General features: G+C 64.7%; 71 protein-coding genes and 4 pseudogenes. 49 read left to right on the top strand and 26 right to left on the bottom strand.

Annotated elements, in window-relative coordinates:
* Window positions 1–182 precede the first annotated feature (182 nt).
* Window positions 183–971, bottom strand: a complete 789-nt coding sequence (locus tag Q2M23_RS27765) for an IclR family transcriptional regulator (RefSeq protein ID WP_076827055.1) — start codon at window positions 969–971, stop codon at window positions 183–185.
* 123 nt (window positions 972–1,094) lie between these two features.
* Here Q2M23_RS27765 and Q2M23_RS27770 point away from each other — a divergent pair, with 123 nt between their 5' ends.
* Together Q2M23_RS27770 and Q2M23_RS27775 are read left to right on the top strand one after the other, a co-directional pair.
* Window positions 1,095–2,915, top strand: a complete 1,821-nt coding sequence (locus Q2M23_RS27770) for an NAD(P)/FAD-dependent oxidoreductase (protein WP_316397701.1) — start codon at window positions 1,095–1,097, stop codon at window positions 2,913–2,915.
* A gap of 49 nt (window positions 2,916–2,964) precedes the next feature.
* Window positions 2,965–4,908 (top strand): alkyl/aryl-sulfatase, encoded by a 1,944-nt coding sequence (locus Q2M23_RS27775; protein ID WP_316397702.1) that lies wholly within the window; start codon window positions 2,965–2,967, stop codon window positions 4,906–4,908.
* A 120-nt stretch (window positions 4,909–5,028) separates the two neighbouring features.
* Here the strand turns inward: Q2M23_RS27775 and Q2M23_RS27780 are convergent, their stop codons facing one another.
* The 6 genes from Q2M23_RS27780 to Q2M23_RS27805 all read right to left on the bottom strand — a co-directional run bounded on the left by Q2M23_RS27780 (window position 5,029) and on the right by Q2M23_RS27805 (window position 10,981).
* Window positions 5,029–5,733 (bottom strand): ABC transporter ATP-binding protein, encoded by a 705-nt coding sequence (locus Q2M23_RS27780; protein WP_206601509.1) that lies wholly within the window; start codon window positions 5,731–5,733, stop codon window positions 5,029–5,031.
* Window positions 5,726–6,475, bottom strand: coding sequence for an ABC transporter ATP-binding protein (locus Q2M23_RS27785; RefSeq protein ID WP_316397703.1), 750 nt, complete (start codon window positions 6,473–6,475; stop codon window positions 5,726–5,728). The genes Q2M23_RS27780 and Q2M23_RS27785 overlap by 8 nt, the downstream gene beginning before the upstream one ends.
* 10 nt (window positions 6,476–6,485) lie before the next feature.
* Window positions 6,486–7,472: a branched-chain amino acid ABC transporter permease gene (locus tag Q2M23_RS27790; protein ID WP_316397704.1), complete on the bottom strand. Its 987-nt coding sequence runs from the start codon at window positions 7,470–7,472 to the stop codon at window positions 6,486–6,488.
* Complete coding sequence (locus Q2M23_RS27795; RefSeq protein WP_028334343.1) at window positions 7,472–8,341, bottom strand: branched-chain amino acid ABC transporter permease; 870 nt, start codon at window positions 8,339–8,341, stop codon at window positions 7,472–7,474. Before Q2M23_RS27795 ends, Q2M23_RS27790 begins: the two co-directional genes overlap by 1 nt.
* 16 nt (window positions 8,342–8,357) lie before the next feature.
* Window positions 8,358–9,611, bottom strand: coding sequence for an ABC transporter substrate-binding protein (locus Q2M23_RS27800; protein WP_057017536.1), 1,254 nt, complete (start codon window positions 9,609–9,611; stop codon window positions 8,358–8,360).
* Window positions 9,612–9,913: 302 nt separating this feature from the next.
* The gene (locus Q2M23_RS27805; protein ID WP_057017535.1) at window positions 9,914–10,981 is read right to left on the bottom strand and encodes a glycosyltransferase family 4 protein; all 1,068 of its coding nucleotides are present in this window, start codon (window positions 10,979–10,981) and stop codon (window positions 9,914–9,916) included.
* 313 nt (window positions 10,982–11,294) lie between these two features.
* Here Q2M23_RS27805 and Q2M23_RS27810 point away from each other — a divergent pair, with 313 nt between their 5' ends.
* The 5 genes from Q2M23_RS27810 (at window position 11,295) to Q2M23_RS27830 (ending at window position 19,169) form a co-directional block, all read left to right on the top strand.
* Window positions 11,295–13,058, top strand: coding sequence for an ABC transporter ATP-binding protein (locus Q2M23_RS27810; protein WP_076827043.1), 1,764 nt, complete (start codon window positions 11,295–11,297; stop codon window positions 13,056–13,058).
* An 84-nt stretch (window positions 13,059–13,142) separates the two neighbouring features.
* On the top strand, window positions 13,143–15,344 hold the full coding sequence (locus Q2M23_RS27815) for an amylo-alpha-1,6-glucosidase (protein ID WP_316397705.1): 2,202 nt from the start codon (window positions 13,143–13,145) through the stop codon (window positions 15,342–15,344).
* 60 nt (window positions 15,345–15,404) lie between these two features.
* Window positions 15,405–15,947: a PRC-barrel domain-containing protein gene (locus Q2M23_RS27820; RefSeq protein WP_076827039.1), complete on the top strand. Its 543-nt coding sequence runs from the start codon at window positions 15,405–15,407 to the stop codon at window positions 15,945–15,947.
* 88 nt (window positions 15,948–16,035) lie between these two features.
* On the top strand, window positions 16,036–17,274 hold the full coding sequence (locus Q2M23_RS27825; protein WP_076827037.1) for an MFS transporter: 1,239 nt from the start codon (window positions 16,036–16,038) through the stop codon (window positions 17,272–17,274).
* A gap of 263 nt (window positions 17,275–17,537) precedes the next feature.
* Window positions 17,538–19,169 carry a L,D-transpeptidase gene (locus tag Q2M23_RS27830; protein WP_316397706.1) on the top strand — a complete coding sequence of 544 codons (1,632 nt, stop codon included), beginning with the start codon at window positions 17,538–17,540 and terminating at the stop codon, window positions 19,167–19,169.
* A 112-nt stretch (window positions 19,170–19,281) separates the two neighbouring features.
* On the opposite strand, the gene Q2M23_RS27835 is transcribed toward Q2M23_RS27830, so the two are convergent.
* Both Q2M23_RS27835 and glgA read right to left on the bottom strand, forming a co-directional pair.
* On the bottom strand, window positions 19,282–20,340 hold the full coding sequence (locus tag Q2M23_RS27835; protein ID WP_316397707.1) for a class I SAM-dependent methyltransferase: 1,059 nt from the start codon (window positions 20,338–20,340) through the stop codon (window positions 19,282–19,284).
* Window positions 20,341–20,520: 180 nt separating this feature from the next.
* Window positions 20,521–21,948 (bottom strand): glycogen synthase GlgA, encoded by a 1,428-nt coding sequence (gene glgA, locus Q2M23_RS27840; protein WP_057017576.1) that lies wholly within the window; start codon window positions 21,946–21,948, stop codon window positions 20,521–20,523.
* Between the two features lie 153 nt (window positions 21,949–22,101).
* Between glgA and Q2M23_RS27845 the strand changes: the two genes are divergently transcribed.
* From Q2M23_RS27845 to Q2M23_RS27880, 8 genes are all read left to right on the top strand, one after another.
* Window positions 22,102–23,334: a CaiB/BaiF CoA transferase family protein gene (locus Q2M23_RS27845; protein WP_168857905.1), complete on the top strand. Its 1,233-nt coding sequence runs from the start codon at window positions 22,102–22,104 to the stop codon at window positions 23,332–23,334.
* 117 nt (window positions 23,335–23,451) lie between these two features.
* Window positions 23,452–24,993 (top strand): ABC transporter substrate-binding protein, encoded by a 1,542-nt coding sequence (locus tag Q2M23_RS27850; RefSeq protein ID WP_316397708.1) that lies wholly within the window; start codon window positions 23,452–23,454, stop codon window positions 24,991–24,993.
* 6 nt (window positions 24,994–24,999) lie between these two features.
* Window positions 25,000–25,950: an ABC transporter permease gene (locus Q2M23_RS27855; protein ID WP_057017526.1), complete on the top strand. Its 951-nt coding sequence runs from the start codon at window positions 25,000–25,002 to the stop codon at window positions 25,948–25,950.
* On the top strand, window positions 25,937–26,809 hold the full coding sequence (locus Q2M23_RS27860) for an ABC transporter permease (protein WP_057017525.1): 873 nt from the start codon (window positions 25,937–25,939) through the stop codon (window positions 26,807–26,809). The genes Q2M23_RS27855 and Q2M23_RS27860 overlap by 14 nt, the downstream gene beginning before the upstream one ends.
* Window positions 26,806–27,792 (top strand): ABC transporter ATP-binding protein, encoded by a 987-nt coding sequence (locus tag Q2M23_RS27865; protein ID WP_057017524.1) that lies wholly within the window; start codon window positions 26,806–26,808, stop codon window positions 27,790–27,792. Before Q2M23_RS27860 ends, Q2M23_RS27865 begins: the two co-directional genes overlap by 4 nt.
* Window positions 27,789–28,757, top strand: a complete 969-nt coding sequence (locus tag Q2M23_RS27870; protein ID WP_057017523.1) for an ABC transporter ATP-binding protein — start codon at window positions 27,789–27,791, stop codon at window positions 28,755–28,757. The genes Q2M23_RS27865 and Q2M23_RS27870 overlap by 4 nt, the downstream gene beginning before the upstream one ends.
* An 84-nt stretch (window positions 28,758–28,841) precedes the next feature.
* A complete protein-coding gene (locus tag Q2M23_RS27875; protein WP_057017522.1) occupies window positions 28,842–29,912 on the top strand; it encodes an alcohol dehydrogenase in 1,071 nt (356 codons plus the stop codon).
* A gap of 109 nt (window positions 29,913–30,021) precedes the next feature.
* Entirely contained in the window at window positions 30,022–31,104 is a 1,083-nt protein-coding gene (locus tag Q2M23_RS27880; protein ID WP_316397709.1) for an isocitrate/isopropylmalate dehydrogenase family protein, read from the top strand.
* Between the two features lie 39 nt (window positions 31,105–31,143).
* Here the strand turns inward: Q2M23_RS27880 and Q2M23_RS27885 are convergent, their stop codons facing one another.
* Window positions 31,144–31,476 carry a hypothetical protein gene (locus Q2M23_RS27885; protein WP_316397710.1) on the bottom strand — a complete coding sequence of 111 codons (333 nt, stop codon included), beginning with the start codon at window positions 31,474–31,476 and terminating at the stop codon, window positions 31,144–31,146.
* 135 nt (window positions 31,477–31,611) lie between these two features.
* Here Q2M23_RS27885 and Q2M23_RS27890 point away from each other — a divergent pair, with 135 nt between their 5' ends.
* Window positions 31,612–31,794 carry a hypothetical protein gene (locus Q2M23_RS27890; protein ID WP_316397711.1) on the top strand — a complete coding sequence of 61 codons (183 nt, stop codon included), beginning with the start codon at window positions 31,612–31,614 and terminating at the stop codon, window positions 31,792–31,794.
* 205 nt (window positions 31,795–31,999) lie between these two features.
* Here Q2M23_RS27890 and Q2M23_RS27895 read toward each other — a convergent pair whose 3' ends face one another.
* A complete protein-coding gene (locus tag Q2M23_RS27895; RefSeq protein WP_016844123.1) occupies window positions 32,000–32,395 on the bottom strand; it encodes a helix-turn-helix domain-containing protein in 396 nt (131 codons plus the stop codon).
* 564 nt (window positions 32,396–32,959) lie between these two features.
* Here Q2M23_RS27895 and Q2M23_RS27900 point away from each other — a divergent pair.
* Window positions 32,960–33,274 (top strand): hypothetical protein, encoded by a 315-nt coding sequence (locus Q2M23_RS27900; protein WP_156436237.1) that lies wholly within the window; start codon window positions 32,960–32,962, stop codon window positions 33,272–33,274.
* A gap of 51 nt (window positions 33,275–33,325) precedes the next feature.
* Here Q2M23_RS27900 and Q2M23_RS27905 read toward each other — a convergent pair whose 3' ends face one another.
* The 3 genes from Q2M23_RS27905 to Q2M23_RS27915 form a co-directional block, all read right to left on the bottom strand.
* Window positions 33,326–34,645 (bottom strand): dicarboxylate/amino acid:cation symporter, encoded by a 1,320-nt coding sequence (locus tag Q2M23_RS27905; RefSeq protein ID WP_316397712.1) that lies wholly within the window; start codon window positions 34,643–34,645, stop codon window positions 33,326–33,328.
* A gap of 87 nt (window positions 34,646–34,732) precedes the next feature.
* Entirely contained in the window at window positions 34,733–36,241 is a 1,509-nt protein-coding gene (locus tag Q2M23_RS27910) for a sensor histidine kinase (protein WP_316397713.1), read from the bottom strand.
* A gap of 183 nt (window positions 36,242–36,424) precedes the next feature.
* Window positions 36,425–37,699, bottom strand: a complete 1,275-nt coding sequence (locus tag Q2M23_RS27915; RefSeq protein WP_316397714.1) for a serine hydrolase domain-containing protein — start codon at window positions 37,697–37,699, stop codon at window positions 36,425–36,427.
* A 169-nt stretch (window positions 37,700–37,868) separates the two neighbouring features.
* Here Q2M23_RS27915 and Q2M23_RS27920 point away from each other — a divergent pair, with 169 nt between their 5' ends.
* From Q2M23_RS27920 to Q2M23_RS27945, 6 genes are all read left to right on the top strand, one after another.
* Window positions 37,869–38,783 (top strand): intradiol ring-cleavage dioxygenase, encoded by a 915-nt coding sequence (locus Q2M23_RS27920; protein ID WP_076827021.1) that lies wholly within the window; start codon window positions 37,869–37,871, stop codon window positions 38,781–38,783.
* 343 nt (window positions 38,784–39,126) lie between these two features.
* A complete protein-coding gene (locus Q2M23_RS27925) occupies window positions 39,127–40,437 on the top strand; it encodes a CmpA/NrtA family ABC transporter substrate-binding protein (protein ID WP_141340334.1) in 1,311 nt (436 codons plus the stop codon).
* Window positions 40,438–40,498: 61 nt separating this feature from the next.
* Window positions 40,499–41,401, top strand: a complete 903-nt coding sequence (ntrB, locus tag Q2M23_RS27930) for a nitrate ABC transporter permease (RefSeq protein WP_057017513.1) — start codon at window positions 40,499–40,501, stop codon at window positions 41,399–41,401.
* Window positions 41,402–41,411: 10 nt separating this feature from the next.
* A complete protein-coding gene (locus Q2M23_RS27935) occupies window positions 41,412–42,206 on the top strand; it encodes an ABC transporter ATP-binding protein (protein ID WP_316397715.1) in 795 nt (264 codons plus the stop codon).
* Window positions 42,207–42,321: 115 nt separating this feature from the next.
* A complete protein-coding gene (locus Q2M23_RS27940; protein WP_057017511.1) occupies window positions 42,322–42,747 on the top strand; it encodes a globin family protein in 426 nt (141 codons plus the stop codon).
* A 195-nt stretch (window positions 42,748–42,942) separates the two neighbouring features.
* Window positions 42,943–43,842 carry an SMP-30/gluconolactonase/LRE family protein gene (locus Q2M23_RS27945; protein ID WP_316397716.1) on the top strand — a complete coding sequence of 300 codons (900 nt, stop codon included), beginning with the start codon at window positions 42,943–42,945 and terminating at the stop codon, window positions 43,840–43,842.
* Window positions 43,843–43,936: 94 nt separating this feature from the next.
* Here the strand turns inward: Q2M23_RS27945 and Q2M23_RS27950 are convergent, their stop codons facing one another.
* On the bottom strand, window positions 43,937–45,022 hold the full coding sequence (locus tag Q2M23_RS27950; RefSeq protein ID WP_316397717.1) for a substrate-binding domain-containing protein: 1,086 nt from the start codon (window positions 45,020–45,022) through the stop codon (window positions 43,937–43,939).
* Between the two features lie 118 nt (window positions 45,023–45,140).
* Between Q2M23_RS27950 and Q2M23_RS27955 the strand changes: the two genes are divergently transcribed.
* The 9 genes and pseudogenes from Q2M23_RS27955 (at window position 45,141) to Q2M23_RS27990 (ending at window position 57,085) form a co-directional block, all read left to right on the top strand.
* Window positions 45,141–46,625, top strand: coding sequence for an aldehyde dehydrogenase family protein (locus Q2M23_RS27955; RefSeq protein WP_316397718.1), 1,485 nt, complete (start codon window positions 45,141–45,143; stop codon window positions 46,623–46,625).
* A gap of 266 nt (window positions 46,626–46,891) precedes the next feature.
* A complete protein-coding gene (locus tag Q2M23_RS27960; protein ID WP_316397719.1) occupies window positions 46,892–47,731 on the top strand; it encodes an aldo/keto reductase in 840 nt (279 codons plus the stop codon).
* Window positions 47,732–47,963: 232 nt separating this feature from the next.
* Window positions 47,964–48,908 carry a DMT family transporter gene (locus tag Q2M23_RS27965; RefSeq protein ID WP_253590479.1) on the top strand — a complete coding sequence of 315 codons (945 nt, stop codon included), beginning with the start codon at window positions 47,964–47,966 and terminating at the stop codon, window positions 48,906–48,908.
* Between the two features lie 246 nt (window positions 48,909–49,154).
* Window positions 49,155–53,042 (top strand): autotransporter domain-containing protein, encoded by a 3,888-nt coding sequence (locus Q2M23_RS27970; RefSeq protein ID WP_316397720.1) that lies wholly within the window; start codon window positions 49,155–49,157, stop codon window positions 53,040–53,042.
* A 101-nt stretch (window positions 53,043–53,143) separates the two neighbouring features.
* Window positions 53,144–54,226, top strand: a complete 1,083-nt coding sequence (locus tag Q2M23_RS27975) for a zinc-binding dehydrogenase (RefSeq protein ID WP_316397721.1) — start codon at window positions 53,144–53,146, stop codon at window positions 54,224–54,226.
* Between the two features lie 107 nt (window positions 54,227–54,333).
* Window positions 54,334–55,092: an SDR family NAD(P)-dependent oxidoreductase gene (locus tag Q2M23_RS27980; protein ID WP_316397722.1), complete on the top strand. Its 759-nt coding sequence runs from the start codon at window positions 54,334–54,336 to the stop codon at window positions 55,090–55,092.
* A 58-nt stretch (window positions 55,093–55,150) separates the two neighbouring features.
* Window positions 55,151–55,627, top strand: a pseudogene (locus Q2M23_RS44085) (FAD-dependent oxidoreductase); the annotation flags it as partial.
* A gap of 113 nt (window positions 55,628–55,740) precedes the next feature.
* Entirely contained in the window at window positions 55,741–56,358 is a 618-nt protein-coding gene (locus Q2M23_RS44090) for an NAD(P)/FAD-dependent oxidoreductase (RefSeq protein WP_410469772.1), read from the top strand.
* Between the two features lie 58 nt (window positions 56,359–56,416).
* Complete coding sequence (locus Q2M23_RS27990; RefSeq protein WP_316397723.1) at window positions 56,417–57,085, top strand: amino acid ABC transporter permease; 669 nt, start codon at window positions 56,417–56,419, stop codon at window positions 57,083–57,085.
* Between the two features lie 162 nt (window positions 57,086–57,247).
* Here the strand turns inward: Q2M23_RS27990 and Q2M23_RS27995 are convergent, their stop codons facing one another.
* The 3 genes from Q2M23_RS27995 to ppk2 all read right to left on the bottom strand — a co-directional run bounded on the left by Q2M23_RS27995 (window position 57,248) and on the right by ppk2 (window position 59,994).
* The gene (locus tag Q2M23_RS27995; RefSeq protein WP_057017505.1) at window positions 57,248–58,126 is read right to left on the bottom strand and encodes a transporter substrate-binding domain-containing protein; all 879 of its coding nucleotides are present in this window, start codon (window positions 58,124–58,126) and stop codon (window positions 57,248–57,250) included.
* A gap of 173 nt (window positions 58,127–58,299) precedes the next feature.
* Window positions 58,300–58,722, bottom strand: coding sequence for a DUF6294 family protein (locus Q2M23_RS28000; protein ID WP_028331873.1), 423 nt, complete (start codon window positions 58,720–58,722; stop codon window positions 58,300–58,302).
* Window positions 58,723–59,061: 339 nt separating this feature from the next.
* Window positions 59,062–59,994 carry a polyphosphate kinase 2 gene (gene ppk2, locus Q2M23_RS28005; RefSeq protein ID WP_316397724.1) on the bottom strand — a complete coding sequence of 311 codons (933 nt, stop codon included), beginning with the start codon at window positions 59,992–59,994 and terminating at the stop codon, window positions 59,062–59,064.
* A gap of 148 nt (window positions 59,995–60,142) precedes the next feature.
* On the opposite strand from ppk2, the gene Q2M23_RS28010 reads away from it, so the two are divergent.
* Window positions 60,143–61,315 (top strand): fumarylacetoacetate hydrolase family protein, encoded by a 1,173-nt coding sequence (locus Q2M23_RS28010; RefSeq protein ID WP_316397725.1) that lies wholly within the window; start codon window positions 60,143–60,145, stop codon window positions 61,313–61,315.
* A 742-nt stretch (window positions 61,316–62,057) separates the two neighbouring features.
* Here Q2M23_RS28010 and Q2M23_RS28015 read toward each other — a convergent pair.
* A complete protein-coding gene (locus Q2M23_RS28015; RefSeq protein ID WP_016841346.1) occupies window positions 62,058–62,519 on the bottom strand; it encodes an Lrp/AsnC family transcriptional regulator in 462 nt (153 codons plus the stop codon).
* 131 nt (window positions 62,520–62,650) lie between these two features.
* On the opposite strand from Q2M23_RS28015, the gene Q2M23_RS28020 reads away from it, so the two are divergent.
* Both Q2M23_RS28020 and Q2M23_RS28025 read left to right on the top strand, forming a co-directional pair.
* Window positions 62,651–65,017: a transketolase gene (locus Q2M23_RS28020; protein WP_316397726.1), complete on the top strand. Its 2,367-nt coding sequence runs from the start codon at window positions 62,651–62,653 to the stop codon at window positions 65,015–65,017.
* Between the two features lie 291 nt (window positions 65,018–65,308).
* The gene (locus Q2M23_RS28025) at window positions 65,309–66,742 is read left to right on the top strand and encodes an aldehyde dehydrogenase family protein (protein WP_076827004.1); all 1,434 of its coding nucleotides are present in this window, start codon (window positions 65,309–65,311) and stop codon (window positions 66,740–66,742) included.
* A gap of 219 nt (window positions 66,743–66,961) precedes the next feature.
* Here Q2M23_RS28025 and Q2M23_RS28030 read toward each other — a convergent pair whose 3' ends face one another.
* Entirely contained in the window at window positions 66,962–67,924 is a 963-nt protein-coding gene (locus Q2M23_RS28030) for an SMP-30/gluconolactonase/LRE family protein (RefSeq protein WP_076827002.1), read from the bottom strand.
* Between the two features lie 113 nt (window positions 67,925–68,037).
* On the opposite strand from Q2M23_RS28030, the gene Q2M23_RS28035 reads away from it, so the two are divergent.
* Entirely contained in the window at window positions 68,038–68,859 is an 822-nt protein-coding gene (locus tag Q2M23_RS28035; RefSeq protein WP_316397727.1) for an NAD(P)-dependent oxidoreductase, read from the top strand.
* Here Q2M23_RS28035 and Q2M23_RS28040 read toward each other — a convergent pair whose 3' ends face one another.
* Complete coding sequence (locus Q2M23_RS28040; RefSeq protein WP_316397728.1) at window positions 68,860–69,426, bottom strand: invasion associated locus B family protein; 567 nt, start codon at window positions 69,424–69,426, stop codon at window positions 68,860–68,862.
* 34 nt (window positions 69,427–69,460) lie between these two features.
* A complete protein-coding gene (locus Q2M23_RS28045) occupies window positions 69,461–70,153 on the bottom strand; it encodes a GntR family transcriptional regulator (RefSeq protein WP_316397729.1) in 693 nt (230 codons plus the stop codon).
* A gap of 172 nt (window positions 70,154–70,325) precedes the next feature.
* Here Q2M23_RS28045 and Q2M23_RS28050 point away from each other — a divergent pair, with 172 nt between their 5' ends.
* The 4 genes from Q2M23_RS28050 (at window position 70,326) to Q2M23_RS28065 (ending at window position 75,260) form a co-directional block, all read left to right on the top strand.
* Window positions 70,326–72,029: an IlvD/Edd family dehydratase gene (locus Q2M23_RS28050; RefSeq protein ID WP_316397730.1), complete on the top strand. Its 1,704-nt coding sequence runs from the start codon at window positions 70,326–70,328 to the stop codon at window positions 72,027–72,029.
* Between the two features lie 154 nt (window positions 72,030–72,183).
* Window positions 72,184–73,185, top strand: coding sequence for a TRAP transporter substrate-binding protein (locus Q2M23_RS28055; protein WP_057017493.1), 1,002 nt, complete (start codon window positions 72,184–72,186; stop codon window positions 73,183–73,185).
* Window positions 73,186–73,338: 153 nt separating this feature from the next.
* The gene (locus Q2M23_RS28060) at window positions 73,339–73,923 is read left to right on the top strand and encodes a TRAP transporter small permease (RefSeq protein ID WP_076826996.1); all 585 of its coding nucleotides are present in this window, start codon (window positions 73,339–73,341) and stop codon (window positions 73,921–73,923) included.
* On the top strand, window positions 73,920–75,260 hold the full coding sequence (locus Q2M23_RS28065; RefSeq protein WP_316397731.1) for a TRAP transporter large permease: 1,341 nt from the start codon (window positions 73,920–73,922) through the stop codon (window positions 75,258–75,260). The genes Q2M23_RS28060 and Q2M23_RS28065 overlap by 4 nt, the downstream gene beginning before the upstream one ends.
* 8 nt (window positions 75,261–75,268) lie before the next feature.
* Here Q2M23_RS28065 and Q2M23_RS28070 read toward each other — a convergent pair whose 3' ends face one another.
* On the bottom strand, window positions 75,269–76,063 hold the full coding sequence (locus Q2M23_RS28070; RefSeq protein ID WP_253587458.1) for an enoyl-CoA hydratase/isomerase family protein: 795 nt from the start codon (window positions 76,061–76,063) through the stop codon (window positions 75,269–75,271).
* Between the two features lie 250 nt (window positions 76,064–76,313).
* Between Q2M23_RS28070 and Q2M23_RS28075 the strand changes: the two genes are divergently transcribed.
* Window positions 76,314–77,537, top strand: a complete 1,224-nt coding sequence (locus Q2M23_RS28075) for an NAD(P)/FAD-dependent oxidoreductase (RefSeq protein ID WP_316397732.1) — start codon at window positions 76,314–76,316, stop codon at window positions 77,535–77,537.
* 102 nt (window positions 77,538–77,639) lie between these two features.
* On the opposite strand, the pseudogene Q2M23_RS28080 reads toward Q2M23_RS28075, so the two are convergent.
* The 3 genes and pseudogenes from Q2M23_RS28080 to Q2M23_RS28090 all read right to left on the bottom strand — a co-directional run.
* Window positions 77,640–77,945: pseudogene (locus tag Q2M23_RS28080) on the bottom strand (PfkB family carbohydrate kinase); the annotation flags it as partial.
* A 232-nt stretch (window positions 77,946–78,177) separates the two neighbouring features.
* A pseudogene (locus Q2M23_RS28085) lies at window positions 78,178–78,807 on the bottom strand (PfkB family carbohydrate kinase); the annotation flags it as partial.
* A 21-nt stretch (window positions 78,808–78,828) separates the two neighbouring features.
* Window positions 78,829–79,722 (bottom strand): sugar kinase, encoded by an 894-nt coding sequence (locus Q2M23_RS28090; RefSeq protein WP_028331857.1) that lies wholly within the window; start codon window positions 79,720–79,722, stop codon window positions 78,829–78,831.
* A 226-nt stretch (window positions 79,723–79,948) separates the two neighbouring features.
* On the opposite strand from Q2M23_RS28090, the gene Q2M23_RS28095 reads away from it, so the two are divergent.
* From Q2M23_RS28095 to Q2M23_RS28130, 8 genes and pseudogenes are all read left to right on the top strand, one after another.
* Window positions 79,949–80,797, top strand: a complete 849-nt coding sequence (locus Q2M23_RS28095; RefSeq protein WP_316397733.1) for a VOC family protein — start codon at window positions 79,949–79,951, stop codon at window positions 80,795–80,797.
* Between the two features lie 218 nt (window positions 80,798–81,015).
* Window positions 81,016–81,672: a TetR/AcrR family transcriptional regulator gene (locus Q2M23_RS28100; RefSeq protein WP_316397734.1), complete on the top strand. Its 657-nt coding sequence runs from the start codon at window positions 81,016–81,018 to the stop codon at window positions 81,670–81,672.
* A 320-nt stretch (window positions 81,673–81,992) separates the two neighbouring features.
* On the top strand, window positions 81,993–82,766 hold the full coding sequence (locus Q2M23_RS28105; RefSeq protein ID WP_410469774.1) for an ABC transporter permease: 774 nt from the start codon (window positions 81,993–81,995) through the stop codon (window positions 82,764–82,766).
* 136 nt (window positions 82,767–82,902) lie between these two features.
* The gene (locus tag Q2M23_RS28110; RefSeq protein ID WP_410469773.1) at window positions 82,903–83,901 is read left to right on the top strand and encodes an ABC transporter substrate-binding protein; all 999 of its coding nucleotides are present in this window, start codon (window positions 82,903–82,905) and stop codon (window positions 83,899–83,901) included.
* Between the two features lie 124 nt (window positions 83,902–84,025).
* Window positions 84,026–84,871, top strand: a complete 846-nt coding sequence (locus tag Q2M23_RS28115; RefSeq protein WP_316397737.1) for an ABC transporter ATP-binding protein — start codon at window positions 84,026–84,028, stop codon at window positions 84,869–84,871.
* A gap of 14 nt (window positions 84,872–84,885) precedes the next feature.
* The gene (locus tag Q2M23_RS28120; RefSeq protein WP_316397738.1) at window positions 84,886–86,292 is read left to right on the top strand and encodes a hypothetical protein; all 1,407 of its coding nucleotides are present in this window, start codon (window positions 84,886–84,888) and stop codon (window positions 86,290–86,292) included.
* Window positions 86,289–87,440, top strand: coding sequence for a Gfo/Idh/MocA family oxidoreductase (locus Q2M23_RS28125; protein WP_316397739.1), 1,152 nt, complete (start codon window positions 86,289–86,291; stop codon window positions 87,438–87,440). The genes Q2M23_RS28120 and Q2M23_RS28125 overlap by 4 nt, the downstream gene beginning before the upstream one ends.
* A gap of 14 nt (window positions 87,441–87,454) precedes the next feature.
* Window positions 87,455–87,625 (top strand): annotated as a pseudogene (locus Q2M23_RS28130) (DUF993 family protein); the annotation flags it as partial.
* Between the last annotated feature and the right edge of the window lie 61 nt (window positions 87,626–87,686).

Below are 87,686 nucleotides of genomic sequence, written 5' to 3' on the forward strand. Positions count from 1 at the left end.
CGCTGCCATCGACAAACCTCCGCCCATCAACCCCAGCCGTCGGAAATCAACCATCTCACCTGACCAGATGGAGCTCCACTATGCCTGAATTTCCCCGGACACCCCTGCGCACGCGGGGGCGAGGTGAAGCGGCGGCCGTCGCGTGGCGCGATGGCAGGCAGCCCGTGCCACCAGCGCGCCGCCTAACCTTCCTCCACCAGCGCGCGGATGCTGCGGGCGAGTCCGAGGATGCGCGGACCGCATTCGCGCTCGATCTGCTCGGCGCTGAAGCGGAAGGAGGGGACGCCGCAATTGACCGACAGGCATTCGCCGGTCGGCGTCCGATAGAGCGGGGCGGCGACGCCGAAGATCTCGCGCCGCCATTCGCCGAGCGAGACGGCAAAGCCGCGCTCGCGGCACAATTCGATGTCGGGCAAGGTGCGCTTCTGCACGTAATCGAATTCGTCGGGGCGCTCGGCCTTGACGCGCGCGACATAGGCGCCGAGTTCGTCCTCGGTGAACAGCGACAGCAGTGCGTGCCCGACCGCGGTCGGCGCCAGCGTGCTGACAAAGCCGACGTCGGGCACGTGCGGCGCGGTATCCATCGTGCGCAACGTCTCGACATAGATGAAGTCGATCCCGAACGGCATCGCGATCGACACCGTGCCGCCGGCATAGGTCGCGAAGTCGCGCATCAGCGGACGTGCCAGCTGGCGCACCTTCAGCGCGGACAACACAGGATAGGCGGCGGCGAGCGCGCCCAGCCCGAGCACGAAGCGGCCCTTGGTGTCGCGCCTGAGATAGCCGAGCTGCTCGAGCGTGTAGGTCAGCCGCGACACCGTCGGCCGCGACAGGCCGGTATGCAACGCGAGTTCGGCGTTCGACAGCGAGCCGGGATGACGGCGAAACGCCGCCAGTACATCGAGCCCATGCGCCAGGGTGGTCGCAAAGGACGGGTCCGCCTGAGTCTCGGCAGGGGAAGATGCTATCATACGGAATATTGGTCGCAGATGGCCTGATTTGTCAATATATCGGAATAAATTTGCAAATCGTGTCGATATCGGTTTATCTGCCGGGAATAAGGACAAGGAACCGCTGGAGCGAGGCGACTCCCGATGACGATGACCGAGCAAGCCCGAGACGCAAAGCCCGCCGCGATCGACAAGGAGAGGCTGCGCCTGAAGTATCAGGAGGAGCGCAACAAGCGGCTGCGTCCCGACGGCAATGACCAGTATCTCCAGATCAAGGGCCAGCTCGCGCATTATCTCGACGATCCCTACACGCCGGTCGTTGAGCGCGCGCCGAAGACCGATCACGTCACCTTCGCCTTTATCGGCGGCGGCTTCGCCGGGCTCGCCACCGCGGCGCGGCTGACCGAGGCCGGGATCAAGGACGTCCGCATTGTCGAGAAGGGCGGCGATTTCGGCGGCACCTGGTACTGGAACCGATATCCCGGCGCGCAATGCGATACGGCGTCGATGGTCTACATGCCGCTGCTGGAAGAGACCGGCCACATGCCGTCCGAGAAATACGCGCATGCGCCCGAGATCCTCGCGCATTGCCAGCGGATCGGCCGGCAATTCAGTCTCTACGACAACGCGCTGTTCCACACCGAGGTCACGAGCCTCGATTGGGACGCCGCGCAATCGCGCTGGATCATCCGCACCACGCGGGGCGACGCGTTTACCGCGCAATATGTCGGCATCGGCACAGGCCCGCTGCACGTGCCGAAACTGCCCGGCATACCCGGCATCGAGCGCTTCAAGGGCCACTCGTTCCACACCAGCCGCTGGGATTACGACTACACCGGCGGTGACCCCAAGGGCGCGCTGATGGAGAAGCTGGCCGACAAGCGCGTCGGCATCATCGGCACCGGCGCGACCTCGGTGCAATGCATTCCGCACCTCGCGCGCGCCTGCAAGGAGCTCTACGTATTCCAGCGTACGCCATCGTCGGTCGATGTGCGCGGCAACGAGCCGATCGATCCCGACTGGTTTGCCGAGATCGCGACGCCGGGCTGGCAACAGCGCTGGCTGGAGAATTTCACCGCCAACCAGGCCGGCGGATCGGCCGAGGAGGATCTGGTGCAGGACGGCTGGACCGACCTGTCGAAGCGGATCCGCGCCAAGATCATGCTGCTGCCGCGCGAGCAGCGAAGCGTGGAGAACATGCGGGCCGCGTTCGAGGATTCTGACTTCGAGAAGATGGAGGAAATCCGCAACCGGGTCGACACCATCGTCCGCGATGCCGACACTGCCAGGAATCTCAAGGCCTGGTACGGCCAGCTCTGCAAGCGGCCATGCTTCCACGACGCCTATCTGCAGGCGTTCAATACGCCGGGCACCCATCTGGTCGATACCGACGGCAAGGGCGTCAAGGAGATCATCGAGAACGGAATCGTCGTTGCGGGCAAGGAGTATCAGCTCGACTGCATCATCTATGCGTCCGGCTTTGAGGTCGGTACCGAGTACAAGCGGCGCGCGGGCTTCGATCTGACCGGCCGCGACGGCATCAAGCTATCGGAGCACTGGGCCGAGGGCATGCGTACCAAGCACGGCATCCACGTGCACGGCTTCCCCAACGTGTTCTTCGTGCAGCCGACCCAGGGCGCCAATCTGATCTCCAACGTGCCACACAATCTGACCGAAGCGGCGCGCACCATCGCGCTGATGGTCGGCCACGCGCAGGACAACGGCTTCATGGAAATCGAGGTCAGCAAGGAAGCCGAGGATCGCTGGGTCGAACTGCTGCTGACTGGCGTCGGCCGGATGATCGGCGGGCCGGATTGCACGCCCGGTTACTACAACAATGAGGGCCGTGAGCCCGGTCCCGCGGCCAAGCTCAGTGTCGGCCATCCCTCGGGCGCGCTGGCCTACTTCAAATATATCGACGGCTGGCGCCGTAGCGGCCAGTTCGAGGGCGTGCAATTCCGCTGAGGGAAGCGCGATCGGAACCGATTTCCGCCAATCGAGGGAGTGCTTGAGTATGGCCCAGACAACCGCAAGCGAAACGTCGCACGAAAGTCCGAAGGCGGCATCCGCGCCGGTCATCGCGCAGCGCGCGGCGACGCTGAAGGCGCTGCCGTTCGCCGACACTAGGGACTTCGACGACGCCGCGCGCGGCTTTCTCGGCACCATCGAGAACGCACGCGTCACCTCGGCCCAGGGCAGGGTGGTCTGGAGTCTCGAGCCCTACGGATTCCTGTCCGAGGAGAAAGCGCCCGCGACCGTCGATCCGAGCCTGTGGCGGCAGTCGCGGCTCAACATGCATCACGGCCTGTTCGAGGTGGTGCCGGGTGTCTACCAGGTGCGTGGCCTCGACATCGCCAACATGACCCTGATCGAGGGTGACACGGGCGTCATCGTGGTCGACACGCTGACCTCGATCGAGGGCGCGCGCGCCGCGATGGAATTGTACTTCCGGCACCGCGGCAAGCGGCCGGTCGCCGCCGTCATCTTCACCCACACCCACACCGACCATTGGGGCGGCGCCCGCGGTGTGCTCGACGACGCTATGTTGGCGGCGGGCGTGCCGATCATCGCGCCGAACCTCTTCATGGAGCATGCGGTCTCCGAGAACATCATCGCGGGGCCGGCGATGCTGCGCCGTGCGCAATACCAGTTCGGGCCGTTCCTCGCCAAGGGCGTGCGCGGCCATGTCGACTGCGGCCTCGGCAAGACTATGGCGGCGGGCGGCGTGGCGCTGCTGCGGCCGACCGATTTGATCATCGCGACCGGCGACAAGCGCGTGATCGACGGCGTCGAGTTCGAATTCCAGATGGCGCCGAACAGCGAGGCGCCGGCGGAGATGCATTTCTTTATCCCGCGCTACAAGCTCCTGAATCTTGCGGAGAACTGCACGCACAATTTCCACAATCTGCTGCCGTTCCGCGGCGCGGATGTGCGCGATGCGCTGGCCTGGTCGAAATATCTCGGCGAGGCGTTGCAGATGTGGGGCGGCAAGGCGGAAGCGATGTGCGGCCAGCACCACTGGCCGGTGTGGGGGCAGGCGCGGATCGACAGCATGATCCGCGAGCAGCGCGACCTCTACAAATACGCTCACGACCAGACCATCCGTCTGATGAACCATGGGCTCAATGCAGCCGAGATCGCCGAGACGATCCGCCTGCCGCAGAGCCTGGAGGGCGCCTGGCACGGCCGCGGCTATTACGGCCACATCAGGCACAATGTGAAGGCGATCTACCAGAAATATCTCGGCTGGTACGATGCCAATCCGGTCAACCTCGATCCGCTGCCGCCGGTCGAGGCCGGCAAGAAATATGTGGAGTATATGGGCGGCGCCGACGCGATCCTGAAACGCGCCGCGGCGGATTTTGCCAAGGGCGAATTCCGTTTCGTGGCGCAGGCCGTCAGCCATCTCGTGTTCGCCGAGCCTGATAATCAGGCCGCGCGCTCGCTCCTCGCCGACACGTTCGAGCAGCTCGGCTATGCCGCGGAAAGCTCGACCTGGCGCAACGCCTATCTGTTCGGTGCGCAGGAGCTGCGGCAGGGCATGCCGAAGACGCCGCCGCGCTCGCCGATGCCGCGCGAGACGCTGGCTGCGCTGCGCACCGAGCAGCTTTGGGACGTGCTCGGCATCCGCCTCAACGGCCCCAAGGCCGAAGGCAAGCGCATCGTGCTGAACTGGAGCTTTACCGATACCGGCGAGACCTTCGTGCTCAATCTCGAGAATTCAGCCCTGACCTACGTTAGGGGTGCGCAGGCGGCCGATGCGCAGGCGAGCTTCACGCTGGCGCGCAGCGTGCTGGACGAGGTCATCGCCAAGCTGACCACTTTCCCGGACGCCGTCGATGCCGGCAGGATCAAGACATCCGGCGAGCTGCAGCGGCTCGATGAATTGATGGCGCTGATGGACGAATTCCCGCGGATGTTCGAGATCGTCGAGCCGAAGCGGACGGCGGTGACGTGACGAAGTCATTCCGGGGCGATGCGAAGCATCGAACCCGGAATCTCGAGATTCCGGGTCTGGTCCTTCGGACCATCCCGGAATGACGTGGCACTTAACTTACGCACTGAGTTGGCAAGTATCTCAAATCCCGAGATACGCCGCCTGCACCTGCTTGTTGCCCGCGAGCTCGGCGCTGCTGCCTTGCATGATCACATTGCCGCTTTCCAGCACGTAGGCCCGCTGCACCAGCGACAGCGCGCGGCTGACATTCTGCTCGACCAGCAGGATCGCGGTGCCCATCTTGTGGATCTCGCCGATCTTCTCGAAGGTGACGTCGGTCATCACAGGCGCGAGGCCCAGCGAGGGCTCGTCCAGCATCAACAGGCGCGGCTTCAGCATCAGGCCGCGGCCGACCGCGAGCATCTGCTGCTCGCCGCCGCTCATGGTGCCGGCGAACTGTCTCCTGCGGTCGGCGAGCCGCGGGAAGATACTGTAAACGAGCTCCATCGTGCGCGCGCGATCCGCCTTGGCCTTCGGCGTGTAGGCGCCGATCTCGAGATTCTCCTGCACCGTCATTTCCGGGAACACCTGGCGGCCTTCCGGCACATGCGCGATGCCGAGCTCGGGGATCCGGTAGGGCGGCAGCGTGGCGAGGTCGACGCCGTCGAACGTGACCTTGCCGCCGAACAGCTTGACGAGGCCGGAGACGGCGCGCAGCGTCGTGCTCTTGCCGGCACCGTTGGCACCTAACAGGCCGACGGCTTCGCCCTCGCCAATGGAGATGCTGACATCGGTGATGGCAGGGACCGAGCCGTAGCTGGCGCTGACGCGCGAGAGCTCAAGCATGGGCGTCTCCCTGCGCCGGCGGATGCACATAGGAGCCGAGATAGGCGCGGATCACTTCCGGATTCTCCACGATCTCCTTCGGCGCGCCCTCGGCGATCTTCTGGCCGTGGTCGAGCACCACGATGTGGCGAGCCACCGCCATGATCGCGCGCATCACATGCTCGACGATCACGATGGTGAGGCCGCTGGCGGAGAGCTTCTTCACCAGCGCCACCGCCTGGTCGATCTCGGCCGGGTTGAGTCCGGCCATCACCTCGTCGAGCAGCAGGATCTTTGGCTGCGTTGCCAGCGCGCGGGCCATTTCCAGCCGGCGCTGGTCGATGGTGGTGAGGTCCTTGGCCGGGGTCTGCTCTTTGACGGAGAGGCCGACGAACTCGATCGCCTCGAGCGCCTTGTTGCGCGCGGCCGCGATATGCCGGTCGCGCAGGAACGCGCCGGTCATCACATTGGCGAGCACGGTCATCGCGCCGAACGGCTTTGCCACCTGGAAGGTGCGGGCAAGGCCCAGCGAGCAGACATCATGCGGCTTGAGCCCCACGATCTCGTGACCGAAGGCGAGCACCGAGCCGGAATCCGGCCGATGAAATCCCGTGATCAAATGAAAGCTCGTGGTCTTGCCGGCGCCGTTCGGCCCGATGAGCGCGACCGTCTCGTTCTCCTGCACCGTGAAGCTGACGTCCTGCACGGCGCGCAGGCCGCCAAAGCGCTTGCTGAGACCCTTGATGACGAGTGCTTCTGCCATCGCGACGACCTCAGGCGCGCGCCGGCTTGCGCCGGGCGGTGCGGTGATAGATGTCGGTCGCGAACCCGATCAGTCCGGTCGGCCGCCACAGGATGACAGCCATCAGGATCAGGCTGTAGACCGTGAGCTGGATGCCGCCGACCGAGCTGCCGAGCCAGCTTTGCAGCAGCGCCGACGTGGTCTCCAGCAGCACGGTGCCGATCACCGGTCCCCACAGCGTGCCGATGCCGCCGACGATCGACACCAGCGCCGCCTCGATCGAGACGTTGAAGCTGAACGCGGTCGCGGGATCGATGAAGTAGATGTATTGCGTGTAGAAGGTGCCGGCGAGCGCGGTCAGGAACGCGCTGATCATGTAGATGTCGCGCTTGACCTTCGGCGCGTTGACACCGACCGCCTCGGCGGCGTCCTCATCCTCGCCGATCGCGACGAGATAGTAGCCGATCCAGGATTTCTCGATTCTGTGGGTGATCCACAGCCCGACCACGAGCAGGCCGAGCACGACGTAATAGTACGACGACTTTTCCTCGAACTGCATCATCAACGGCGCACTGCCGAGGTTCGGGATCGTGGTGCCTTCGGCGCCCCAGGCGAAGTCGCGGAACTTGAGGAAGATCAGCATCAGCACCTGGGCGGTCGCGATGGTGGCGATGGTGAAATAGGGACCGCGCAGGCGGAAGCAGAGCCAGCCGATCGGCAGGCTTGCGAGCATCGCGACCACGCCGCCCGCGATCATCCCGATCCAGGGCGAGATGCCGTAGTTCACCTGCATGATGGTGGAGGTGTAGGCGCCGAGCCCGAAATAGGCGGCGTGGCCGAGCGACAGCTGCTTGGCGTAGCCGCCCATCAGGTTCCAGGCGACGCCGATGAAGGAGAACAGCAGGATGCGGATGAAGATGTCGATCGCGAACGATGAGGTGACGAACTGGGGCAAGGCGAGCATGACGACCGCCCCGATCGCGAGCCACAGCCATTTGAAGTTGCTGGACGTCTGCATCACCGGCCCCTCCTGGCGCCGAGCCCGCTCGGCCTGAACGCGAGCGTCAGCAGCAGCAGCGCGAACACCACGATCAAGCCGGAATCGGCGCCGACGAACTGGATGCCGAGCGATTCCGCGACGCCCATCATCAGGCTTGCGATCAGCGCGCCCATCACATTGCCGAGCGTGCCCATCACGACCGCGACGAACGCCATCAGCACGAACACCTGGCCGACGAATGGATAGGCTGAATAGAACGGCATCAGCAGCGAGCCGGCGGCGCCCGCGAGCGCCAGCGCGGTGCCGAACGCGACCGCGAACACGCGGTTCGGATTGATCCCCATCAGCATCGCGACGTCGCGGTTCTGCGATGCGGCGCGCATCGCGCGGCCGAGATCGGTGGTGTGCAGGAATACCCACAGCAGCCCGCTCAGCGCCATCGCGACCGCGAAGGCGATCAGTTTCGCCACCGGGATGTACAGCCCGCCGATATGCCACGCCGCATCCGAATAGGACGTGTGGACTGTGCGGTAATTGGCGCTGAACAACATCAGCGAGAGATTGAGCAGCAACAGCGACAGCGCGAAGGTCAGGAAGATCTGCGGCATGTCGTTCGGCCCCAGCACCCTGCGGATCAGGAAATGCTGGATCAGGACGCCGGCGAGGAACAGCACCGGCATCGAGACCACGAGCGAGACCAGTGGATCGATGCCGAACTGGGTGGCGAGGAAGAACGAGATATACATCCCGATCATCACGAACTCGCCCTGGGCGAAGTTGACGATCTTGACCACGCCGAAGATCAGCGTGACGCCGATGCTGACAAGCGCGTAGATGCCGCCGATGAGCAGGCCGTTGATCACGGCCTGGGCCAGTGTCTCCCACATGCGATGCGACCGCGGTTCAGGTCTTCATCAGCGGGGCGCGGGCGTCTTCCTTCGGGAAGACGCTGACGAGATCGGTGTTTTGCCACTGCACGCCGACCGGGCGGCCGTAGACGTTCTTGCCGTCCGGCCCGAACTTCACCTTGCCGCCCGGCGCCATCGCAGCAAAGCCCGAGGAAACATCGAGCGTCGAGAGCGCCTCGCGCACCTTCTTGGGATCGGCGGAGGCGGCGCGCTCCAGCGCGTCGGCCAGCATGAAGGTCTGCGCGACCAGGCCGCCGGCATATTCGAACGCGAACTCGCCGGTGCGCTTCTTGAATTCGGCATTCACCTTCTGCGCGTCGTCGCTGACGTCGTGGTTCCAGTGCGCAACGCCCTGCAGGCCCTCGGCGGCATTGCCGACATTCTTGTAGAAGTCCGGCATCACGAAGCCGCCGGAGCCGCCGTTGATCGCGATGTTGAGCCCGACCTGCTTCACGGTGCGCACGATCAGGATGAGGTCGTTGAGATAGGACAGTGAGAACAGCGTGTTGGCGCCGGAGGCCTTGACCTTGTTGATCAGCGGGCTCGCATCGGTGAAGCCGGCCGAGTAGGGCTCGAACATCACGATCTCGACGCCTTCGCCCGGCGCCAGCTCCTTCAGCCCGTTCGAGGTCGAGGTGCCGAACGCGGTGTTCTCGAAAATGACGGCGACCTTGGCCTGCTCGCTGACCAGCTTGGCCATCTGCAGCTGCGCCTTGGCAAACTGCGAAGCGCGCGCGAACGGCGTGAAGGTGTAGGTGCGTCCCTTGTTGAGCTGATCGGAGCTCGATCCGGTGATGATCGGGACCTTCGCCCGTTCGCAGACTTCGCTCGCGATCAAGGTCAGCGCGCTGGCATAGCAGCCGTGGATCGCCGACAGCTTGTTGCCCGTGATCAGGCGGTCGGTCTCGGTGCGCGTCACCGTGGTGTCGCTCTGCACGTCCGAGACGATGAGGTTGAGCTTGGCGCCGCCGAGCGACTTGATGCCGCCGGCCTCGTTGACCATGTCGACCGCGAGCTTGGCCGCAGCCACGCAGCCGACGCCGATCTGCGCCATGCTGCCGGTGGTCGGATAGAGCGCGCCGATGTTGATCGGATCGGCCGCCCAGCCGCGCAGCGGAACGGCGCCGAACGCGCCTGCCGCCAGCACGCCGCCGGTCTTGGCGAGGAATTTGCGGCGGTTCAGCTTGTTTTGTGAGGCTCTGGTCGGTGCGGCATTATTAATGGCCGACGGCTTGCGGTCCCCTGTCATGGCGTTCCCCCTGCGCGATCACGGCACGGTTGCTCCGTCCGCTCGCTTATTATTTTTTGCTCAAGCGCGGCGCATAAGAGCACGTAATTCGGCATTCGCAAAGGCGATATCAGCCGAACTGATGGGGAAACCTGTCATCGCTGGTGCGTCGCAGCAATCGTGCGACGCGCGCATGCGGAGTGTTTTGCTGCGTGAGAGTTGCCGCCGCGCACGACGGTATTATTGACAATCGAACGACCCGACGGACCGGCACGGATGGTGCCGGCCGGCCCGCCGGATCATTCGATCGGCCGCTGCAACTGCTACTCTGCGCTGGCCACCAGCTTGAAGCGCGGCTCGGCTTCCATCAGGCCGCGGAAGGCGGCGAGATAGTCGAGCGCCATGCGCCGCGCGGTGAAGCGGGTCTCGAACTGCTTGCGGATCGCGTCGCGATTGAGCGTTCCTAGGCGGCCGACGGAGGAGATTGCACTGATCTCGTCCTCGACGATGAAGCCGGTCAGGCCATCCTCGATGATCTCCGGCACCGAGCCGCGGTTATAGGCGATGACGGGCGTGCCGCAGGCCATCGCTTCGATCATCACGAGGCCGAACGGCTCCGGCCAGTCGATCGGAACCAGGAGCCCGATCGCGCCGCTGAGAAAATCCGGCTTCTCGCGGTCGCTGATTTCGCCGATGAACTCGACCAACGGGTTGCTGGTGATCAGCGGCTTGATCAACTCATCGTAATATTCCTGGTCGGCACGATCGACCTTGGCCGCGATCCTCAGCGGAATGCCGCAGCGGGTTGCGATCTTGATCGCGCGATCGACGCCTTTCTCCGGCGCGATGCGCCCGAGTACCGCGAGATAGGACGGCTTCGCCGGTTGCGGCGTCAGCAGATTCTCCGGTAGGCCGTGATGGATGGTGCGCACCCAATGCGCCTGCGGCACCGGCCGCCGCTGCGCGTTGGAGATCGAGATCACCGGAATCTTCGAGAAGGTGTTGAAGACCGGCTGATGCTCCGGCAGGTCGAGCCGTCCGTGCAAGGTGGTGACGAACGGCGTCGGCTGCCGCGCGAACAGCGACCACGGATAATAGTCGAGATGGCAGTGCAGGAAGTCGAACTCCTCGTCGTCGGCCTTCTGCCGCACGCGTTCCAGCATCACCATGTGGAGCGCATTGGGATCGCGGACCGAGCCGTCGAGCCGCAGTGCCTTCGGCCAGGTCGCATCGAGCTTCGCGGAGGTTTGAGAATCGCCACTGGCGAACAACGTCACGTCATGTCCAAGTGTTACAAGTTCTTCGGTCAGCCAGTGCACGACCCGTTCGGTGCCGCCGTAGAGCTTGGGGGGAACAGCCTCCGTCAGCGGGGCAACCTGCGCGATGCGCATCTCTCCGTCTCCTGTTTGTAATGTGGAATGAACTACCCTCAGCCCTCAGATGGCACCGACATGCCAAAGACGGGAACGTTTTCGCACGTGCGAGGTTCCTTAGATGTGGGAGATCTGCCGCTTCTTTCTTCCATCACACTGTGGTCTTGCTGATGCCATCACGCTCCAACACGGTTTTGCCTATGCCAGCGTTGCAAAATTGTTGCGCAGTGATGGCTGCATCAAGGAATCCCACCGCCGCCCTTCACGTCATCGTGCGCGAGAGCTTCGACTAGAATTTTCTCGTTCACCTTCAACAGCTTTGCAGGACGTCATGGACCATCTGTCAGGATACGCGCATCGTCCGTTTCCCTTTGTGTTGCGCTATCTGCGCCGGCGTCTGCCGTCGCATGTTGTGATTTTGTCAGCCGTTGTTGCGGCGGTTGCCTGCTCGGTAGGCACGCAATACGGCGTGAAGAATCTGGTCGATGCGCTGTCGGCAGGGCCGTCGGCCGCGAACGGCGTATGGCTGGCATTCGCTCTGCTCATGTCACTGATTGCAGCCGACAACTTCCTGTGGCGGATCGCGAGCTGGACCGCGAGCTACACCTTTGTCAGCGTCACCGGCGATCTTCGCCGCGACATGTTCCGCCATCTCACCGGCCACGCGCCGAGCTATTTCACGGACCGGCTGCCGGGCATGCTGACCAGCCGGATCACGGCGACCTCGAACGCGGTGTTCACCGTCGAGAATATGTTCGTATGGAACGTGTTGCCGCCCTGCATCGCGACCTTCGCGGCGATCGCCCTGGTTGGAACAGTCAGCGTGACAATGTCAGCAGTGCTGATCCTGATCGCCGGAACCATGGTGGTGGCCATGTTCCGCATCGCCGCCGCCGGCCGGCCGCTGCATGACGATTTCGCCAACAGGGCGGCCGCCGTGGACGGCGAAATGGTCGACGTCATCAACAACCTGCCGCTGGTACGCGCGTTCTGCGGCCTCGGCTATGAGCACGAACGCTTCGATGCGACCGTCAATCGGGAACTCGTCGCGCGCGGCCGTTCCCTGCGCTACCTTGAGAAGCTTCGTCTCATTCACGCCGGCGTGACCGTCATCCTGACCATCGCGATGCTGGCCTGGGCGCTCAGTCTCTGGCAGCAGGGCGCGGCGACCACCGGCGATGTCGTGCTGGTCTGCACGCTCGGCATCTCGATCCTCAGCGCCACCCGCGATCTCGCGGTCGCGCTGGTCGACGTCACCCAGCATGTCGCGCGGCTGACTGAGGCGCTGGCGACGCTGCTGCAGCCGCACGAGCTGAAGGACCATCCGGAGGCCGAGGCGCTGGTGAAGAGCGGCGCGGCAATCGCCTTCAACAATGTCTCGTTCCGCTATCCCGGCGGCCTGCAGGTGTTCGAGCGCTTCAGCCTGCGCATCCAGCCCGGCCAGCGGGTCGGCCTGGTCGGCCACTCCGGCGGAGGCAAGTCAACACTGTTTACCCTTCTGCAGCGCTTCTACGACGTCGAGCAGGGCAACATCACCGTCGACGGCCAGGACATCTCGCGCGTCACGCAGCAAAGCCTGCGCGCCGCAATCTCGGTGGTGCCGCAGGATATCTCGCTGTTCCACCGTTCGATCCTGGAGAACATCCGCTACGGCCGGCCGGACGCCACCGACGACGAGGTGCTGCGGGCGGCGATCGCGGCGCGCTGCGACTTCATCGAAACTTTGCCCGAGGGCATGAACACCATCGTCGGCGATCGCGGCGTCAAGGTCTCCGGCGGCCAGCGCCAGCGCATCGCGATCGCGCGCGCCTTCCTGAAGGATGCGCCGATCCTGCTGCTCGACGAGGCCACCGCGGCGCTCGATGCCGATTCCGAGGAGGCGATCCGCGAGGCGTTGTCGCGGCTGATGCGCGGGCGTACCGTGGTCGCGATCGCGCACCGCCTCGCGACGCTGCGCAGCTTCGACCGCGTGCTTGTGCTGCAGGGCGGCCGGATCGTCGAGGACGGTCCGCCCGATATCCTCGTGAAGGGAAGGGGCCCCTACCGCGACCTGGTCGCGCGTGAAATGGGCCGCCTTTCCACCAGCGCGGCCTGACCCCGCGTCGTCAAGTGCGTTTGTGCGTTCCGGTGCGTTCGTTCGAACCAGGATACGGGCCAAGCAAAGTCGCCAGAGGTTCAGATGGCAGCTGACGTCGTTACGCAGATCATCACCGCTCGCATCACGGAGCACGTCGCCGAATCGCCGTTCTACATTCCGATGACCGGGCCCGCGGCGCGGCCGCGGCGCTCGCTCAAGCATGACGACACCTTCATCGTGCTCGACAGCCATGGCGACATCGGCGCCTCGGCCGGCGGGCCGGACGGCCTGTTCAACGCCGACACCCGCTACCTGGCGCGGCTGGAAATGGTGCTGGAGGACGTGCAGCCGCTCCTGCTCGGCTCCAACATGCGCGACGACAATTCGGCGCTGACGGTCGACCTTACCAATTCCGACGTCTATCGCGACGACCGCCTCACGCTGCCGAAGGACACGCTGCATATCGTGCGCTCGATCTTTCTGTGGCGCGGCACGGCCTATCAGCGCATCGGCCTGCAGAATCACGGCGATCATGCCGCGAGCTTCGATCTCACGCTGCTGTTCGACAATGACTTTGCCGATCTGTTCGAGGTGCGCGGCGAGCGCCGGGCGCGGCGGGGCATCGGTTCGAGCAAGCTGCTCGGCCCGACCGACGTGGTGCTGGAATATTGCGGCCTCGACGAGCAGACGCGAATCACCGCGCTGCATTTCGATCCGCGGCCGACGCGGCTGTCGGTCAACGCGGCGACCTATCATTTCGATCTCGAGCCCGGGCAGGTCACGTCGCTGTTCGTCGCGGTCTCCTGCAACAAGCCGATCATGCAGAAGCCGGTGCCGTTCTTCCGCGGGCTGCTGGCGCACCGCCGCGAGATGCGGACCTCGTCGGCCGGCGCAGCCAGCATCGAAACCTCGAACAACATCTTCAACGAGGTGCTGTGCCAGGCGATGGCCGACCTCAACATGCTGATGACGGAGACGCCGCAGGGCCGTTACCCCTATGCCGGCATTCCCTGGTATTCGACGACGTTTGGCCGAGACGGACTGATCACCGCGTTGCAGATGCTGTGGGTCGATCCACGGATCGCCAAGGGCGTGCTGAAGCGGCTCGCGCTGTTCCAGGCCAAGGCGGTCGATCCGCTGGCCGATGCCGCGCCAGGCAAGATCCTGCACGAGATGCGCGGCGGCGAGATGGCCGCGCTTCGTGAGGTGCCGTTCGCGCATTATTATGGCAGCGTCGATTCGACTCCGCTGTTCGTGCTGCTCGCCGGGCTCTATCTGGAGCGCACCGGCGATTTGGAGACGCTGCGCGAGCTGTGGCCCGCGGTCGAGGCCGGCTTGCAATGGATCGACGGCCCGGGCGATCCCGACGGTGACGGCTTCGTCGAATATCAGCGCGCCACCGAGGAGGGGCTGCGCAATCAAGGCTGGAAGGATTCGTTCGACGCCATCTTCCACGCCGACGGAACGCTTGCCGAGGGCAATATCGCGCTCGCGGAAGTGCAGGGCTACGTATTTGCCGGCAAGCAGCTTGCCGCGCGCGCGGCGCGCAAGCTCGGCTTTGCCGACAAGGCTGCGAAGCTGGAAGCCGAGGTCGAGCGGCTGCGCGAGCGGTTCGAGGAAGCATTTTGGTGCGAGGAGCTCGGCACCTATGCGGTCGCGCTCGACGGCGCCAAGCAGCCGTGCAAGGTGCGCACGTCGAATGCCGGCCAGACATTGTTTTCCGGCATGGTGCGGGAAGACCGCGCGCGACGGGTCGCCGCCGACCTGATGAGCCAGAAGTTCTTTTCGGGCTGGGGCATCCGCACCGTCGCCGCGGGCGAAGTGCGCTACAACCCGATGTCCTATCACGACGGCTCGATCTGGCCGCATGACAATGCGCTGATCGCGCTCGGATTTGCCCGCTACGGCCTCAAGCATTCGGTCGCGCATCTGTTCAAGGGCCTGTTCGACGCCGCGAGCTATATGGAACTGCGGCGGCTGCCGGAATTGTTCTGCGGCTTCCGCCGCGAGCGCCGGCGCGGCCCGGTGCTCTATCCCGTGGCCTGTGCACCGCAGGCCTGGGCGAGCGCGACGCCGTTCACGCTGCTGGAGGCGGCGCTCGGCCTCGAGTTCGACACCGCGCGCGGCGAGATTCGCTTGCGCGATCCGCGGCTGCCGGAGTTCCTCAACGACGTGGTGCTGCGCGACCTCAGGCTCGGCGCTTCCAGTGTCGATCTGAGGCTGCGCCGCCATGACGACGAGGTGTCGCTCGAAGTGTTGCGAACGCGCGGCCAGATCCAGGTGTCTATCGTGCTGACGCATTGAGCGTCGTCGCGCGGCATGCGCGCGCCGGGAAATCGCGGGGAGAGTAACATGCGTCCGAGGATGATGATGATGCTGGTCGCAGCGGCGCTGCTGGCATGCGCGGGTGTCCGGGCCGCCGACGACGAAGCGCCGGCGCCTGCACCATCGCCGCCGGCAGCCCAGGCGCCGCCAGCAGCCTCTGCGATGCCGAAGGAGCAGGCGAAGGAGCCCTCAAAGGAATCGTCCAAGGAATCGTCCAAGGAACCGTCGCCGCCGCCGTCGGTGACCGTGATCGGCGCGCGCGATGCGCACGGCATTCTCGGGCGCGACGTTCGCAGTTCCGCCAATGAGAACATGGGCCGTATCGTCGACGTCATTGTCGACCGCGACGGCAAGGTCCGCGCCGCAGTGATCGATTTCGGCGGCTTCCTCGGCGTCGGCAGCCGCAAGATCGTGGTCGATTGGAACGCGCTGCGTTTCGCCGGTGTTTCCAGCAAGAGCGACAGCATCACGCTGGACCTCAACAAGCAGCAGGTGAGCGCTGCGCCCGAGTACAAGGAAGATACGCCGCTGATCGTGCTGGGCGCGGCGGGAAGCCTGCATCCATGGGATTACGAACATTAGGGGGGTAGAGCTGGTCGCGCGTCCGAACTCTTCTTTAGAGACGGTTGGCGACGATCGTGGCGAGCGATCAGCCGGCAGCACCAGCGTTGTGTCAATTGTCCCCGATCAGCCCACCCCGGAGGAACCGCGCGGGCCGTCGCGGGAAAGCCAGCGCGGGCTCGACTGGTTCATCTTCTTTCTGGCCGACGTGCAGACCGGCTTCGGCCCGTTCGTCGCGGTCTATCTGACGACGCAGAAATGGACCCAGGTCGAGATCGGCTTCGTGCTCTCGATCGGCGGCATCATCGGCCTATTGGGCCAGATGCCCGGCGGAGCGATCGTCGATGCGGCGCGCTCGGAGCGGGTCGTTGCGGGCTGCGCGGTGGCCGCGATCGGCGCCAGCGCGCTGGCCTATGCGCTCTGGCCGATCTTTCCCGTGGTGACGCTCGCCGCGACGCTGCACGCGCTAGCAAGCTGCGTGCTCGGTCCAGCGATCGCCGCGATCAGCCTCGGTCTGGTCGGGCCGCTTGCGATCGGCGAGCGGCTCGGCCGCAACGCGCGCTTTGCCTCGCTCGGCAGCGGCTCGGCCGCGGCACTGATGGGCGCCTGCGGTTATCTGCTGTCGAGCCGCTCGGTGTTCCTCGTCACCTTCATCCTGGCGATCCCGACGCTGTTGTCGCTGGCCCGGATCCGCGAGCGCGAGATCGACATCGCGCAGGCCCATGGCGAGGTGAAACGGGAAGTCCCCGACAAGCGCGCCACCAGCGTGTTCGCGCTGGTGCGGCAGCGGCCGCTCCTGATCTTTGCCGGCGCGATGATGCTGTTCCAGCTCGCCAATGCCGCGATGCTGCCCTTGATGGCGGGCGTGGTGACGACACGGTCGAGCCAATGGGCGCCGGTCCTGATCGCGGCCTGCATCATTGTGCCGCAGGCGATCGTCGCTTTGTCCTCGCCCTCGGTCGGCCGCATAGCCCAGATCCGGGGCCGGCGGCCGCTGCTCCTGATCGCATTCGTCGCGCTGGCGGTCCGCGGCCTTTTGTTTGCAACCGTGCGCGATCCCTACCTGCTGGTCATCGTGCAGATTTTCGACGGCATCACCGCGGCGATCTTCAGCGTGATGGTGCCGCTGATCGTGGCCGACATCGCCTTCGGCAGCGGCCATTTCAATCTGGCGCAGGGCATTGTCGGCACCGCGGTCGGCATTGGCGCGTCGCTCAGCACGGTGCTGGCCGGCTATGTCAGCGACAAGCTCGGCAGCAGCACGGCCTTCATGGGCCTCGCCGGGATCGCCGCATTCGGGCTGTTCGTGATCTGGCTGGTGATGCCGGAGACGCGGCGGACGGCATGATGGCAGGGCGCAACCGCGGCACCATTGGCCGCCACCGACCAGACTGGGATACGGCTACCGGTCGGTTTTGCTGCGCGGCACCCTTTCTCCTGCATGTGCCGTCATATATGAGTGAATACATAAGTGATTTGCTGCTGGAACGAGTCCGATGGTCCCCAGGAGCGAGTTCGCGCGTTGGACCGTGGCGGCGATTAATCAATCCAAAATCGCGGTCTGGTACGGGGTTGACGGAGCGCGGGCAGGCATTTCGACCGAGGAGCGGCATGGTACATCGAACGACGACGGCGCAAACCACCGGAGCGATGCGGCGTTGGGGCCAACCCGCCTTTGTGACTTTCGCAGCGATGGTCACACTTGCGTCACTGACCGGTGGCGTCGCGGCGAAAGAGCAGCGTCCCGCGGCAGCCGTCGAGGCGACCGCGCCGCGCACCGCTGGCGAGCCGATCATGGCGATCGTGTCGATCAAGGCCCAGAAGGTGACGCTCTACGACGCCGAGGGCTGGATCTACCGGGCGCCGGTCTCGAGCGGCGTCAAGGGACGCGAGACGCCGGCCGGCGTCTTTGCGCTGATCGAGAAGGACAAGGACCACCACTCGACCCTCTATGACGATGCCTGGATGCCCAACATGCAGCGCATCACCTGGAACGGCATCGCGCTGCATGGCGGGCCGCTGCCGGGATATGCGGCCTCGCACGGCTGCGTCCGGATGCCCTACGATTTTGCCGAGAAGCTGTTCGACAAGACCCGGATCGGGATGCGGGTGATCATCGCGCCGAACGACCCGGCCCCGGTCGATTTCACCCATCCGGCGCTGTTCGTGCCGAACGCGCAAGCCATTGCGGCAGCTCCGGCGCGCGCCGAGAAGCTCGGCCGCGAGGCCGCGGATGCCGCCAAGGCAGCCGACGAGGCGAAGAAGGCTTCGATAGCCGCGACCAAGGAGGCCGCACTGTTCACACCGGCGTCGCTGCGCAAATTGCAACAGATCAAGACCCGTGCCGATGCTGCGGTTGCGTTGGCCGACAAGACGCTCGCCGCGGCCAAGACCGACCAGGCCAAGGCGCGCGCCGAGGATCTGAAGCAGAAGGCGGTGGCCAAGGCCGCGGAAGCGACCACGCAGTTCGAGGCCGCCCAGGGCGACGCCAAGCCGAAGCTCGACGCCGCAGCCGCCGCCAAGGACGCCACCAAGGCGGCCGAGACCAGGAAAGCCGATACCCAGAAGGCGGCGACCGAGGCGAAGCTCGCGCTGGAGCCGGTGTCCGTCTACATCAGCCGCGCGACGCAGAAGCTTTACGTTCGGCGCAACACCCACAAGCCGTGGGCTGATGGCGGCGAAGTGTTCGACTCGAGCATCGAGGTTCCCGTAACCATCCGCGATCCGGACAAACCGATCGGCACGCACATCTACACGGCGATGGCACGCAACGACGCGGGCGGCCTGCGCTGGACCGAGGTGTCGATCGACGACGGCGACAGCGCCAGGAACGCGCTCGACCGCATCACCATCCCGCAGGATGTGCTGGATCGCATCGCGCCGACCGCCGTTGCGCGCTCTTCGATCATCATCTCGGACGAGCCATTGAGCGCCGAGACCAACTATCGCACCGAATTCGTCGCCGTTCTGAGCAACCAGCCTCAGGGCGGTTTCATCACGCGCAAGCCGACCCGGCCCATGATGACCGACGACATGGTTGCGAGCAGAGACGACGACGGTTTCGGCTTCTTCTATCAGCGCAGCTGGAATCCCCAATCGGGCACCCAATACGGTACTCCGTATGGCAGTCCCCAATACAGCAATCCCCAGTACGGTAATCCCCAGATTTACGGTAATCCGCAAGCGGCCAATCCGCGCCGGCGCGGCGGCCAGTACTTCTGGCAATCGCAACAGGACTGGTAGCGGGGCGTCGAGGACGCAGGCCGCAACGAGCGGCCGGGGCGTGAGATCAGCATTGCAGCGTTGGGCGGCGGCGTGATGTCGCCGCCCAATCGCATTGCGCGGTGGCCCGTCCTTACGGGCGAGCTTCCAGGATCAGGTTGAACGGCGTTTCCGCGGCGCGGCGGAACCGCGAGAAGCCGCCCTGACGCGCCACTTCGCGCAGTCTTGCCTCTCCGGCCTGCGCGCCGAGCGCGAGCCCGACCTCCTGGTCCAGCGACGCCGGCGTGCAGATCATCGTCGAGGCGGCGTAGTAGACGCGCCCGATCGGATTGAGGTTGTCCTCCAGCCGGTCGTTGGCGAACGGCTCGATCAGCATGCAGGTGCCGTCGTCGGCGAGGGTGGAGCGGGTATGCTTGAGGGCGCCGACCGGATCGCCCATGTCGTGCAGGCAGTCGAAGAAGCACACCAGGTCATAGCCCTTGGCCGGGAATGTCTTGGCCGAGTGCGTTTCGAAATGAACGCGGTCCGACAATCCCGCCTCCCGCGCGGACTTCCGCGCCGCCTCGATCGAGCCCTCGTGATAATCGAAGCCGTAGAAGGTTGATTTTGGAAACGCCTCCGCCATCAATCGCGTCGAGACGCCGTGCCCGCAGCCGACGTCGGCGACGACGGCGCCTTTCTTCAGCTTGTCGACGACGCCCTCGAGCGCCGGCAGCCATTCCTGCACCAGATAGTGCTTGTAGCTGGTGCGGAAGAAGCGGGCGGTGCCGCAGAACAGGCACTCGCTGCGCCTGTTCCAGCCGACGCCTTTGCCGGTCTTGAAGGCGTCGGTAATTTTTGGCTCATCGAGAAAGGTCGCGCCGACCAGGCTTCCGACGGCGCCGAGGAAGACCGGGCTGTCCTCGTCGGCCAGCGCGAGCGCCTGCTCGGGCAGCATCGAGAATTTTCCGGATGCTTTGTCGTACTCGATGTAGCCGGAGGCCGCCTGCGCCGACAGCCACTCCTGGATGTAGCGCTCGGCCGTTCCCGTTGACTTGGCCAAGGCCGCGGCATTCATCGGCCCGCCCTGCGCGAGGGCCCTGTACAGCCCGAGCTTGTCGCCCAGCAGCATCAACGAGGCATTCATCGCCGCGCCGACATCGCCGATCATCTTTCCCATGAATGAATTGAGGCGCTCTTCGTTGACGTCCATGATGTTCCTCCATCGCAATCGCGTTTGGCCAAAAGTCATCATTCGCAATTTCACGCATGCGTCGTCGTCCAGCCGTGTGGCGACGTGATTGCCTGAAAGGTTCGGTGCAATGACCCGATTGTTACCGGGCCGGTGGGATCCCACAGCCGCCCGGCTTCACAAGCCCGCGAGGCGAGCCGCCTACGCCATCACGCGCGGCATGATCAGCCTTTTGTACAGCGCTCCGTAGCAGGCGGCCGACAGGTCCCAGCTGTAGGACTTGGCCATCGCGCTGGAGCGCATGGCGTTGAGCCGGTCCTTGGCGCGGTAGGCGTCGAAGGCGCGCCTGACGCCGCCGAGGAAGGATTCCGCCGACGGCTGCGCGAACAGGAAGCCGGTCTCGCCGTCGGCGATGGTTTCCGCAAGCCCGCCGGTCTGGTGGCCGATCGGCAGCGAGCCGAAGCGCTGCGCATACATCTGGCTGAGGCCGCAGGGCTCGAAGCGCGACGGCATCAGGGTGAAATCGCTGCCGGCGAAGATTCGGCGCGCCTGCCCATCGTTGAAGCCGATGATCACGCCGATCGCATCGGGCCGGCGGCGATGCGCGGCCACCAGCGCATCCTCGATGGCCGGCTCGCCGCTGCCGGTGACGACGATCTGTCCGCCGTCCCTGACGATCTCGTCGGCGGCCGACAGCACGAGGTCGACGCCTTTCTGATGCACGAGGCGGGCGACGAGGCCAAAGATCGGCCCGCGCGAGACCGCGAGGCCGAACTGGCGGCGGACATAGTCGGCGTTGGCCTGCTTGCCCTTCCAGTCGCCGGAGCCGAACGGCTGTGCGAGCTGCGCGCAATGGCGCGGATCCCAACTCTCGTCGATGCCGTTCAGGATGCCGGTCAGCTGGTCGGCGTCGGAGCGCACGCGGAGCAGGCCTTCCAGACCGCAGCCGAGCTCCGCGGTTGTGATCTCCCTGGCGTAGGTCGCGCTGACCGTAGTCAGATGCGAGGCGTAGACGAGGCCGCCCTTGAGGAAGGAGAGCTTGTCGTAGAACTCCAGCCCGTCGATGTGGAATGAGCTTTCCGGTGCGCCGATCCGCCGCAGCGAGTCCTTCGGAAACAGGCCCTGATAGGCGAGATTGTGGATGGTGAGGATCGACGGAATCCGCGCGTTGCGCCAGGCGAGGTAGGCCGGTGTGAGCGCCGCCTGCCAATCGTTGGCGTGTACGAGGTCCGCTGCCCAATTCTTGTCCAGCATCCCGGCTGCAAGTTCGGCAGCGGCGGAGGCAAAGCGGCCGAAGCGGATGTCGTTGTCGGGCCAGTCGCGGCCGGACTCATCGCCATAGGGATTGCCCGGCCTCTCGTAGAGTTGCGGGCACAGCAGCACATAGACCGGAAGTCCGTCCCTGGTCGACGCAAGCCCGAGCGTGCAGGCCGGCATCTCGGCGAGCGCTCGGCATTGCCCAACGATTTCAATATGCGTGAACTGTTCGACCACATCCCGGTAGCCGGGAAGCATGATCCTGACGTCGCTCCACGGGCGGAGCGCCCGTGGAAGGGCGGCGGAAACGGCGGCGAGCCCGCCCACGCGGACGAAATCGTCCATCTCCGTCGTGACGAATAAGACCTTCAACAAGCGCCCTCGTTCCAGCCCGTGACATGGCTATGCAAGATCGGGTCCAATCTGCCTTTGAGTAAAATGCAAGACGGCCCGCGCTCCCGGTCTGGACGAGACGCTTTCCTGCCAGGGCGGCTCACTTTAGGGTCACGCGACGCCGAACAACCAATGACGAAGGTGGAGGAAGCCTTGCCGACGACCATAGCCGCTGACGATGAGGGGAATTTGACACGGAGCTTCGACGGCCTTCGCGTGCTCGATTTTTCGACCACGATCGCCGGACCTCATTGCACGCGGATGCTCGCCGACATGGGCGCGGAGGTGATCAAGATCGAGCCCGCCGAGGGCGAGACGATGCGGACGCGGCCGCCGGTGCGCAACAATTGCTCGACGGCGTTCGGCCAGCTCAATATAGGCAAGAACAGCCTGGTGCTCGACCTGAAGTCGCCGGCCGGCGTCGAAGCCGTGCGCCGGCTGATCGCCACCGCCGACGTGCTGGTGGAGAATTTCCGTCCCGGCGTGATGCGGCGGCTGAAGCTCGACTATGCCTCTATCCGCGACATCAATCCGAAGCTGATCTTTTGCTCGATCTCCGGCTACGGCCAGACCGGCCCGTCGGCGGAATTGCCGGCCTATGCGCCGGTGATCCATGCCGCCTCGGGCTACGAGATGGCGCATCTCGCCTACCAACCGGGCCGCAGCCGGCCGGACTATTGCGGCATCTACCACGCCGATGTGCTGACCGGCGTCTACGCCTTCGGTGCGATCTCGGCGGCGCTCTACCAGCGCGCCGCCAGCGGCAAGGGCCAGCACATCGACGTCTCGATGCTGGAATCGATGCTGAGCCTGACCCTGAACGAGTTGCAATGGTCGCAATTCGAGGTGAAGCAAACCCAGCGCCCGATGTTCGGCCCGATCGAGACCACCGACGGCTACGTGATGGTGGCGATCGCCAGCGAGAAGACGTTCCAGAACCTGATGCAGGTGATCGGTCGTCCCGATTGGGTTTCCGATCCGCGCTTCGCCAAATATGCCGATCGGCGGGAGAACTGGGCGGGCCTGATGGAGGGCGTGGAGGCGTGGTCGCGCTCGGTCAGCACGCAGGCCTGCCTTGCCGCGCTCAACGAGTATGGCGTGCCGTCATCGGCCTATCGCACCGTGCGCGAGGCACTCGCCGATCCGCAAATCGCCCATCGCGGCGCGCTGGCCGAGGTTGCGGACGGCGGCGGCAGCTTCAAGGTGCTCAATCTGCCGTTCCGCATGTCTGGCGCTGCGGTCGGTGCGCGCAAGCGGATGTCGACGCTCGGCGAGCACACGCTGTCCTATCTGAAGGAGATCGGGCTCTCCGAGGATCAGATCGCAGGCTTCGCAGCGCAACCGGCAAAGACGGCGCGTCATTAAGCCTGCGGCTTTTCATCCGCATTACGGTCTTGTCGCGCGCGGCGATTCCGGACAATCTGCCGCCCAACAGACGACGATCCGGAACACCGGACGTCGCCCACCTGGGAGGGAGCATTGATGAAGCTGGTCGGGCGCGCGCACGCCGTTGCGCGCATATTTCTTGTGGCGGGATTCAGTGCCGCGGCATTCGCTGCATCGGCCAATGCGCAGAAGCTGGGCGGCACGCTCAACGTTGGCCAGGAACTCGACATTCCCGGCTTCGACCCGCTCAAGGTCGGCGTCTACGACACCTCAGCCAATACCGCGGCGGCCGCAATCTTCGACACGCTGACCACACTCGACGACAAGGGCGAGGTGAAGCCGAAGCTCGCGCTGTCATGGGAGCATTCGGAAGACTTCAAGACCTGGACCATCAAGCTGCGGCCAGGCGTCAAATTCCATGACGGCACGCCATTCAACGCGCAGGCGGTGAAGGAGAATTTCGACCGCCAGAAGGATCCCGCCAACAAATGCCGTTGCGCCTTCTACATCACGAACATCATCAGCGTGAACCCGGTCGACGACCTGACGGTGGTCTATAATTTCAGCGACCCGGCCGTGAACTTCCCGGCGACGCAGACCATTCAAAGCTCCAACAACGTCATGCAGTCGCCGACCGCATGGAAGACCAAGGGCGACGACTACAACCGCAGCCCGGTCGGCACCGGTCCCTACATCCTGAAGTCCTGGACCGCCGGCGACCGCATGGTGCTCGAGAAGAACCCGGACTACTGGAACAAGGGCAAGCCGTATCTCGACCGCATCGTCCTGAAGCCCTTGCCGGATGCACAGTCGCGCTTTGCCTCGCTGCAATCGGGCGAGGCCGACATCATCTGGGACGACGAAGCCGATGCCGACAACATCATCAGGGCGCGCAAGGACACGAGCCTGACCGTGCATACCTATGAAGGCTCGGGGGCTGCAGTCGCTGCCTTCAACACCAAGGTCCCGCCGTTCGACGACGTGCGCGTGCGTCAGGCGCTGGTGATGGCGCTCGACCGCACGAAGATGTCGCAGGCGATTACCAATGGTCTGGCGCGACCGGCCAGCAATCCCTACGGCGACGGGTCCTGGGTGAAGTGCAAGGATGACGGCGCGCTGCCCTACGATGTCGAAAAGGCCAAGGCGTTGATCAAGGATTACGGCAAGCCGGTCGAATTCAAGATGCTGGTCACGGCGACGCCGCGCGGCCGCACCGGCGGCCAGGTGCTGCAGCAATTCTGGAAGCGCATCGGCGCCAACATGGAGATCGAGCAGGTCGATCAGGCAACCATTCCGCCGCGCGCCTTCATGCGCCAGTTCCAGCTCACGCCGTGGCGCATCGTCGATCTCGCCGATCCCGATCCGCAGATGTACGCCAATTTCCACACCGGCAGCCCGGTGGCGCTCGCGAACTACTCCAATCCAGAGCTGGACCGGTTGCTGGAGCATGCGCGGACCACGGCCGACGTCGCCCAGCGCACCGAGGACTATTGCGCGATCAGCCGCCTGATCAACAAGGAAGCAATCTGGTTCTGGACTTTCCAGAACACCTACTACGCAATCTCGAGCGCGAAGGTGAAGGGCGTGCCGAAGATGTTCAACGGGGTGCTCGACGTCTCCGACGCCTGGAAGGAATAGCCTTTCATGCTGTTCTTCGTCGCGCGCAGGCTCCTGTACCTGGTACCGGTGCTGATCGCGGTCTCGGTCCTGACTTTCGTGATCGCCTCGCTGTTGCCCGGCGATCTGGCCTATGTGATCCTCGGCGACCAAGCGACGCCGGAGAACGTCGCGGCCCTGCGTCACGACATGGGGCTCGATCAGCCGATCTGGCTGCGCTACCTCGGCTGGCTGTGGCACATCCTGCAGGGTGATTTCGGACGATCCTTCCGCACCGGGCAGACGGTGCTGCAGGCTGTCAGCGACCGCGTCCCGGTCTCGTTCGAGCTGATGATCCTGGCCGAGCTGATCGGGCTCGCGATCGGCGTGCCGCTGGCGATCGCCTGCGCGGCCAAGGCCGGCAGCGCGTTCGACCGCTTCATGACCGGCTCGGCCTTCGGCATGCTGTCGGTGCCGACCTTCCTGTCCGCGATCCTGCTGATCTATCTGTTTGCGGTCGAGCTGCGTCTGCTGCCGGCGACCGGCTACGTGCCGTTCACCGAGGACCCGGTCGCCAATCTGCGCTTCATGGTGCTGCCGGCGCTGACGCTCGGGCTTGCGGAATGGCCGGGCATCATGCGCGTGCTGCGCTCCGACATGATCGCGGCGCTGCAGGAGGACTACATCGCGCTCGCCAAGGCGAAGGGCCTCAAGCCGTCGCGCATCCTGTTCGTGCACGCACTGAAGCCGTCGTCGCTGACGCTCGTCACCATCACCGGCATCAATATCGGTCGCCTGATCGGTGGCGCCGTCATCGTCGAGTCGATCTTCGCCTTGCCGGGGATCGGCCGCCTCCTGGTCGGCGCGATCTATACCCGCGATCTGATCATCCTGCAGGGCGTGGTGCTGCTGGTTGCCGCGGGCTTCGTGATCATGAATTTCATCGTCGACATGCTCTACGCCCTTCTCGATCCGAGGATCCGCCATGGCCACGCTTGAGCTCAGCCTCGAGGAAGAGGCCGATGCGACGCCCGCCCGGCGCCGCCGCGGGCTCGGCATGCTGTTCTGGATCGCGATCGGCTGGATGGTGCTGGTGTTCGCGGTCGCGATCTTTGCCGACCTGCTGCCGCTGCCGAGCCCGACCGACATGGACATGCTGGAGCGGCGGGCGCCGATCTCCGCCGAGCATTGGCTCGGCACCGACGGTCTCGGCCGTGACGAGCTGTCGCGGTTGATCTATGGCGCGCGCATCTCGCTGATCGTCGGCCTCTGCGCACCGATGATCGGTGTCACCATCGGCGGCGCGCTCGGCATGCTCGCGGGCTATTTCCGCGGCCGTTTCGAATCCTTCGTGGTCGGCAGCATGGACGTGCTGCTGGCGTTCCCGCCGCTGATCCTGGCGCTTGCGGTCACCGCCTATCTCGGCCAGTCGATCTTCAATCTGACCTGCATCCTCGGCGTGCTCGGCATTCCAGCCTTCATGCGGGTGGCGCGGGCGGCGACCTTGTCGCTGGCGCGACGCGAATTCGTCATCGCGGCGCAGGCGCTCGGCGCCACGCATGCGCGCATCCTGCTGCGCGAGCTGCTGCCCAATGTGATGCTGCCGCTGCTCGCCTTCTTCCTGCTCGGCGTCGCCGTCACCATCGTGGTCGAGGGCTCGCTGTCCTTTCTCGGCCTCGGCGTGCCGCCGCCGATCTCGAGCTGGGGCAGCATGATCGGGGAGGGGCGTGAGAGCCTCGAGGTGGCGCCGCGGCTCGCCTTCATTCCGGCGATCGCGATGTTCCTGACCGTGCTCTCGTTCAACCTGATCGGCGATACGATGCGCGCGCTGACCGATCCCAGGCAGGGGGCGCTATGAGCCGGACGCTGCTCTCGGTCGAGAATGCGGTGGTCGACCTGCCGACGCCGCGCGGCAATCTGCGGGCGGTGGATCATGTCGATCTCGCCGTCGGCGCCGGCAGGACGCTCGGCATCGTCGGCGAGTCCGGGTGCGGCAAGACCATGCTGTCGCGCGCGATCCTGCAGCTGCTGCCCAAGAAGGCGAAACTGTCCGGCCGCGTGATGTTCGACGGGCAGGATCTGACGAAACTGCCGGCCGAGAAATTGCGCAAGCTGCGCGGCCGCTCGCTCGCGGTCGTGTTCCAGGACCCGATGACCTCGCTCAATCCGGTGCTGACCATCGGCACCCAGCTGATCGAGACCATTGTGGAACATCTCGAGCTCGATCTCGCCGAGGCCCGGCAGCGCAGCATCGAACTGTTGGCGGCGGTCGGCATTCCCGCGCCCGAGCAGCGCCTCGCGCAATATCCGCACCAGCTCTCCGGTGGCATGCGCCAGCGCGTCGCGATTGCGGTGGCACTGTCCTGCGAGCCACAGCTCCTGATCGCGGACGAGCCGACCACCGCGCTCGACGTCACGATCCAGGCGCAGATCCTCGATCTCCTGGCGCGCGAGCAGCAGCGCCGTCACATGGCGATGATCATCATCACGCATGACCTCGGCGTGGTCGCCGGCCGCACCGACGAGGTCGCGGTGATGTATGCCGGACGCGTCGTCGAACGCGCGCCGACGCCTGCCTTGTTCAAGCAGATGCGGATGCCCTACACCGAGGCGCTGCTCGCCGCGCTGCCGAAGCTCGACGTCGCGCCGCATACGCCGCTGCCGGCGATTTCGGGGCGGCCGCCCGATCCGACCCGGCCGCTCAAGGGCTGCTCGTTCTCGCCGCGCTGCCGCTATTCCGCGGAGCGCTGCGGCGCGGAGAAGCCGCAGCTCAGCCGGGCCGAAACGCCGGAGCATCTCTACGCCTGCTTCCATCCGATCACCGCGGGGGTCCGCGCATGATGCTGCAGGCAGCACCCGATCCGCTGATGAAGGTGGAAAACCTCGTCGTCGAATATTCGGTGGGAGGCAAGACCATCCATGCCGTCTCCGATGTCAGTCTCGAGATCGCGCGCGGCGAGACGCTGGGGCTGGTCGGCGAATCCGGCTGCGGCAAGTCCACCCTTGGCCGCGCGGTGCTGCAATTGCGCCAGGCCGTCTCCGGCAAGGTGCTGTTCGATGGGCACGATCTCACCACACTGAAGGGCGAGCCACTGCGCAAGATGCGCCGGCGCGTGCAGCTGATCTTCCAGGACCCGATTGCCTCGCTCAATCCGCGGCGGCGGATCGGCGACATCGTCGCCGAGCCGCTGGTGATCGCGGGCGTCAAGGATCCCGAGGAACGCCGGCGGCGCGTCAGTGACGTGCTGTCGGCGGTCGGCCTCGATCCGGCGCTGGTGAGCGGACGCCTGCCGCATGAATTCTCCGGCGGACAATGCCAGCGCATCTGCATCGCCCGCTCGCTGGTGCTCAATCCGGAATTCGTGATCTGCGACGAGCCGGTGTCCGCGCTCGATGTCTCGATCCGCGCCCAGATCCTCAATCTGCTGGAGGAGATGAAGGCGCGCTACGGCCTGACCCTGCTGTTCATCGCCCACGACCTCGCCGTGGTGAAGGCAGTCTCAGATCGCGTCGCGGTGATGTATCTCGGCCGGCTCTGCGAGGTCGGCCCGTCGGAGCAGTTGTTTGCACGGCCGGCGCATCCCTATACCGCGCTGCTGATCGAGGCGATCCCGGTGCCGGATCCGGATGTCCGCCCGACCCAGAGCGTGCCGGTCGGCGAGCCGCCGTCGCCGATCGCGCCGCCCTCCGGCTGCCGCTTCCGCACCCGTTGCCCGCGGGCCGACGCGCGCTGCGCCAGCGAAGTGCCGGAACTGCGCGTGGTTGCGCCCGGCCAGTTCGCGGCTTGCCATCATCCCCTGATCTAAATATCCGGAGGCCGACACCGCGTTTGTCCCGGACGGGCAGGCGTGGCAAGGTCCGCCGCAAGAACAAGCTACGGGAGAACAGCGATGAAGAGTTTCCAGGTCGTCGATTTCAACGCCCCCTTGAAGGAGGTCGATCAGCCGACGCCACAGCCGTCGGGCACGCAGGTGCTGATCAAGGTCAAGGCCGCCGGCGTCTGCCACAGCGACCTGCATATCTGGGAGGGCGGCTATGATCTCGGCCACGGCCGCAAGCCGCTGTCCCTGAAGGATCGCGGCGTCTCGCTGCCGCGCACGATGGGCCATGAGACGGTCGGCGAGATCGTGGCCTTCGGGCCCGACGTCAGGGACGCCGACAAGGGCGGCCTCAAGGTCGGCGATATCGCTCTGGCCTATCCCTGGCTCGGCTGCGGCAAATGCCCGACCTGCCTCGGCGGCGACGAGAACATGTGCGCGATCAAGCCGAATGCGCTCGGTGTCTATTGCGACGGCGGCTACGCCGACCACATGACGGTGCCGCATCCGAAGTATCTGCTCAACCTCAAGGGGCTCGATCCCGTCACGGCCGCGCCCTATGCCTGCTCCGGTGTCACGACCTACAGCGCGCTGAAGAAGGTCGAGAAGGATCTCGACACACCGATCGTGATCTTCGGCGCCGGCGGTCTCGGGCTGATGGCGCTCTCACTGTTGAAGGCGATGGGCGGCAAGGGTGCGATCGTGGTCGATATCGACGCCAGGAAGCGTGAGGCGGCCGAAGCCGCCGGCGCGCTCGCGACCGTCGACGGCAAGGCGCCCGACGCGCTGGAACAGCTTGTCAAGAAGGCCGGCCAGCCGATCCGTGCCGCGATCGATCTGGTCGGCAACGCCCAGACCTCGCAGCTCGGCTTCGACTGCCTGACCAAGGGCGGCAAGCTCGTGATCGTCGGCCTGTTCGGCGGCGGCGCGCCCTGGGCGCTGCCGCTGATCCCGATCAAGGCGGTCACCATCCAGGGCAGCTATGTCGGCAATCTGCGCGAGACCCAGGAGCTGCTCGACCTCGTGCGGACCAAGAAGATTCCGGCGATCCCGGTCACGCCGATGCCGCTGGCAAAGGCGAACGAGGCGCTGACCAATCTGCAGAAGGGCCAGCTGGTCGGCCGCGCGGTGCTGACGCCGTAGTCTCCCTTCCGTCATTCCGGGGCGCGCGAAGCGTGAACCCGGAATCTCGAGATTCCGGGTTCGATGCTCCGCATCGCCCCGGAATGACTGTTGTGCTCCGGAGAATCTCATGTCGGCCAACAACGCACTCTACATCGCCGTCCTCGGTGGCGATGGCATCGGCCCCGAGGTGATGGCGCCGGCGCTCGACGTGCTGCGCAAGATCGAGGCGTCGGCCGGTCTCAAATTTCGCTTCACCGAGGCGCCGGCCGGCGCGGGCCATTACAAGGAAACCGGCAAGTCGATGCCGGAGAGCACGATCCGGCTGTGCGAGGAGGCCGACGCGATCCTGCTCGGAGCCTGCGGCCTGCCGTCGGTGCGCTACCCCGACAACACCGAGATCGCGCCGCAGATCGAGTTGCGCATGATCTTCGATCTCTACGCCGGCGTGCGGCCCGCGCGGTTGATCCCCGGCGTATCGAGCACGATCGTCGGCGCCGACCAGCGGGGTATCGACCTCGTCGTGATCAGGGAATCGACCGAGGGCCTGTTCGCCTCGATGGGCAAGGGCGTCGTCACCGACAGCGAGGCGCGCGAGACGATGGTGATCACGCGCCACACCTCCGAGCGGCTGTTCGAGTTCTCGTTCCGGCTCGCCGAACGCCGCAAGGCGCGCGGCAAGGTCAATGGCGGGCTGACCTGCGTCGACAAGGCGAACGTGTTCAAGGCGTTCGCATTCTTCCGGAACATCTTCGACGAGACTGCGAGGCGTCATCCCGACGTCAGGGCTGACCACCTCTACATCGATGCGGCCGCGGCTGCGCTGGTGAAGCGTCCGTGGGACTTCGACGTCATGGTGACCGAGAACATGTTCGGCGACATCCTGTCCGATCTCACCGCCGGTCTGATCGGCGGCATGGGCATGGCGCCGTCAGCCGACATCGGCGACCGCTACGCGGTGTTTCAGCCGTGTCATGGCACGGCGCCCGACATCATGGGGCAGGGCAAGGCCAATCCGACCGCGATGATCCTGTCGGCCGCGATGATGCTGGACTGGCTCGCCGACAAGCATGGACTCGAAAGCGCCGCCGAAGCCGGCGAACGGATCGAGCGCGCGGTCGACAAGGTCTACGCCGACGGCATCAAGCCGTTTGAGTTCGGCGGCAGCAACGGCACGACCGATGTCGCGAAGGCGGTATTGGCAGCGCTCTAGCGCGGAAGGGTGAGGGGGCCGAAGCCCCCTCGCTGATGATTAGCGATGGTGTCCGCCGTGATGTCCGCCGCCGTGATGGCCACCATGATGTCCGCCGTGATGAGGGCGGTGCCCGTAATGATGCGGGCGATGTTGGAATTGCGGACGATGATGCCATCCGTGATGGTGCGGTCCGTAGTAGCCGTATGCGCCCGGTCGCCAATAGCAGCGGCCCCAGCGATCGCAGACCTGGCGCACCTTGTCGACATTGGACGTTTCGCCCGCGATGTGACCGGCTTGCGGAAGCCCGTTGGGCATCGCGGATGCCGCGCCGGACATCAACGCTGCGCTTCCAAGCGCGGCGAGTCCAATAACGGCAAGCTTGATATTCATCGAGATCTCCTTGGTTGAAGCCTGAGAACGTCCATGCGGGCCACTTCGTTGCTGCGACAAAAAGGACAGGCTCGTGCACTTGGTTCTGGCGACGCCGGTTCAACTGAGGAAATGCGGGAGTTATGAGGTCGCCTGATGCGCGGGCGACAATTGGCCGCGCGACAGAATAGCGACGCATTGCGCGCGCATGCGCTCCGCGAGATCGGCAGTCGAAGCGCGAGCTGGAAAAGCGCGGCGCGCATGCGCGGCCGCCTGCGCGAAGATCATGCTCACGTGGAGCGGCGGGATCATGACGCGATGCTCGTCGCCGCTTCATGACCGCGCATCCGGCGGGGACTGAAGCTATCCGCCTGGATCACAAAATCTTGAAAGACAGCCGCGCCTCAAGAAAAAGCGCCGCCATCGGCGATGGCAGCGCTTCGACGTCTTCCTGGCCCGACCGGCGTGTGCAGCCGCAGCGGCCGGTGACCGGCCGTTGCGGTGTGGTGGGATCGCGTTCGCGGTGACGCGACCCGATCCGCGCTCAGTCTTCGTTGGCGGCGATCGATTCCATCAGCGACACCAGCTGACGTTGCACCGTCTGATCCTTGATCTTGCTGTAGGCGCGCAGCAACCGGAGGCTGAACGCGCTGTCGAGGAACAGCAGGCTCTCGACTTCGCGGGCCTTATTGTCGCCGTCGTAGAAGAAGGTGACCGGCACATCCAGCGCGGTCGCGATCTGTTGAAGGCGGGCAGCGCCGACACGGTTGACGCCCTTCTCGTACTTTTGAACCTGCTGGAAGCTGACGCCAAGCTTGTCGCCGAGTTCGGCCTGCGAGATCTTTTGCTCGACACGGCGCAGGCGAATCCGCTTGCCCAACTCAATGTCCGGCTTGCCGGCACTGCGCTGCTTCATCTTCTTTGCTGCTGATCTGTTCATTCTTGTGACCCGTCCTTCAAATCGAGAATCCCTGGCCCGGCTGGGTCAGGGACACGTTCATGATGTACCGCGTTAAGCTCGAGTGGATCGCCAGTTCGTCTGAACTACGAAATCCAGGAAGATCGCGGGATGGTATCCAAACGCAAACGCGCAAGGAAACACCCTAGTACCGACTCGGTCGACTACCTGAAGTCGACCGCGCCAAGGTGTCTGTCGACACCCCGCCCTCTACATTTGGCAAAATATTGACCAAACCACAACTAGCGCGAGTTTGATCGACACAGATTTTGCGCACATGCATAATAGGCGTCAATGCACAGCGCCCGTAGTTCTACGGGCCACTATATTGTACGGGCGTCGTTGCACGGATGCAACCCCAGCTAGTGCAGCCTGAGGTCGAGAAGGGGCCGGCGGGTGCTTGACTGAATCATCAGATTTGCAAGAGTTTGACGTAAGTCCAAGTCAGGCTTTCGGAATGTTGCTGGACAATTGCCCAAAAGTTCTCAATCATCTGGAACAAATGTGTGCCTACGACAAGCCGGCGAACTCTGGCGGGAGGGGCCAATGAAGCGAAAGAGGGGAACGCCTCGACTCTACCTCGCGGCTTCGGGAGTTGAAGATATGCCGGTCGCAAACACGGAAGAACGGTTGCTGGCGCTGCTTGCAACGCTGGAGGAATGTCAGGCGTTCCTGACCGACCGGGCGAACACGGAGACGGCACGGCTGTTGTCTCTCGCCATCCTCGAGCTTCGGATGGAGCTCCACAAGGTGACGGATTCCGAGCTGAAGGCCCTCTGTGACATGATCGCTTCGGATGAGCCCGTGCTGGAACAATCGACGGCCCGGCAACTGCCGCCGTATTTGAGGCTGATCAAGTAAGTCAGCGCCCCGCGCCACGCGCGGGACGCCGCTCGGCTTGGGACGCGCGGCTCAGCCCGCGGTCACGTCAACCGCCTCGGCGCCTTCGAGCACGCGACGGGCCTTGTCGCGGTCGAGGTCGCCTTCCCATGCCGCGACCACGACGGTGGCGACGCAGTTGCCGATCAAATTGCCGACTGCGCGCGCCATGCCGATGAACCAGTCGACCGAGAGCACCAGCACGAGGCCAATCGCCGGGATGCTCGGCACGGCGTTGAGCGTCGCCGCCAGGATGACGATCGCCGAGCCGGGCACGCCATGCGCACCTTTCGAGGTGATCAGCGACACGCCGAGCACCAGCATCAGGTCGCCGAACGACAGCGGCGTGTTGGTCGCCTGCGCGATGAACACGACCGCGAGCGTCAGGTAGATCGAGAAGGCATCGAGGTTGAAGGAATAGCCGGTCGGGATCACGAGGCCGACCACCGAATCCTTGACGCCGAAACGCTCCAGCTTGCGCATCACCTGCGGCAGCACCGCGTCGGACGATGCCGTGGCGACCACGATCATCAGCTCCTCGCGCAGGTAGCCGAGGAATTTGAGGATGTTGATGCCGGCGAGTGCCATCACGGCGCCGAGCACGCCGAGCACGAAGATCGCGACCGACACGTAGAACAGCGCGACCAGCGAGAGCAGCTGCTTCAGCGAGCCGACGCCGTATTTGCCGACCGTATAGGCGACGGCGCCGAGCACGCCGATCGGCGCGAAGCGCACGATCAGGCCCGTGGCGCGGAACAGCACGGTCGAGACCGCGTCGATGAAGGAGGAGATTTTCTCGCCCTTCTCGCCGCCGACCAGCGCCAGGCTGACGCCGAAGATGATGGCGAAGAACAAAACCTGCAGCACGTCGTTGCGCGACAGCGCGTCGAACGAGGTGGTCGGAATGATGTTGAGCAGGAAGCTGCCGATGCCTTCGCCCTTCAGCTTCTGCGCGTTGCTGGCATAGTTGCCGAGCGCCTTGGCATCCAGCGTCGAGGTGTCGATGTTCATGCCGTGGCCGGGGCCGAACAGATAGGCGAGCAGCAGGCCGACCACGAGCGCAACCGTCGTCATCGCCTCGAAATAGACCAGCGCCTTGACGCCGACCCGGCCGACCTTCTTGAGGTCGCCGGCACCCGCAATGCCGTGCACGACGACGCAGAACACGATCGGCGCCACGATCATCGAGATCAGCTTCAGGAAGGCATCGCTGAAGATCTTCAACCCGATCGCGAAATCGGGCGCGGCCATGCCGATGACGATGCCGAGCAGCAGCGCGACGAGCACCTGCACGAACAGTGATGTGTAAAGCGGCTTGCGCGCAACTGTCGCTTCCGCTGCGATGGTCGACATGACTTCCCCCTGTTTCTGGCCGGCCGAACCCGCCAATCATAGCAACTTGCGTGCCAAGATGTCGCAGGATCGGCCACTCCTGTCGGGTCAGCCGTCGATTTCGAGAGTGCTGGTCACGGTGTAGACGACGCCGTGGGGCAGGAAATCCACGGTGGCCTCGCCACCTAGCTGGTCGCGGGCGCTGCGCTCGATCAGCCGGGAGCCGAAGCCACGCTGGACCGGCGCGGTGACCTGTGGGCCGCCGGTTTCGGTCCAGATCATGCGCAGCTTCGGTCCGGGGCTCTCGTTGAGGATTTCCCAGTCCAGCGTCACCGTGCCGGTGTCGTTGGACAGTGCGCCATATTTGGCGGCGTTGGTCGCCATCTCATGGAGGATCATTGACAGCACCAAGGCAAGCCGGGGCGACAGCGGCACGCGGGGGCCGAACATCCTGACCCGCTCGGACGTGTTCAAGAGGTAGGGCCGCAGTACGCGGCTGACGACGTCCTGGAAGTCGGAGCCCTGCCATTTGCCGGTGGAGAGCAGATTGTGCGCCTCCGCCAGCGCGCCGAGCCGCCCCTCGAACTTGTCGCGCTCGGTGCGGCTTGCGCTGCGGAAGGTCTGCGTGGCGATCGATTGCAGGATCGCCAGCGTGTTCTTGACGCGGTGGTTGAGCTCTTCGATCAGCAGGTCGTGCAGCATCTCGCCGCGCGCGATCGTGGTTGCCATCCGCACCGCAAAGCCGAGCCCGACCAGCAGCAGGATGCCGCCGATCACGCTGGTGATCGCCAGCGAGCGCCACAGCGGCGCCACCAGCGAGTTCTCGGCGATCCCCGCGGCGACGGTCCAGCCGGTGACGCGCGACCGGGTGAAACCGGTGATCAGCGCCACGCCCTCCAGCGACACGGTCGGCAGCGTCGCCTCGCCGCGGCGGAACATCTCGGCAAACAGCGATGGCGAGGCGCGCTGGCCGATGGTCGCCTGCGGATTTGGCACCCGCGCGAGGTTGACGCCGTCGCTGTCGAAGATCGAGATGGTCCAGTCCTGGTTGAGGCGCTGCTTCTCGATGATGGCCTGGAACACCTCGATCGGCGGGCTGAAGGAGATGTCGTAGAGCACCTCACCGTCGCGCATCACCGGTACCTCGACGGTGATGATCAGCCGCTGCTTCACCGCGCCGAAGAACAGGTTGGAGTATTGCGGCTGCCGCGTCGCGAACACCTTCTCGAGGATCTCGAGATTGTTGCGCGGCGGCAGGCTCGCGGTGTCCGGCGTCAGCGAGGAGAACACCTGGCGTCCGGCGCGGTCTGCCACCAGCACCACGCCTTCCTTGCCGTACTGGTCGATGAAACCGACCGCGACGCGGCGGAAGTTGTCGAAGTCGCTGTTGCGCAGCGAGTTGGTCAGGGCCAGCACCTGCAGCCCGCCGGTCATGCGCTGCATTTCCGCATCGAGCAGCAGACGGATGCTGCGCGCCGTCTCCAGCACGCGCTGCGTGGCCGCCTGACGATCCCGCTGATAATTGTGGAAGACGATCCCGACCGCGAAGATGATCAGCGGCAACATCGTTCCCGCGACCAGAAGCGCGAGACGGACTGGCAATGTCAGTTTCGGCACGAAGTCCCCGGGTCGGTGCCCATTCGCTGCGAGCTTAGGGGAGGCGGGAAAAATTCGCCAAAGGAAATAGTTTTATATCAGAAAGGTTCCGCGGCGCCCAAAGCATGATCCGGAAAAGTGTGAAGCGGTTTTCCGAAAGGATCATGCTCGAACGAGGAGTGTGCGCCGCGCAATAACGTCGTGTCAGAGATTGCTCTCGGTGATCGCGGCGTAGACCATGGTGCGCAGCTCGCGCCGCAGCGGATAGGCGCTCGACGGCAGCACCTGGGTCATGAAGATCGTGATCAGCTCCTCGGCCGGGTCGATGAAGAACGACGTCGTCGCGGCGCCGCCCCAGTTGAATTCGCCTGGACTGCCGGCGATCAGCGTCTGCGACGGGTGCATGGTGACGGCGAAGCCGAGGCCGAAGCCGATGCCGCTATAGGCGGCTTCGGCGAACATCGAGCGCGACATCGCCGGCAGGTCGACGCCGCCGGGCAGATGGTTCGAGGTCATCAGCTTCAGCGTCTTCGGGCCGAGCAGCCTGACGCCGCCGAGCTCGCCGCCATTGAGCAGCGTCCGGCAGAAGGTCAGGTAGTCGGCCGCGGTCGAGCACAGTCCGCCGCCGCCCGAGATCAGCGAAGGCGGCGCCAGGAACGAGCTGGTGGTCGGATCGTCCTGCAGCGTCAGTGTGCCCTTGCGCTCGGCGGCGAGCGGGTTGAAGCCGCCCTGCGGATCGGCGGAATAGCAGGCGGCAAACCGATGCGCCTTGTCGGCCGGCACGAAGAAATCCGTGTCGTTCATGCCGAGCGGCTTGAAGATGCGCTCCTTCAGGAATTGCTCGAACGGCTGGCCGGAGATCTTGCCGACGAGATAACCGAGCACGTCGGTCGAGACCGAGTAGTTCCAGGCTTCGCCCGGCGAGAACTCCAGCGGGATCTTCGCCAGGTCCTCGATCATGCCGTCGAGCGTGCCGGCCTTGATGACCTCGCCGATCTTCTTCTCGCGATAGGCCGCGTCGACATTGGAGCGCTGCTGGAAGCCGTAAGTGAGGCCCGAGGTGTGGCGCAAGAGGTCGACGATCTGCATCGGCCGCGTCGGTGGGCGGGTCAGGAAGGCGGGCGCGGTGCCGGCGACGAATACGCCGAGGTTCTTCCATTCCGGAATATATTTCGCGACCGGCTCGTCGAGCGCGACCTTGCCTTCCTCGACCAGCATCATGAAGGCGACTGATGTGATCGGCTTGGTCATCGAATAGATGCGGAAGATGGTGTCGTCCTTGACCGGCGCCTTGCGCTCGAGATCGGCAAAGCCCTGGACCGTGGAATGCACGATCTTGCCGCGGCGATAGATCAGGACCTGCGTGCCGGGAAAACGGCCGGCATCGATGTAGCGGCTCTTCAGATGCGCTTCGAGACGGTTGAGGGCAGTGGTCGACATTCCCGCGGATTCGGGCGAGGCAGGCGTGGGGGCTAGCATCAGGCGTTTCTCCGGCTTGCAAGGCAGCCTTGATAGCCGAAAAGTGTCTGCTGCACCAATCCGCTGCCGCTTACCGGCCTTGAGCTGGTGGTGTACCGTCGCCCCTGCAATCGCGCCCCCCAAGGGGCCCAAAGTATCTGCCAAGGTATCCGTCAAGGGAAACGCCGAGATGACCCAGTTCAACGAAACCGAGCTCACCGCCGCCGTCATCCGCAGCTTCGACCAGACACCCGATCCACGGGCCAAGTTCCTGCTGCAGGAATTGGTGAAGTCGCTGCACGATTATGTGCGCAGGACCGATCTCACCTTCGAGGAATGGGACCAGGCGATCGGCTTCCTGACCCGCACCGGGCAGAAGTGCACCGACATTCGCCAGGAGTTCATCCTGTTGTCCGACGTGCTCGGCGTGTCGATGCTCGTCGATGCGGTCAACCATCGCGATCGCGATGGCGCGACCGAGACCACCGTGCTCGGCCCGTTCTATGTCGGCGAGCACAAGGTGACGCCGCACGGCACCGACATCTCGGCAAGCCTGCCGGGCGAGCGCATGTTCGTGCAGAGCCGCGTCACCGACCTCGGCGGCAAGCCGCTGGCCAATGTGCCGGTCGATATCTGGCACGCGGACGATGACGGATTCTATGACTCGCAGAAGCCGAGCTATGCCACCGAAGGTCCGTCGTCGCGGGCGCGCTTCATCACCGATGCCGACGGCCGCTTCTTCTTCCGCACTATCGTGCCGTGCAGCTATCCGATCCCGACCGACGGCCCGGTGGGGCAGATGATCACGCAGACCAACCGTCACCCGATGCGGCCGGCGCATGTGCACTTCCTGGTCAACGCCAAGGGCTACGAGCCGCTGATCACGCATGTCTTCGTCGAGGGCGACAAGTACATCGATTCCGACGTCGTGTTCGGCGTGAAGGATGAATTGATCGCCAAGGTCGAGCGCCGCACCGATCCTGTCATGCCCGATGGCCAGCGTTCGGATGGGCCGTGGAGCCTGATGACCTACGAATTCCATGTGAAGCCCGGCGGCGGAATGGCGCCCGCGCCGCTCGGCGCCAAGGTCACCGAAGACGCCTGATCGGTTTCCGAACGCTTCTGCCCAATTCTTGTGCGCCGCACAAGGATTGGGCGAATCGCAAGTTTTGGCAGCGCGCGGAAAATTCGCGCGGGCTGCGACATGTTACGCAAGGCTTTGCATCAAAATCGATTTTTGCACTGCGGTAGATTGGCACAAGGCTTGAATCATCATTAGCCGACGCCATTGAAGCCGTCCCTCGAGGCTACCCCATCGGATTTCTGACGCCGCCAGACTGGGGCCTTCCCGGTGCACGCCTTTTTGCGCCCTGCGCGCGTCGCCATCCGGAGGACGGCGCTCGACGCACTGACGCAACACCGCAACGCAACGACGCAAAGGACGACCGATGACCAAGCCCACCGACAAGCCGCCAAGCCGCGGCCTCAGCCGCCGTCAGCTCCTGAAGGCAACCAGCGGCGCCGCCGCGCTGCTCGCCGCGGCCAAGCTCAACTTTCCCGCAGGCGCGTTCGCGCAGGGCGCCGGTCCCGAGGTGAAGGGCGCCAAGCTCGGCTTCATTGCGCTGACCGATGCCTCGCCGCTGTTCGTCGCCAAGGAGAAGGGCATCTTCGCCAAATACGGCATGCCCGATGTCGAGGTGCAGAAGCAGGCCTCGTGGGGCACCACGCGCGACAACCTCGTGCTCGGCTCCGAGGGCAACGGTATCGACGGCGCGCATATCCTGACCCCGATGCCGTATCTGATCTCGGCCGGCAAGGTAACGCAGAACAATCAGCCGACGCCGATGTACATCATGGCGCGGCTCAATTTGAACGGCCAGTGCATCTCGGTCGCCAAGGAATATGCCGATCTCAAGGTCGGCATCGACACCGCGCCGTTCAAGGCGGCGCTGGAGAAGAAGAAGGCCTCCGGCAAGGCGGTGAAGGCCGCGATGACTTTCCCGGGCGGCACGCATGATCTGTGGATCCGCTACTGGCTCGCCGCTGGCGGCATCGATCCCGACAAGGACATCGAGACCATCGTGGTGCCGCCGCCGCAGATGGTGGCCAACATGAAGGTCGGCACGATGGACTGCTTCTGCGTCTGCGAGCCGTGGAATCTGCAACTGATACATCAGGAGATCGGCTATACCGCGATCACGACCGGCGAGCTCTGGGACAAGCATCCGGAGAAATCGTTCGGCCTGCGCGCCGCCTGGGTCGACAAGAACCCGAAGGCCGCGAAGGCGCTGCTGATGGCTGTCATGGAAGCCCAGCAGTGGTGCGAGAAGGCGGAGAACCGCGCGGAGACCGCGGCGATCTGCGCCAAGCGGCAGTGGATCAACTGCCCGGTCGAGGACATCACCGACCGCATGAAGGGCAAGTTCGACTACGGCACCGGCCGCGTGATCGAGAATTCGCCGCAGCAGATGCGGTTCTGGAGCGACAACGCCTCCTATCCCTATCAGAGCCACGACCTCTGGTTCCTCACGGAAGACATCCGTTGGGGCAAGTACGAGGCAGGCTTCGACACCAAGGCGCTGATCGCCAAGGTGAACCGCGAGGATCTCTGGAAAGAGGCCGCCAAGGAGCTTGGCGTGTCGGACATTCCGGCCTCGACCTCGCGCGGCAAGGAGACCTTCTTCGACGGCAAGGTGTTCGATCCCGCCGATCCCGCGGCCTATCTGAAGTCGTTGTCCATCAAGCGTGTTGACGTCTGATTTGAGCGAGCCGCGCGAGCAGTGCGGCTCTCCTTTTTTTGACCATGGAGATTTTCGTTCAATGTCGATGCCTGCCATGAAGACCGAAGTGTCGGCGGTCGCGATCCCGACGGCCGCTGCCGCCGCGCCGGTCGTGACCATGACGCCGAAGCGCGCGCCGCGCGCCGAGATCTGCGCCAGGATGGCGAAGGAGACCGCGGCGCGCGTGGTGCCGCCGCTGATCGTGGTCGCGCTGCTGCTGGTGGTGTGGGAGCTGATCTGCCGGCGCGCCGGCTCCAGCCTGCCGCCGCCGTCGAAAGTGTTCAAAGATACCAAGGAGCTGATCCTCGATCCGTTCTTCGACAATGGCGGCATCGACAAGGGCCTGTTCTGGCATCTCTCCGCCAGCCTGCAGCGCGTCGCCTACGGCTATTCGCTGGCGGCGATTGCGGGCATCGCGCTCGGCACGCTGGTCGGACAGTCGGTCTGGGCGATGCGCGGGCTCGATCCGCTGTTCCAGGTGCTGCGTACCATCCCGCCGCTCGCCTGGCTGCCGCTGTCGCTGGCCGCATTCCGCGATGGCCAGCCCTCGGCGATCTTCGTGATCTTCATCACCTCGGTGTGGCCGATCATCATCAACACCGCGGTCGGCATCCGCAACATCCCGCAGGACTACCGCAACGTCGCGGCGGTCGTGCAGCTCAATCCGCTGGAGTTCTTCACCAAGATCATGATCCCGGCGGCCGCGCCCTACATGTTCACCGGCCTGCGCATCGGCATCGGCCTGTCCTGGCTCGCGATCGTCGCCGCGGAAATGCTGATCGGCGGCGTCGGCATCGGCTTCTTCATCTGGGATGCGTGGAATTCCTCGCATATCAGCGAAATCATCCTGGCGCTGTTCTATGTCGGCATCATCGGCTTCGTGCTCGACCGGCTCATTGCGGGCCTCGGCAAAGTGGTGACCCGCGGCACGGCGGCGAACTGAGGAGGAAGTCATGCAGGCCTATCTGAAGCTCGATCACATCGACAAGACCTTCACCCGCGGCAACGCCACCACGGAGGTGCTGAAGGACATCAACCTGACGATCGAGAAGGGCGAATACGTCTCGATCATCGGTCACTCCGGCTGCGGCAAGTCGACCCTGCTCAACATCGTCGCCGGCCTCACCGGCGCCACCAATGGCGGCGTGCTGCTGGAGAACCGCGAGGTCAATTCGCCGGGGCCGGATCGGGCCGTGGTGTTCCAGAACCACAGCCTGCTGCCGTGGCTCACCGTCTACGAGAACGTCAAGCTCGGCGTCGACAAGGTGTTTGCAAGGACCAAGAGCAAGGCCGAGCGCGACGCCTGGGTTATGCACAATCTCAGCCTGGTGCAAATGGCGCATGCCAAGGATAAGCGGCCGAGCGAGATCTCGGGCGGCATGAAGCAGCGCGTCGGCATCGCGCGTGCGCTCGCGATGGAGCCGAAGGTGCTGCTGCTGGACGAGCCGTTCGGCGCGCTCGACGCGCTGACCCGCGCGCATCTGCAGGATTCGGTGATGGCGCTGCACCAGAAGCTCGGCAACACCATCCTGATGATCACCCACGACGTCGACGAGGCGGTGCTGCTGTCGGACCGCATCGTGATGATGACCAACGGTCCGAGCGCGCGGATCGGCGAGGTGCTCGAAGTGCCCTTGGCGCGGCCGCGCAAGCGGCTCGAGCTCGCGACCAACCAGAGCTACCTGAAGTGCCGGCAGCGCGTGCTCGAATTCCTCTATGAGCGCCACAGCTTCGTCGAGGCGGCGTGATGATCACGTCGACGGCAAGCGTTTCCGCTTTGAACCGAAGCGCCGGCTTCGGTTACCGATGCTCGCGTTTTGAAAAATCGCTTCAGAGCTTATTTCATGACCGAGGAGAATTGAGATGAATCCGACCCAAATCAAGCTGGTTCAGGACAGCTTTGGCAAGGTCGCGCCGATCTCGGAGCAGGCCGCGGTCATTTTCTACGATCGCTTGTTCGAAGTCGCGCCCGCCGTGAAGGCGATGTTTCCGGTCGACATGAAGGAGCAGCGCAAGAAATTGATGACGACGCTTGCCGTCGTCGTGAATGGGCTGAGCAATCTCGACACGATCCTGCCGGCCGCGAGTGCGCTGGCCAAGCGGCATGTCAGCTACGGCGCCAAGCCCGAGCATTATCCGGTGGTCGGCGGCGCGTTGTTGTGGACGCTGGAGAAGGGGCTCGGCGAAGCCTGGACACCTGACGTCGCCGCCGCGTGGACCGCGGCGTACGGCACGCTGTCCGGCTACATGATCTCGGAAGCCTATGGCCCGGCGCAGCCGGCCGAATAGGAAAACGTCGTAAGCACAGGACGGCTGTCCAACCGTCATTGCGAGGAACGAAGTGACGAAGCAATCCATCTTGCCACGCATGGAGGTATGGATTGCTTCGCTTCGCTCGCAATGACGTGGTGGGCTTTGGGGTATTCGACGGCGCCAGCAATCTTCTCTATGGTTCGCCCCGTTCCGCCAACGGGTGAACCAACAATGATGTTCCTGGAAACGCCGCCGAAACTGATCGCGACTGAAATCTTCTCCGCCGTGCCGGCGGAATTCCGCCGCAGGGTGGCGAGCGAATGGGCCGACGCCAACCGCCCGGGCGCGGTGACCGACTGCTTCATCGAGGGACCGTCGTTCGATGCCGACGGCAATCTCTACATCGTCGACATTCCGTTTGGCCGCATCTTCAGGATCGCGCCGGACAAGTCGTGTTCGCAGGTTGCCGAGTATGACGGCTGGCCGAACGGGCTGAAGATCGATGCGATGGGCCGCATCCTGATCGCCGATTATCGGCACGGCTTGATGGAGCTCGACGCCAGGTCCGGCGAGGTCACGCCGCTGCTGCGCTCGCGCAACTCGGAATCGTTCCGCGGCTGCAACGACCTGCACATCGCCTCGAACGGCGACATCTATTTCACCGATCAGGGCCAGACCGGGCTGCACGATCCGACCGGCCGCGTCTATCGGCTGCGGGTGAACGGAGCGCTCGACTGCCTGATCGACACCGGCATCAGCCCGAACGGCCTGGTGCTCGATCCGCACGAGGCGGTGCTGTTCGTCGCGATGACGCGCGACAATGCGGTCTGGCGCGCGCCGTTCATGAAGGACGGCAGCGTCTCCAAGGTCGGCCGCTTCTGCTCGCTATTCGGCCCGAGTGGACCCGACGGCATGACGATGGACGTCGCCGGTCGGCTGTTCGTCGCGCACGCCTCGCTCGGCCATGTCTTCGTGTTTGCGCCGAACGGCGAGTGCATCGCGCGGATCAAGTCCTGCGCCGGGCCGAGCTGCACCAATGTCGCCATCGGCGGCGCCGACCGCGACCGCCTCTACATCACGGAATCGGTGACTGGCTCGGTGCTGGTCGCCGACATCAGCGGGCTCGGCTAGCTATCTTCCTGACTGGCGACCATCGTCATCGCACCTGGCGCAAGTCCCGAAGGATCGACGGCCATCAGGTCGGCCGTTGCCGGGGTCTGGCTGATCAGCGGTCCGAATGCAGCTTCTCAAGAAACTCCTTCACCCCGCTGACGGCGCCGGTGTTGGAGGCGACATAGCCGGGAAGGGCGCCCACCGCCTTGTGGAACTCGCTGCTCTTCATGATGTCGAGCACGCGCTGCATCGGCTCGGTCTCGAGGAAGGCGCGCTTGCAGACGAAGAAATAATCTTCCGTGAGCAGGCGGATGAAATCGAGCCCGAACTGCCGCGCCGCGGCCTCGACGCCAAAACTCGCATCCGCCATGCCGCTCGCGACATAGGCGGCGACCGCCGCATGGGTGAATTCCATATGCTGGGCGCCGTTGATCCGCCCTTCCGGGATCTTATGCAGCCTCAGCAATTGATCGAATAGCAGCCGCGTGCCGGAATCGTGGTCGCGGTTGACGAAACGGGCCTTGCGCTCGACGAGGTCCTTCAGCGTCGTGATCTTCAGCGGGTTGCCGCGCTTGACCATCAGGCCCATCTCCCGGGTCACGAAATTGATGACGCGGTCCTCGCGCGGATCGAGCCATTCGCGGCAGGCCTTGATGCCCTGCGCGCGCAATTCGCCGCGCGGCAGGTGCACGCCGGAGAGATCGCAGGCGCCCTGCGCCAGCGAGACCAGCGAGTTCTGGTTGCTGACATAGCGCAGATCGACGCCGACGCCGCCCGCGCGATCAAGGAATTCGCGCAGCTTGGACACGGCAAAGCCGTGGCTGGCATGGACCCGGATCACCGACGGTCGCTGCGCGAGAAATGGCTTGATCTCGGTGACCAGTTCCTGCGCGAGGTTCTCGAGCTGCAGCCCGAGCCGCGCCTGCATGCGCTCGCCGGCCCACACCAGCTTCTCGCCGAATGGCGTCAGCTTCGAGCCCTTGCCGCGATGCGTCTCCACCAGCGGCACGCCGAAGAACTCGGTCCATTGCTCGATCAGGTTCCAGACATGGCGATACGACAGCTGCGCGTCGCTGGCGGCGCTGGTGATCTTTCCGGTCTTCCGGATCTCGTTGAGGATGCCGAGCATCACGACCGGTGTCTGCGGGCTGTCCTCTTTCCGAAAGCGCCAGACGGTCTCGATCTCGATCTGCAGCATCGTGGTCACCACTTATGAAATTGACTTCATATCCTTGGCATGCCCATAGGCACAAGATATCATATTTACTACAGATCAAAGCCTCCTAGGTTGAGTGACAACACCAGGAGGAAATATGATGTCCGTTGCATATGACTATGAGCCTGACGCCCGCCGCGCCCCGACCATCAGGGACGAACTGCTGCTGATCGACGGCGCCCGCGTCCGTTCGTTGTCCGGAAATACCTTCAAGTCGCTCAATCCCGCCACCGAGCAGGTGATCGCTACGATTGCCGAAGGCAATGAGGCGGATGTCGACCGTGCCGTGGCGGCTGCCCGCCGCGCCTTCGAGGGGCCGTGGCGCACCATGCGCGCGGCCGAACGTGGCCACATTCTGCTCCGATGGGCTGAGCTGCTGAAGCAGCATGCCGACGAGATTGTCGCGCTCGAAAGCCTCGATGCCGGCAAGCCGATTGCGGGTGTGCTGCGCCAGGATTTTCCGGCCGCCATCGACACGCTGACCTACTACGCCGGCTGGGCCGACAAGATCAGCGGCGATGTGGTCACGGCGCGCGACGACGCGCTGACCTATACGGTGCGCGAGCCGGTCGGCGTGGTCGCCGCGATCGTGCCGTGGAATTTCCCGCTGATGATCGGCATGTGGAAGCTCGCGCCGGCGCTCGCCTGCGGCTGCACGGTGGTGATGAAGCCGGCCGAGCTGACCTCGTTGTCGGCGCTCAGGATCGGCGAGCTCGCGCTCGAGGCCGGTTTGCCGAAGGGCGTGCTCAACATCGTGACCGGGCCCGGTCGCGTCGTCGGCGACGCGCTGGTCAATCATCCCGATGTCGACAAGGTGACGTTCACCGGCTCGCCCGGCGTCGGCCGCGGCATCATGAAGGGCGCCGCCGGCAACTTCAAACGGGTCTCGCTCGAGCTCGGCGGCAAGTCCGCCAATGTGATCTTCGACGATGCCAATCTCGAAGCCGCTGCCAAGGCCGCGGCTGCCGGCATCTTCTTCAACGCCGGGCAGGTCTGCTCGGCCGGCTCGCGCGTGCTGGTGCAGGAGAACGCCTATGACGAGGTGGTCGAGCGTCTGGTCGACCGTGCGGAAGCGTTGCGGATCGGCGATCCCGCCGATCGCGCCACCGCGCTCGGGCCAGTCATCTCCGAGAAGCAGATGCGCTCGATCCTCGATTATGTCGAGATCGGCAAGCATGAGGGCGCGCTGCTGGCCACCGGCGGTGCGCGGGTCGGTGACCTCGGCTATTTCATCAGCCCCGCGGTGTTCGCCAACGTTGCGCACGAGATGCGCATCTCGCAGGAGGAGATTTTTGGCCCCGTCGTCAGCGTGATCAAGTTCAAGGACGAGGCCGATGCGCTGCGCATCGCCAACGGCACCGCCTACAGCCTCGCTGCCGGCGTCTGGAGCGCGGATATGGGCCGCGTGCAGCGCTTCGCCAAAAAGGCCCGCGCCGGCACGGTGTGGATCAATACCTATGGCTACACCGACGTGCGGTTGCCGTGGGGCGGTGAGCGTGACTCCGGCCTCGGCCGCGAGCACGGCACCGCCGCGCTCGATAACTTTACCGAGCCGAAGGCGGTGTGGATGAACCTCAACGCTTGATGCGCGTCGACAGACGCGAGAGCGCGCGTCACAATACAGCTGTCGTCCCGGCGAAGGCCGGGACCCATAACCACGAACATCTGTTGTTGCACAACGGGTGGAATGACGAGTCCCGCCAACGACGACTGCTGCAGAGTATGGGTCCCGGCCTTCGCCGGGACGACGATGTGGAGATATCGCCGGGATGACGATGTGGAGACATGGTCGTCGGTATGCTTTATCGTCCTGCGCGGAGCCACAAGGGAACTACGCAGAACGAGGCGATCGTGCAGACGAAAAAATTCGGCGACAACGGCCCGCAGGTCTCGGTGATCGGGCAGGGCACCTGGTATCTCGATCGCGGTGACCGCAAGGCGGCCGTCGCTGCGCTGAAGCGCGGCATCGATGCCGGCATGACGCATATCGACACCGCCGAGATGTATGGCGACGCCGAGCTCGTGATCGCGGATGCGATGTCCGGCCGGCGCGACGAACTGTTCCTGGTCTCGAAGGTCCTGCCGAGCAACGCCTCGCGGCGCGGCACTATCACCGCCTGCGAGCGCTCGCTGAAGCGGCTGAAGACCGATCGCCTCGATTGCTATCTGTTGCACTGGCGCGGAACCACTCCGCTTGCCGAGACGGTCGCGGCGTTCGACGAATTGATCGCGGCGGGCAAGGTCCGGTCCTGGGGCGTCAGTAATTTCGACACCGAGGATCTCGACGAACTGCTCGATGTCGCGGGTGAAGGCAAGATTGCCTGCAACCAGGTGCTCTACCATCTGCAGGAGCGCGCCATCGAGCACGCCGTGATCCCGTGGTGCGAGCAGCACGGCGTCGCCGTCGTCGCCTATTCGCCGTTCGGTCACAATGATTTTCCTTCGTCGTCGAGCAGGGCCGGCACGCTGCTGCAATCGATCGCGCAGGCGCACAAGGCAACGCCGCGCCAGGTGGCGCTAAGTTTCCTCACGCGGCTGCCGTCGGTGCTCGCGATTCCGAAGGCGTCGAACGCGGAACACGCGGCGGAGAATGCGGCGGCAGGAACTCTGAAGCTCAGCGGCGATGAACTCGCCGCGCTCGATGCCGCGTTCCCGCGCGGGCCGAAGCCGCGCTCGCTGCCGATGCTCTGAGGGCGTTCCGCTCCACACAGTTCTTAACAAACTGTTGCAGTTGCGGCGGCACACGGCCTGCGGCGGGCGGTCGCGCGCGCTGGCGCATATCGGAGTCCCGTTTTCGGGCATTGTTCTCGCGGCGGAATTGGCGTTTTGTACGAGGAGCAGATTCCCTTTATTTGCCTTCGAGATTGCCGTGACACCGCCCCCCGCAGCCGTGGCCGCCAGGCTGGACAGCGTTCCCCTTTCATTGCCCGCAAAGACCGCGCCCGCAGCGACAAGCAAGGCGCCCGCCCGCACCGACCGGCCGTTCAAGGGCATCGCGCTGATCCTGCTGTCGACCGTGTTCCTGGGCACCTCCGACGTCACGGCAAAATATCTCTCCTCCACGCTGCCCTCGATCGAGATCGCCTGGATCCGCTTCCTGGTGTTTGCGATGATCATGACGCCGGCGATGCTGCCAGGCTCGCCGCTGTTCGCGCTGCGCAGCAGCCGTCCCGGCCTGCACGTGCTGCGCGGCGCCGCGCTGCTTGGCTCCTCGCTGATCTTCATCACGGGGCTCGGCTTCCTGCCGATCGCCGAAGCCTCCGCCACCAGCTTCGTCTCGCCGCTGTTCGTCACCGCGCTGTCGATCGCTTTCCTCGGTGAGAGGGTCGGCATGCGACGCTGGATCGCGACCGCGGTCGGCCTCGCCGGCGTGTTCATCATCCTGCGGCCGGGCACCAGTGCCTTCCATCCCGCCGCGATCTTTCCGATCGTCTCGGCGCTGGCGTGGGCGGCTACGTTGATCCTGACGCGTATGATGAGCGGCAGCGAGCGCCCGATCACCGTGATGACCTATTCGTCGATCGTCGGCGTCGCCATCGTCAGCGCGCTGGTGCCGTTCGTCTGGGTCACGCCGAGCTGGCACGACATCATGTTCGGCATCCTGATCGGCGTTGCGTCCACCGTCGGACAGTGGATCGTGGTGCTGGCGTTCCGCTATGGCGATGCCTCGGTGCTCGCGCCGTTCTCCTACACGCAGCTGCTGTGGGTCAGCATCCTCGGCTTCATGATCTTCGGCGAAGTGCCCGACCGTTGGACCATTCTCGGCGCCGGCTTCATCGTCGCCTCAGGCCTCTACACCGCGCATCGCGAGCGCGTCCGACGGTCGCAGCTGCTGACCGTGGCCAGCGAGCCGTCGCCGAACGCCTGAGCGTCCGGACGAAATCGTGCGTCGGTTGCGAAGCCGGCTTCAACTAGCGTTGCGCGGGTACAACAGTCGGGCCGAAATCTTTGATCTCGGATCGCTGAATCACCGGATTTCGGAAACGATCGGCAACCTCACACTTCGCCGCGTGCTAACCCTAGCCCCAAGAGCGCCGCAGAGCGTTTGGGGGTCGGGTAAGTGCATTTTGGTTCGTTCTTTTTCCTGTCAGGCGGTCGGTCGTCTCGCGCTGCGATGGCCTTGGCACTCTGCGCCCTGACCAGCGCAATCGAGTTGCCGACCGGCTCGGCACAAGCGCAAAGCTACACCTGGGGCGGCACGGGCAGCTCGACGAGCACCGATGTCTACGAACTCCCGAGCAACTGGTCGACCACGTCGGCCGGCGCGCCGCCGATCCTCCCGAACCAGTCAGCCATTTTCGATTCATCGGGATCGGCGACGGTCACCATCGGGCCCGGCTTGATGCTGCCGGGGTCCTGGAGCTTCACCGCCAATTCGCAATCCTACACGATCAATGGCAACCCGGTTGGCTTCAGCCTGTCCGGGCCGACCGGCGGCCTGATCAACCAGGCCAACAACGGCCAGACCATCACGATCAACGCCAACCTCACCGACGGCATTGGCGGTCCGGCGATGGTGCAGCAGCTCGGCAACAGCACGCTGGTGCTCGCGGGCACCAATGCCTATTCCGGCGGCACGCTGATCTCCGCCGGAACCGTGCAGGTGACGAATGCGGATTCGGTCGGCACCGGCACCATCACGCTCAATGGCGGCACGTTCCAGATGCAGTCGCCGACGGTCTCGAGCGTCGCCTTCGCCAACAACATCGCGGTCAATGCGGCCGGCGGCACGGTCGATGCGAACGGCGCCCAGGTCAATCTCCAGGGCGTGATCGCCGACGGCGTCGGCGCCGGGGTTCTGCGCCTGATCGACTCGTCCGCGTCCGGATTCTCCAATGTGCAGCTCTCCGGCGCCAACACCTATTCCGGCGGCACGCTGGTGGTCGATACGACCGTTGTCGTCAGCAACAACAGTTCGGTCGGGTCAGGCACCGTCACGCTCGACAATGCCTCGTTTCAGGCCGACGGCCTCAGCAACCTGACCTTCGCCAACAACTTCAAGATCAATACGTCGGCCATCGGCAGCGCGATCGATGCCAATGGCGTCACGCTCACGATCGCCGGCAACATCGCCGACGGCAACGGCCCCGGCAAGCTGACCGTGCTGGATAATTCAGGCGGCCTCGGCCGCGTGGTGCTGCTCGGCACCAACACCTACACCGGCGGCACCACGATCTGCGATTGCGCGACATTGCAACTCGGCGACGCCAGCCACACCGCTTCGATCGTCGGCGAGGTCGCCGTCGACGGCAAGTTCGACATCGTGAATGCCAACACCGCGGGCATCACCAAGATCGTCAACGACGGCTTCAACGGGATCGCCACCACGACGTTCTACAATTCCACCACGGCGTCGACGGCGACGATCGTCAACCAGAATTTCGGCATCACGGAGTTTCGCGACAGCAGCACCGCTGGCAATGCCACCGTGAGCAACACCGATGGTGCGCTCACAGTGTTCCGCGACACCAGTTCTGCCGGCAACGCCAGGTTCACCAACACCAACGGCGGCACTGTGGTGTTCGGCGACGCGTTTGGTCCTCCCGGCGGCTCCGACACCAGCACGGCCGCCAAGGCCGTGATCGACAACTCCAACGGCGGCGCCGCGGTGTTTCTGGGCCACACCAATGCAGGGCAGGCCACCATCACCAACGGCACCAATGGCGGCTCGACGCAGTTTTTCGAGTCCTCATCTGCGGCTTCGGCAACCATCGTTACGCTCGCGGGCGGTCAGGTCGCCTTTTTTCAGAACAGCACGGCGGCGAACGCCAGTTTCGACAACAGCGGCGTGCTCTATTTCGGATCTGTCGGTATCAACCCGGTGGAGGCGCCGACCGCGGCCAACGCGACGATCGTCAATCGGGCTGGCGGCGTTCTCCAGTTCGATGCCTATGCCACCGCGGGCAATGCGATTATCGACAACCAGGCCGGCAGCCAACACATCTTCACGGCGTTCGCTACCGCGGGCGACGCCACCATTACCACTGAAGCCGGCAGTACCATTAAGTTCTTCAACAACGCGACCGGCGGCAACGCACAGTTCATCACCAACGGCACCGGACTGGTCGATTTCTCGCTCAGCACGGGGCTGAACAGCGACGGGCGCATCACCGCGGGTTCGATCGCAGGCTCCGGCTTCTATTATATCGGCTCAGGCAACACCCTCGCCGTTGGCAGCAATAATCTCTCGACGACGCTCAGCGGCGTGCTTGCCGACTTCGATCCGTTGAACCCATTCCATATCTGTGGCTGTTTCGGCGGCGGTCGCACCGGTCCGGCGAATTTTGAAAAGACCGGCAGCGGCACGCTGACCCTGTCGGGCACCAATACCTACACCGGCACCACCGTCGTCAATGGCGGCATGCTGCAGGTCGACGGCTCGATCGCCTCGTCGAGCCTCACCACGGTGAATGCCGGCGGCGCGCTCTCCGGCATCGGCACCGTCGGCAACACGACGATTGCAAGCGGCGGCATCCTGATGCCCGGCAACGCGACACCAGGCACATCCCTGAACGTGGCGGGCAACCTCGCCTTCCAGTCGGGGGCACTGTACCTCGTCGGGCTCAATTCGACGGCGTCCACCTTGGCCAAGGTCAGCGGCAGTGCGACGCTGGCCGGATCGGTCGGCGTCAGCGTCGCCGCCGGCAGTACGATTGCCAAGCAATACACCATCCTGTCGGCGGCCGGCGGCCGCAACGGCACGTTCGCCGGTATCGATTCAACCGGGCTGCCGTCGAACCTCGTCGCGACGCTCGGCTATGACGCGAGCAACACCTATCTGAACTTCACGCTCGATTACGGCGCGAAGTCGAAGCTGAACGTCAATCAGCAGAACGTCGCCGCCACACTGCAGAACTTCTTCAACGCCAATGGCGGTATCAACGCGGTGTTCGCCGGGCTGTCGCCGGCCGGCTTGACGCAGGCCTCGGGCGAGGGCGCGACCGGTTCGCAGCAGGCGACGTTCAACGCGATGGGCCTGTTCCTCGGTCTGCTGACCGATCCGTTCGTCGCCGGGCGCGATGGTGGGTTTGGCGGCGGCGCGGGGGCGACGCCGTTCGCCGAGAAGAGCATGCCGCTCGCCTATGCGGCGCGCCAGAGCGAGCCGCGCGATGCGCTGGCCGCGATCTATACCAAGGCGCCGCCGCGGCTGATCGATTTCGAGCAGCGCTGGAGCGTATGGGCGGCGGGCTATGGCGGCTCGCAGACCACCAGCGGCAATGCGGTGCTGGGCTCGAACAACACCAGCAGCAGCCTCTATGGCACCGCGGTTGGCGCCGACTACCGCTTCTCGCCGAACACCATTGCCGGCTTTGCGCTCGCCGGCGGCGCGAGCAGCTTCAGCGTCAACGGTCTCGGCTGGGGCCGCTCTGATCTGTTCCAGGCCGGTGCGTTCGTTCGCCACAGCGTCGGCGCGGCGTACTTGAGCGCGGCGCTCGCCTATGGCTGGCAGGATGTCACCACCGATCGCATCGTCGCCGCGGCCGGCGCCGATCATCTGCGCGCCAACTTCAATGCCAATGCCTGGTCGGGCCGGCTCGAGGGCGGCTATCGCACTGCCACGCCGTGGATCGGGCTGACGCCTTATGCGGCGGCGCAGTTCACGAGCTTCGAGCTGCCGGCCTATGCGGAGAGCGTGGTCTCCGGCGGCGGTGCCTTCGCGCTGAATTATGCCGCGAAGAGCGTCACCGACGTCCGGAGCGAACTCGGTCTGCGCTCCGACAAATCGTTCGTTATTGACGGCGGCATCTTCACGCTGCGCGGCCGCGTTGCCTGGGCGCATGACTTCAATCCGGACCGCGCCGTTGGTGCGGTGTTCCAGACGCTGCCCGGCGCGGCCTTCATGGTCAACGGCGCGGCGCAGGCCAGCGACTCGGCGCTGACCACCGCCTCCGCCGAGCTGAAGTGGCGCAACGGCTGGTCGGCCGCCGCGACCTTCGAGGGCGAATTCTCCAACGTGACACAGTCTTACGCCGGCAAGGGCGTTATGCGCTATACGTGGTGACCCTCCGTGCTATAGCCTCCTGCGGCGAAAGCTTGTCCCGGACTTGATCCGCGACAGCATCGCATCAAAATGAGTGGGACAAAACCCACGCGGGAGGGAATATGCGCGCAGCGATCTTCAGGAACGGCGAGATTGTCGTCGACCGGGTGCCCGAGCCGAAGCCCGGCGCCGGCCAGGTGCTGGTCAAATCGCTCGCCTGCGGCATCTGCGGTTCCGATCTGCACGCACGCAAGCATGCCCACCGCATGGTGGAGCTGAGCAAGTTCCTGCCCGGTCGCACGCCGATGGATCTGTCGTGCGACGTCGTGTTCGGCCATGAGTTCTGCTGCGAGGTCCTCGACTACGGCCCGAACACGACGCGCAAGCTGAAGCCCGGGACGAAAGTGTGCTCGCTGCCGGCGCTGCTGACGCCGGAGGGCCCGAAGGGCATCGGCTATTCCAACGATTATCTCGGCGGCTATGCCGAGCAGATGCTGCTCAGCGAGCCGCTGCTGCTCGAAGTGCCGAACGGGCTTGCGGCCGAGCACGCCGCGCTCACCGAACCGCTTGCGGTCGGCGTGCATGCGGTGGCGATGGCCAACATCCAGGGCGGCGAGGTGCCGTTGGTGATCGGCTGCGGACCGGTCGGGCTGGCGGTGATCGCGGCGCTGAAGATCAGGGGGCTCGGACCGATCGTTGCTGCGGATTATTCGCCGGCGCGGCGCCTGCTCGCCGAGAAGATGGGCGCCGATGTGGTGGTCGATCCCGCCAGGACGCAGCCCTATGCGAGCTGGGCCGAGCACGCCCAGATGACCGATGCGGAGAAGGCGGCGCGTCCGCCGATGCAGGCGCTGCTGCCGCCGCTGAAGCCTGCGCTGATCTTCGAATGCGTCGGCGTGCCCGGCGTGCTGCAGCAGGTGTTCGAGGGCGCCCCGCGCAGCGCCCGTGTCGTCGTGGTCGGCGTCTGCATGGAGACCGACAAGTCCGAGCCGATGCTCGGCATCATCAAGGAGCTCAACGTCCAATATGTGCTCGGCTACACGCCCGAGGAATTCGCCTATTCGCTGCGCCTGATCGCGGAAGGCCAGGTCGATGCCGCATCGCTGGTCACTGGCCGCGTCGGCATCGACGGCGTCGCGCAGGCGTTTGCCGATCTCGCCAATCCCGAGGCGCACACCAAGATCCTGGTCGAGCCGTGGCGCTGATTTGGCGTTGAACCTGGCGCTAAACTGATGGCCAGGGGCGCGGTTTGCATTTCGTGACGCCGAATCTATAGTTCGCTGTCTCGTATCGCACTGACAGCACGTACCTCATGCGAATTTCGATCATCACGGGAGGCGGCTCCGGCATCGGCGCCGCAGTCGCGCGCCGGCTCGCCGGCCCCGCTCAATCCCTGATGCTGCACGGACAGGGCGTCGAGGCCGCCGGCCTCGCGCGGCTGAATTCGGTCGCGGAGGAATGCCGCAGCAAGGGCGCGAAGGTCGAGGTGAGCACCGGCGATCTCGCCAAAGCCGGCGCCGGCACCGCGCTGGTCGCGGCAACGCGGGCCGCGTTCGGTCCGATCGACGCCATCGTGCACGCCGCGGGTTTTGCCGACCGGCGCGAATTCTTAAGCCTGCCGCGCGAGGCGCTGGAGCGCGCCTTCGCGGTGATGGCTGCGGCCTTCCATGAAATCGCGGCGGCGGCGCTGTCCGACCTCACGCGCAGCGCGCAAGGCCGCGTCGTCGCCGTGTCGAGCTTCGGGCCGCATCGCTTCGTGCCCGGCGCCACCTATCCGGGATCGGCCGCCGCGAAGGCCGCGCTCGAGGTGCTGGTGAAGTCGCTCGCGATCGAGCTCGCCGCGTCAGGCGCCACCGCCAACGCCGTGATGCCGGGCTACACCCGCAAGGATCCCGGCCTGTTCGGCGCGCTTGACACCGCGACCTGGGAGAGCGTCGCAAAGGCCAATCCGATGCAGCGGCTGGCCGAGGCCGACGAGGTCGCGGCCGTCGTCGCCTTCCTGCTGTCGCCGGAAGCATGCCACGTCACTGGCGCGACGCTGCCGGTCGATGGCGGCCTGACCTTGATGTGACGCCATGAGCGAGGGCGAACCAACAGAGCAGGTCGATGTTGCGGTGCTCGGTGCCGGTATGGTCGGCGTCTCGGCGGCCCTCGCCGCGCAACAGCGCGGGCTCTCCGTCGTCGTCGTCGATCGCCGCGAGCCCGGCAGCGAAACCTCCTACGGCAATGCCGGCATCATCTCCTCGGGCTCGATCCTGCCGCTCAATACGCCGTCGCTGCTGAAGAACCTGCCGAAATATCTGACCAACGCGCATCCGGCGTTGCGCTGGAACATTGCGTGGGCGCTCGCCAATGCCGGCTGGGTGATGCGCTTCCTCGCGGCGGCAACGCCGTCGCAGACCAAACCGCGCGCCGCCGCGCTGCACGGCCTGATCAGGACCTCGCTGAAGCTGCATCGCGACTGGATCGTGCAGGCCGGCGCCAGCCATCGCATCCGCGAGACCGGCTGGCTCAAGGCCTGGCGCAGCGACGGGCTCGCCGCCGCCCAGGCCGAGCAGGCAGCGCTCGCCGAGTTCGGCATCAGGAGCGAGGTGCTTGATCGCCAGGCGATCTCCGCGCTCGAGCCCAACATCATTCCTGCCTATAGCGTCGGCCTGCTGCACACACGCAGACGGCATCGGTCGATTCACCCGGCGCAGTGGTCAAGGCCTACGCGCAGATGTTCGCCGCTGGCGGGGGCACGATCAGGCAATCCGGAATCCGGCGGATCGAGCCGCACGGCGACGGCTGGCGCGTGCAGCTCGCCGACGGCGAGATCGCCGCGCGCCATGTCGTGGTCGCGCTCGGGCCGTGGTCGGCCGAGCTGCTGCAGCCGCTCGGCTATCGCGTGCCGCTGGCGTTCGAGCGCGGCTATCACCAGCATTTCGTGTCGAATCCGGCACGCAAATTGCTGCGGCCGATCCATGATGCGGAGGGCGGCTTTCTGATGACGCCGATGGAGCAGGGCGTTCGCGTCACCAGCGGCGTCGAGCTCACTGCGCGCGACGCGCCGTCGAATTTTTCGCAGCTCGAGGCGGTGGTGCCGATGGCGCGCAGCGTGGTTGAATTTGGCGATGCGCTCGGCGAGCGCTGGCGCGGCGCGCGGCCGACGCTGCCCGACAGCCTGCCGATGATCGGCGCGGCGCCGCGACATCGCGGGCTCTGGTTCGCCTTCGGCAACCAGCATGTCGGCTTCACCACCGGCCCCGGAACGGGCGCCGCAATTGCGGCGATGATCGCGGGCGATGCGCCGCCGTTCGAGGTGCGGGCATTTTCGCCCGCCCGGTATATCGCGTGACTCGCGCGAGACCGCCTGCAATGCTTGGCGATCAAGCGCGCGGCAACCGAGGGGCAGGATGAACTACGTCTGGGATTTCGGCATCCTTGCCAAGTACAGCCATCTGTTCTGGCTCGGGCTCGGCTGGACCATCGCCTACACGATCGGCACCATCATCCTCGGGACCCTGATCGGCCTGATCGTCGGCATGCTGCGGCTGCGGCGCATTCCCGTGATCGACTGGCTCCTGATCGCCTATATCGAATTGTTCCGCTGCACGCCGCTGCTGGTGCAGATCATCTGGTTCTACTACGCGTTTCCGGTCGTGATCGGCGTCAACATCCCGGCGCATGTCGCCGCCGTCAGCGTGCTGTCGCTCTATGGCGGCGCATTCTATGCCGAGATCGTGCGCGGCTCGATCGAGAGCGTGCCGGTCGGGCAGTGGGACGCGGCGAAGGCGCTCGGCTTCCGCGGCTGGCGCCTGATGCGGCTCGTGATCCTGCCGCAGGCGCTGAAGCCGATGATGGCGCCCTATGTCAACCAGTCGGTCACGCAGCTCAAGAACACCTCGCTGGTCTCGATCATCGCGGTACCCGATCTCGTCTACAACGCGACGTTGATCAACGCCGACACCTACCGGCCGCTCGAGGTCTACACCATCGTGGCGCTGATCTATTTTGCGATCCTGTTCCCGTCGACGCTGGTGGCGAGGCGGTTGGAGCGCGGGCTGACCTACGACAGGGTGTGAGTTGCTTGACCTCTCCCGCTTGCGGGGGAGGTCGGATCGCATCGTTAGATGCGATCCGGGTGGGGGCTCTCTCCATACATAGGGTGTCGCTTGTGGCGACACCCCCACCCCGGCCCTCCCCGCAAGCGGGAGAGGGAGATCACTGCCGTCTCGGCAATCGCCTCAGATACTCAACTCCACCGGTACATCCTCGGGCTTGACGCCGGCAAGGCCGAGGCCCTTGACGAACCATTCGCGCATCTGGCCGATGCCGCGGTTGTAGTCGATCCACACCGAGAGAAAATCGCGCCAGCGCTTGTCGGCTTCGCGCCGTACCGCCGTGCCGCTCGCGATCGTCACCGATGGCGAGGCCAGGATCTTGTAGGTGCCGAGGTTCGGGTTCTTGGCGATCGCGGTCAGCCCGAGCACCAGCGCGTTGACCACGCAATCGACGCGACCCGACGACATTTCCAGCATCACCTCGTCGCGCGACTTCAGCGACTTGATGGTGGCGTTCGGCGCAAAGCGGCGCGCCACCGCCTCGTTGGCCGAGCCGACGTCGACCGCGATCTTGACCTCGGGCTTGTTGATGTCGGCCCAGGTCTTGGCTTCCAGCCCCTTCCTCAGCATCGCGCCGAACGGATGCGGGAACACCAGATTGGTGAAATCGACCACCAGCGCGCGCTGCGGCGTCGGGTTGAGCGCGAAGCCGAGGTCGATCTTGTTGGCCTGCAGATCAAGGATTGAATTGCCGTAGGTCGACTCGACATATTCCAGCTTGACGTCGAGCAGTTTGGCCAGGTCGTTGGCCATCTCGATCGAGAAGCCGGACCAGGTGCCCGAGGCGAGGTCCTTGTTGAAATAGGGCAGCTCGCCCGGCAGCACCGCGATCCGCAGCACCTTGTTGGCCCGGATGCGATCCAGCGTGTTGTCGGCTGGCGTCTGCGCCGAGGCCGGCGTTGCCATCGCGGCCGCGAGCGCCGCGCCGCTGCCGATCCCGAGCGCATAGCGCAGCGCGTCGCGGCGATCTTCGGAGATTTTGATGTCGTCGGATTGAGTCAAGCGGGCCTCCCTGCACCAGATCGGGGGAAGCCTAGCGTCGGTATCCGGTGCCAGCAAGTGCGCGCGCCTGCACCATTGGTAGGCAAGGCGAGGGCGCGGTCGCCTACGTGCCGGACTTCACCTCTCCCGCTTGTGGGGGAGGTCGAATAAGCCGCGAACCGCGCCCTTAGGGGTTAGCAACGATAGGTCATGTTCGCCCCTGTGACCGAAGAAAAGAAAACGGCGGGGAAGCTCAGTTCGGCTACCCAATCGAGCACTTGGTTGTCTGTCTGGGTTTCTGGACTTGAAAGGTGTGGAAATTGAAAAAGCACCGTCCCGTGAATGTCCAAAAGAACGAGACGATCGATAACCCAAACATCACCGTCGTCGGTCGAGAAAAATTTTGCCAGCAATTCTGCTGTTCCGTCAGAACGAAGCCTGAGAGTGGGGCCGTTGTTCAGGGTGCCGTTCAAGAAGCCGGACAGCTTGCAATCGCCGTAACGAATAGGCGCGCTCCAACTGAGGTCAAGGGTTTGGATAGCATGTGTCGCAACACCCTTATAGCTTTCTGGCTGGTCGGTCGCCGAGCTTTTGCTTTCAAGATGTTCTTTCAACATAGCGTACGCCTCCTTCTAGCCCGCGAATTGCGAGCAACCTCTGGTTTAAAGGGAGGGCGCAAAAGGACCAGTGAGCTGCCTCACAATCTACAATCGCGATTTAGTGATCCTCCCCGTAAGCGTAGGGCAATCGCATATGGCCGTTTGAGGCGATCGGAGTTCCCACAAACTCGTCATGCCCGGGCTTGTCCCGGGCATCCACGTCTTCGTTTCCACGCGAAGAAAAGACGTGGATGGCCGGGACAAGCCCGGCCATGACGGCGCGGAAGAATCCGTTCATTCCATATGCGATTGCCCTGCCCGTAAGCGGGGGAGGACAGAGCGTGCTCGTGCCCAGAATCAATATCGTCCCGGCACGTACATCTCCTGCGGGATCGGGCCGCGGTGATAGTCCGGGTTGCGCACCCGCGGCGGCAGCACCACCGGCTGGTGGGTGACCGCCTGATAGGGGATCAGGCTCAAGAGATGCGAGATGCAGTTGAGCCGGGCGCGCTTCTTGTCGACTGCATCGACGATCCACCACGGCGAGTCCTGCAGGTGCGTGCGTTCCAGCATCGTTTCCTTCGCCTTGGTGTAGAGCTCCCAGCGGGTCCGCGCCTCGACGTCCATCGGGCTCAGCTTCCACTGCTTCAGCGGATCCTGGATCCGCATCGAGAAGCGGAACGCCTGTTCCTCGTCGGTGATCGAGAACCAGTATTTCAGGAGGACGGTGCCGGAGCGGCTCAGCATGCGCTCGAATTCCGGCACCGAGTTGAAGAATTCCTCATACTGCTCGTCGCTGCAGAACCCCATCACCTTCTCGACGCCGGCGCGGTTGTACCAGCTGCGGTCGAACAGCACGATCTCGCCGCCGGCCGGCAGATGCGAGACATAGCGCTGGAAGTACCATTGCGTGCGCTCGCGCTCGTTCGGCGCCGGCAGCGCCGCGATCCGGCAGACCCGCGGGTTGAGCCGCTGGGTGATGCGCTTGATCACGCCGCCCTTGCCGGCGGAATCGCGGCCCTCGAACAGCACGACGACCTTCTTCTTCTCGTGCTGCACCCAGTCCTGCAGCTTGACCAGCTCGCCCTGCAGCCGCAGCAATTCGCGGAAATAGAACTTGCGGTCGATCGACGGCCTGCCGGCGGCGCCGTCATGGTCGAGCTCGTCGAGCCTCATGTCGTCGAGCTCGAGCTCGAGTTCCTCGTCGAGGCTGTCGGCCATCTCCTGATGGATGCGGGCGCGCAAGGCTTCATCCCGGGAGGCTTCGTCGGTGAGGGCGGAGGTCGTCATGAAGGTCCGTCTTTCAGTGTGTTAGATGGATCGGACGGCAGCATTGACGGGCGATGTTACCCCTCTATGACAATGCCGTGACCGCTGTTTCACGCCGCCGGGCGGACTGTGCTAACAAGCCGACAAAACCAAAAAGGGAGATGTGCCGATGATTTCGCTCACCTCAAAAGACGTCCTGCCGGAGGACGGCACCGCCGGCACGCTGGTCGGGCGGGTCTGGTTGCCGCAGGCCGGCGGGCCGGCCGTCGTCGCGGTGCGGGCAGACGGTGTGTTCGATGTCACGGCGCGGTTCCCGACGGTGAGCGCGCTCTGCGAGGAAAGCGATCCCGCGGCCGCGCTGCGCGCCACGGGCGGCGAGCGGATCGGCGATTTCGAGGCGATCCTCGCCAACACCCCGCCCGACAGCCGCGACAAGGCCAGGCCGCACCTGCTGGCGCCGGTCGATCTCCAGGTGCTGAAGGCCGCCGGCGTCACCTTCGCGATCTCGATGCTGGAGCGCGTGATCGAGGAGCGGGCGCGCGGCAATCCGTCCTCGGCGGCCGCGATCCGCAAGGAGGTGGTGCGCCTGGTCGGCGACGATCTCTCCAAGCTGAAGCCCGGCTCCGAGCAGGCGATGAAACTGAAGCAGGTGCTGATCGATCAGAATGCCTGGAGCCAGTATCTCGAGGTCGGCATCGGTCCCGACGCTGAAGTGTTCACCAAGGCGCCGACGCTGTCCTCGGTCGGATCAGGCATGGATGCCGGGCTGCATCCGAAGTCGACCTGGAATAATCCGGAGCCGGAGGTCGTGCTTGTTGTCTCCGCCGCCGGCAAGATCGTCGGCGCCGCGCTGGGCAACGACGTCAATCTGCGCGACTTCGAGGGGCGCTCGGCGCTGTTGCTGTCGAAGGCCAAGGACAACAACGCGTCCTGCGCGATCGGCCCGCTGCTCCGGCTATTCGACCAGACATTCTCGCTCGACGATGTCAGGAAGATGGATGTCGGCCTGACCGTGACTGGCGCAGACGGCTTCGTGCTCGAGGGCCATTCCTCGATCAGCAAGATCAGCCGCGACCCGACCGATCTGGTCGCCCAGACCATCGGCCCCGTGCATCAATATCCTGATGGATTTGCGCTGTTCCTCGGCACGATGTTCGCGCCGGTCAAGGATCGCGATGCCAAGGGTGAGGGTTTTACCCACAAGCGCGACGACATCGTGACCATCGCCGCACCACAGCTCGGCAAGCTGGTCAACCGGATGCGCAATAGCGACGAATGCGAGCCCTGGACCTTCGGCGTCGGTGCGCTGATGAAGAACCTCGCACAGCGCAAGGTGCTGTGAGGATCAGGACGGGGCGGCGAGTCCACTACCTCGGCCACTTCGTCGGCCGTGTGCGGCCTGTCGCGTGGCGGCAGGTCGGCGCCGGGTTGCGCCGACAATCCGGTGACGTTCAGCCGCCTCTCGCAGCGCGTTGAACGACGACGATGGTGACTGTGCCGAAGCGGCGGCGTTGTCGAACATGTTCAGAAACCTGCGCGGCAGATCGACCGTGTGGCGCAACTTGAGCGCGCTAAAACACGCGGAATTTGCCGCTTTTTCCTAGCTTTATGTGAACCAGTTCATCCTCGTTCGCGCCGGTCCGCTCCAGCATATCGGCTCGACGCGAACAGAAGGAATCGCGGACATGAGCGAGCAGCCATCAAACGGAATGCCCGATTGGCTCACCACCGATATGCTGGTCATTGCCGTATCACTGGCCATCATCGTGATTGGGATATGGATCGCGCCGTAGCCTGGTTGTCGCGGCGAGGCCGTCCAGCCGGGCAGGGCGCCAGCGCCAATCACTGAGTTGCCCGACGGCGCAAGCCTCTTTTGCAAAACGGAACGAGATGCAAAGCTCGGACGATTCACACACTCAGTGCCGTCCCTGCGAAAGCAGGGAACCCATAACCCCAAATGCAAATTGTTAAGCGATGCTGCAACGACGAGTCCCTCTCACAACAACTGCTGCGGCGTATGGGTCCCGGCCTTCGCCGGGACGACACTGTGGGGTTGGCGTCATTCGAGTGACCAACCAACGCCCTCACACCGGCAACGCCGTCGAATACTTCACCTGGCTCAGCGCAAAGCTCGACTCGATCGAGGCGATGCCGTCGAGCCGGGTCAGCTTGTTCTTCAGGAATGCCTCATAGGAGGAAAGGTCGGCGGCGACGACGCGCAGCAGATAGTCGCGGTTGCCGGTCATCAGATAGCATTCGAGCACCTCGTCCCATTTCGAGATCGCGCGCGCGAAGCGGTTGAGGTCTTCCTCCTTCTGCCGCGCCAGCTTGATCGAGATGAAGACGGAGACGTGCAGCCCGATCGACTTCTGGTCGACGGTTGCGATGTAGCGAGAGATCACGCCGCGCTCCTCGAGCAGCTTGACCCTGCGGTGGCAAGGCGACACCGACAGCCCGACCTTGTCGGCGAGTTCCTGCATGGTCATGCGGCTGTCGGTCTGGAGCAGACTCAGGATCTTGCGGTCGATGGCATCGAGGGCAGGCATTGGGATGAACTCGTCAGTTGAAGTCGGATCGTGGGAATTTATCCCAATTTTTCCTGTGCTGTCGCGTGGAATTGAGATTTTCGCCGCCGCCTGCGGCAGTAACATTCCGGCATATCGCCCGGAGCATTGCCATGGGAATCGCGCCTGAACGCCTCGACATGCTGTCCGCCCTGGCCCGCAAGGTGCTGTGGCTGTCGTCGTGGACCATCCATCACGCCAACCATGTGCGGCCCTCTACCGACGGGTTGAAGGTCGGCGGCCACCAGGCCTCGTCGGCCTCGCTCGCCAACATCATGTCGGCGCTTTATTTCTCGGTGTTGCGCCCGCAGGACCGCGTCGCGGTGAAGCCGCATGCGAGCCCGGTGTTCCACGCCATCCAGTATCTGTTCGGCCACCAGACCCGCGACAAGCTGGAGAATTTTCGCGGCTACAAGGGCGCGCAGTCCTACCCCTCGCGCACCAAGGACAGCGACGACGTCGACTTCTCGACCGGCTCGGTCGGCCTCGGCGTCGCGCAGACGCTGTTCGCCTCGCTGGTGCAGGACTACGTCAAGGCGCATGGCTGGCTGCAGGACCGGCCGGAGGGCCGCATGATCGCGCTGGTCGGCGACGCCGAGATGGACGAGGGCAACATCTTCGAGGCGCTGCTCGAGGGCTGGAAGCACGGCCTACGCAACACCTGGTGGGTGGTCGACTACAACAGGCAGTCGCTCGACGCCGTGGTGCGCGAGGGATTGTGGGCCAAGTTCGAGACCATGTTCCGCAACTTCGGCTGGGACGTGGTGATCGTGAAGTACGGCAAGCTGATGCTCGAGGCGTTCGCCGAGCCCGGCGGCGAAGCGCTGCGGCGCTGGATCGACAACTGCCCGAACCAGATGTACGCCGCGCTCTGCTTCCAGGGCGGCGCCGCGTTCCGCAAGCATCTGCGCGACGACATCGGCGACCAGGGCGAGGTGTCGGCGCTGATCGAGCGCCGCAGCGATGACGAGTTGCTGGCGCTGATGTCGAACCTCGGCGGCCACGACATGGCGAGCATGATCGAGGCGTTCGAGGCGATCGACCATGATCGGCCGGTCTGCTTCATCGCCTATACCATCAAGGGTGTCGGCCTGCCGATGCAGGGCCACAAGGACAACCACGCCGGCCTGATGACGGTCGCCCAGATGGAGAAATGGCGCGCCGCGCAGAATATCCGCCCCGGCCACGAGTGGGACAAGTTCGAGGGCCTGTCGCAGGAGCCTGCGGAGCTCGAGGCATTCCTCGCCGAGGCGCCGTTCAACCGCGAGGGGCGCCGCCGCCTGTCGGCGCCCGAAATCGATGTGCCGGAACGGCTGGCCTTCAAGGCCTCGGCGCAGATGTCGACGCAACAGGGTTTTGGTCTCGTGCTGCACGAGCTGGCGCGCGGCGATAGCGAACTCGCCTCGCGCATCGTCACCGCATCGCCCGATGTCACCGTGTCGACCAATCTCGGCGCCTGGGTCAACCGCCGCGGCCTGTTCGCGAAGGCGGAGAACCACGACTTGTTCCGGCAGGAGAAGATCCCGTCCGCCTACACCTGGGAATATTCGCCGAAGGGACAGCACCTCGAGCTCGGCATCGCCGAGATGAATCTGTTCATCATGCTGTCGGCGCTCGGCCTGTCGCACCAGATCAACGGCGCGCGGCTGTTGCCGGTCGGCACGCTGTACGATCCCTTCATCGAACGCGGCCTCGATGCGCTGAACTATGCCTGCTACCAGGATGCCCGCTTCATGGTGGCGGCGACGCCGTCGGGCATCTCGCTGGCGCCGGAAGGCGGCGCGCATCAGTCGATCAAGACGCCCTTGATCGGGATCGGGCAGGACGGGCTCGCCTCGTTCGATCCGGCCTTCGTCGATGAACTTGCCGTGATCATGGGCTGGGGCTTTGGCCACATGCAGCGCGAGGGTGCCGAGGGTGGTTCGGTTTACTTGCGACTCTCGACCCGTACGCTGGAGCAGCCGCAACGGATCATGACCCCGGACCTGCAGCGCGACATCACCGACGGCGCCTATTGGATGCGCAAGCCGGGCCCGAACTGCGACATCGTCATTGCGTATACTGGCACCGTCGCGCCGGAGGCAATCGAGGCGGTCGGCCTGATCGGCGAGAGCCACCGCGACGTCGGTCTGCTGGCGGTCACCTCCGCCGACCGGCTCTATGCGGGTTGGTCCGCCGCGCGGAATTTGCGCCGCGACCGCCGCGGCGCGCAGCATTTGAGTCATATCGAGCGCATGCTGGCGCCGCTCGGCCGCGACTGCGGCATTGTGACCGTGATCGACGGCCATCCGGCAACGCTCGGCTGGCTCGGCAGCGTGCGCGGCCACCGTGTCGAGGCGCTCGGTGTCGAGCATTTCGGCCAGACCGGCACGATCGGTGACCTCTACCGCCACTATGGCATCGACGCCAATGCCATCATTGACGCGGCGGAAAGCGTCTCGGTCGGCGCCCCGGTGCGGCATCGCAAGATGGCGGTGTAGCCACATCGTCGTCCCGGCGAAGGCCGGGACCCATTACCACAACTGGCAGCAAGTAAACGCGACTCGTTCTAACAGCACCCTTTACCAATTGCCGGCGGAGTTTATGGGCCCCGGCCTTCGCCGGGGCGACGAGACCAACCTTGCCACCTGCGCGATAGCGACATTATATGCTGTTCGCGCGCACGAGCCGCGTCCCGCATATGGCGGGTTCAATTCGCCGGGCTTTCGTGCAAGGATGCCTGCCGAACGCTTTCGTTCCCCATTCCATACGCCCCGTACAAGAGGTTTCCGATGGTCAATCGCATGCAATTCTACATCGACGGCGCCTGGGTCGATCCCGTCGTCAAAGGCAAGTCCACCCCGGTCGTCAATCCGGCGACCGAAGAAGCGATGTATGAGATTGCGCTCGGCTCCAAGGCCGATGTCGACAAGGCAGTCGCCGCCGCCAAGCGCGCCTTCGAGACCTTTTCCCGGACCAGCCGCGAGGAGCGCGTCGCGCTGCTCACCAAGATCGTCGAGGTCTACAAGGGCCGCATGAAGGAGATCGGCGCGGCCGTCTCCGACGAAATGGGCGCGCCGTTGCCGATGGCCGAGAAGCTGCAGGCCGGCGCCGGCCTTGGCCACCTCATGAACACCCTCGAAGTGCTGAAGAAGTACGAGTTCGAGGAGACCATGGGCACCGCCGTGATCGTGCGCGAGCCGGTCGGCGTCGTCGGCATGATCACGCCCTGGAACTGGCCGCTCAACCAGATCGCCTGCAAGGTCGCGCCCGCGCTTGCCGCCGGCTGCACCATGATCCTGAAGCCGTCGGAGTTCACTCCGACCTCGGCGCTGATCTTCGCAGAAATCCTCCATGAAGCCGGCGTGCCGAAGGGCGTGTTCAACCTGCTCAACGGCCTCGGCCCGGAGGTGGGTGCCGCGATGAGCGAGCACCCGGACATCGACATGATCTCGTTCACCGGTTCGACCCGCGCCGGCGTCGACGTCGCCAAGCGTGCGGCGCCGACCGTGAAGCGCGTCAGCCAGGAGCTCGGCGGCAAGTCGCCGAACGTGATCCTCGACGGTGCCGACCTGACCAAGGCGGTGACCGGCGGCGTGATGCACATGTTCAACAACTCGGGCCAGTCCTGCAACGCGCCGTCGCGCATGATCGTGCCGCTCTCCAAGATGAAGGAAGTGGCCGCCATCGCGAAGGGCGTTGCCGACAAGACCAAGGCCGGCGATCCGCGTGCCGACGGCACGACGATCGGTCCGGTGGTCAACCGCGGCCAGTGGGACAAGATCCAGGCGCTGATCCAGAAGGGCATCGACGAGGGCGCAACGCTCGTCGCCGGCGGCCCGGGCCTGCCCGAGGGCGTCAACAAGGGCTTCTATGTCCGTCCGACCATCTTCGCCGACGTCACCAACGACATGACGATCGCCCGCGAAGAGATCTTCGGACCGGTGCTGACCATCCTCGGCGCCAAGGACGAAGCCGACGCGGTGAAGATCGCCAACGACACGCCGTATGGTCTCGCCGGTTACGTCTCCGCCGACACCGTGGAAACCGCGCGCCGCGTCGGCCGCCAGATCCGCGCCGGCAACGTCAACCTGCAGGGCGTGCCGAACGAGCGCACCGCGCCGTTCGGTGGCTACAAGCAGTCTGGCAACGGCCGCGAATGGGGCCGCTACGGTCTGGAAGAATATCTCGAGGCCAAGGCGGTCGCCGGCTACAACGCCGCGTAAGCCGAGCCACGAGAGACGCGACTTTTGGCGCCGGGGCAGGCAACTGCTCCGGCGTCAGCCATTTTGGGGGCGCAAGGTCTTGAAGAGTGCGAATCTTGCGAAGATGAAGGTTGCAGTCTCGCCGTCATTGCGAGCGAAGCGAAGCAAAGCAATCCATCTCTCCTCACGGGCGGACAGATGGATTGCTTCGTCGCTTCGCTCCTCGCAATGACGGCCGGGCTAACCGCCGAGCGCGCCTTGGGTGTTGACGTAGAGCGCATAGATCGACTGGCTCGCCGCCATGAACAGGCGGTTGCGCTTGACGCCACCGAAGCAGAGGTTGGCGCAGCGCTCCGGCAGCGCGATGCGGCCGATCATGACGCCGTCGGGCGCGAACACGACGACGCCGTCGAGTTCGGGATCACCCATGCCCCAGCCGCACCACAGATTGCCGTCGATGTCGCAGCGCATGCCGTCGGGCGTGCCCGGGCCGGCGTCGATGAAGACGCGCTTGTTGGAGATCGTCTTGCCGTCGGCTGCGACGTCATAGGCGAGGATCTTGCGGTTCGGCTCGCCGCGGGATTCGACGACGTAGAGGATCTTCTCGTTCGGCGAGAAGCACAGCCCGTTCGGCCCCAGCACGCCCTCGGCGACGATGGTGGCCTTGCCGGTTTCGGGATCGAGCCGGTAGACGTTGGGCTCGATCTCGGGATCGGCCTTGTAGCCTTCGTAGTTGCCGAGCAGGCCGAAGATCGGATCGGTGAACCAGATCGAACCGTCGGATTTCACCACGACGTCGTTCGGCGAGTTCAGCCGCTTGCCGCCGAAGGAGTCGATCAGCACCGTGATCGATCCGTCATATTCGGTGCGCACCACGCGGCGGCCGCCATGCTCGCAGGTGATCAGCCGGCCCCGGCGATCGCGGGTGTTGCCGTTGGCGAAGTTCGACGGCTTGCGGAAGATGCTGACCGCGCCGGTCTCTTCCTCCCATTTGAGGATGCGCTGGTTCGGGATGTCGCTGCACAACAGATAGCGGCCGTCGCCGAACCACACCGGACCTTCGGCCCAGCGCAGGCCGGTCGCGATGCGCTCGACGGCGGAGAGTTTCAGCCAGTATTTCTCGAAACGTGGATCGAGCGCGCGGATCGCGGGATCGGGATAGCAGGTCGCGGGACGCCAGCCGGCGGAATGAACATCGGACATTTGCTGTTCTCGTTGTTGTGTTTCGATGGTGTTTCCTTGAGCGCCTGGTTTGCTATCATTGTCGGCCTGCGACCGCAATTCGATCGCAGCAATCAGGAAAGAAGAGGGACGGCATGCCACGCATATTGATGACCGGCGCATCAGGGGGAATCGGAACGAGCCTGCGCAAGCTGCTGCCGCCGATCTATCCGGATCTCCTGCTGAGCGATATCAAGCAGCCCTCCGATCTCGGCAGCAACGAAAAGTTCAAGGCGGCCGATCTCGCCGACCTCGCACAGGTCGAGGCGATCTGCGAAGGCGTCGACGGCATTCTGCATTTCGGCGGCTATTCGGTCGAAGGCCCCTGGGACGCGATCCTGCAGTCCAACATCATCGGTTGCTACAATCTGTTCGAGGCGGCGCGCAAAAAGGGCGTCAAGCGCGTGATCTTCGCCTCATCCAATCACGCGGTCGGGTTCTATCCGCGTCATCACCGCATCGGCACCGACGTCACCGCGCGGCCGGACAGTCGCTATGGTGTGAGCAAGGTGTTCGGCGAAGGCGTCGGCGCGCTCTATGCCGACAAGCACGGCATCAAGGTCACGTGCCTCCGGATCGGCAATTTCGGCGAGGCGCCGCTCGACCACCGCAGGCTCTCGATCTGGCTCAAGCCGGAAGACCTCGTGCAGCTCTGCCGCATCGGGCTCGAGCATCCCGACATCCATTTCGAGGTGCTGTACGGCGCGTCCTACAATGAGCGCTCGTGGTGGGACAATCACTGCGCCTACGATCTCGGCTATCGTCCGACCGGAAGGGCTGAAGATTTCCGCGAGCACGCGATGGCCGAGCAGGCCAAGCTGCCGCCGGATCCGGTCGGCGACTATTACCAGGGCGGCGCGTTCTGCAGCATGGAGTTCGACGGCGACAAGGAGAGGGTGATCGACTGGAAGAAGTGATCAATCCTCGCATTGCGGCAGTTGCTTCACGGATTCGGTGTGCTGCTGCGCCTCCTTCGAACCTTGCCCGGATGTCTTGGGCGGGCTGCCGGGCCCGTCAAAGGTCTCGGCGAAGTGCGTGAGGGGAAAGGCGAGGCTTATGGTCTGCCCGGTGAGGTTCTTGGCTTCGACAGCGATCGTCTGCGCGTGCTTCAGCCGCTCGATCATTTCGCCGTCGGCCTCGAGCGTGCCGCCGCAGCCGAGCGTGTAACAATGCGGCCTCGCGATCTGGATCGGCTCGTCCTGATCGATGCGGAGGCTGATCGTGCCTTCCAGCATGGTCCGCGTTCCGACATTGGCGCTCACGATCGCGCGCTTGCTACTCTGCGGCGAGACGCTGAGTGTGCCGCCCGATGGTGAACACTGACCGCGCGCGGCGGCGCCGACGAAGCAGCTCGCCTCTGTCAGGCACGTCTTGGTCCAGGGCTCGTAGCTGAGCTGCGTCGCGCGCGGATCGGCCGCTTCGCCGACGCCGCCGAGCGCAAGCTGCACGGTGAACGATCCAAGGAATATAGCCACATAGCGCATCGCCGTCTCCTTCACGAGGAGGCCGCGTATCGCGCTATTGCGGCTTTTTGTCGTTGGAGATGCGGACGAGATAATCCGCCTTGCTGTACTGCATGTGATCGACGCAAAGCTGCGCCAGCGCCCAGCTGTCGCGGCCCTTCAAGAGCTCGATCATCAATTCGTGCTGGCGGCGCGACAATGCGAGGCCCTCGCTGTCGGCGAGATTCTTGGCGCGCATCGGCAGCGTCAGGTTCATGTAGTCCTGCAATGAGCGGACGAGGTAAGGATTGCCGCAGGCGGAAAACAGCGCGAGGTGGAACGCATCGTTGGTCTCGTGAATGCCGCGCATGTCCTGCGCCTCGGCCTTGATGCAGTAGTGCCGTTGCAGCTCGCTCAACTGGTCGATCAGGCTTTGCGGCGCGGGCAGGGCGATCATCAGCGCGGCCTGCCGCGTCAGCATCTCGCGCACCTCATAGATCTGCCGCACTTCCTCGGCCGAATAGAACCGCACCGTGGCGCCGACATTCTTCTCGCGCAGCACGATGCCCTGGCGCTCGAGCTGGAACAGGGCCTGGCGGACGAAATGCCGGCTCGCGCCGTAGCGCTGCATCAGGTTATCCTCGACCAGGCGCAAACCGGGCGCGAAGCGGCCGAAGATGATGTCCTCCTCCAGCCGGCGGATCACCTCCGCTTGTTCCTCCTCGCGCGAGGGGGCCTGGAGTACGGGCAATGTGGGCTCGGCTGTCATGCGCTCTCGGCTTTGGATCGGTGCCTGAGGTCAGCATGGCGCCACGGTTATTGTCAATAATGGGGGCGATTTTGCCGCGGACCAGCCACCCGCCGCGACCGGATTATCTCATATTGACAATAATTCCTGCCGCTCCTTAAGTGCGGCCGAACAACCACGGGACGAGAAGAAAATGGCCGACGGACTTCGCAAGGGACTGACAAGCTATGGTGACGCCGGCTTCTCGCTGTTCCTGCGCAAGGCCTTCATCAAGGCGATGGGTTATTCGGACGATGCGCTCAATCGCCCGATCGTCGGCATCACCAACACCTACAGCGACTACAATCCCTGCCACGGCAACGTGCCTGACATCATCGAGGCCGTGAAGCGCGGCGTGATGCTGTCGGGTGCGATGCCGTTCGTGTTCCCGACCATCTCGATCGCCGAGAGCTTTGCGCATCCGACCTCGATGTATCTGCGCAACCTGATGGCGATGGATACCGAGGAGATGATCCGCGCCCAGCCGATGGATGCGGTGGTCGTGATCGGCGGCTGCGACAAGACCTTGCCGGCGCAGATCATGGCCGCGATCAGCGCCGATCTGCCGACCGTGGTGATTCCGGTCGGCCCGATGGTGGTCGGCCATCACAAGGGCGAGGTGCTCGGCGCCTGCACCGACTGCCGCAGGCTGTGGGGCAAGTATCGCGCCGGCGAGATCGACGACAACGAGATCGAGGCGGTGAACGGCCGCCTCGCGCCGTCGGTCGGCACCTGCATGGTGATGGGCACAGCCTCCACCATGGCCTGCATTACCGAGGCGCTCGGCCTGTCGCTGCCGATGAGCGCGACGATCCCGGCGCCGCATGCCGAACGCTTCCGCTCTGCGGAGGCCAGTGGCCGCGTCGCCGCCGAGATGGCGAAGACCAAGGGACCGAAGCCGAGCGAGATCCTGACGCCGTCGTCGTTCCGCAACGCCCAGGTCGTCATGCAGGCGATCGGCGGCTCGACCAACGGGCTGATCCACCTCACGGCGATCGCCAACCGCTCGCCGCACAAGATCGACCTCGAGGCGTTCGACAAGCTCGGCCGCGAGGTCCCCGTGCTGGTCGACCTCAAGCCGTCGGGCGAACACTACATGGAGCATTTCCATCACGCGGGTGGCGTGCCGAAGCTGATGGCGCAGCTCGGCGACCTGATCGATCTCGATGCCAAAACCATCACCGGCCAGACCTTGCGCGAGGTCGTCGCCAATGCCGAGGATGTGCCGGGGCAGGACGCGATCCGCTCCAAGGCGAACCCGATCAAATCCGAAGGCGCGATGGCGATCCTGCACGGCAATCTCGCGCCGCGCGGTGCCGTCATCAAGCAGTCGGCGGCGAGTCCGAAACTATTGCAGCACACCGGCCGCGCCGTGGTGTTCGAATCGGTCGAGGACATGACGCTGCGGGTCGACGATCCCGCGCTCGATGTCACCGCCGACGACGTGCTGGTGTTGCGCAATGCCGGCCCGAAGGGCGCGCCGGGCATGCCGGAGGCGGGTTACCTGCCGATCCCGAAGAAACTCGCGCGCGCCGGCGTGAAGGACATGGTCCGCATCTCCGATGCGCGGATGAGCGGCACCGCGTTCGGCACCATCGTGCTGCACATCACGCCGGAATCCGCGGTCGGCGGTCCGCTCGGGCTGGTGCGGAACGGCGACATGATCCGGCTCGATGTCGCCAAGCGCAGCATCGATCTGTTGGTCGACGAGGCCGAATTGCAGAAGCGCCGCGACGCGCTCGCGCCGGCCGGTTCGCCCGATTGGGCCAAGCGCGGCTACGCGCATCTCTTCAACGACACCATCCTGCAGGCCGACGAGGGCTGCGATTTCGACTTCATGCGCGCCAAGGGGAAGTAGCTTGCAAAGTTCGGCGCATCTGCTGAATTGTCGATAATTTCTGCGATGTGGTGCTCGTTGTCGCCTACGACGAGCTGATTGCCTCTGTTTTATTGACAATCCTGCGCGACTGGTGGGATGATCCCCCTCAATTAAAAACAGGGGGAACGTCGCGATGGGCTATTCAGCCAGGATCGTCGGGATTGCCATGGCCGCGGCAGCGCTGCTGCTTTCCGCGGGCGCCGGCGCGCAGGAAGTCAAGCACTACCGCTTCGCGCACGATCAGCAGCTCAACACCGGATACAGCGTGGCCTACGACATGTTCTCCGCCAAGCTCAAGGAGTTGAGCAAGGGGACCATGATCGTCGACCAGTATCCGGGAGCGCAGCTCGGACAGGAGCCGCAGCTGCTGCAGCTCGTGAAATCCGGAGACATTGAATTCGCCATCATCTCGTCGGCGAACACCGCGACTATCTCGCCGCAGGCCGGTGTGATGTCGCTGCATTTCCTGTTCCGCGACGCCAACCATGTGGTGAAGGCCCTTGCCGATCAGAAGGTGATTGACGCGATCAAGGCGATGATCGACGACACGTCGCAAGGCCTTCATGTCATCGCGACGGGCAGCCAAGGCGTAAGAAGCATCTACGCCAGGAAGGAAATCCACAACGTCAGCGACCTCAAGGGTGTAAAGATTCGCGTTCAGGCGACGGCTACGGAAGACACGATCTTCCCGGCTTACGCCGCGCAAACCGTCCATATGCCGTTCGGCAGCGTGTACACGTCGCTGCAGACCGGCGTCGTCGAGGCGGCGGAAAACAGCGTGAATGTTTACCTCGTCAATAAGCACTACGAAGTCGCGCCGGTGCTCTCGATGACCGAGCATGAGGCCAACAATGCGCTGTTGTTCATCAGCGACAGGCTGTGGCAGAGCCTTTCAGCCGAGCAGAAGGCCTGGGTGACGACAGCGGCCGCCGAGGTGAGCGCCAAGGAGCCGGCGAAGGCGTTCGAACTGGAGAAGAATGCGGCTGCAAAACTGAAGTCATTCGGCGTCAAGGTGGTCGAGGATGTGGACAAGAAGAGCTTTACCGCGATCGCCGATCCCTATCTCGACAAGCTCGCCAAGGATCTCGGGCCGCATGCGGAGAAGATTAAGAATTTGATCCGCGCGGTCAACTAGCCCACTTCCTGCGTCGTCCCGGCGAAGGCCGGGACCCATACGCCGCGGCTCGTCCATTGAAGCACCGGGCGGCCGTTCTTTCTCAAAGCATCAGGCGCCGGTGGTTATGGGTCCCGGCCTTCGCCGGGACGACATACGAGGACGGAGCATTCGATGGCCATCGCCGACACACTGGTGCTGCAACGGCAGCGGCATCTGAAATGGCGGGCGCTCGACCGGCTCGAGCTGATCCTGATGATGCTGTGCGGCCTGCTGTGCTTCGGCTTCTCGCTGTCGGTGACCGCCGATATCGTCACCCGCACCATCGGTCATCCCTGGCTGTGGCTGCAGGAGGTGACCTCGACGCTGTTCATCTACGCGATCTTCATCGGGGCCGCGGTCGCGACACGGCGCAACGACCATCTCTATCTCACCGCGATCTCCGAAGCGCTGCATGGCAGGTCGCGGCTGATCGTCGAGATCGTCATCCGTCTGGTGGTGCTGGGTGTCGCCTTCTGCCTGGTCTGGTACGGCTATCAAAATTACCTCCGAGGCTTCGGCAGCTTCCGCCTGCCGTCCGGTACGCCGATCGCCTCGCTCTATGCGGTGATCCCGCTGTCCGGCATCCTGATCGGCCTGTTCACGATCGAGCAGCTCGTCAATGGGATCCGCAATGGCTTCGACCATCCGGAGCCGCCGGATGACCACCTTCCGATTCCTGCGATCGATACCCGCGCGACGACGGGAGTGCAGCCGTGAGCGCACCGGTCGTGCTTGCGCTGATGTCGTTCTGCTTCCTGTTCTTCGGCTATCTCGGCGTGCCCGTGCCGTTCTCGCTGATGGCTGGCGTGTTCGTCGGCGCAGTGCTATCAGACGTCTCGCTGGCGGCGATCATCCAGAAGGTCTTCGACGGCGTCGATTCCGAGGCGCTGCTTGCGATCCCGTTCTTCCTGCTGGTCGGCGAGCTCATGAGCTCCGCAAATGTCGTGGTCCGCATCGCCAATCTCTCGGTCTCGCTGGTCGGCCATATCAGGGGCGGGCTGTCGCAGGTCGTCGTCGTCTTCAGCATGTTCTTCTCGGAGATGTCCGGCTCGACCACCGCCGACGTCGCGGTCATGAGCCGGGCGCTCGGTGGGCCGATGCGGCGGGAAGGGTACGAGCCGGCCTTCATCGCCGCGATCATCGCCTCGGCGTCGACGATCGCAGCGCTGGTGCCGCCGAGCATCACGGCGGTCGTCTATGGCGCGGTCGGCAATGTCTCGATCGCCGGGCTGTTCATGGCCGGTGTGGTCCCCGGACTGATGATCGGCTTCGGGCTGATGATCTACTGCTACTTCTTCGGTCCCTCGGGCCTGCGCAAGCCGCGTGCGCCGCCGCGCCAGGTTGCGTTCGCCGCCGGTGACGCGGCGCTGCCGATGATGATCCCGGTGATCCTGCTGGGCGGCATCCTGACCGGCTGGTTCACGCCGACCGAGGCCGGCGTGGTCGCGGTCGCCTACATCATCGTCGTGGTGATCCCGGCGCTGAACCGCGGGCACCTGAAGAAGATCCCGTATGATTTCTGCCTCGCCGGCCTGATCTTCTCGCTGCCGCTGATCACGATCGGCGCGGCGAACGCGTTCGGCTGGATGCTGGCCTATCTGCGCGGCGCGATCTACATCGCCGACTGGATCACCTCGATCGCCGGTAACGACCCGCACCTCATCATGCTCTTGATGGTGTTGCTGTTCACCGTGGTCGGCGACTTCATCGAGCCGGTGCCGACCATCATCATCTTCATGCCGCTGGTCAACGCCTTGACCCAGGCCGGCGACATCAACGGCGTGCACATGGGCGTGGTGCTGATCGCAACGCTGGCGTTCGGCCTGATCACGCCGCCCTACGGGCTCGTGCTGCTGATGGCCTCGAAATTCGTCGGCATCAGTTTTGCAAAAGCGTTGCGGGCGGCGTTGCCGATCTATGTCGTGTTCCTGGTCACGATCTGCTTCACGATCTATTTTCCGAAGGTCGTGCTGTGGCTGCCCAAGCAGGTGATCCCGGAATCGGTCGGCTGCTTCAAGGCACCCGGCGGCACGGGGTACATTTGCCCGAACTAGCCAAACCTCTACTTCGACTTGCTGGTGAACTTCTTCACGGCGACGCGGAAATCATCGGTATGCATCGCCGTGATGATCTTGTGTTCCTCGGCGTCGAGCTGCTGCTTGGTCGGCGTGGTGGCGGCCTGATAGACCAGTGATTTGGTCCCCGCGATCGCGGCGGGCGGATTTTGCGCCAGACGCTCGGCGAGCTGCCGCGTCGCCGCCTTCAGTTCGGCCGCGGGGACGGTCTTGACGACGAGACCCCATTCATAGGCTTGCTGCGCGGTGAACCCATCCTCGGCCAGGAAAATCTGCAGCGCGCGGCGGGTACCGACCGTGCCGACGATGCCGACCGTGCTGCCGCCATCCGGCGATACGCCGATCTTGGCATAGGCGGGCGTGAAGCGGGCATCCTCTGCGGCGATACACAGGTCGGTCACGAACGCGAGGCCCATGCCGGCTCCGGCCGCCGAACCATGCACGCTGGATAGCACGATCTTCGGCATCCGCCGGACCGTCTCGATGAAGGCATGGTAGTGGTGAAGCATCTCGCCGACCACGGGGGCGACATTGTTGGCTTCGGTCGCGGCGCCGATGGTCTGCAAATCGCCACCGGCGCAGAAGGCGCGGCCTTCGCCCTCGATGACCAGTACGCGAACGTCCTTGTTGGCTTCGACCTCGGCGCTGAGCTGCTCGAGCTTCTTGGCAATCGTCATGTCGATCGCGTTGAACGCGGCCGGCCGGTTCAGTGTGATGGTCGCGATGGCGCCGTCGATGCGGAGCAAAGCGGGGTCGGTGGCGGAGGGGGCGGGTGCTGGCATATTGAAGACCTTGGGCTTGTTGGTTCCGGACATTTAAGGCCTTGGCGGGAGCCGTGGCAATCCGGCCCGGGGGCCGCGGGCGCGCCCAGAATCGCCTGGGACCCCCTTGCATCGGTACGAGCCATGAGGCCAAATGGCGTGCGCCTTCGGTACGCAGACACGAGCGCTGTGGGGACGGGGCAAGCAAGCTAACATCGACAAGAGGAAACGGCATGGGTCACTCCTGCTCGCGCGTATTTGGGTTGTTCCGATGACAGGCTCGGTCATCATCGTCGGCGCCGGACACGCCGGCTTCCAGCTCGCGGCGTCGCTGCGCCAGGCCGGCTTCGCCGAGCGCGTCGCCCTGATCAATGACGAAGGCCATTTGCCGTATCAGCGGCCGCCGCTGTCGAAGGCCTATCTGAAAGGGACCGGCGGGCCCGAGAGCCTGATGTTCCGGCCCGACAAGTTCTACCAGGACAACAAGATCGAGCTGATCACCGATCGCGCCCATGCGATCGACCGCAATGCGCGGAAGGTGGCGCTCGCCTCCGGCGCGTCGCTCGATTACGGACACCTGGTGTTCGCAACCGGCGCGCGGAACCGGCTGCTGGATATCCCCAACGCCAAGCTCGACGCAGTCCGCTACCTGCGCATTCTGGATGAGAGCCAGGCGCTGCGCGACTTGATCGCGCCCGGCATGCGCGTCGTCGTGATCGGTGCGGGCTTCATCGGGCTCGAATTCGCCGCCACTGCCCGGGCCAAGGGCCTCGAGGTCGACGTGGTCGAGCTTGCCTCCCGCGTGATGGCGCGGGCGGTGACCGCGGAGATTTCCGAGTTCTCGCAATCCCGCCACAGCGCGGCCGGCATCCGGATTCACCTCGGGGTGCAGGTCACGGCGATCGAGGCCGATGGCGGCAAGGTTACCGGTGTCAGCCTGAGCAACGGCACGCATATCCCGGCCGATCTCGTCGTGGTCGGTGTCGGCGTGCTGCCGAATGTCGAGCTTGCGGTGGAGGCCGGGCTGCCGGTGGCATCCGGCATCATCGTCGACGAGCATCTGTTGACCGCCGATCCGAATGTCTCCGCGATCGGCGATTGCGCGCTCTACACCAGCAAACGCTTCGGCGGGTCGCTGCGGCTGGAGTCGGTGCAGAATGCGACCGACCATGCGCGCTGCGTGGCGTCGCGGCTGACCGGCAAGACCGAGGTCTATGACGGTCTGCCGTGGTTCTGGAGCGACCAGGGCCCCGACAAGCTGCAGATGGCGGGTCTCACCACCGGCTACGACCGCGTCGTAGTGCGCGGCGACCGCGCGCAGGGCGCGTTCTCGGCGTTCTGCTATCGCGGCGACAAACTGCTCGGCATCGAATCGATCAATCGCGCCGGCGATCACATGTTCGGCCGCCGGCTGCTCGGCGCCGGCGGCTCGATTACGCCGGAGCAGGCGGCGGATGCGAGCTTTGATCTGAAGAGTGCGCTGGCGCAAATGTAAGCAAGCGTCGTCCCGGCGAAAGCCGGGACCCATACTCCGCGGCAGTCGTTGGCGGAGACGTACGCAGTTGCCACGCGTGTGCCCCCAAACTGTGGCCGGTGGTTATGGGTCCCGGCCTTCGCCGGGACGACTTGGGGAGAGAGCGTCCTCCACCTCATCCGCCGTCGGCATCGACGGCGCGGCTCCCATCCGTTGCACGCAAATCGAGGCGGCGGCGTTGGCGTAGGCCAGCGCGTCGCCGAGCGGCTTGCCGATGGCGAGCTGTGAGGCGAGGGCGCCGACGAAGCAATCGCCGGCGCCTGTGGTGTCGACGGCCTTGACCTCGCGTCCCGGCACGAGCAGCGGCTGGTTGTCGACCAGCGCCAGCACGCCGCGCTTTCCGAGCGTGACGCAGACGATCCTGCCTTGCCTGCAGATTGTGCAGCTTCTCGAACAGCGCCTCGAGCTTCTGGACGGCATCCGCGAGAAGGACGGCAAGAAGCTGAAGCTGCTGTACCAGACCTCGATCAACGGCCCGCGGCAGAAGACCCAAGCTGCAGCTGCCGCGCAACGGCCCGCCCGGTCAGGAGGGGCTGAGGCCGCCGCGCGCGGCGTCGGCGTCGGGCGCATCTCGCTCGCGGTCGGTCTCGCCGCGATGCTGGCCCAACGCCCGGGCCGCCTCGGAGAAGCGCTCCGGCGTGTCGCTGTCGCGCAGCCCCGTGCCAGTCAGGTAGCCGAGTTCGGTCTCGTTCAGAACGAGGATGTCGACGAGATCGAGCAGAGCCTTGTCGGCCTGTTTTGCCGGTGCCGGATTGAGGATCGTGGTGGCGCCGACGGCGCGGGCGCGCCGGAAGAAGGCAGCGATCGCCGGCAGCGGGATCTCGAACTGGCTGACCGCGACGTCACCCTTCATAAGTGAGGGGACCTTGACATCATGAGCGTCAACGAGCCCGTTGGCGCCTGGCACGACGACAATCGTGTTGTCGGCATTGGCGAGCGTGATGATCGCCGTGCCGGAATGCGTGCCGTGCGTGGTCTTGACCGAGGTGAGATCGACGCCTTGCGCGGCAAGGAACGCTCGCAGCTCCTTGCCGAACGCATCGGTGCCGAGCCGGCCGATCAGCGTGGTCGCTACGCCGAGCTTGGCCGAAGCCACCGCCTGGTTGGCGCCCTTGCCTCCGGGAAAATAGAGCACGGCCTCGCCGGCGACGGTTTCGCCGATCCGCGGATGGCGCTCGGCGGTCGCCACCACGTCCATATTGATGCTGCCGGCGACGAAGACGTGCCTCATGACTAGCCCCGTTCACCGATATCAGGCCTCGGCGCGAAATTCCTGCTTGACCGCTGCGATATCGGCGAGTGTCGGCAAGCCGGCCTCGTTGCCGAGCTTCTGGATCTTGAAGGTCGAGGCTGCACGCGCGAACTTGAAGTGCTCATGCCAGCCTTTGCTCGGGTTCGAAAGGTAAGAGTAGATGTAGGCGCCGTGGAAGACGTCGCCGGCGCCGTTGGTGTCGATCACGCGCGCGCGCGGGATCGGGAAAGCCGGCAGCGTGCGCACTGTGCCGGCCTCGTCATACCAGAGCAGGCCGCGCTCGCCCATGGTGACGCCGCCGACCTTGCAGCCGCGACCCTTGAGATAGTCGAGCATCTGCTCCGGCGTCTTGTCCATCTGCTCGCACAGGCGTTCGGCGACGATCGCAATGTCGATGAATGCGAGCAGCTCGTGGGTGTTGGTGCGCAGGCCGCCGCCGTCGAGCGAGGTCAGGATGCCATCCTCGCGGCACAGCTTCGCATAATGGATCGCGGCGTCCGGCTGGTGGCCGTCGATGTGCAACGCGCGGCAGCCCTTGATGTTCAGCAGCGGAAAAGGATGGATGTGCTGGTCGTCGCGGCAGCGGACGATGGCGCGCTTGCCGTCGTTCGGCATGATGAAGGACAGCGAGGAGGAGTTGACTTTGCGGGGGTGGAACGAGATGCCGTACCTGTCGGCCATATCCCAGAACATCCGTCCCAGCCAGTCATTGGCCATGGTGGCGATCAGGTCCGGCGGGACGCCGAGCTTGGCGCAGCAGAATGCTGCGGTCACGGCGTTGCCGCCGAACGACACCGCATAGGCGTCGGCGACGTGCTTTTCGTCGCCAACAGGCATGTGATCTGTGATGAAGGTGACGTCGATATAGGTCTGTCCGATGAAGAGGGCCTGCATTCGCTTTCCGTCGTGGCTTGGTGTGGTCCCGGCCGGCGGTTCCAGACTAGCATTGCTGATCGGCCGATATCGCTGAAAATATTCGCAACCCTGCCTGGTTTACAGGTAGAGATGATGGCTGCGCCGGGCCGTTCTGGCATGAGGCATAACGGCCGGCGGCAGTCCGTGGTTCCGGGTTGGGTTAAGGGAGAAACACAATGACGGCAGATTCGGGGAGGTTGCAGCCATGATTACCGGTCTCGATCACATCGTCGTCCTGACCAGTGACATCGCTGCTGCCAGCGCGGCCTATGAGGCGCTGTTCGCGCGGACGCCTTCCTGGCGCTACAGTGGCGGTGGTGCGAACCGCACGCTGTTCACGCTCGACAACACCACGCTGGAATTGGTGGCGCCGCTCGGCGACGATGACGCAGCCCAGCGCATCCGCAGCGCGCTCGTTACGCAAGGTGAGGGGCTTGCGAGCCTCTGCTTCCGCACCAGCGACATCGCCAGGACACACCGCCGGCTCGACCGGCTGACGCTGAAGCCCGAACCCGTCACTGAAGTCGAAAGCCGCGACGAGACCAGCGGCGCCGTGCTGTCGTGGAAGCGTACGCGGGCCGCGACCGATGCGACGCGCGGCGTGCGCATGTTCTTCCTGGAACGCGAGCAGGAGCGGCCGTTGTCGGTGCGTACCACGACCGCATCGATCACCGCGATGGATCATGTGGTGGTTTCGACCGCCGACCCGGAACGCGCCGCCGCGCTCTATGGCGCGCGGCTCGGGCTCGACATGGCGCTCGACCGGTCGCATCCGGAGTGGGGCCGGCTGATGTTCTTCCGCTGCGGCGACCTCGTGGTCGAGGTCACGCACCGGCCGGGCAAATCGGAGACGGACGCGCCGGACCGGCTGCGCGGCATCTGCTGGCGCGTCACCGATATCGACGCCACACGTGCGCGGCTGATCGCCGCTGGCGTCGACGTCTCCGAGGTTCGTACCGGCCGCAAGCCCGGCACGCGCGTGATGACGGTGCGCAACAGCACATGCGGTGTGCCGACGCTTCTGGTGCAGCCTTCGCAAGGAAAGCCGGACTAGGCCGCGTTTCATGCGCGCGTCGTCACGACAGCGTGCATCCGGGAATGGCAGGGAGGACGCTGCATGCCGCGTCTGCGAGAAATATTCCCGCATGGCCGTCACGACAACATTCGTTCTCAAACGTCGTTCGTCATGCTACATTCATCAATTCAGCATCACGGGCGATCGATTTGGCCAAGGCAAAGCGAATACAGAGATGGCAGCGCGACCCCCAGGGGATGCGGCTGCGGATTCTCGAGGCGGCCAAGCAGGAATTCGCAACCCATGGCCTCGCCGGGGCGCGGGTCGACCGCATCGCGGCCAACGCCGACGCCAACAAGCGCATGCTGTACTACCACGTCGGCAACAAGGAGGATCTCTATCTCGAGGTGCTGGAAGGCGCCTATGAGAAGATCCGCGCCGAGGAGCGCACCCTCGATCTCGAGCATCTCGATCCGCCCGAGGCGATCGGGCGTCTGATCGACTTCACGTGGAACTATTTTCTGCGCAATCCCGAGTTCCTGGCGCTCCTGAACACCGAAAACCTCTCCAAGGCAAAACACCTGAAGCGTTCGACCAAGGTCAAGTCGATGCACTCGCCCTTTGTCGAGATGATCCGTACCGTGGTGACGCGCGGGGTCGAGAGTGGCGATTTCCGCGTCGCGGTCGATCCGGTGCAGCTCTACATCTCGATCGCCGGGCTGGCGTTCTTCTATCTCTCCAACAGCGCCACGCTGAGCGTGATCTTCGGCCGCGACCTCTTGAAGAAGGACGCCCGCGACGAGCGCCTCGAGCACATGACCGCGCTGGTGCTGGCGGCGCTGACCGGCAAATCTACGGCGGCGTTCGGCGGCGCGATGCCGGTGGTGCGCGCGGCCGAGCACCGCGTGGTGTGAGGTCTTGCGATCATTGCGGTGATCCGTAGCCCGGATTGAGCCAACGGGTCGCGCGAACGCGCGCCCGATGACAGGCTCCGCGCAATCCGGGGAGTTGCATGCGCGGATAGCGGTCCCGGATTTCGCTGCGCTTCATCCGGGCTACGAAGTCTCATCCGACAAAAATTCTCACCTGACGAAAGTCGCGTATTTCGGCGCGATTTTGCCGCGCGCTTGGGGCTGGACAGTATTTATCCAACGGGTTAATTTCTGAACGAACAGAGAGACTGCAAAGGGAGCGTGACGTGGCGGAGGCAAAGAGCCCTTCGGGCCTGTCGAAGATGCTGAATGCGGCGTGGGTACGTCCGTTCCTGTTTTTGGTTGTCATCGTGGCGGCCTGGGACCTCGCGATCCGCTTGTTCCATATTCCCGCCTACCAAATTCCCTCGCCCGGCGACGTCGTCGCGGTGCTGTGGAGCGACTGGCCGGAACTGCTGCGGCAGTCCTGGCCGACAACCTATGCAACGATTTGCGGCTTCCTGCTCTCGGCGCTGTTCGGCATTCCCGTTGCGATGCTGATCGCGGGCTCGAAGACGATCGAGAGCTACGTCTATCCGCTGCTGGTGTTCTCCCAATCCGTGCCGAAGATCGCGATCGCGCCGCTGTTCGTGGTGTGGTTCGGCTTCGGCATCATCCCCAAGGTGATCTCCGCGTTCCTGCTCGGCTTCTTCCCCGTGGTGGTGTCGGCGGTGCAGGGCTTCAAGTCGGTCGACCCTGATATGGTCGATCTGGCGCGCGCGATGCAGGGCAGCCGCTTCCAGGTGTTCCGTGCGGTCAACCTGCCGCATGCGATGCCCGCGATCTTCTCCGGCCTGAAAGTCTCGGTGACGCTCGCCGTGGTCGGCGCCGTCGTCGGCGAGTTCGTCGGCTCCAACTCCGGCATCGGCTATGTGATGCAGCGCTCGATCGGTACCTTCGACCTGCCGACGATGTTCGCCGCGCTGGTGATCCTCGCGCTGCTCGGCGTCATCCTGTTCTGGATCGTCGACCGCATCGAGCGGCTGGTGATCCCCTGGCACGTCAGCCAGCGCGATGACATCATTTTTGCTTCCTAGGGATATCGCAGAGCCACCTAACGAAAGGGGAAACCGTCATTGCGAGCGAAGCGAAGCAATCCATCGCGCCACAAGCTGAGAAATGGATTGCTTCGTCGCTCTCGCTCCTCGCAATGACGAAAAACAGGGAGAGAACGTGATGCGATTGATCACTGCTGTCATTGCCGCACTGGCCTGGACCGCGCTTACGGTGGCCCCTGCATCTGCGGCCGACAAGGTCGTGCTGATGCTGAACTGGTACGTCTACGGCGAGCACGCGCCGTTCTATTACGGCAAGGCCAAGGGCATCTATGCCACTGAGGGCATCGACCTCGAGATCCAGGAAGGCCGCGGCTCGGCCGCGACCACGCAGGCGGTGGCCGCCAAGACCGCCGATTTCGGCTATGTCGACGTGCCGACGATGATGCGCGCGGCCGTGAAGGGTGCGCCGGTGATTGCCACCGGCGTGCTGCTGCAGACCAGCCCGATGTCGGCGATGAGCCTTGCCGACAAGAACATCAGGAAGCCGGAGGACATCAAGGGCAAGACGGTCGCGATCACGCCGGCGGATTCGATGACGCAGATCTGGCCGCTGTTCCTGAAGAAGACCGGTCTGAAGGAAAGCGATTTCAACACCGTCGCCGGCGACGGCCAGACCAAGCTCAACGCCGTGATCAACGGCCAGGCCGACCTGCTGCTCGGCTACGTCATGGACCAGTCGATGAAGATCAAGGACGCCACCGGCAAGGATGTCTATCCGATCAAGTTCGCCGACTACGGCATCAACATGGTGTCGTCGGGCATCATCGCGAACTCCGACTATGTGAAGGCCAATGCCGACCTGGTCCGCCGCTTCATGTCGGCGACGACAAAGGCGGTGGAAGCCGCGGAGAAGGACCCCAAGGCGGCTGCGCAGTCGATCCTCGACGCCAACCCGAAGGGCGGCAAGATCGACACGTTGACGCAAGGCTTCGAGCTGACGATCCCGCTCTATCGTACGCCGGAGACCAGGACCAGGCGGCCGTTCCAGGTCACCGACCAGAACATGACCGAGTCGGTCAATTTGATGGTCGAGTATGGCGGCCTCGACGCCAAGGCCAAGGCCAATCCGAAGGCGTTCTACACCAACGACTATCTGCCGAAGGGTGACTCGTGAGCGCAACAAACACCGTCATTCCGGGGCGATGCAAAGCATCGCCCCCGGAATCTCGAGATTCCGGGTCTGGTCCTTCGGACCATCCCGGAATGACAGCATTCTACATCCCAGTGGATTCGACCGAATGAATCCTGCAACCAAACCAGCCGATGTTCAGCCCGCCGCGCATCTGCGCCTGGTGTCGGACCGCGCCGCGGATGCCACGCCGGGTATCAAACTCTCCGGCGTCTCGAAGACCTACCGGTCACGCGACGGTGATGTGCCGTCGCTGCGGCCGCTCGACTTCACCATCAACGACGGCGAGTTCTTTGTCGTGGTCGGGCCCTCCGGCTGCGGCAAGTCCACGCTGCTCAAGATGATCTCGGGCCTGCTGCCGCCGACGACCGGCGAGGTGCTGGTCGACGGCGAGCCGGTGACCAGGCCGCACGGCAATGTCGGCATCGTGTTCCAGAACGCGCTGCTGCTGCCGTGGCGCAACATCCTCTCCAACGTGATGTTGCCGATCGACATGAAGCAGCTGCCGCGGGACAAGTATCTCGCGCGCGCCAAGGATCTGCTGAAGCTGGTCGGCCTCGAAGGTTTCGAGAAGAAGCTGCCCTGGCAGCTTTCCGGCGGCATGCAGCAGCGCGCCTCGATCTGTCGCGCCCTGGTGCACGACCCCAAGATCATGCTGATGGACGAGCCGTTCGGCGCGCTCGACGCCATGACGCGCGAGCGGATGAACGTCGAATTGATGCGGATCCAGCGCGAGACCGGCAAGACGGTCCTGTTGATTACGCACTCGATCCCGGAAGCCGTGTTCCTTGCCGACCGCGTGCTCGTGATGACCGAGCGGCCCGGCGCGATCGCCGCGATCTACGACGTGCCGATGCCGCGGCCGCGCTCGCTCGAGACGATGTCCGATCCCGTCTTCAACGAACTGGTGCAGCGGATCCGGAAGCATTTCTTCACACAGGGGTCGCTGGACTAACACCCGAGCCTTCAATGCCGCTTCGCCTCAAAGTCAACAATATCGCGTTTTTCGAACGGCCGCTGGTGTTCGCCCGGCCGTTCCGCTTCGGCGCGGTGACGATCACCGCATCGACGCAGATGTTCGTGCGGGTCGAGATCGAGGTGGAAGGCAAGGGCCGCGCCACCGGCGCCAGCGCCGAGATGCTGGCGCCGAAATGGTTCGACAAGCGGCCGCATCTCACCGAAGCGCAGTCGCTCGACGGGCTTCGCCGCTCGCTTGCGATCGCGCGCGGGCTCTATCTGGCGAACAAGGGTCTTGAGACCGCGTTTGGCCTCCACGCCGAACGTATCGGCCCGCAGGTTGCGGCCTGCGCAGCTGAAGACATTCCGCCGCTTGCCGCCGGCTTTGGCCCGGCCGAGATCGACAAGGCGATCCTGGATGCGCTGCTGCGCGCCGCCGGCGCGAACTTCTTCGACGGCATGGCCGGCAATATCGCCGGCATCGACGCGCGGCTGACGCCTGATCTAGACGACGCGGCGATCGCGCGGTTTCTGTCGACGCGCCAACGGCTCGAGCGTGTCGCCGTCAGGCACACGGTCGGAATGGACGACAAGGTTGAAGGCGAGGGCGGCGTCGCCGACCGCAACGAGAACGCCGGTGCGCGCTATTTCAAGCTTAAGCTGAACGGCGATCCCGCACATGACGCGGCGCGGCTGGCGCGGATCGGCGGCGAGCTCGCAAAGCTGCCTTACGCAACCAGGATCACGCTCGACGCCAACGAGCAATATGCCGACCTTGCCGCGCTGAACGCGCTGGTCGACCGGCTCGACCATGACGCGGCGCTGCAGCCGATCAGGGCAAACCTGCTCTATATCGAGCAGCCGATGCCGCGCGATATCACAAGAGCCTCGCCGCTCGGGAAGCTGGCGGCGCACGGCTTCATCATCGACGAGGCCGACGATTCCTATGACGCATTCCCGCAGGCCCGCGTGCTCGGCTATCGCGGCATCTCCTCGAAATCCTGCAAGGGCATCTACAAGTCCATCATCAACGCCACCCGCGCGGCGGCGTGGAGCGCGGACGGCGAGCGGTATTTCGTCAGCGGCGAGGACCTGACCTGCCAGGCCGGGCTCGGCGTGCAGCAGGACCTCGCGCTCGGCGCGCTGATCGGCGTCACCCATGCCGAGCGCAACGGACATCATTATGTCGATGGCTTTGCCGACACCCCGGTTGACGAGGCCGACGCCTTCCTCACCGCGCATCCCGATCTCTACACGCGCGAGCGCGGCAAGGTCCGCCTCGCGATCCATGACGGCGATCTGCTGACCGGATCGATCGCCGTCGCACCGGGCTTTGCCAGTTCGATCCATCCGGACTGGTCCACCATGCAGCCGCTCAAGCGGCCAACACCACGCGTTTCGCAGGAGCAAGCAGTATGACGACCAAACGCCTCGGCCTGATCATGAACGGCGTCACCGGCCGAATGGGGCTCAACCAGCATCTGATCCGCTCGATCGTCGCGATCCGCGAGCAGGGCGGCGTGCAGCTTGCGAACGGCGACCGCGTCATGCCCGATCCGATCCTGGTCGGCCGCGACGCCGAGAAGGTCGGCGCGTTGGCAAAACGCTACAACATCGAGCGCCACACCACTGATCTCGATCGTGCGCTCGCCGACAAGGGCGACACCGTGTTCTTCGACGCCGCGACCACGCAGGCGCGGCCCTCGCTGCTGACCAAGGCGATCAATGCCGGCAAGCATGTCTATTGCGAGAAGCCGATCGCGACCAATCTCGAGGAGGCCGTTGCGGTGGTGAAGCTCGCCAATGCCAAGGGCCTCAAGCACGGCACCGTGCAGGACAAGCTGTTCCTGCCGGGCCTGAAGAAGCTGGCCTTCCTGCGCGACTCCGGCTTCTTCGGCCGCATGCTCTCGGTGCGCGGCGAGTTCGGCTACTGGGTGTTCGATGGCGGTTGGCAGGAAGCGCAGCGGCCGTCGTGGAATTACCGTGTCGAGGATGGCGGCGGCATCATCCTCGACATGGTCTGCCACTGGCGCTACGTGCTCGACAATCTGTTCGGCGAGGTCGAGAGCGTGACCTGCCTCGGCACGACTGACATCCCCGAGCGCTATGACGAGAAGGGCAAGAAATACCAGGCGACCGCCGATGATACCGCCTACGCCACCTTCCGCCTGAAGGGCGGCGTCATTGCGCACATCAACATGAGCTGGGTGACGCGGGTCTACCGCGACGACCTCGTCACCTTCCAGGTCGACGGCACCCATGGCTCGGCGGTGGCGGGCCTGACCGACTGCGTGATCCAGGCACGCCAGGCGACGCCGCGGCCGGTGTGGAATCCGGACGAGAAGCGGATGCATGATTTCTATGCCGACTGGCAGAAGCTGCCTGAGAACGTCGTCTACGACAACGGCTTCAAGGAACAGTGGGAGATGTTCATCCGCCATGTCTGCGAGGACGCGCCCTACAAATACACCCTGCTCGAAGGCGCCAAGGGCGTGCAGCTCGCCGAATGCGCGCTGAAGAGCTGGAAGGAGCGGCGCTGGATCGACGTCGCCCCGATATCAGTCTGAGAAGGGACTTTGTCATGAACAAGCCTGTCCGACCGATGTCATCGCTGTCGCTGAAGCTGCCGACCGCTGGCGGCGGCCTCGAGACCTATCGCCTGGCGGCGTCGCGGACCTTTCCGGCGAAGCTCGAGGGTACGCTGAACCGCGTGGCATTCTCGGCCGCGCATGTGGTGGCCAAGTCGGAGGCCAAGCGGTCTTAGGAAGACAACTATAACACTCAACTCCTTGGCTCACAGAACGACATGGCTA

This window comes from Bradyrhizobium sp. 33ap4 (assembly GCF_032654765.1).
GTDB lineage: Bacteria > Pseudomonadota > Alphaproteobacteria > Rhizobiales > Xanthobacteraceae > Bradyrhizobium > Bradyrhizobium australafricanum.

Bases quoted from the DNA above. Each gene is read 5' to 3' on its own strand.
- Q2M23_RS27765 (WP_076827055.1), bottom strand. From the start codon at position 971: ATGATAGCATCTTCCCCTGCCGAGACTCAGGCGGACCCGTCCTTTGCG.
- Q2M23_RS27770 (WP_316397701.1), top strand. From the start codon at position 1,095: ATGACGATGACCGAGCAAGCCCGAGACGCAAAGCCCGCCGCGATCGAC.
- Q2M23_RS27775 (WP_316397702.1), top strand. From the start codon at position 2,965: ATGGCCCAGACAACCGCAAGCGAAACGTCGCACGAAAGTCCGAAGGCG.
- Q2M23_RS27780 (WP_206601509.1), bottom strand. From the start codon at position 5,733: ATGCTTGAGCTCTCGCGCGTCAGCGCCAGCTACGGCTCGGTCCCTGCC.
- Q2M23_RS27785 (WP_316397703.1), bottom strand. From the start codon at position 6,475: ATGGCAGAAGCACTCGTCATCAAGGGTCTCAGCAAGCGCTTTGGCGGC.
- Q2M23_RS27790 (WP_316397704.1), bottom strand. From the start codon at position 7,472: ATGCAGACGTCCAGCAACTTCAAATGGCTGTGGCTCGCGATCGGGGCG.
- Q2M23_RS27795 (WP_028334343.1), bottom strand. From the start codon at position 8,341: ATGTGGGAGACACTGGCCCAGGCCGTGATCAACGGCCTGCTCATCGGC.
- Q2M23_RS27800 (WP_057017536.1), bottom strand. From the start codon at position 9,611: ATGACAGGGGACCGCAAGCCGTCGGCCATTAATAATGCCGCACCGACC.
- Q2M23_RS27805 (WP_057017535.1), bottom strand. From the start codon at position 10,981: ATGCGCATCGCGCAGGTTGCCCCGCTGACGGAGGCTGTTCCCCCCAAG.
- Q2M23_RS27810 (WP_076827043.1), top strand. From the start codon at position 11,295: ATGGACCATCTGTCAGGATACGCGCATCGTCCGTTTCCCTTTGTGTTG.
- Q2M23_RS27815 (WP_316397705.1), top strand. From the start codon at position 13,143: ATGGCAGCTGACGTCGTTACGCAGATCATCACCGCTCGCATCACGGAG.
- Q2M23_RS27820 (WP_076827039.1), top strand. From the start codon at position 15,405: ATGATGATGATGCTGGTCGCAGCGGCGCTGCTGGCATGCGCGGGTGTC.
- Q2M23_RS27830 (WP_316397706.1), top strand. From the start codon at position 17,538: ATGGTACATCGAACGACGACGGCGCAAACCACCGGAGCGATGCGGCGT.
- Q2M23_RS27835 (WP_316397707.1), bottom strand. From the start codon at position 20,340: ATGGACGTCAACGAAGAGCGCCTCAATTCATTCATGGGAAAGATGATC.
- Q2M23_RS27845 (WP_168857905.1), top strand. From the start codon at position 22,102: ATGACGAAGGTGGAGGAAGCCTTGCCGACGACCATAGCCGCTGACGAT.
- Q2M23_RS27850 (WP_316397708.1), top strand. From the start codon at position 23,452: ATGAAGCTGGTCGGGCGCGCGCACGCCGTTGCGCGCATATTTCTTGTG.
- Q2M23_RS27855 (WP_057017526.1), top strand. From the start codon at position 25,000: ATGCTGTTCTTCGTCGCGCGCAGGCTCCTGTACCTGGTACCGGTGCTG.
- Q2M23_RS27860 (WP_057017525.1), top strand. From the start codon at position 25,937: ATGGCCACGCTTGAGCTCAGCCTCGAGGAAGAGGCCGATGCGACGCCC.
- Q2M23_RS27865 (WP_057017524.1), top strand. From the start codon at position 26,806: ATGAGCCGGACGCTGCTCTCGGTCGAGAATGCGGTGGTCGACCTGCCG.
- Q2M23_RS27870 (WP_057017523.1), top strand. From the start codon at position 27,789: ATGATGCTGCAGGCAGCACCCGATCCGCTGATGAAGGTGGAAAACCTC.
- Q2M23_RS27875 (WP_057017522.1), top strand. From the start codon at position 28,842: ATGAAGAGTTTCCAGGTCGTCGATTTCAACGCCCCCTTGAAGGAGGTC.
- Q2M23_RS27880 (WP_316397709.1), top strand. From the start codon at position 30,022: ATGTCGGCCAACAACGCACTCTACATCGCCGTCCTCGGTGGCGATGGC.
- Q2M23_RS27885 (WP_316397710.1), bottom strand. From the start codon at position 31,476: ATGAATATCAAGCTTGCCGTTATTGGACTCGCCGCGCTTGGAAGCGCA.
- Q2M23_RS27890 (WP_316397711.1), top strand. From the start codon at position 31,612: ATGCGCGGGCGACAATTGGCCGCGCGACAGAATAGCGACGCATTGCGC.
- Q2M23_RS27895 (WP_016844123.1), bottom strand. From the start codon at position 32,395: ATGAACAGATCAGCAGCAAAGAAGATGAAGCAGCGCAGTGCCGGCAAG.
- Q2M23_RS27900 (WP_156436237.1), top strand. From the start codon at position 32,960: ATGAAGCGAAAGAGGGGAACGCCTCGACTCTACCTCGCGGCTTCGGGA.
- Q2M23_RS27905 (WP_316397712.1), bottom strand. From the start codon at position 34,645: ATGTCGACCATCGCAGCGGAAGCGACAGTTGCGCGCAAGCCGCTTTAC.
- Q2M23_RS27915 (WP_316397714.1), bottom strand. From the start codon at position 37,699: ATGCTAGCCCCCACGCCTGCCTCGCCCGAATCCGCGGGAATGTCGACC.
- Q2M23_RS27920 (WP_076827021.1), top strand. From the start codon at position 37,869: ATGACCCAGTTCAACGAAACCGAGCTCACCGCCGCCGTCATCCGCAGC.
- Q2M23_RS27925 (WP_141340334.1), top strand. From the start codon at position 39,127: ATGACCAAGCCCACCGACAAGCCGCCAAGCCGCGGCCTCAGCCGCCGT.
- ntrB (WP_057017513.1), top strand. From the start codon at position 40,499: ATGTCGATGCCTGCCATGAAGACCGAAGTGTCGGCGGTCGCGATCCCG.
- Q2M23_RS27935 (WP_316397715.1), top strand. From the start codon at position 41,412: ATGCAGGCCTATCTGAAGCTCGATCACATCGACAAGACCTTCACCCGC.
- Q2M23_RS27940 (WP_057017511.1), top strand. From the start codon at position 42,322: ATGAATCCGACCCAAATCAAGCTGGTTCAGGACAGCTTTGGCAAGGTC.
- Q2M23_RS27945 (WP_316397716.1), top strand. From the start codon at position 42,943: ATGATGTTCCTGGAAACGCCGCCGAAACTGATCGCGACTGAAATCTTC.
- Q2M23_RS27950 (WP_316397717.1), bottom strand. From the start codon at position 45,022: ATGCTGCAGATCGAGATCGAGACCGTCTGGCGCTTTCGGAAAGAGGAC.
- Q2M23_RS27955 (WP_316397718.1), top strand. From the start codon at position 45,141: ATGTCCGTTGCATATGACTATGAGCCTGACGCCCGCCGCGCCCCGACC.
- Q2M23_RS27970 (WP_316397720.1), top strand. From the start codon at position 49,155: ATGGCCTTGGCACTCTGCGCCCTGACCAGCGCAATCGAGTTGCCGACC.
- Q2M23_RS27975 (WP_316397721.1), top strand. From the start codon at position 53,144: ATGCGCGCAGCGATCTTCAGGAACGGCGAGATTGTCGTCGACCGGGTG.
- Q2M23_RS27980 (WP_316397722.1), top strand. From the start codon at position 54,334: ATGCGAATTTCGATCATCACGGGAGGCGGCTCCGGCATCGGCGCCGCA.
- Q2M23_RS44090 (WP_410469772.1), top strand. From the start codon at position 55,741: ATGTTCGCCGCTGGCGGGGGCACGATCAGGCAATCCGGAATCCGGCGG.
- Q2M23_RS27990 (WP_316397723.1), top strand. From the start codon at position 56,417: ATGAACTACGTCTGGGATTTCGGCATCCTTGCCAAGTACAGCCATCTG.
- Q2M23_RS28000 (WP_028331873.1), bottom strand. From the start codon at position 58,722: ATGTTGAAAGAACATCTTGAAAGCAAAAGCTCGGCGACCGACCAGCCA.
- ppk2 (WP_316397724.1), bottom strand. From the start codon at position 59,994: ATGACGACCTCCGCCCTCACCGACGAAGCCTCCCGGGATGAAGCCTTG.
- Q2M23_RS28010 (WP_316397725.1), top strand. From the start codon at position 60,143: ATGATTTCGCTCACCTCAAAAGACGTCCTGCCGGAGGACGGCACCGCC.
- Q2M23_RS28015 (WP_016841346.1), bottom strand. From the start codon at position 62,519: ATGCCTGCCCTCGATGCCATCGACCGCAAGATCCTGAGTCTGCTCCAG.
- Q2M23_RS28020 (WP_316397726.1), top strand. From the start codon at position 62,651: ATGGGAATCGCGCCTGAACGCCTCGACATGCTGTCCGCCCTGGCCCGC.
- Q2M23_RS28025 (WP_076827004.1), top strand. From the start codon at position 65,309: ATGGTCAATCGCATGCAATTCTACATCGACGGCGCCTGGGTCGATCCC.
- Q2M23_RS28030 (WP_076827002.1), bottom strand. From the start codon at position 67,924: ATGTCCGATGTTCATTCCGCCGGCTGGCGTCCCGCGACCTGCTATCCC.
- Q2M23_RS28035 (WP_316397727.1), top strand. From the start codon at position 68,038: ATGCCACGCATATTGATGACCGGCGCATCAGGGGGAATCGGAACGAGC.
- Q2M23_RS28040 (WP_316397728.1), bottom strand. From the start codon at position 69,426: ATGCGCTATGTGGCTATATTCCTTGGATCGTTCACCGTGCAGCTTGCG.
- Q2M23_RS28045 (WP_316397729.1), bottom strand. From the start codon at position 70,153: ATGACAGCCGAGCCCACATTGCCCGTACTCCAGGCCCCCTCGCGCGAG.
- Q2M23_RS28050 (WP_316397730.1), top strand. From the start codon at position 70,326: ATGGCCGACGGACTTCGCAAGGGACTGACAAGCTATGGTGACGCCGGC.
- Q2M23_RS28055 (WP_057017493.1), top strand. From the start codon at position 72,184: ATGGGCTATTCAGCCAGGATCGTCGGGATTGCCATGGCCGCGGCAGCG.
- Q2M23_RS28060 (WP_076826996.1), top strand. From the start codon at position 73,339: ATGGCCATCGCCGACACACTGGTGCTGCAACGGCAGCGGCATCTGAAA.
- Q2M23_RS28070 (WP_253587458.1), bottom strand. From the start codon at position 76,063: ATGCCAGCACCCGCCCCCTCCGCCACCGACCCCGCTTTGCTCCGCATC.
- Q2M23_RS28075 (WP_316397732.1), top strand. From the start codon at position 76,314: ATGACAGGCTCGGTCATCATCGTCGGCGCCGGACACGCCGGCTTCCAG.
- Q2M23_RS28090 (WP_028331857.1), bottom strand. From the start codon at position 79,722: ATGCAGGCCCTCTTCATCGGACAGACCTATATCGACGTCACCTTCATC.
- Q2M23_RS28095 (WP_316397733.1), top strand. From the start codon at position 79,949: ATGATTACCGGTCTCGATCACATCGTCGTCCTGACCAGTGACATCGCT.
- Q2M23_RS28100 (WP_316397734.1), top strand. From the start codon at position 81,016: ATGCGGCTGCGGATTCTCGAGGCGGCCAAGCAGGAATTCGCAACCCAT.
- Q2M23_RS28105 (WP_410469774.1), top strand. From the start codon at position 81,993: ATGCTGAATGCGGCGTGGGTACGTCCGTTCCTGTTTTTGGTTGTCATC.
- Q2M23_RS28115 (WP_316397737.1), top strand. From the start codon at position 84,026: ATGAATCCTGCAACCAAACCAGCCGATGTTCAGCCCGCCGCGCATCTG.
- Q2M23_RS28120 (WP_316397738.1), top strand. From the start codon at position 84,886: ATGCCGCTTCGCCTCAAAGTCAACAATATCGCGTTTTTCGAACGGCCG.
- Q2M23_RS28125 (WP_316397739.1), top strand. From the start codon at position 86,289: ATGACGACCAAACGCCTCGGCCTGATCATGAACGGCGTCACCGGCCGA.